General features: G+C 51.1%; 95 protein-coding genes (1 of these 95 only partly in view). 21 read left to right on the forward strand and 74 right to left on the reverse strand.

From position 1 onward, the window contains the following. The 17 genes from GON22_RS04250 to GON22_RS04330 form a co-directional block, all read right to left on the reverse strand. Positions 1-140: the 5' end (the start) of a glycosyltransferase family 2 protein gene (locus tag GON22_RS04250; RefSeq protein WP_160394865.1), read on the reverse strand. Its footprint begins 808 nt before the window's first position; only the first 140 of its 948 coding nucleotides appear in the window; its start codon is at positions 138-140; its stop codon lies beyond the left edge, outside the window. Beyond that, positions 130-1,539 (reverse strand): undecaprenyl-phosphate glucose phosphotransferase, encoded by a 1,410-nt coding sequence (locus tag GON22_RS04255; RefSeq protein ID WP_160394866.1) that lies wholly within the window; start codon positions 1,537-1,539, stop codon positions 130-132. Before GON22_RS04255 ends, GON22_RS04250 begins: the two co-directional genes overlap by 11 nt. A 116-nt stretch (positions 1,540-1,655) precedes the next feature. Then, the gene (locus GON22_RS04260; RefSeq protein WP_160394867.1) at positions 1,656-2,648 is read right to left on the reverse strand and encodes a glycosyltransferase family 2 protein; all 993 of its coding nucleotides are present in this window, start codon (positions 2,646-2,648) and stop codon (positions 1,656-1,658) included. 153 nt (positions 2,649-2,801) lie between these two features. Continuing rightward, a complete protein-coding gene (rfbD, locus tag GON22_RS04265) occupies positions 2,802-3,668 on the reverse strand; it encodes a dTDP-4-dehydrorhamnose reductase (RefSeq protein WP_160394868.1) in 867 nt (288 codons plus the stop codon). After that, entirely contained in the window at positions 3,665-4,687 is a 1,023-nt protein-coding gene (rfbB, locus tag GON22_RS04270) for a dTDP-glucose 4,6-dehydratase (RefSeq protein ID WP_160394869.1), read from the reverse strand. Before rfbB ends, rfbD begins: the two co-directional genes overlap by 4 nt. A 5-nt stretch (positions 4,688-4,692) precedes the next feature. Further along, on the reverse strand, positions 4,693-5,250 hold the full coding sequence (gene rfbC, locus GON22_RS04275) for a dTDP-4-dehydrorhamnose 3,5-epimerase (RefSeq protein WP_160394870.1): 558 nt from the start codon (positions 5,248-5,250) through the stop codon (positions 4,693-4,695). A 36-nt stretch (positions 5,251-5,286) separates the two neighbouring features. Next, positions 5,287-6,030 (reverse strand): sugar phosphate nucleotidyltransferase, encoded by a 744-nt coding sequence (locus GON22_RS04280; RefSeq protein ID WP_160394871.1) that lies wholly within the window; start codon positions 6,028-6,030, stop codon positions 5,287-5,289. A gap of 36 nt (positions 6,031-6,066) precedes the next feature. Continuing rightward, positions 6,067-6,435 carry a DUF2304 domain-containing protein gene (locus tag GON22_RS04285; protein ID WP_160394872.1) on the reverse strand — a complete coding sequence of 123 codons (369 nt, stop codon included), beginning with the start codon at positions 6,433-6,435 and terminating at the stop codon, positions 6,067-6,069. 8 nt (positions 6,436-6,443) lie between these two features. After that, complete coding sequence (locus GON22_RS04290; RefSeq protein ID WP_160394873.1) at positions 6,444-7,145, reverse strand: glycosyltransferase; 702 nt, start codon at positions 7,143-7,145, stop codon at positions 6,444-6,446. A gap of 34 nt (positions 7,146-7,179) precedes the next feature. After that, positions 7,180-7,731, reverse strand: a complete 552-nt coding sequence (locus GON22_RS04295) for a hypothetical protein (RefSeq protein WP_160394874.1) — start codon at positions 7,729-7,731, stop codon at positions 7,180-7,182. Then, positions 7,712-9,931, reverse strand: coding sequence for a glycosyltransferase (locus tag GON22_RS04300; RefSeq protein WP_160394875.1), 2,220 nt, complete (start codon positions 9,929-9,931; stop codon positions 7,712-7,714). Before GON22_RS04300 ends, GON22_RS04295 begins: the two co-directional genes overlap by 20 nt. A gap of 15 nt (positions 9,932-9,946) precedes the next feature. After that, positions 9,947-10,807 carry a glycosyltransferase family 2 protein gene (locus GON22_RS04305; RefSeq protein WP_160394876.1) on the reverse strand — a complete coding sequence of 287 codons (861 nt, stop codon included), beginning with the start codon at positions 10,805-10,807 and terminating at the stop codon, positions 9,947-9,949. Positions 10,808-10,829: 22 nt separating this feature from the next. Beyond that, positions 10,830-11,573, reverse strand: coding sequence for an ABC transporter ATP-binding protein (locus tag GON22_RS04310; RefSeq protein WP_160394877.1), 744 nt, complete (start codon positions 11,571-11,573; stop codon positions 10,830-10,832). A gap of 12 nt (positions 11,574-11,585) precedes the next feature. Then, complete coding sequence (locus GON22_RS04315) at positions 11,586-12,371, reverse strand: ABC transporter permease (RefSeq protein WP_160394878.1); 786 nt, start codon at positions 12,369-12,371, stop codon at positions 11,586-11,588. Between the two features lie 33 nt (positions 12,372-12,404). After that, on the reverse strand, positions 12,405-13,808 hold the full coding sequence (locus tag GON22_RS04320; protein WP_237179017.1) for a DUF2142 domain-containing protein: 1,404 nt from the start codon (positions 13,806-13,808) through the stop codon (positions 12,405-12,407). 94 nt (positions 13,809-13,902) lie between these two features. After that, positions 13,903-14,292, reverse strand: a complete 390-nt coding sequence (locus tag GON22_RS04325) for a hypothetical protein (RefSeq protein WP_160394880.1) — start codon at positions 14,290-14,292, stop codon at positions 13,903-13,905. Continuing rightward, positions 14,273-14,803 (reverse strand): acyltransferase family protein, encoded by a 531-nt coding sequence (locus GON22_RS04330; RefSeq protein ID WP_336604261.1) that lies wholly within the window; start codon positions 14,801-14,803, stop codon positions 14,273-14,275. Before GON22_RS04330 ends, GON22_RS04325 begins: the two co-directional genes overlap by 20 nt. Before the next feature lie 294 nt (positions 14,804-15,097). On the opposite strand from GON22_RS04330, the gene GON22_RS04335 reads away from it, so the two are divergent. Then, positions 15,098-17,554, forward strand: coding sequence for an O-antigen ligase family protein (locus GON22_RS04335; RefSeq protein ID WP_160394882.1), 2,457 nt, complete (start codon positions 15,098-15,100; stop codon positions 17,552-17,554). 354 nt (positions 17,555-17,908) lie between these two features. Next, a complete protein-coding gene (locus tag GON22_RS04340) occupies positions 17,909-18,235 on the forward strand; it encodes a hypothetical protein (RefSeq protein ID WP_160394883.1) in 327 nt (108 codons plus the stop codon). 44 nt (positions 18,236-18,279) lie between these two features. Here the strand turns inward: GON22_RS04340 and GON22_RS04345 are convergent, their stop codons facing one another. From GON22_RS04345 to mobA, 11 genes are all read right to left on the reverse strand, one after another. Beyond that, entirely contained in the window at positions 18,280-19,620 is a 1,341-nt protein-coding gene (locus GON22_RS04345; protein WP_160394884.1) for a nucleotide sugar dehydrogenase, read from the reverse strand. Next, the gene (locus tag GON22_RS04350) at positions 19,617-21,038 is read right to left on the reverse strand and encodes a sugar phosphate nucleotidyltransferase (RefSeq protein ID WP_160394885.1); all 1,422 of its coding nucleotides are present in this window, start codon (positions 21,036-21,038) and stop codon (positions 19,617-19,619) included. The genes GON22_RS04345 and GON22_RS04350 overlap by 4 nt, the downstream gene beginning before the upstream one ends. Before the next feature lie 17 nt (positions 21,039-21,055). Continuing rightward, positions 21,056-22,423 (reverse strand): hypothetical protein, encoded by a 1,368-nt coding sequence (locus GON22_RS04355; RefSeq protein WP_160394886.1) that lies wholly within the window; start codon positions 22,421-22,423, stop codon positions 21,056-21,058. 13 nt (positions 22,424-22,436) lie between these two features. Beyond that, positions 22,437-23,570: a glycosyltransferase family 4 protein gene (locus GON22_RS04360; RefSeq protein WP_160394887.1), complete on the reverse strand. Its 1,134-nt coding sequence runs from the start codon at positions 23,568-23,570 to the stop codon at positions 22,437-22,439. Further along, on the reverse strand, positions 23,570-24,778 hold the full coding sequence (locus GON22_RS04365; RefSeq protein WP_160394888.1) for a glycosyltransferase family 4 protein: 1,209 nt from the start codon (positions 24,776-24,778) through the stop codon (positions 23,570-23,572). The genes GON22_RS04360 and GON22_RS04365 overlap by 1 nt, the downstream gene beginning before the upstream one ends. Next, positions 24,778-25,929, reverse strand: coding sequence for a glycosyltransferase family 4 protein (locus GON22_RS04370; RefSeq protein WP_160394889.1), 1,152 nt, complete (start codon positions 25,927-25,929; stop codon positions 24,778-24,780). The genes GON22_RS04365 and GON22_RS04370 overlap by 1 nt, the downstream gene beginning before the upstream one ends. Next, on the reverse strand, positions 25,929-27,488 hold the full coding sequence (gene murJ, locus GON22_RS04375; RefSeq protein WP_160394890.1) for a murein biosynthesis integral membrane protein MurJ: 1,560 nt from the start codon (positions 27,486-27,488) through the stop codon (positions 25,929-25,931). The genes GON22_RS04370 and murJ overlap by 1 nt, the downstream gene beginning before the upstream one ends. Continuing rightward, complete coding sequence (locus tag GON22_RS04380; protein ID WP_160394891.1) at positions 27,445-28,644, reverse strand: glycosyltransferase family 4 protein; 1,200 nt, start codon at positions 28,642-28,644, stop codon at positions 27,445-27,447. Before GON22_RS04380 ends, murJ begins: the two co-directional genes overlap by 44 nt. Positions 28,645-28,672: 28 nt before the next feature. Beyond that, positions 28,673-29,386, reverse strand: coding sequence for a sugar transferase (locus GON22_RS04385; protein ID WP_160394892.1), 714 nt, complete (start codon positions 29,384-29,386; stop codon positions 28,673-28,675). Positions 29,387-29,528: 142 nt separating this feature from the next. Continuing rightward, positions 29,529-30,419, reverse strand: a complete 891-nt coding sequence (galU, locus tag GON22_RS04390) for a UTP--glucose-1-phosphate uridylyltransferase GalU (RefSeq protein ID WP_160394893.1) — start codon at positions 30,417-30,419, stop codon at positions 29,529-29,531. A gap of 29 nt (positions 30,420-30,448) precedes the next feature. Next, positions 30,449-31,096, reverse strand: a complete 648-nt coding sequence (gene mobA / locus GON22_RS04395; protein WP_160394894.1) for a molybdenum cofactor guanylyltransferase — start codon at positions 31,094-31,096, stop codon at positions 30,449-30,451. A 109-nt stretch (positions 31,097-31,205) separates the two neighbouring features. On the opposite strand from mobA, the gene rocD reads away from it, so the two are divergent. Then, positions 31,206-32,408, forward strand: a complete 1,203-nt coding sequence (gene rocD / locus GON22_RS04400; protein ID WP_160394895.1) for an ornithine--oxo-acid transaminase — start codon at positions 31,206-31,208, stop codon at positions 32,406-32,408. An 85-nt stretch (positions 32,409-32,493) separates the two neighbouring features. On the opposite strand, the gene GON22_RS04405 is transcribed toward rocD, so the two are convergent. From GON22_RS04405 to GON22_RS04415, 3 genes are all read right to left on the reverse strand, one after another. Continuing rightward, on the reverse strand, positions 32,494-33,168 hold the full coding sequence (locus GON22_RS04405) for a CpsD/CapB family tyrosine-protein kinase (protein ID WP_160394896.1): 675 nt from the start codon (positions 33,166-33,168) through the stop codon (positions 32,494-32,496). Next, positions 33,149-33,925, reverse strand: a complete 777-nt coding sequence (locus GON22_RS04410) for a Wzz/FepE/Etk N-terminal domain-containing protein (RefSeq protein ID WP_160394897.1) — start codon at positions 33,923-33,925, stop codon at positions 33,149-33,151. Before GON22_RS04410 ends, GON22_RS04405 begins: the two co-directional genes overlap by 20 nt. Positions 33,926-34,165: 240 nt before the next feature. Continuing rightward, positions 34,166-35,830: a glutamine--tRNA ligase/YqeY domain fusion protein gene (locus tag GON22_RS04415; protein ID WP_160394898.1), complete on the reverse strand. Its 1,665-nt coding sequence runs from the start codon at positions 35,828-35,830 to the stop codon at positions 34,166-34,168. 185 nt (positions 35,831-36,015) lie between these two features. Between GON22_RS04415 and GON22_RS04420 the strand changes: the two genes are divergently transcribed. The 6 genes from GON22_RS04420 to GON22_RS04445 all read left to right on the forward strand — a co-directional run bounded on the left by GON22_RS04420 (position 36,016) and on the right by GON22_RS04445 (position 45,676). Next, positions 36,016-36,534 (forward strand): MarR family winged helix-turn-helix transcriptional regulator, encoded by a 519-nt coding sequence (locus GON22_RS04420; RefSeq protein ID WP_160394899.1) that lies wholly within the window; start codon positions 36,016-36,018, stop codon positions 36,532-36,534. A gap of 19 nt (positions 36,535-36,553) precedes the next feature. After that, the gene (locus GON22_RS04425; RefSeq protein WP_160394900.1) at positions 36,554-38,293 is read left to right on the forward strand and encodes an ABC transporter ATP-binding protein; all 1,740 of its coding nucleotides are present in this window, start codon (positions 36,554-36,556) and stop codon (positions 38,291-38,293) included. Positions 38,294-38,400: 107 nt separating this feature from the next. After that, positions 38,401-40,281, forward strand: coding sequence for an ABC transporter ATP-binding protein (locus tag GON22_RS04430; protein WP_442954352.1), 1,881 nt, complete (start codon positions 38,401-38,403; stop codon positions 40,279-40,281). A gap of 618 nt (positions 40,282-40,899) precedes the next feature. Further along, positions 40,900-42,651 carry a PPC domain-containing protein gene (locus GON22_RS04435; RefSeq protein WP_160394902.1) on the forward strand — a complete coding sequence of 584 codons (1,752 nt, stop codon included), beginning with the start codon at positions 40,900-40,902 and terminating at the stop codon, positions 42,649-42,651. 106 nt (positions 42,652-42,757) lie between these two features. Then, positions 42,758-44,320 carry a hypothetical protein gene (locus tag GON22_RS04440; RefSeq protein ID WP_160394903.1) on the forward strand — a complete coding sequence of 521 codons (1,563 nt, stop codon included), beginning with the start codon at positions 42,758-42,760 and terminating at the stop codon, positions 44,318-44,320. A gap of 72 nt (positions 44,321-44,392) precedes the next feature. Continuing rightward, on the forward strand, positions 44,393-45,676 hold the full coding sequence (locus GON22_RS04445) for a TraB/GumN family protein (RefSeq protein WP_160394904.1): 1,284 nt from the start codon (positions 44,393-44,395) through the stop codon (positions 45,674-45,676). 57 nt (positions 45,677-45,733) lie between these two features. Here GON22_RS04445 and GON22_RS04450 read toward each other — a convergent pair whose 3' ends face one another. From GON22_RS04450 to GON22_RS04515, 14 genes are all read right to left on the reverse strand, one after another. Beyond that, positions 45,734-46,471: a hypothetical protein gene (locus GON22_RS04450; protein WP_160394905.1), complete on the reverse strand. Its 738-nt coding sequence runs from the start codon at positions 46,469-46,471 to the stop codon at positions 45,734-45,736. 32 nt (positions 46,472-46,503) lie between these two features. Beyond that, the gene (locus GON22_RS04455) at positions 46,504-46,947 is read right to left on the reverse strand and encodes a hypothetical protein (RefSeq protein ID WP_160394906.1); all 444 of its coding nucleotides are present in this window, start codon (positions 46,945-46,947) and stop codon (positions 46,504-46,506) included. A gap of 329 nt (positions 46,948-47,276) precedes the next feature. Further along, on the reverse strand, positions 47,277-47,732 hold the full coding sequence (locus GON22_RS04460; protein WP_160394907.1) for a hypothetical protein: 456 nt from the start codon (positions 47,730-47,732) through the stop codon (positions 47,277-47,279). 48 nt (positions 47,733-47,780) lie between these two features. Continuing rightward, positions 47,781-48,479, reverse strand: coding sequence for a hypothetical protein (locus GON22_RS04465; RefSeq protein WP_160394908.1), 699 nt, complete (start codon positions 48,477-48,479; stop codon positions 47,781-47,783). Positions 48,480-48,816: 337 nt separating this feature from the next. Further along, positions 48,817-49,176 carry a hypothetical protein gene (locus GON22_RS04470; RefSeq protein WP_160394909.1) on the reverse strand — a complete coding sequence of 120 codons (360 nt, stop codon included), beginning with the start codon at positions 49,174-49,176 and terminating at the stop codon, positions 48,817-48,819. A gap of 197 nt (positions 49,177-49,373) precedes the next feature. Further along, a complete protein-coding gene (locus GON22_RS04475) occupies positions 49,374-49,967 on the reverse strand; it encodes an NADAR family protein (protein ID WP_160394910.1) in 594 nt (197 codons plus the stop codon). Positions 49,968-50,220: 253 nt separating this feature from the next. Next, positions 50,221-50,604, reverse strand: coding sequence for a hypothetical protein (locus GON22_RS04480; RefSeq protein ID WP_160394911.1), 384 nt, complete (start codon positions 50,602-50,604; stop codon positions 50,221-50,223). Positions 50,605-50,670: 66 nt separating this feature from the next. Next, the gene (locus GON22_RS04485) at positions 50,671-51,021 is read right to left on the reverse strand and encodes a 1,4-dihydroxy-6-naphthoate synthase (RefSeq protein WP_160394912.1); all 351 of its coding nucleotides are present in this window, start codon (positions 51,019-51,021) and stop codon (positions 50,671-50,673) included. A gap of 22 nt (positions 51,022-51,043) precedes the next feature. Next, a complete protein-coding gene (locus GON22_RS04490; RefSeq protein ID WP_202113074.1) occupies positions 51,044-51,256 on the reverse strand; it encodes a bacteriocin immunity protein in 213 nt (70 codons plus the stop codon). Between the two features lie 34 nt (positions 51,257-51,290). Beyond that, positions 51,291-51,980 carry a hypothetical protein gene (locus GON22_RS04495; RefSeq protein WP_160394913.1) on the reverse strand — a complete coding sequence of 230 codons (690 nt, stop codon included), beginning with the start codon at positions 51,978-51,980 and terminating at the stop codon, positions 51,291-51,293. Between the two features lie 63 nt (positions 51,981-52,043). Then, a complete protein-coding gene (locus tag GON22_RS04500) occupies positions 52,044-52,322 on the reverse strand; it encodes a hypothetical protein (protein ID WP_160394914.1) in 279 nt (92 codons plus the stop codon). A 62-nt stretch (positions 52,323-52,384) separates the two neighbouring features. Next, the gene (locus GON22_RS04505; protein ID WP_160394915.1) at positions 52,385-52,690 is read right to left on the reverse strand and encodes a hypothetical protein; all 306 of its coding nucleotides are present in this window, start codon (positions 52,688-52,690) and stop codon (positions 52,385-52,387) included. A 14-nt stretch (positions 52,691-52,704) separates the two neighbouring features. Then, complete coding sequence (locus tag GON22_RS04510; RefSeq protein WP_160394916.1) at positions 52,705-53,145, reverse strand: hypothetical protein; 441 nt, start codon at positions 53,143-53,145, stop codon at positions 52,705-52,707. A gap of 157 nt (positions 53,146-53,302) precedes the next feature. After that, positions 53,303-54,694 (reverse strand): sodium-dependent transporter, encoded by a 1,392-nt coding sequence (locus GON22_RS04515; RefSeq protein ID WP_160394917.1) that lies wholly within the window; start codon positions 54,692-54,694, stop codon positions 53,303-53,305. Between the two features lie 259 nt (positions 54,695-54,953). Between GON22_RS04515 and GON22_RS04520 the strand changes: the two genes are divergently transcribed. Genes GON22_RS04520 through GON22_RS04530 form a run of 3 tightly spaced genes read left to right on the forward strand, consistent with a single transcriptional unit; the run spans position 54,954 to position 58,144 of the window. Continuing rightward, the gene (locus tag GON22_RS04520) at positions 54,954-56,246 is read left to right on the forward strand and encodes a hypothetical protein (protein WP_160394918.1); all 1,293 of its coding nucleotides are present in this window, start codon (positions 54,954-54,956) and stop codon (positions 56,244-56,246) included. Positions 56,247-56,284: 38 nt separating this feature from the next. Continuing rightward, positions 56,285-57,010, forward strand: coding sequence for a glycosyltransferase (locus GON22_RS04525; RefSeq protein ID WP_160394919.1), 726 nt, complete (start codon positions 56,285-56,287; stop codon positions 57,008-57,010). A 9-nt stretch (positions 57,011-57,019) separates the two neighbouring features. Next, the gene (locus GON22_RS04530; RefSeq protein ID WP_160394920.1) at positions 57,020-58,144 is read left to right on the forward strand and encodes a glycosyltransferase family 4 protein; all 1,125 of its coding nucleotides are present in this window, start codon (positions 57,020-57,022) and stop codon (positions 58,142-58,144) included. Between the two features lie 78 nt (positions 58,145-58,222). Here the strand turns inward: GON22_RS04530 and GON22_RS04535 are convergent, their stop codons facing one another. The 5 genes from GON22_RS04535 to GON22_RS04555 are packed head-to-tail and all read right to left on the reverse strand — an operon-like array spanning position 58,223 to position 65,396. After that, positions 58,223-59,878 carry a tetratricopeptide repeat-containing glycosyltransferase family 2 protein gene (locus GON22_RS04535; RefSeq protein WP_160394921.1) on the reverse strand — a complete coding sequence of 552 codons (1,656 nt, stop codon included), beginning with the start codon at positions 59,876-59,878 and terminating at the stop codon, positions 58,223-58,225. Beyond that, a complete protein-coding gene (locus GON22_RS04540; protein WP_160394922.1) occupies positions 59,871-61,832 on the reverse strand; it encodes a glycosyltransferase in 1,962 nt (653 codons plus the stop codon). The genes GON22_RS04535 and GON22_RS04540 overlap by 8 nt, the downstream gene beginning before the upstream one ends. After that, positions 61,783-64,065 carry a glycosyltransferase family 2 protein gene (locus GON22_RS04545; RefSeq protein WP_160394923.1) on the reverse strand — a complete coding sequence of 761 codons (2,283 nt, stop codon included), beginning with the start codon at positions 64,063-64,065 and terminating at the stop codon, positions 61,783-61,785. Before GON22_RS04545 ends, GON22_RS04540 begins: the two co-directional genes overlap by 50 nt. 25 nt (positions 64,066-64,090) lie before the next feature. Continuing rightward, entirely contained in the window at positions 64,091-65,059 is a 969-nt protein-coding gene (locus GON22_RS04550) for a DUF6385 domain-containing protein (RefSeq protein ID WP_160394924.1), read from the reverse strand. Between the two features lie 46 nt (positions 65,060-65,105). Beyond that, entirely contained in the window at positions 65,106-65,396 is a 291-nt protein-coding gene (locus GON22_RS04555) for a DUF6385 domain-containing protein (RefSeq protein ID WP_160394925.1), read from the reverse strand. Positions 65,397-65,772: 376 nt separating this feature from the next. Here GON22_RS04555 and GON22_RS04560 point away from each other — a divergent pair, with 376 nt between their 5' ends. Continuing rightward, positions 65,773-66,303, forward strand: a complete 531-nt coding sequence (locus tag GON22_RS04560) for a hypothetical protein (RefSeq protein ID WP_160394926.1) — start codon at positions 65,773-65,775, stop codon at positions 66,301-66,303. Then, positions 66,304-66,885 (forward strand): hypothetical protein, encoded by a 582-nt coding sequence (locus tag GON22_RS04565; RefSeq protein WP_160394927.1) that lies wholly within the window; start codon positions 66,304-66,306, stop codon positions 66,883-66,885. Positions 66,886-67,062: 177 nt separating this feature from the next. Here GON22_RS04565 and GON22_RS04570 read toward each other — a convergent pair whose 3' ends face one another. The 3 genes from GON22_RS04570 to GON22_RS04580 form a co-directional block, all read right to left on the reverse strand. Then, a complete protein-coding gene (locus GON22_RS04570; RefSeq protein ID WP_160394928.1) occupies positions 67,063-67,560 on the reverse strand; it encodes a glutathione peroxidase in 498 nt (165 codons plus the stop codon). 32 nt (positions 67,561-67,592) lie between these two features. After that, positions 67,593-68,042, reverse strand: coding sequence for a transcriptional regulator, SarA/Rot family (locus tag GON22_RS04575; protein WP_160394929.1), 450 nt, complete (start codon positions 68,040-68,042; stop codon positions 67,593-67,595). A 154-nt stretch (positions 68,043-68,196) separates the two neighbouring features. After that, positions 68,197-69,171 carry an ABC transporter substrate-binding protein gene (locus tag GON22_RS04580; RefSeq protein ID WP_160394930.1) on the reverse strand — a complete coding sequence of 325 codons (975 nt, stop codon included), beginning with the start codon at positions 69,169-69,171 and terminating at the stop codon, positions 68,197-68,199. Between the two features lie 248 nt (positions 69,172-69,419). Between GON22_RS04580 and GON22_RS04585 the strand changes: the two genes are divergently transcribed. Together GON22_RS04585 and GON22_RS04590 are read left to right on the forward strand one after the other, a co-directional pair. Continuing rightward, positions 69,420-70,439 carry a FecCD family ABC transporter permease gene (locus tag GON22_RS04585; protein ID WP_160394931.1) on the forward strand — a complete coding sequence of 340 codons (1,020 nt, stop codon included), beginning with the start codon at positions 69,420-69,422 and terminating at the stop codon, positions 70,437-70,439. Next, positions 70,426-71,427 carry a FecCD family ABC transporter permease gene (locus GON22_RS04590; protein WP_160394932.1) on the forward strand — a complete coding sequence of 334 codons (1,002 nt, stop codon included), beginning with the start codon at positions 70,426-70,428 and terminating at the stop codon, positions 71,425-71,427. The genes GON22_RS04585 and GON22_RS04590 overlap by 14 nt, the downstream gene beginning before the upstream one ends. Positions 71,428-71,596: 169 nt before the next feature. Here GON22_RS04590 and GON22_RS04595 read toward each other — a convergent pair whose 3' ends face one another. The 5 genes from GON22_RS04595 to GON22_RS04615 form a co-directional block, all read right to left on the reverse strand. After that, the gene (locus GON22_RS04595) at positions 71,597-72,064 is read right to left on the reverse strand and encodes a CcdC family protein (protein ID WP_336604262.1); all 468 of its coding nucleotides are present in this window, start codon (positions 72,062-72,064) and stop codon (positions 71,597-71,599) included. Positions 72,065-72,176: 112 nt separating this feature from the next. Then, a complete protein-coding gene (locus GON22_RS04600; RefSeq protein ID WP_160394934.1) occupies positions 72,177-74,057 on the reverse strand; it encodes an S-layer homology domain-containing protein in 1,881 nt (626 codons plus the stop codon). A 238-nt stretch (positions 74,058-74,295) separates the two neighbouring features. Next, a complete protein-coding gene (locus GON22_RS04605; protein ID WP_272898767.1) occupies positions 74,296-75,750 on the reverse strand; it encodes a catalase in 1,455 nt (484 codons plus the stop codon). 205 nt (positions 75,751-75,955) lie between these two features. Then, positions 75,956-76,789 (reverse strand): winged helix-turn-helix domain-containing protein, encoded by an 834-nt coding sequence (locus GON22_RS04610; protein ID WP_160394936.1) that lies wholly within the window; start codon positions 76,787-76,789, stop codon positions 75,956-75,958. Further along, positions 76,765-77,160, reverse strand: a complete 396-nt coding sequence (locus GON22_RS04615) for a transcriptional repressor (protein WP_160394961.1) — start codon at positions 77,158-77,160, stop codon at positions 76,765-76,767. Before GON22_RS04615 ends, GON22_RS04610 begins: the two co-directional genes overlap by 25 nt. Positions 77,161-77,310: 150 nt before the next feature. Between GON22_RS04615 and GON22_RS04620 the strand changes: the two genes are divergently transcribed. Then, positions 77,311-77,811 (forward strand): cyclic nucleotide-binding domain-containing protein, encoded by a 501-nt coding sequence (locus GON22_RS04620; protein WP_160394937.1) that lies wholly within the window; start codon positions 77,311-77,313, stop codon positions 77,809-77,811. 491 nt (positions 77,812-78,302) lie between these two features. Here GON22_RS04620 and hmpA read toward each other — a convergent pair whose 3' ends face one another. Beyond that, positions 78,303-79,541, reverse strand: a complete 1,239-nt coding sequence (gene hmpA, locus GON22_RS04625) for an NO-inducible flavohemoprotein (RefSeq protein ID WP_160394938.1) — start codon at positions 79,539-79,541, stop codon at positions 78,303-78,305. Between the two features lie 224 nt (positions 79,542-79,765). On the opposite strand from hmpA, the gene GON22_RS04630 reads away from it, so the two are divergent. Next, positions 79,766-80,872, forward strand: coding sequence for a PdaC/SigV domain-containing protein (locus GON22_RS04630; protein WP_160394939.1), 1,107 nt, complete (start codon positions 79,766-79,768; stop codon positions 80,870-80,872). Between the two features lie 66 nt (positions 80,873-80,938). Here the strand turns inward: GON22_RS04630 and GON22_RS04635 are convergent, their stop codons facing one another. After that, positions 80,939-81,316, reverse strand: a complete 378-nt coding sequence (locus GON22_RS04635) for a helix-turn-helix domain-containing protein (protein ID WP_160394940.1) — start codon at positions 81,314-81,316, stop codon at positions 80,939-80,941. 177 nt (positions 81,317-81,493) lie between these two features. Here GON22_RS04635 and GON22_RS04640 point away from each other — a divergent pair, with 177 nt between their 5' ends. Then, positions 81,494-81,781 (forward strand): helix-turn-helix transcriptional regulator, encoded by a 288-nt coding sequence (locus GON22_RS04640; protein ID WP_160394941.1) that lies wholly within the window; start codon positions 81,494-81,496, stop codon positions 81,779-81,781. 166 nt (positions 81,782-81,947) lie between these two features. Continuing rightward, positions 81,948-82,556, forward strand: coding sequence for a methyltransferase domain-containing protein (locus GON22_RS04645; RefSeq protein ID WP_160394942.1), 609 nt, complete (start codon positions 81,948-81,950; stop codon positions 82,554-82,556). A gap of 215 nt (positions 82,557-82,771) precedes the next feature. Here the strand turns inward: GON22_RS04645 and GON22_RS04650 are convergent, their stop codons facing one another. From GON22_RS04650 to GON22_RS04710, 13 genes are all read right to left on the reverse strand, one after another. After that, positions 82,772-83,737 (reverse strand): ABC transporter substrate-binding protein, encoded by a 966-nt coding sequence (locus GON22_RS04650; protein ID WP_237179009.1) that lies wholly within the window; start codon positions 83,735-83,737, stop codon positions 82,772-82,774. Between the two features lie 354 nt (positions 83,738-84,091). Next, positions 84,092-84,421 carry a cytochrome o ubiquinol oxidase subunit IV gene (cyoD, locus tag GON22_RS04655; protein WP_160394944.1) on the reverse strand — a complete coding sequence of 110 codons (330 nt, stop codon included), beginning with the start codon at positions 84,419-84,421 and terminating at the stop codon, positions 84,092-84,094. A gap of 1 nt (position 84,422) precedes the next feature. Beyond that, positions 84,423-85,043: a cytochrome o ubiquinol oxidase subunit III gene (cyoC, locus tag GON22_RS04660; protein ID WP_160394945.1), complete on the reverse strand. Its 621-nt coding sequence runs from the start codon at positions 85,041-85,043 to the stop codon at positions 84,423-84,425. Continuing rightward, on the reverse strand, positions 85,043-87,016 hold the full coding sequence (locus tag GON22_RS04665; protein ID WP_160394946.1) for a cbb3-type cytochrome c oxidase subunit I: 1,974 nt from the start codon (positions 87,014-87,016) through the stop codon (positions 85,043-85,045). Before GON22_RS04665 ends, cyoC begins: the two co-directional genes overlap by 1 nt. A 29-nt stretch (positions 87,017-87,045) precedes the next feature. Then, on the reverse strand, positions 87,046-87,933 hold the full coding sequence (cyoA, locus tag GON22_RS04670; RefSeq protein ID WP_237179010.1) for a ubiquinol oxidase subunit II: 888 nt from the start codon (positions 87,931-87,933) through the stop codon (positions 87,046-87,048). A gap of 278 nt (positions 87,934-88,211) precedes the next feature. After that, positions 88,212-88,487 (reverse strand): hypothetical protein, encoded by a 276-nt coding sequence (locus GON22_RS04675; RefSeq protein ID WP_006040191.1) that lies wholly within the window; start codon positions 88,485-88,487, stop codon positions 88,212-88,214. A gap of 152 nt (positions 88,488-88,639) precedes the next feature. Continuing rightward, positions 88,640-90,043: a glucuronate isomerase gene (uxaC, locus tag GON22_RS04680; protein ID WP_160394948.1), complete on the reverse strand. Its 1,404-nt coding sequence runs from the start codon at positions 90,041-90,043 to the stop codon at positions 88,640-88,642. 136 nt (positions 90,044-90,179) lie between these two features. Further along, positions 90,180-91,364, reverse strand: a complete 1,185-nt coding sequence (locus GON22_RS04685) for a response regulator transcription factor (RefSeq protein WP_160394949.1) — start codon at positions 91,362-91,364, stop codon at positions 90,180-90,182. 50 nt (positions 91,365-91,414) lie between these two features. Further along, the gene (locus tag GON22_RS04690; RefSeq protein ID WP_160394950.1) at positions 91,415-93,328 is read right to left on the reverse strand and encodes a cache domain-containing sensor histidine kinase; all 1,914 of its coding nucleotides are present in this window, start codon (positions 93,326-93,328) and stop codon (positions 91,415-91,417) included. A gap of 170 nt (positions 93,329-93,498) precedes the next feature. Continuing rightward, positions 93,499-94,398 (reverse strand): carbohydrate ABC transporter permease, encoded by a 900-nt coding sequence (locus GON22_RS04695; protein WP_202113078.1) that lies wholly within the window; start codon positions 94,396-94,398, stop codon positions 93,499-93,501. Positions 94,399-94,432: 34 nt separating this feature from the next. Continuing rightward, entirely contained in the window at positions 94,433-95,323 is an 891-nt protein-coding gene (locus GON22_RS04700) for a carbohydrate ABC transporter permease (protein ID WP_160394951.1), read from the reverse strand. 99 nt (positions 95,324-95,422) lie between these two features. Further along, positions 95,423-96,757, reverse strand: coding sequence for an extracellular solute-binding protein (locus GON22_RS04705; RefSeq protein WP_160394952.1), 1,335 nt, complete (start codon positions 96,755-96,757; stop codon positions 95,423-95,425). A 250-nt stretch (positions 96,758-97,007) separates the two neighbouring features. Then, positions 97,008-98,324 (reverse strand): deoxyguanosinetriphosphate triphosphohydrolase family protein, encoded by a 1,317-nt coding sequence (locus GON22_RS04710; protein WP_160394953.1) that lies wholly within the window; start codon positions 98,322-98,324, stop codon positions 97,008-97,010. Between the two features lie 192 nt (positions 98,325-98,516). Between GON22_RS04710 and GON22_RS04715 the strand changes: the two genes are divergently transcribed. Further along, positions 98,517-98,669, forward strand: coding sequence for a hypothetical protein (locus GON22_RS04715; protein WP_160394954.1), 153 nt, complete (start codon positions 98,517-98,519; stop codon positions 98,667-98,669). Positions 98,670-98,959: 290 nt separating this feature from the next. Here GON22_RS04715 and GON22_RS25945 read toward each other — a convergent pair. Next, positions 98,960-100,235: YhgE/Pip family protein (locus GON22_RS25945; RefSeq protein ID WP_237179011.1), on the reverse strand; the 1,276-nt coding region annotated here is incomplete at its 5' end.

The following is a 100,235-nucleotide window of genomic DNA, read 5'->3' on the forward strand; positions in this document are numbered from 1 at the left end:
GAGGACGAATCAATAACGATAATTTCATGAGGACTGACGGACTGTTGGCTTAATCGATGCAATAGCTCCCCGAACGCTTCGCCAGCATTCCAAGTCGGAATAATGACAGAAACGCTAGGGACTGCTCGCTCAATAGGCATTTTTGTTCACAAGTCCCTTCAGTATGGTCTTCATTATGATTTTGATATCGAATAAAAACGTCCAATTCTCTAAATAAAACAAGTCATGTACAATCCGGTCTTCTATAGAAGTATCGCCGCGCAAGCCATTGGTCTGTGCCCAGCCAGTAATGCCAGGGCGAACATGATGCTTGACCATATACCGCGGCACCTCTTCCTTGAACTGTTCCACGAAGAAGGGGCGTTCAGGGCGAGGCCCAACAATGCTCATTTGGCCCAACAATACATTGAAAAACTGCGGCAACTCGTCTAAGCTTGTCCGGCGAAGGAATGCACCGAATGCGGTACGGCGCGGGTCGTTTTCCACCGTCCACTGTTTATCTGACACTTCGCCCGTTGACATATGCATAGAACGGAATTTGAACATCATGAATGGCTTGCGATTGTATCCTACCCGCTCCTGTTTGAACAACACTGGACCCGGTGATGTCAGCTTAATGCCTGTGTAGATTGCAAGCATGACTGGCGACGTAATCGCAATAGCAACCAAGGAAAACAATATATCAAAAGTGCGCTTAAGCAAGCGATTGCCAAGCTCGTCCAACGGAATGTCCCTAACATTAATCAACGGCATGCCTGCAAAGTTATCAAAGAACGGGCGAGCCGGAAGCAAATCAAAGTAATCCGGGATAATGAGCGTTTTCACGCCGGCTTTATCGCAAATCTGAATCAACTCCGCATATTTGGCATGCGCTTCTAGCGGAAGGGCAACAATAACCTCATCAATAACTGGATTGTCCGCAAGCGTCTTCTCCAGCTCATCAAGCTTGCCAATGATCGGCTTATAGGTACCACTTGTATCCATTGGCTCCTGTTGATAATCATCCAAGAAGCCATAGACCTCATAACCAAGCTCGGATTGGCTGGCAAGTCGATTGTGGAATCTGCGCCCTACGGAGCCTGCACCTAGAATAAGCACGTATCGTTTGTTGTAGCCCTTGCGCCTCATCCATGTCAATATACGTTTTACCGCTAATCGGTAGCCGATGTTAGACAAAAAAGCTGCTGCAAAGTACAGCGCCAAAAATTCCCTTGAAATATGGGTTTCCTTCGTTATATAGAGCAAGCTCAACACCAGCAGCCCACTAACGCTGTGCACTTGCACGATTTTCAGCACATCGTAGGAAAACCGTTTACGGCGCCTCGGCGCGTAATGACCAATGTAGAAGCCAATGACAACCTGTGCGAATGCGTATACCGTCCCCCATGTCAGGTAACTCTTAAATGGCAGCGTCGAGTAATGGGACAGAAGCCCACTATGAAACTTGAGCCAGTAGGCGCCAAGGAACACGAGCAGTGCACATAATAAGTCCGTGAGTACGTATACCTGTGTAAGAAAACGTTGATTTTGTCGAATCATTTTATCCGACTCCAATCTCAATAAATCGAAGAATCTATCGTCTATCATTCTATCAAATAATATATCGAAAACCAATCTATATATCCATATACATACAAAATGCCCATTAATTTTACCTATGAATGGTGTAAACGTTTTCTTCGCAATGAATATATGATCTTGCGTTTACGCAGCATCTCAGGCAAAGTACGCATGATACGGGGCCAGCAGGCCAACAGCCCTGGCTCCCTTACGATGATATAGCCAAGCTTAACTAATTCCTTAGCAGCAATTATAGGCCATAGATAGATAGACTGCCATCTTAACGGTTCGTTCTTCAGCAGCGTGAACCATTGGTTCTGGTAGGAATGGCGCCTGACCCAAATCGAGATCGCCCGGCGGCCTCCCTGCTTCCAGCCGCGCCCATGCACCGCTTTTGCCGAAGGAACATAGACCGATCTCCACCCAAGCAAACGCGCACGCCAAGCTACGTCAACATCTTCCTTGTAGGCAAAAAACGTCTCATCGAAAAATTGCCCATCGATTGAAATATCGGCAATCATGCTAGAAGCATAAAGCGCAGCCGCGCCAGAAACGCCAAATACATCACCCGGCGTCTGCCAGCGGCTTGCCTCTTCGCCTGCCCCGCGGTCAGTCGCCTGTCCTGTACGGCTCATCGCAAGCCCCGTACTATCGACAACCGAGCCGTTGCCCGTGCGAACAAGAAGCCCACAGCCGCTGCCGATCCCCGAATCAACTGCCATCGCGGCAATTACGTTCGCTGCATAATCCGGCTGTAACCGGACATCAGGATTTAATACGAGCACATAATCCGTTTCCGCGTGCTTGATGGCGATATTTTGCCCACCTGCGAAGCCAGTATTGGTGGAAGACGGAATTAACACAATGCGTTCCTTGTAGGGAATCAGTGCATCCAGTGTCCCATCAGCAGAAGCATTGTCAACGACTACGATGCGAGTGATCGGATAAGTCTGGGCAAGCACTGCATCAAGGCAGCCTGCAATATCGCTTTCGCTGTTGTAGGTCACAATGCACACGCCCAGCGTGGGAACGGTCCATGGAGTCTCTGGCTCATTGCTGCTGTTGCTGGCATATGGCTCCTGAATCATATCGCCTTCTCCTTCCTTTCTGTCCTTATCGTCACGACTCGCATTGCTCGTTAATCGTTAAGAACGGCCCCCACCCTCCCATACGACTATACATCGCCTGGGGGAGCGGACGCCGCCTCTCCTGCCTTTATAGTTACCGCGATTGCCGATTGCTTATTGCTTCGCCAAATAATCACGAAGCGCTTCGCGCCAATGGCGCATTGGCGTTAGCCCGTTCGTCCGCATCGCACTGTGGTCCATCACCGAAAATGCAGGTCTCGGTGCAGGCCTTGGGAACTCTTCCGTCGTACAAGGCTCCGTGCTCACTTGCAAGCCGCTCTCCTCAAAGATTGCGACAGCAAACTCATACCAAGAGCAAGTGCCTGCATTCGAAGCGTGATAAACCCCATACGCATCCGTGCGAACTAACTCCAACAGCATCGCCGCTAAATCGAATGTATACGTTGGCGAACCAATCTGGTCATGCACGACTTTCACCGCACCACGCTCCGCACCAACCTTGACCATCGTCTTCACGAAGTTCGCGCCGTAAGCGCCGTACACCCAAGATGTCCGAACGACAAAATGCCGATCATGAAGCGTTCGAACCAATTCCTCGCCCGCAAGCTTGGATTTGCCGTACACCGTACGTGGATTCGGGCGGTCATACTCATTGTATGGCACAGCCGACGTACCATCGAATACGTAATCCGTGCTCACGTAAGCGAGCTTCGCTCCCACTTCACGAGCGGCTAGCGCAATGTTCCGCGTTCCTGTTGCATTAACGCGGAACGCACCATCTGGATCTGCTTCCGCTTGATCCACAGCCGTGTAGGCTGCGCAATGAATAACCGCATGCGGGGCAAAAGCTTTGATTACCGCTCGGCATTGCTCTAGATCCGTGATGTCCAGATCATCGCGGCCATAGCCGCGAATGTCGAGCCCTTCCACTTCCGCTGTTGCCCAAAGCGCAAGCTCACGGCCGAGCTGGCCATTAGCGCCAGTGACGAGCACACGGAATTTTTCAGCAACGCCTGTCATGCTTCACCGTTCAAACGATCGCCATATTGTTTAGCGTAGTAATCCCGATACCCGCCGCTCGTAACGCCATTCATCCAATCGCGGTTACTCAAATACCAACGAATCGTTTCGCGAATGCCGCTCTCATAGTCATGTTTTGGCGACCAGCCCAGCTCGTTGCGAATTTTGTCCGCATCGATCGCATAACGGCGGTCATGGCCGAGGCGATCCTTAACATACGTAATGAGTGAATCTGGCTTGCCCAGCTCAGCAAGAATTGTCCCGATAACCTGCACGTTCGTCCGCTCGTTGCGCCCGCCAACGTTATACACTTCGCCATTGCGGCCGCCGCGAATAACAAGATCAATCGCGCTGCAATGATCCTCAACATAAAGCCAATCGCGCACGTTCAGCCCGTCGCCATATACAGGGAGCGGCTTATCGTCAAGCGCATTTTGGATCATGAGCGGAATCAGCTTTTCAGGGAATTGATAAGGGCCGTAGTTATTCGAGCAGCGCGTAATGTTAACAGAAAGCCCGAACGTCTCATGGTAAGCACGAACTAACAGGTCAGCGCCTGCCTTGCTCGCAGAATAAGGGCTGTTCGGCGCGAGTGGCGTCTCCTCCGTGAACAATCCCGTATCGCCAAGCGTACCATATACCTCATCAGTCGATACTTGAACGAACTTGCTAACGCCGTACTGCTTCGCCAGATCCAGCAGCGTCTGCGTGCCAAGGATATTGGTCCGCACGAAAATGCCCGGGTGCAGAATGCTGCGGTCAACATGCGACTCAGCGGCAAAATTCGCCACAACATCGATGCCTTCAGCGAACAACGGCTCTAGCGCTACACGATCCGCAATGTCCGCTTTGACAAAACGATAGTTTGCATTGTTCTCAACGGATCGCAGATTTTCAAGGTTGCCTGCGTATGTGAGCGCATCGACGTTGATGATCGTCACGTCCGCATATTTGCCAAGCATATATAACACAAAATTACTGCCTATAAAGCCGGCGCCGCCGGTTACTAAAATTTTCATTATATTCACCCTTTATAATCGAAGTTAATGTCCGCGTCCGCCAGCACCGGATGCTTGCCGTCCTTATCCGATAGAATCGGAGCGTTCGTCGGCCAGTCGATTGCCAGTGCAGGATCGTTCCACGCAATGCCTCGGTCGTTCTCAGGTGAATAATATTCGTCAACCTTGTACTGCACTTCACAATTAGGCACCAACGTACAGAAGCCATGTGCAAACCCTTGCGGAACGAGTAACTGCCGCTTATTGTCCGCCGAGAGAATGAACCCTTGCCATTGCCCGAACGTTGGCGATCCGCGCCGAATGTCCACGACAACATCATAAATCGCACCTGCCGTTACACGCACCAGCTTCGTCTGCGCCTTCGGGTTAAGCTGGTAATGCATCCCCCGCAGCACGCCTGCCTCTACAGACAAAGAATGATTATCCTGCACGAACCGATGCGCAATGCCATTCTCTACAAAACGCTGCTCACTATAGCTCTCCGTAAAAAAGCCGCGATGGTCACCGAACACCGCAGGTTCGATTAGCTTGACGCCGGGTAACTTCGTTTCAATCACTTTCATTGACTGTTCACCGCCTATCCTATCATTCCGTTAGAACTAGAGCTTCAACTTCCCAAATTCCTCGCCGAACAGCAGATCCTTCGCCAACTCATTCGCTTTCGTCAGCGAAGCATGCGTACCTGCGTCGGTCCACCACCCTTGCAACATATCATATGTCAGTTCGTTCGAAGAAATATAGGCGTTGTTGACATCAGTAATCTCTAATTCTCCCCGGCCTGAAGGCACAAGTGTACGAACGATCTCAAATACGCGGCTATCGTACATATAGATGCCCGTTACGGCGTAAGAACTTTTCGGCTCTGACGGCTTTTCTTCAATGGAAACAATCCGGTCACCTAACAATTCTGGCACGCCATAACGCTGTGGATCATGCACTTCTTGAATCAAAATTTTCGCGCCATTCTTCTGATTCTTGAAGTTTGCGACGTAAGGAGCAATTGAATCCGAGAATACATTATCGCCAAGAATAACAACCATTTGATCATTTCCCACAAACTGCTCTGCCAGACCAAGCGCCTGAGCAATACCGCCAGCTTCGTCTTGCACTTTATAGGTGAATCCGACGTTCATTTCACGGCCGCTGCCGAGAAGGTTCACGACATCTCCCATGTGCTCTTTGCCTGTGACGATAAGGATATCCGTAATGCCCGCTTCCTTCAGCTTAGCTACTGCATGATAGATCATTGGATATTTGCCCACCGGCAATAAGTGCTTATTAGTAACCTTCGTAAGCGGGTATAGGCGTGAGCCGGTACCTCCGGCTAGGATTATGCCTTTCATTGTAACTATGGATCCCCCTTTATTCATATTGTCAAATCATTGCTCACGCTGTATCGAGCGCTTCAACTCATCAACCTCATATTTTAGGAGTCCAAGCTCCTGCGAAAGCTCTTTTATTTTCGTTGATGAACGGGAAACAGTGACCGTTAAGTAGAAAATAATAACAAATGCACAGAATATCGTAGATAAAAACAACGCATTTACTGGCAGTTCGATACCCATTGCATGCGATATAAAGGTATAAAGTTTTGGAAATACAGCTAAGATTATCATTACTAAAGAGATCAATAACCATAGCAGCGTATACTTCAACTCTAGTTTGTATTTTCGAATCATATTTATGATGACTAAGAAGCATAAAATCGATATGACTAATAGTATCAATTGCAACTTTAATGAGATCATGAATCCTCCTAAACGATTTGCCGGCGCATGCGATCAATTACGATTGCCATTGATACCTTGAGCATATAGTAAACTGATTTTATTGAAGTAATTGAAGAAACTCCACCGGATCTCTCGTTCATTTGAACAGAGACCTCTTTAATCCGATAGTTATTTCGTTTTAAATACATAATCGATTCGGGCTCTGGATAGTCTGTAGGATATCTTTTAGAAAATAGTCCAATAAGCTCTTTATTGCATGCCCTAAACCCCGATGTTGGGTCGCTAATTGTCTGTTTAGTCATCATGTAAAGAAGTTTAGTAAAATAACGAATGCCCAATCTACGCATAAAGGTCGATTGGAAGCCTTTCTTGTCAATGTAGCGGGATCCTATAACAAGGTCACTCTCGCCTTTCAAAAGAGGAGCAATGAGTTCCTTAATATATTTAGGATCGTGCTGGCCGTCACCATCAACTTGTATCGCAATATCAAAGTTATGATAGAGTGCATACTTATAACCCGTTTGAACCGCTCCGCCAATTCCTAGATTACTCGGAAGTTTTACAACTGGAACATTATGCTGAACACAAAGATCTGCGGTACGATCAGTCGAGCAATCATTGATAACAACATAATGCAAGTTTTCGATATTTTCCATTCGTATTTTCTCGATAAGGCTAATTATGCTTTTCTGCTCATTATATGCCGGGATAATTAAAAGGATTTTCACCAAAGACCCTCCTCCCTAACTTTTAAATTTTAATTCAAAAATTAAATATTTTGTTGAAAACACTATTGTTATAGAAGACTTGGAATACCGCATCTCCATTTTGCTTAGCCCCGTTTACATACAACTCCCCGAGCGAATATTTATCCTCAGTGCTTTTATAGGCCGTTAGCGCTTGTCCTGTCTTGCCATCTAGTGATTTCATATAAATGTAATAATGCTTGTTGTTCGAATTCTTTATCGGAGGAAATCTTAATTTAAAATAATCGTTGTCCACAATGCTGTTTGCACTAACCGTTGTTGAGTAAATGGTTCTATTAGACCCTTCTACTTTCACTCCGATCTCCACATGACCTTCATTCGATCTGGCAAATGTGGCTAATTTCACAGATACGCCTACCAAGTTTCCGTGCTCAGACAAAAATGTCTGTTTGACCACTTGACCCTTCACTACCTCACCAACAGTAGAAGACCCTTCATTCTGGTCAATGGCGACCTTCACAGTCCCCACATTGCCTACGTACACATAAATCAGCAAAAGAAAGATGACGACAGCCAGCCCTTTTGTCCTAAGCCATTTGAATCTCATATTCATTCGGTTCCCCATTTTTCGTATTCGGCACCACATTGTAAATATTCAACACATCTGTCTCGATCCGATCCCAATTCCGGCTTCGTGCCGTTTCCAAACCGGCTTGCTGCAGGTGTCCCCTTAACTGCTCGTCTGCACTAACTCTCTCAATGTGTTTCACGGCGTTGTCCACATCGCCTTGCTCATAAATCATCCCATTGTGCTCATGAACAATAAACTCTACATTCCCGTGGTTTCTTGCAGCAACTACAATTCCACCGGTGGCCATCATCTCCAAGGGCGGATATGAAAAGCTCTCTAGAATGCTGGACTTCAATAAAATATGGCATTGTCCGTATACTGCACCGACTTGTTCATAAGGAATCTTATGCAAAAATTTATCGACGTGGTAATTAGCTTTAGGCTTACCCTGGTAGGACATATACCATATTTCATATTTGTTCAGGTCGAGCTTGCTCACAATTTCAAAGCTCTCATCGACATTTTTATAACGGTCATCGCTGTTGCCTTCTATAAGTATGCGAATTTTCCCATTTTCATATTGTCGCGGCACAACTGGAAATTGCGTTAGATTTATACCATTTCTTGCATACTGGGGTTGTTGGCCATATTTGGTTTTAAGCCATCCTTCACACCATTTGGAAATCGTGACATACTTCAGGCCATTATAAGAGTTATAAGTAAGATTAGCCCAAATCCTTCTAAAGTCCCCATAACTATAAAAGTCTGTTTCGAACCCTTGTACCAAATAATATTTTTCTTTAATTTTGGGATACGAATTAAGGAACGCTACAGTTGTCCATAATGTTGCAACGCATTTTCGCAAATACGCATGGATCGCAACCTGACCATGAACGACTACATTAATTTCTCCTTCTCCTGTTACAATATTATCAGGATTGTCCCCCATAGAGATAATGGTAACATCTAGGCCAGCTTTTCGCAGTATTTGGCAATGTTTAACAACAACATTTACACCACCGCTAATTTCTGTTGATGGCAGAATAAAAGCAATATTATCATTCAAATGTGTTTCGATAAACGACGTTAAACCATTGCTCGTGCAGCTCGTTGTATAGTGCTCCATTACATGCTGAAAAGCCTGTTCAGCTAATCGAGTCCGCTCTTCAGGATTGTCCAACAGTCGAGTTAATTCCGACTCCCAATCGTTAACATCATCACACAGAATCCCATTAACATTATTTCGTATGACTTCTTTAAATGCCCCTACATTGCTTGCAACAGTTGGCACTTTAACTAGCGCCGCTTCCATCCATTTATTTTCCGATTTTGCTTCATTAAATATTGTATCCTCAATAGGCGCAAGATTAATATCGACGCTCGCAATAATGCTTGGGAGTTTAGTCCAATCGGCGAATGGTTCCGTTATAATTTGATTACGATACGGTTCAAGTTCAGTTGGAATATCCAATATCCCGACAACTTTCAGGCATACATTTTTCCGTGATGCTAGCAGCTTCTGTACAACTGGCATAATTAGTTTAAAATCATCATTATGCGTAATGCTTCCACTAAAGTAACCCAATATGATTTTATCAGCATCGTTTTCCTGATTCTTTAATGCTTCTTGAGAAAGTTCCACCATTCGCTCTGAAGCAACATTACGGTTGATAAAAACCTCAGGCACATAATGGCCAAGCTCTTCTGCCAACCTTGTCGTTGTGGTTATGCCAATATCACATAGTTCTAATGTTTTACGCATGCGATTGACCCCGTCCATATATAAATCATATTGACGTTGATCCATCGTCTTCAAATATTTTACTTGAGATACATATTTCTCATCGATCACAAGATCATCAATATCATAGAACACTTTTTTGTTAAAATACTTTGCGCGATGAATGAACTGCTCGACAACTTCAGTATGGGGGCATCGGAAGAAAACAAAGCCTCGGTAACGTTTTACCATCTCAAGTGTCAAGCTTTCGAAATAGACTTGATCACAAGAATACCCGCTAAAATGAAGTTGCTCTAATTGATGGTCTACACGATATCTAGATGGATGTGGAAGCATACAGCCGTTGATGAATAAAATGTCTTTATAGCTCTTTGATTCTATTTTACCGTTTTTAATTTTTCTTTTTGTATATTGCACTGTTTTTCTTACAAGCGACGGAACACCTTCGTAACGAACTGTCGCATAAGACTTTTTCAGTAACAACTTTATGCCCATTGAATCCACCTTTATTCACTCTATTATTTTTGATGCTTGCTTTACTTTGTGCTGTATTTCACGCACATAAGGCTTTTCTCCCTCACCTGAAGAAGTAGACCCTTCGATTACCCTCCAATGATAAAGCACTTTAGGGATATGATGTATTCGATCAGTCTTGGCCATAACCCGTAAAGCTAAATCCCAATCTTGCGCACCTTCCAAACCAACTTTCAGCCCACCTAACTCTTTTACAAGTGAAGTGCGATATACGGATAAATGGCATACGAAATTCATTTGTCTCAGCAATTCCCTTCCCCATTTTCGTTTAAAGAAAGGTCTCTCTCTCCTGCCATTTATCCATTTATCCTCATTACTAAATAAAAGATCTACATTAGGGTCATTATTAATAGATTTCACTACTTCATAAATTGCGTTTACCGTCAGCAGATCATCATGGTCAAGAAAGGCAATGAAGTCGCCTCTCGCTTGATCAATCGCTGTATTCGAGCAAGCTGAAATATGGCCATTCTGCATTCGATAGGTTACGCGAATCCTGCTATCCTTACTCGCAAATTCATCCAATACATGGCGTATATGAGGAAGAGTAGAGCAATCATCAGCAATACAAAGCTCCCAGTATGGATAAACCTGATTCAACACTGATTCCACACATTCTCTCAAGTATACTTCTTTTATGTTGTATACTGGAAGGATAATCGATATTAAAGGCTTCTGCAAAAATGTATTAATTTCGCATTCCGCTTTTTCCAAGTCGAATTGTTCATTACGCTCAATCCATTTATCGTACCATTTTCGCCCAAATAACACTGTTCGAAAATTCATAAAAATATGAAACCTAATTAACAATTTCCAAAATTTATAACCGAAGTCCATAAACGCCTCACCTTACTCCACACTATGTGTAGGTAGAATAATAGAAATCGCAGACATCGGCAATTTCCCCCTCACGGATGACGCGGCCTTTTTCAAGAATTAAACCTCTACTGCACATATTGCGGATTTGATCAATCGAATGCGAAACAAGAATAACACTCGTGCCCCGGCTAATCATATTACGGATTTTCTCCTCACATTTTTGCTGGAACCGAAAATCGCCAACAGCCAATATCTCATCAACGATCAACACATCGGGATTAGTAACCGTAGCAATAGAAAACCCAAGCCTAGCGTACATCCCTGACGAAAAGTTTTTGATAGGGACATCTAAGAACTCATGCAGTTCCGAGAAGTCCACAATTTCATCAAAATGCCCTCTTACTTGCTTCTTACTGAAACCCAGTACTGCTCCATTCAAAAATATATTTTCTCTTGCAGTTAACTCCGGATCAAACCCTGCGCCCAATTCGATCAATGGTGCCATTGTTCCAGCAACGCTTACCGTACCATTGGTCGGCTTTAATACTCCCGCAATCACTTTCAGCAACGTACTTTTCCCTGCTCCATTCAAACCGAGTATTCCATACAATTCTCCCCGATTAATCGAGAATGAAACATCATTCAACGCCCAAAACTCTGTGTACGATATTTTATTCTTAAGCTTCTTAATCCAATATTCTTTAAATGTCGAGATCTTTTCAGATGCCATATTGAATCGCATCGAAACATTTTCTACACGAACGATTTCATTAGGATCAGCCATTATTCTTACTCCTTAAATATACAAAATAAATTGATCCTGACGCCGTTTAAACAAGTAAACCCCCGCCAGCAACGTAACAAAAGCATAGCTCGCACATTGGACATTTAACTCCCAAGTCGGGATCGAACCATACAAAAGCCCTTCGCGGAAATGTGTAATGAAGTAATATAACGGATTCCCGTTGAGTAAGAACATGTACTTATCCGGCATAATCTCCATTGGATAAATAATCGGCGTCGCATACATCCAAGCAGTAAGGAACACCCCGTAAATATGTTCAATGTCCCTAAAGAAAACAACGATACTGCACAAAATCAATCCGACACCCACACTAAAGACGAATATGTAGAATATCGAAATAAAACTAAACAATAATGTTGCTTTTAATGCAACACCCGTTGTCAGACAAACGATTAGAACTGCAATGAATGAAAAACACATATTAACTAAAGAATAAAGAACTTTCGAAACCGGAAAAATATACTTAGGTATATACACCTTTTTAATAATTTGGCCTGATGAATAAATGGAGGACATCGCTAGTGATGTCGCTTCAGAGAAGAAAGAGAACAATACTTGTCCACTAATAACATAAGCAGCAAAATTTTCGATATTAAAACGGAATAGTTCTTTAAATACCAGAGTTAAAATTGTCATTGTCAAAAGCGGATTGAGCAAGCTCCACACTACACCGAGTACCGATCGTTTGTATTTGATCTTGATATCCTTAAGAACAAGCAACTTCAACAAATCACGATACTTAAAAAAGTTTCTCATATATCTTCCATATTCATTCATATTCTACTCACCATACATCTTTCCTAATTATTGTTAGATCCAATAACGCAAAAGCAGCATTGCAATCGTCACTAACCCACTACATATACCTAGAGTTGGTATAGATCCACTTATAAGGCCCATCGCCTTCTCTCTCCATTGACGAAACAATCCCGTTGTTGGATATAAGAGAGTCAACCCTAGAATAACACATGGAATAAAATACCTGCCTTGTACACCGGACACAATTCGATATCCTACACCGCCAATCTCAGGGATCGAAGTCCAGATAATGTACAGTGACGTTTCGACTAGAAGCAGAATGAATAAGAAAATCCCGACGGTTATTATTTTATCCTTCCACTGTAATTGTATCCCTTTATTAGTATCAAAAATAGCCAACACCAACAACCCAATCAGATAAGCAATAATAAACAACATCGGCAAGTTAGTGTCTAGCCAACCTAAATTCCCAACGAAGCTATTGATATAGTAGAATCTTAGTTCCATAAACGTTCTTGCGAGAACCTTTATGTACTCGACTGGATGGTACAATATAAACTTAACTTGCTCCGTGCCGTTCGACGTACCCCCTGGCGATGCCAGCGCTATCTGCGTCAGCAGCATCCAAGCCAAGTGTGTTACTGCCCCTGTCCCCCATATAATACCGATCGATTTCCAGCGTTCTTTTGTATTTCTAAATTTCGATACTGGAATTAACAAGACTAGCAACAGCAACGGATAGTAAATAAGTTTCAGCTCTATTAGAAGCACGGCTGCAATACATAAAAAAATAATACTTTTCCTTGTGATCTGCGTTTGCGAGCTATCGTAGCTCAATCGGAGTATATAAGAAACCACTAGTAGGGAAACACCTATGACCATTGAATCGTAGTTAAGAGAGGACGCTAAAGATAGGGTCATCGGCATCATGCCTAGCATAAACATCACGTGCTTGTAGAACGGCATAAGTTTAATAGCATAAAACATACATGCTAAGAAAAACAAAAGATTGCCCAATCTTCCCGTATACAGGTAGAAAGCAGGGTTAATAAGATCAGGACTACACAACCAAACTATAGGCTTCACCAATAAAATCATTGTTACTTGCGGAATGTATAAGAGCGGGTGTACAGTTGCTGTGCTGTAAGGAGTAAATACCTTTTCCCCTTTCATATCGACCGGAAAATTCAAACTTTGCAACTGGGTAAATGTATATTTAACCTCCGTGTTCCCAATTTGATTTCGATGCTTGTTCTCAAATTCTAGCACTGCTGGAGGGAAGTAATTACCCTTTACCTGATCAACGGTCTTAGGAAGCAAATCAAAATTTGAGACCAAATATGTTTTTTTGAAATGGCTATCTTCATCTGCCATTTGAAATGGTGGCGTTAGTATGATGATGAGAAGCCCAAAAACGAATGCTATACTTAAAAATCTTTTTTCTAACGAATGCATTGAAATCACGTCTACTCATCCTTTTAAACATATCCGGATTGTGTTGATTATTATGGCCTGCTGTAACCCAGCTTTATCCGTTATGTACAGATTTTTACGGCTGATTTATTAAACTTATCAATTTGACTACAACTGCGTACGTTAGCTTATATGTTACAGCGAACAAGAGTGCAATAACAAAACATAAAGGAAATTGAATGAAATATAATTGTGCATGATATCCCGTTAACAATTGAGGAAATGCATCTTTTACAATTTCGCCAGACAATTTATCCGCGACCATATAACAAAGATAAATTTCTAATGTAATTGCCCCCACAAATGATAGAACACTATTAATTACTCTGCTATGCAAGTCAATCTTATAAAGCAAGCCAAAAATACTGAAGGAAATGATAACGGTCAGTATTGAACCATATCCACCACCAATGCCTCTGAAAGGCCCTCCACCTGCGAAATGAAAATCAAGCAATGACATGCCCACAGGAATGCCCACTAACAGCAAGCAATATGCCTTTGGAGAGCCGCGGCTGGAATTTCCTAAAATACGCCCCTAGCGCATAGTAAGTTAATGGGAAAAATTCCTTCCACCAATTTGGCAAAAAGATTTGCTTTTCACCTTTAAACATCGCGGGAATGCTGTTCCAAAATTCCGGAACCGCAGTTACGGCCAACAATGCCACGATCAAAAAGATAAATTGACGTTTTTCTAAATGTTCAATCATGGCGTTAAAATACGGGATTAGCAAATAAAATCCAAAGAAGAAACTCATATACCAATAGTAGCCCGGGAATTGGAAAATATAATACATAGAGTTTTTTGCAACGTTCGCAGTGCCATTCACAATTATCGCCGTAAGTGCAGAAAACAATATAAAAGGAATTACATACTTATAAATGTTTTTGTAGTACGTTCTTGTCGGCTTTTTATTACATTGCAAGTATCCAGTCGCCATTAAAAACAAGCCAATACAAGAAAATGACCCCCATCTCACAATAGCTTCCAGTACATTCGGGAAGTCCTTATATGGCTGCGCATAGAATCCGTAATTCAAAAAAAGTGCAATGAAGGCACTAAAATAACTGCGAGAACTTTAATAATATCTAAACCTATTATTCGGTTTTGCATAACTTGCCCCTTGTCATAGTTAGTTAATAAGCCTCCGTTTAATAAAGGAGCCCGCCCGCTATCTTTTCCATCTGAACTCTACCTGTTACAATAGTTGTATTACTGTCTTGCTTTAATCACACTTATGAATAAATAATAATTAAGGAGTCTCTCACATCCAATGAAAAAGAAACGAAATGAATCCTCATCAACCGCAACAATCGTCGCCTTACTACTTGGCCTCTGGTTCCTCATCTTCCCGTACAAAACAGGCCTGTTCAACGCCATGCTTTTCAGCTTCGAAAATTCGATTCTGCGGGCTTCCCTGTACTTGGTTCTTCTGTTGCTCGGGGTGTCAGCCGTTGCCATCGCCAAGCGCAATGAGGCTGATTCATCAGCGACATGGATTGCCACATCAGTCTGGGTAATCCCGCTATGCTACGTTCTTTCATCGTTCAGCGCAGTGTCAGCCTACTATTCACATTGGATGATTTTAATCAACGGATTAGCGGCAGCCTTCTTCTTCATCGCTGTAATTGGCACCCGGCACGCGTTGGGCCGAAGCATTCTTGAATGGTCCATTGTCGCTTCTGGTTACATTATTGTCGCATGGGGAATGTTGAACGCATTCGGCCTCGCATACAGCCGCGATGCCTTGTGGCAAGCGCAGCCTGGCCAGTTCCGCTTAGCGTCCGTCTTCCAATATTCCAATACATATGCAGCCTTGCTGATCGCGCTCTTCTTGGTTGCACTTTACTATTCGACACATGTGAAAAACCTTTACTGGCGTGCACTGCACGCAATAATGCTTGTCCCAATCTTCATCTCGTTTATGTTAACGTTGTCGCGGGCTGCATTGTTGCTATTGCCTGTGTTAGTGCTTTGCCTTCTTCCGTTTCTACGCTTGTCGAAACAAATTCTGCTTTTATTGTACATGATTGTGTCGATTGGCGCATCCCTTATCATTTTGAGTAAAATCGACTCGAATATGCTCGAAATCGCGCTGCAAGTCGTGCCTAGCGGGCTACAGGGCGACGCCCAGCTATTCTCTCCATTCGATCGGTTATCTTGGTCCGGATGGTTGCCATTACTTGGCGTTTCCGCTGTTGTCGCGTTCTGCGCCTTGTTATTGCACGGGAAATTGGAGCATTGGCTGGATAGCCGCCTGACTCGAATCCAAGGCCGAAAATGGTCACTGTTCGCAGTCCCGGCAGTACTTATCGTACTCTTCGCACTCGGTGCAGCCCTGGTGCTCGGCAGCAGTGCAGTGCGTGGCATACTTCCAGCTTCAATCGCCGACCGGATTGAGAACATTAATTTCCAGCAGCATAGCGTACTGGAACGCGGAACATTTTATAAAGATGCATTGAAAGTGTCTGCTGATTATCCCGTGCTTGGTGCAGGTGGCGGCGGCTGGGCGGATTTGTACCAGCAATATCAGAATAACCCGTACACTAGCCGGCAAGCACATAACTATTTTATCCAAGTGTTAGTTGAGACAGGCTGGGTCGGGCTGATTGCGCATCTTGCCTTCTTCATCGCCATGCTAGCTCTCTATATTCGCGGCCATATCCGCCATCCTGAGCGCCGCGGCAGCCATATAGTACTGTTCATTATGGCTTTTGCTATTCTCGCGCATAGCATACTCGATTTTGACATGAGCTTCGTGTACATGATTGCAGTCGTATTCGCTTGCTTAGGTGCATCGGCAACTGCATTCGCTCCGGCAGCCGTCAAGAAAGTGGTTGAAAGCGAAGAACGCACATCGCCCGCAGCAAGCTGGGCCAATTGGATCGTTCCATCTGCTACAGGCGTGATCGCGGTCATCGCAATCTTCTACACCGGACACCAGCTTAGCGCACATGCTAACTATGACAAAGCAATCGCACTCGTTCAGCAAGAAAAACCGATTGACGAGGTGCTTGTGCCTCTCGATAAAGCGATCAAATCGAGCCCAGACCATCCGACGCTTTCGGCTGTAAAAAGCCAATGGCTCATGCAGGTCTATCAGCAAACGAAAACTGAAACGTATGCGAAAGAAGCAGGCGAGCTGCTTGGCCATCTCTATCAAGCAAATCCTTATGATGAGATGACATTGGGCGCAAAATACCAATACGAATTAATGGTCGGGCAAGAAGATGCCGCTCTCGCTACGCTAGATGAGCGCATTGCCAAGTTTAACTGGAACATCGATATGTACGGGGATGCCATGCGGCAATATGCGCTCAGCGGCTGGAACACAGGAACGGAGAAGCTGGAGCGCCGCGAGCAGCTGTGGAAACATGTCGATGAGCTGCACGCGGAAGTGCTCCGCCGAATGGAAGAGCTGAAGAAGCTGCCAGAAGGCCAGCTTCAGGGGCGTTCGTTCGATATCACGCCTGCTATTCGCCAAGCACTTGGATTCGTTGCATATGGACGCGGCGACTATGCCAAAGCGATTGAATGGACACAGCCACTCGTAACAGACGATGTGAATAAGCTGAAGGAAAGCTCGGTTCTTGTGGAAGCACTCCGCATTTACTTAGCCGCACTTAATGCGACTGGCCAATCCAATGATGGGCTGAAGAGCAAACTCATCGAGGCGAGCCCAGATGAAGAAGCTATGCTGAATGGCTTAATTGCAGGCCGGTCCAAGTAGTAGCATTTTCTAACGGACCTCAGCGCCGCTATCCCTCTCAAAAGGTGCCCGTTGCAAATGTAACAGACTCCACAGCCGTTATTTAGCCATTTTGCTGCCACATGTGGATCAAATCGGACAAATAACGGCCGCTCGGTCCGTTAGAACGCAAATGGCCTGATTCGGGCTAAATAAGGGCTTCTCGGTCCGTTAGAATTCCAAACAATCGGTTTCTTCTTATAAATAAAATAAGGGCGTCCCCAAGTTTACGCTTGCGGGACACCCTTATTTTTTTACAATAGGAAAACTGTAGCATTCATGATACAATACGTATCATAAATGCTACAACATCCTATATCGGAGGCGCATTCCCTCATGCAGTTCTCTCAGCTTGCTGCTTATCATGCAGCCGATTACTTCCCTTTCTTCCAAACCATTATCCTAACCCTATACGCGCTCATCATCCCGTCCGTGCTCAGCACGGGTTCGCTTTCCGCTATATCCGTCTCTAGCATTGCTGTATATGCATCGCTGTTAATTATGTCCCACGCGATTGGCATGCGCAGCATGGCACGCATGCCTCGTTCGCTCGTTATGATTATCCCAACGGTACTCATTGCAGATGCCGCCGTCATGCTTATTGGGTTTCACAGCTACGGTTATGGCGAGAAAGTTACGTCGCTTATCCTGCACGGGTTATAATGATCTAAGCTGTGCAGGACAAGCAATCGCAACTGCATGCGTTGCTATGCCATTGTCTCCGAGTGGCTGTCCCGCTGAACAGGCCTGCCAACCGAGAAATAACGCAAGCCCGTCGCAGCCACCTGCTCTAATCGGAACGCATTCCGGCCATCGATAAACACCGAGCCGCGAAGCAACGACTCTATGCGTTGCAAATCCGCTTGGACAAAAGTATCCCATTCTGTCAGCAAGCAGAGCGCATCACTGCCCGTTACAGCCTCCCATTGCTCCTCACACCAAATGATGTCTTCATTCGCCCCCGCATCGCTGTAAAACATTCGTTTGAAATTAGCCATCGCAATTGGATCGTATACCTTCAACAAGGCTCCCGCTTCTAGCAATGCTGCCATAATGTCCGCAGCTGGCGATTCCCGCACATCATCTGTTCCCGGCTTAAAGGCGAGCCCCCACAACCCGACCGTCTTGCCATTCAGGTCGCCAAGTGAAGCCGCAAGCTTGTCCAGCACACTGCGGCGCTGCAGCTGATTAACCTCCACAACGGACTTTAATAGCTTAAAGTCGTAGGCGACGTCTCCTGCAATCTGAATGAGCGCTTGCGTATCTTTGGGGAAACAAGAGCCACCATAGCCGATGCCTGCCCGCAGGAAGTAACCGCCAATCCGTTGGTCCAGCCCCATCCCGGAAGCGACCTCTTCGACATTCGCACCAACTTTTTCACACAGGTTGGCAATCTCGTTAATGAACGAAATTTTCGTTGCTAGAAACGCATTGGATGCGTATTTGATCATTTCTGCGCTGCGAATGTCCGTCCTTACGATCTGGCTAGTCAACGGGCGATGCAAGGCTTCCAATGCAGCTGCGGCACGATCGCTATCCGTTCCGATAATAATTCGGTCAGGGTGCAGCGTATCGCGGACAGCAGAGCCTTCACGAAGAAACTCTGGCACCGATGCGACATCGAATGGCTGCGACGTATGCGCCCCGATCCAAGCTGCGACCCGCTCGTTGGTGCCGACGGGCACCGTGCTTTTGGTCACCACGATGGCATAACCGGCAAGCCCCTGCCCGATCTCTTCCGCGGCTTGCCGAATGAAGGCAAGGTTCGCTTCCCCACTCGGCAACGATGGCGTTCCAACCGCAATGACGATAAGCTCTGCCGTTTGCACCGCTTCAGCCAAATTCGACGTAAACCGCAATCTGCCTGCCGCTCGGTTTGCATTCATCATTTGCTCCAGGCCCGGTTCATAGATCGGCACTTCACCGCTGTTAAGCTGATCGATCTTGGATTGCAGCTTGTCCACGCATGTGACATCATTCCCTAGCTCAGCCCAGCACACGCCAGATACGAGCCCTACATAACCTGTTCCGATTACCGCAATCTTCACCAAGGCACCTCCGTCGCGGCCAACGATTCCTTTTCGTTTCCGCTTTCCACAACATGTTCGCGAACAATTTCTTCCCAATCCAGCGCTAACCGGACGATATCCTCTTCAATGAGCTCCGGTCCCGTTTGAACCTCGATGATCTCAAGTTCCGCTGTCGCACGAATGCTATGTTTCATCAACGGGGGCACGATCACGACATCTCCCGCCACAATTCGCTGCAGCTTGCCGTCAAGCACCATATAGCCCGCGCCCGCAATAACTGTCCAGACCTCCCGCCGGCTCATGTGGTACTGGTAACTCAAATTGCAGCCAGCCGCGATCCGAATGCGCTTCGTCAGCACCTCGCCGCATTCAGGATGCTTGGTATAGTCAATTACCCGATACCGTCCCCATCGCCGCTCCTCGTACATGGGGCGATGTTCGCGATGCTGCATTACTTCTTTAATGCGCGGGCTTGCCGCCTTATCAGCGACAAGAATGCCGTCCGGGCTAACTGCAATAACGGCATTAGAGATTCCCAGCACGGTCACTGGAATGTCCAGCTCGTTGACGATATGCGTATTTAACGAATCTTCCGATTTGATAGCGTGGCCGATTAACGAGCTTGCCATTTCCTCCGTCAGCGTGTTCCAAGTTCCGAGATCCTTCCAATACCCCGTATAAGGCAGTACGATCACGCGCTCAGCTTTCTCGACTACCTCATAATCGAAGCTAATTTTGCGAAGCCCATCATATTGCGCCAGCAGCCCGTCATAATCGACCGGCAACCCTCTAGCCTCCAACTCCTGTACCATATAGCCCAGCCGAAAAGCGAAGACGCCGCAATTCCATAGCGCCTGCTGCCCAATAAGTTCGCTTGCGCGGCCTTCATTCGGTTTTTCTTCAAAATGGCTCACTAGCCGATACGGCGCGCCAGCTCTGTCACTATCCGCCGTAGGGACGATGTATCCATACTTAGTTGACGGGTACGTTGGGCCTACGCCGAGCAAACCGATGTCTGCATTAGAGGCCCGAAGCGCTTCCTCCAGCTCCAATACCTTCGTGAAAAAATGCTCCTCCACATAAGGGTCAACCGGCAATACGGCAACAACCGCATCGAGCGGCACCTGATGCACCGTGTGCAAGCAGGCAGCTGACAATGCGATAGCGGGAAACGTATCCCGCCGCTCCGGTTCCACGATGATGGCTGGCTCCTCGCCGAGCTGGCTATGGATAACCTCCACCTGGGCACGCCCCGTCGCAATATACGCCTGGCACCCAGCGCCCGCTCTCGAAAGCTGCCCCCATACGCGTTGAACCATCGATTCATACTCGCCAGCTTCGTTGTGAAACAACTTCAAAAACTGCTTGGACCGCGCATCATTGGACAGCGGCCACAACCGCTTCCCTGACCCGCCGGAGAGCAGTATAACGTGCATGGCGTAGCCTCCTTCGCTTACTCGCTTTTTGCGCGCAGCAGCTGTTTTTTGTCCATCCACCTGACAATGGCGCCTACCACTAAAGATTCTAGGAGCAGTCGCTGCACCAGCACGACATCATTCGAACCGCCTGCGAACGAGAAACGCGCTAAAAAATAACACATGCTGGCGACACAAAAGCCATACACCCACCGGTGCTCCCGCAAATATCGATCCAACAGCATCAGCCCCGCCATCGAAATCATTCCCAGTGCAAGGCCGCCAAGCCCAATGCCCATCACCCCGCTGTCGAGGTACATCACCCCTGGTCCGGTGACGAAAATTCCGCCTTTACTCCAGCCCCACACCTCGAACGTAAAAATGTTCGTGATAGGAAGATCCCATTTTGATTTCCACACAATGCGCGGGATAAGAATCGTGAGTGATTCAAACCAAAAATGGCCGACCTTATGCCCCATCTCATCCGGCACGCGGTTAATAACCGACAAGAAGCCGTCATAGCCATTGAACGAGCTGCGGTAAATTTGGTTGAAGATGTCCGCCGGGTTCGATAACAAAGCCTGTTTCGCCCAGTAGAGGAATGTCCCCCCTTGCCGCACAAGGGAACCCCGGACGAACGAGATCATATACCCGATGTAGAAAACGATCGTGCCAATAAATGCAAAGATCGGCAGCTGCCGATACAGCACCTTATAACCTTTATGCTGAATAACAAGAGCAAGCAGGATGAGCGATATCGTAACCATTTTGGTCCGGTTGCCCGTGACAAGGGATGTGCCTAACAAACCTACGAGCGATAGCCACCATAGCCGCCCGACCTGCCCTCTCCGGTAGGAGTACCAAAGGAGCAAGTTTACAAACGGCATCTCAATGAGCATGATCGACGGGCCTTCCCCTGCTACGCTAACGCGGCTGTTCTCTAACTGCGAGTTGGCAATTAGCGTATTGCCGCTTGCAATGGACTTGAGCGTTAGCAGCAGCCCCGGACCCGAGAGTACCAACAGGATGCGCAGGATCCACTTGCTTCCGGAAGGCTTCTCTTCCCCCGTCTCAACCCTGGTGTAATTCATTTTCCGAGCGATAACGCGCGTGGGCCACTGAACGAATAGTGCGCCTGCTGTAAACGTCGCATTAAACAGCGCCAGGTAGAGCAACGAGCGGTCAATCAGCCTGCTATCTGGAAAATAATCACCCGTTGGCCCGAAGACGAGATCGGTCCCGCTCATAATGAGCAGAAACCGGACGAAAACGCCGAGAAACTCACCGACAGCCAGAAACATAAATATAATATTGATCGGTCCGGTAGCTCTCCGGTTCCGAGCCATAATAAGCATCGCAATAATACTAAGCACATAAGCGCCTATGGCGGGCGAATGTTCTAGCATAAGGAGGGCTCCTCTAGCGGGATAACAGCATGGCTTCCCATTGTTGTATGATCTCTGATGTGCTGAATTCATGGTTCAGCCATTGCCGAACCTCCGTTGCGGCCGCAGCCTCCTGCCCGCTTTCCAACATCCGCGCAATAGACGAGCTAAGCGCCCGCACGTCGCCGCGCGGCACTAGGTAGTCCCGCCAATAAGGGGCAACGATCTCTGGCAATCCGCCTGCTGTTGTCGCAATCATTCGGCAATTTCGCGCCTGCCCCTCCGAAGCTACGACAGGTGCAGGATCATCCCAATTGCTTGGTATGACGAGCACATCGTGGCGGTCATATACCGTGATCAACTGATCATGCGGGATAAAGCCGAGTGACTCATAGGCCACGCCACTCTGCTCTAGTTGGCGGATAACCGATTGAATATAGGGGCTGTCTGTTGAACCGAGAAAATGGCTGCCGCCTGCAATGCTAAGCTTGACGCCCTGCTTTAACGGATCCGGCAGCTGCGCCAGCGCATCAACGAGAAAATGAAGCCCTTTATCCTCCACAATGCGCCCGCAGTACAATACAGAGTTCGGCTGGCGCTTTGCACTGGCGTCCGCCTCAAGCCACTCCTGGCCCAGCGGGTTATGAATCACTTCATGCGTAAGCTTAAGCGCGCGCGGGATCGTCTGCTCAAGCGAAGCTTGCAAAAACCCGCTAACGCTAATAATGCCGTCCATCGCCTTGCACCACCATCGAAGGGCGTGCTTCGTCTTTTTCTTCACGTTATGGGCGCTCCAAATGATCTTCGCCTCTGCACTCCATCGCCGAACAACCGGCGCGATGTACGGATCAAACACCACGACATGCGCATACAGCGAAGGGTCAATGCCCCGCAGCAACCGCTTCACCGTCTTGCGTGCATCCCAAATGCCGCGCAAGCCTCCTGACTGAATCGGCGCATCGATCGCATGCCAGCGCAGTGGCCGCTCTGCGAACGATGGCTGCCGGGCGATCGACTGCTCCGTCATCATCGTCATCATCCCAACATCCCAGCCCCGATTCGCCAGCTCCGCCGCAATCTGGCCCAGCACCTGCTGGATCGCGCCGCCAGAAGCTGCCGGTATCGGCAAGCTGCTTGAATTAACAAACAAAATACTGCGTTCTCTCATTATTCACGCTCCATTGTCGCCATCATTCGATCCGTCATTTGGCCCACATACCCCTGCATCCGAAACCGTTCGCCACAGCTCGTGTAGGCTTGCTCCGCCATCTCTATCCGCAACGCTTCGTTCTGGGCCAGCTTAAGCACGCTCTCGGCCAGCGCCTCCGCTGTAGGCGGCACAACAAGCCCTGAACGGCCATGGCGAATAATTTCGCTGCTGCCTCCCAGATTGGAACATACGATAGGCAACTTAGCGCCTGACGCCTCCAGCAGTACTGTAGGCAGCGGATCCGGACGAATGGAAGCATGGACGAAGATACTATGTGCCGCACAGCAGGCAAGCTCTTGCAGCGCCTTATAGCCGCCATACATTACGAACTGCTGGGCAAAAGGCGACTGCGCCACGCGTGCGCGCAGCTGCTCCGCATAAGCCACGCTGCCTTGCGCATCCGCAGCCGCAGCGCCAGCAATGACGAACTGCCAGTCAGGCAGTTGCCCTGCAATGCGTTCCATCGCTTCGACGAATACGTCAAATCCTTTCCATGCCAGCAGCCAGCCTGCGATAATGATGCGTTTCGTGGACGTATGCTGCCGCTCGATCCCCTGCCCACTCTCCGCTCCAGCCGCTAACTCTTGCACAGCTGCACTCACAAGCCCAACGCCTGCCTTCATCTCGTAGCCATTATGCTCGTAGCTGACATTCGTTCCATCAGCATTGTTCATGAATGCCCGCAGGTCACTCTCCACGCTCTGCGATACGCAGCTGATATGATCCGCATTACGCAGTGCGTATCGGAACACACGCCTCGCCATCCCGCTGAAACTGCCCGGAAAATCATGCAGCCGAATAAGCGTTGGCACCTTGCGGCGTACGAGATTGATGAGCAAATGGGCTTTCACCGAATTGGAATAGACCAGGTCCGGCTGCTGCTCCTTAATAACTGCGCCAAGCCTACGGTATAACCGAACCGACTGCCCGATATCACGGCCGCTCACCTTGCCCCTTGTTGTATCCATCCGCTCGAATTCCTGCGCTTCAACCCACGGGATTCCAGCCGCCACGGCTTCTTGCTGCATAGCGCCAGCAGGCGAGACAAGGACAGGCGCAATGCGGGAGCGGTCCAGCCGCAGGAGCAAATCAAGCAGCACCTTCTCTGCTCCGCCGAACCGGCCTGCCTGATTGACGAACAGCACTTTTTTGACTGGTTGATTCATCACCCTGCGCCTCCCCCTGCTGCTATCCGCTGCCGTGCAAGCAGCGCCTCATAGACGTGATGGTAGGTCTTCGCCCGCTCGTTCCAGAGCAGTGATTCGCCTTGCTGAAGGCAGCCTGCCCGCCAAGCCTGCAGCTGGCCGCTCCCAATGAAGGTATCTAGCCGTCCCGCCCAAACGTCCACATCACGCTCAGATAGCAGCCAACCGCTTTCATCATGGCGAATGATCTCAGCTATGCCGCCAGCGGCATACCCCATGACCGGGCAACCATGATAAATGCTTTCCGCGGCAGCCATCCCGAATATTTCGTAGGAGGAGCACGCCATATAAACATTCGATGCCTGCAGCAAATGCCCGATCTGGCTGTTCGGAACGCGGCCAAGCGCCCATATATGTTCCTGAACCTGCCCATACATCGGAAGAGCCTCAACAAACGCCTTGGGTTCCCCCGCTAATACTAGCTTCACCTTGGATTTCAGGCGCAGCATCACTTCCAACAGGAACGCCAGGTTGTCTTCCTTGTCCATCCGCCCAATGTGCATCAGCACTGTATATCCTTCCGCTTGGGCGGTCCGGATTGCTGCAAGCTGCTCACTCGTTTCCGCCGTTATCGCCGTTTCATACGCGTCCGGATCAATGCCGACAGGCGCATAATGCGCAGGCTGCAGCCTCAAGCCTTCTGCATAATGCATCGCTGCCTTTGTTTTGCACAGCACGCCTTGCACTTGCGAGCGAATGAGCCCAGCATTGCCTTGCGTCAGCCACGTCTTCAGCCTGCGGCTGGACTCGTACTCCCCTAGGGAGAGTACGAGCGGCACGCGGCTGCGCTTAGCGGCATAATGTGCCGCGAGCACGCCAAGATTGCTTAAATCTTGGCATTGAATGATATCTGCTCCCTCTCGCAGCAAGCTGCCATATCCATGCTTTGGCCAACCAGCTTGGCGCCCGCCAATGCGGGGCAGCTCATGCCAGACCAAGCCTTCCCGAACCGGAATAATCTCCTCCTTCGGGCCGGACGAGTACACTGTAACGCGCCAGCCGAACTGAGCGAGCGCTTTGCCTAAGCCGATTTCTTGCACGTTATAATGGCGGGGATTCACATATTGGGAGCTGCCCCGCATAATCGCCAGTTTATTAGCGCTCAGCTGCATCACATCTGCACCTTCTTTCTTGGAATGAGCCGCTTCATAACCTGTCCTGCCATTGTTAAGAGCGTTGCCAATATATCATTGCGCAGCGGAAGCAGTTTCGCCACGAGCAGTACAACCAATCCCGTCACCGCTAGCGCGCCGCCGCCCCTGGCCATAAGCAGCAGCTTATTCGCTTCAACAGAGGACGGAACAAGCAGCGCATAGCCAATTAATGCAACGAGCAGCACGGCGCCACCTGGCACGACCGCCTTCGCCACTTGCAGCGAGTGTTTAACAATTCCTGACTGGAGCTTGCGCATCGCAAGCGTATACAGAATGAGTACATTCGCTGCAACGGATAACCCGTTAGCGATGACAAGCCCTGTCACCCCATACGATTGAACAAGTGCATAACCACATACAAGATTGACAATGACTGCGCCTACAGAAGCAATTATTATTTTCCGTCCGCCATGGAAGGAGAAGAAGAACTGCACCGTAATCGGCAGCATCATGTAGAAGAACGAGAACCCGCCGTAAATCTTCAGCAGCGACGCTGTTATATGCAAGTCGCTAATCGTAAATTTGCCATGATAATAGAACACCGCCACAAGCGAATCTCCATAAAAAATGAGCCCTCCGCTCACGAGCAGCCCTGCAAAAATGATCCACGACAGCCCTTTGCGGTACAACCGCCCCATTTCACTTAAGTTGCCATCGTTATGGCTGCGAACGAACCGAATGTACATCGTCGTCGCGATTGTCCCGCCAATCAGCCCCGTAGGCAGCTGGCCAAGCTTGGAAGCATAGTTCAGATTGCTAATCTGTCCGCCAGGAAGCCCCGAAGCGAGTATTCGGTCGACGATTTGGTTCATTTGCGTTAATGCCTGGCTTAAGAAAATCGGAACCATTGCCTTGGCGACAATCTTCATCGACGGATGCCATAGCCGCAGCTCCAGCTTGAGCTTCTTCGACCGGTATAGCGGCACCATCTGTACGAGGCAGCGGCCCATAACCCCAGCTAACAAGCCATACGCAAGCGCCTCAATGCCCAGCCATCGATACAGCACAAGCAACGCAAGAAAAAAGAATGCGTTATACATAATGCCGACAAGCGAAGAATACACAAACTGCTCAAACGTATTGTTAATGCCCGAGAACAAGCCCGACAGGGCTGAGAACAGAATGGCAATCGCCATAATGCGCAGCAAGGAATCCCCTGTCTCATGCTGCATAGCGCTAAAGTTAGGCGCCAATAGCCCAACCACTTGGTGTACAAGCACGTAGACACCCACTGCGAGTGCCAGTGATGCCGCCCCGACATATAAGAAAGCCGTCGTAATCAGCTGTTCGCCCGATCGCAGTGATCGGTCCCACTCCTTGCGCAGCACAGGAATAAGCGCATTGGTCACCGTATAGCCAATCCAGCCTGCAACTAAATCCGGGACAATCATCGCCACATAATAAGCATCTGTCGCATCCGTTGCGCCGAATAAATAAGCAATATAGGACTCTCGGCCAAAACCGAGCAGCAAGCTAACTAAAGTCAGGGTTCCGACGATTATTGTATTTCGCTTCAACGGGGATCGGTTCCCTTCCAGCTGCCTCTTGCAGCAGCTCCTCTGTATATGCCTTAAACGCCGTTACAAATCGTTCCGTAGAGAACCGCTTAGCATTGTCCAAACACGCTTGCGAGCTAATGCGCGACGCATGCTGCTCGAACCGCCGTACACCTTCTACGAGCGAGGCAACCGTCTGCTCCTTGAAAAACACGCCTGTCGGCTGCACTGCCGCATCCTCATCCGCTGCCGCTATATCGATCACGGTCTCCAGCGCGCCGCCCTTGCCGAAGGCGATGACCGGCGTTCCAGCCGCTTGCGCTTCGACTACCGAGATGCCGAAATCTTCCTCCGCTGCGAATACGAAAGCACGCGCATGCTTGAGCAAGCTGCGCACATTTTCTTGCGGCTGATAGCCGAGCAGCTCGACGTTGGCCGTCGCTTTGGCCTTAATTTTGTTAAAATCCGGCCCGTCGCCGACAACGATCAGCTTCTTGTCTGGCATCGTAGCGAATGCTTCGACGATTAGGTCCATCTTCTTGTACGGCACCATCCGCGAAAGCGTAATATAATAGTCCTGCTTGTCCTCCGAGTACTCAAACCCTTCAATATCGACAGGCGGATAAATAACCTTCGACTCACGCCGATACACCTTCCAAATCCGGTTGGCAATGAAATTGGAGTTCGCCATAAAATAGTCCACGCCGTTCGACGTCCGGTAATCCCACATTCGGATACGGTGGAGCATCCACTTTGCCATGAACCCTTTGAGCCCTCGTTCCAATCGGCTCTCCTTCAAGTATTGATGCTGTAAATCCCAAGCGTAACGCATAGGGGAATGCACGTAGGACACATGCAATTGGTGCGGGCCCGTGACAATGCCTTTGGCCACCGCATAGGAGCTGGAGATGATGAGGTCATACTTGGACATATCAAATTGCTCAATTGCCAGAGGCATAAGCGGAAGCAGCTTGCGGTAAATTCGTTTAGCGAATGGAATGTCTTGAATGAAGGAGACGTTCGTCTTCTTGTTCAGAATGAAGCCCCTCTTATTTTCTGGCAGAAAATCGACCAGGGAATACAGGTCCGCGTCCGGGTAGAGCAGCAAAATCTGTTCCAACACTTTCTCCGCGCCTGCGTAGGTTACGAGCCAATCATGTACGACTGCAACTTTCAATGTTGTTCACCCTTCTCATCTGTTCTTCTTAGTAGGCATTCTTCGAACCGAACAACACTGCAAACGTACGCAGCACAATCCAGCAATCCAGCCATATGCTCCGCCGCTTAATATACGACAGGTCGAGCTCTACCATCTGGTCGAAGGTTAGCCCATTGCGCCCGCTTACTTGCCATAAGCCTGTACAGCCCGGCGTCACAGCCAAGCGCTGTTTGTCATAGTCCGTGTAGGTCTCAACCTCACGAGGCAGCGGAGGGCGCGGCCCGACAAGGCTCATATCGCCACGCAGCACGTTGAGCAACTGTGGAAGCTCATCGAGGCTCGTTTTGCGAATAAAGCGGCCGATACGGGTAATTCGCGGGTCCTGCTTCATTTTGAACATGGAGCCCTTAATCTCGTTCTGCCCGAGCAAATGGTCAAGCTGCTTCTCTGCATCTGTTATCATCGAGCGGAACTTATACATTCGGAATTCCTTCCCATCCTTGCCGACTCGTGTCTGGTGGAAGAATACCGGACCCCTCACATCTTCTAGCTTAATTAGAACGGCAAGCAAGAAGAATGTGGGGAACAGCACCAGAAGGCCAAGCGACGCACCTAGCAGGTCCATCGTCCGCTTCATTGCCAGATATAGGACCTTTGCGCTTGCTTTGCCAACAGTCGCGGCCGCGCTTCGCGTTCCCGGCAAACTCTCGTCTGTCACAGCCGCGGCTAGATCCCCCTCATTATGGCTGACTATTGTCATCTCTCGTTCTCCCAACTGCTTTGTCTATTTAGCAAAAAACGGGCTATCCTTTTCTGCAAAATAGTAGAAAAGCATAGCCCGTTCTTCGTCATTCCGAACAAGCGTGGTGTCATCCCTGCTGTAATTCCCGTATGCTACAAACCTACTTGCCTGATGTTATGCCGTATTGTTTCAGCAGCCGCTCCATCGTCTGGATTGCCTGCCCCCGCAGATTGGCGTCCCGCATTGCAAACTCTAGTGTCGTCTCGATAAATCCGCCCAAGTCACCGACATCGTACCGCGTGCCCTCGTAGGCGTATGCATACACCTGACGCAGCTCATTCAACGATTGAATCGCGTCCGTCAACTGGATTTCACCGCCGACACCGCGTTCTTGGCGCTCAAGCAACTCGAAGATTTCCGATGTCAAAATATAACGGCCCATAATTGCCAAATTCGATGGCGCTTGGCCAAGCGGCGGCTTCTCTACAAGACGCTCCACCTGGTACAGCGGCCCTTCCTCGTTCCGCGCTTTCACGATCCCGTACCGATTCGTCTCCTCATCAGGCACATGCTTCACTGCGATAACCGGGCTTTGCACCTTCTCATAAGTATCGATCAGCTGGCGTATGCAAGGAACCTCCGCCTGCACAATATCATCACCCAACAGCACGGCAAACGGCTCATCGCCGAAAAATTTGCGTGCAACCCAGATCGCATGCCCGAGCCCAAGCGGCTCTTTTTGCCGAATGTAGTGGATATCCGCCATGCGCGAGGAGCACTGTACCCGCTTCAACAGATCCAGCTTCCCTTGCGTCCGTAACATCTCTTCAAGCTCGAATGCGTTGTCAAAATGGTCCTCGATCGCCCGCTTGTGCTTGCCTGTCACAATAATAATATCCTCGATGCCAGCGGCGACCGCTTCCTCGACAATATATTGAATCGTTGGCTTTGTTAGAATCGGAAGCATTTCCTTCGGCATCGCCTTAGTGGCGGGAAGGAAGCGGGTTCCCAACCCCGCTGCTGGAATAAGTGCTTTACGAATCGTTTTCATTAATTACACCCTTTCTTATTGGCCATCATTTACGTTCCTTCTATTTCACTAGCGAGAAACCGCCGATAAGCCCCAGGTGTATTAACATTTATGAAGGCAGCCTCTTCTGAAGCGCCTTGCGGTTCCACGAAAATGCATTGCAAATCGTCTAGCAGCCCCATCATCCTATAGCGTCCTGCCGACAGGTGCGCTACAAGAGCGGGGAGTGCGCGCGTATGATACAGCGCGTGAAACGGCTGGCGCAAGGCGCCAACGAAAGCTGCCGCTTCTTCATTCGCAGAGCCGATCTGTGCAGCTAGCCTCGCTACATAAGCAGCAGATAGATTCGGCATATCGCAAGCGATAACGAAAGCATAGCCAGCATCGCCGCCATTCAAGTTGGCTGTTAACGCTGCATGCAGTCCCGCCATAGGGCCACAATCAGGGTATGCATCGTTAACGAATCGAATGCGCCCTCCTTCAATATCCAATGCCGAAAGCTCACCACGGTATGCCTCCGCCCGTTCCTCGCTTCCAGCTGCAACCGTAACTTGCAGGCCCAGCGCTCGCAGCTCCATCGTTAGCTTCGCAAGAAGAGAACGGCCACCGATGGGCAATAGCGCCTTATCCTCTCCCATTCGCGTGCTTTTGCCGCCTGCAAGCACAATTGCTTCGGATAGCCGAAAGTTTGGTTCCATCACTGTCCCCCCTTCTTGTTCTTGTTCTTGTCTGCTGCTATGCACATATCCTAATCCGCCCATCGCATACACTCTTAAGAAATGGAACTTCCAAGAGGAGATGATCCGCATGGCTCAACAGCCATCCGCTACCGACCGGCTGCTCGCTCAAGTGCTGCCACTGGAAGCCCGCAATTATAACCCGCTTCCAATCGTCATCGCCGAAGGCAATGGCGTCTGGGTGACCGATGCGGACGGCAATCGGTATATGGATATGCTGAGTGCCTATTCGGCGCTAAATGCCGGCCATCGCCACCCCCGCCTCATTCGGGCACTGCTGGATCAAGCGATGCGGGTGACGCTCACCTCCCGCGCCTTCTACAACGAGCCGTATGTGCGGCTTTGCGCCAAGCTTACCGCCTATACCGGCAAGGAAGCGATCCTCCCGATGAATTCTGGTGCTGAAGCGATTGAAACCGCTGTGAAGGCCAGCCGGCGCTGGGGATACAGGCAGAAGGGCATTCCTGCAGAACAGGCAGAAATCATCGTTTGTGAGGGGAACTTCCACGGGCGAACCGTGACGGCCACTTCATTCTCCACTACGGAAGCTTACCGCAGTGATTTCGGGCCGTTCACGCCCGGCTTTCGAATCATCCCTTACGGCGACATCGAGGCATTGGAGCAAGCCATCACGCCCAATACTGCCGCTTTCCTGGTAGAGCCGATTCAAGGGGAGGCCGGCATTATTGTCCCGCCCGAAGATTATCTCGCGGCTGCCGCAGCAGTATGCCGCAAGCACAATGTGTTGTTTATCGCCGACGAGATCCAGACGGGCTTTGGCCGAACAGGCAAACGGTTCGCTTGCGACCACTATGGGGTTGTACCTGATATGTATGTGCTGGGGAAAGCGCTCGGCGGCGGCATTTTGCCGGTATCGGCAATCGCCGCCAACCGCAGCATTCTAGATATATTCGAGCCAGGCTCGCACGGCTCAACCTTCGGCGGCAATGCACTGGCTTGCGCCGTTGCTGCCGAAGCGATCGCCGTCATCGAGGAGGAACAGCTTGCTAGCCGTTCCGCCGCGCTTGGCGCGAGGCTGCTGGAAGCGATGGGCAGCATCAACCATCCTCTGATCCGGGATGTCCGGGGAATCGGTTTGTTCATCGGCATCGAACTGGCGGTGCCTGCCCGGCCTTATTGCGAACGGCTCATGTCGCTTGGGCTGTTATGCAAGGAAACGCATGAGCATACGATTCGCCTTGCGCCGCCATTGACAATCTCGGCCCAAGAGCTGGAGTGGGCGATCAAGCGCATCGAAGCGCTCTTCGTCTAGCCTTCACACTTTCAAACGACTAGCGACACAGCCTTGCTTGCCGCTTGCAGCAGCAAGCAGCACCTGCGACAAGCGAGGCACCACCTCAGCTAAGGCTGTATCGCTTAGGAACTTTCTTGCGCCGGCTGTGGGCCAGCACAGTGCCCAGCACTGCAACCCCCGCTGTCTCCAGCATGCCCTTCGCCCGCAACGCATCCTCTTCCTTCACCACGCCGCTTCGCAAAACAAGCAGTGCACCGTCACACACACCCGCCAACAATTGGGCAGCGGCAGAGGACAGCATGGGCGGCATATCCATCAGCACGACGTCGTACTCGCCTTTCCATTGCCCGAATAAAGCGTGCAGCTCCCCTGCGCCTGCGGCAACGGGATCAATTGCCCCAACCGGCTGCAGTCCAGACGCCACAATGCTCAAATTCGGCAACACTTCCTGCTGCACGGCTTCAGCCGCTTCGCTCGTATAAGACAGCAAGGAGCTTAGCCCTATTCGATTGCTGATGCCAAACAGCTTATGAACAATCGGCTCTCTCAGGTCGCCATCTACGAGCAGCGTCCGCCGTCCCGCTTGCGCATACGTGATCGCTAGATTTGCAGCCGTTTCGGTAACGCCGCTGCCCCTATGAGGCGCAACTATGGCGATAACCGTAATGTCTTTGCCTGAAGCTGCGTAATCTAATTGCGTGCGCAACGACAAATAGAGATCCACATACGAGGATTCCAGGCCGCCGAGCATTAATAGCTTATTTCTCCAACGGGACATCCCGGCTCTCCCCCGTTCTCCTGCGATGCAGCATGTTCGCTTTCCGTCCGCCCATCCGCTTATTGCCCTCCATGAATAAAGGCAGTTCAATTAGCGTTGGCAGCTGCAGCACACGTTGCACATCCCGCTCACTGCGAATTGACCGATCCAAGTAAGCTAACAGCACACACACGCCTGTGCCCAGCATTGACGATACAATAAAGGCAATCACAACTAACATCTTCAGCTGCATGCCTACAGGAGCCGGTTGGTCCGCAGGCACCGGATTCGCTTCATACAACAAATCCACGTTGCTTATGCGGAACACGCGTTTCGACTCGGCAAGGAACACTTCCGACACCGCATTGGCGATCTGAGCTGCGCGGCTATACGACGCATCCTGGGCAACAATTGTGAGCAACTGCGAATTAAGGCCGGCATTCACCTTAATTCGGCCTGCAATTTCACCCGGACGAAGGCCTAACTCGGGATGCTCTTCTGCAACCTTGTCCATGACAACCGGCGTCCGAATAAATTCCTTGTACGTATCGATCATTTTCAGATTCGCTTCAATCGCATCAATCTCGGAAGCAAGCGCCGAAGAATCGTCAACCGAATGGCGGATGACTAGCTTCGCGTTAGCTTCGTAAGCCGGCTTTTGCATGAATTGGCCGTAGCCAATCGCGACACTTACACCGCATACGACCATCACGATAATGATCCACAATCGATGACGCAAAATGCGCCAATAATCAAGCAGCTCGAGCTCTTCCGGCACTAGTGTTGTCCCTCATTCCCCATCATCAGCTGTCGACACCAATTCTGACCATTATTAGTAGAATTAAGAGGTAAATTGACACATATTGTCGATCTTACGAATATGAGCCTATTTTATCATTGCAAAATTTACATCGTCAATCCCATCGAAACCGCTTTCCTTGCCTTTTCTTTTCAATAAAAAAAGCTGGAATCATCGTACGATTACGCACTATGATTCCAGCCTCGAAATGCTATAATATTACGCTTTGCTTGGATCAAACGAGCTCTTAAGCGACACGATCCGATTGAATGCCAGCTTACCGGCATCCGACAGCTTCGGATCGACATTGAAGTAGCCGTGGCGGAAAAATTGGAACTTATCTTGCCCCGCCGCATCAGCCATCCCTTGCTCCACGAACCCTTGCAGCACCTCAAGCGAATTCGGATTGATCCGCTCTAGGAAAGGCTTATCCGCGTTGTTCTCGCCATCGATGAGCAGCGGCTCGAATTGGCGGAATTCTGCCGCCTTCGCTTGCGTTGCCTCCACCCAATGGATCGTCCCTTTAACCTTGCGTCCCGTGAAGCCAGAGCCGCTCTTCGTCTCCGGGTCGTACGTGCAGCGCAGCTCAATCACTTGCCCTGCCTCGTCCTTGATTACTTCTTCGCATTTTACGAAGTAAGCATGTTTCAAGCGCACCTCGTTGCCAGGGAATAGGCGGTGGTATTTTGCCGGCGGGTCCTCCATGAAGTCGTCTTGCTCGATGTAAATCTCGCGGGAGAACGGAATAAGGCGCGTGCCCATCCCTTCGTTCTCAGCGTTATTCTCCGCTTCGAGCTGTTCAACTTGCCCTTCCGGGTAGTTCGTAATAACGACCTTCAGCGGGCGTACAACAGCCATAGAGCGCAGCGTCTTGAGCTTCAAGTCTTCCCGGATAAAATGCTCCAGCATCCGCTCGTCGACCAAGCTGTTCGCACGGGCAACACCGATCTCGCGGCAGAATGCGCGAAGCGCCTCAGCCGTAAATCCGCGGCGGCGAAGGCCGCTGATCGTCGGCATGCGCGGGTCGTCCCAGCCGTCCACAACGCCTTCATCGACGAGCGATTTCAGATATCTTTTGCTCATAATTGTATTCGTAATGTTCAGGCGCGCGAATTCGTATTGATGAGGCGTAGCCGCCATCTCACATTCTGCAATCGTCCAATCATACAACGGGCGGTGATCCTCGAACTCCAGCGTACAGATCGAGTGCGTTACGCCCTCAATCGCATCGCCTAGTGGATGCGCATAGTCATACATCGGATAGATGCACCATGCGTCGCCCGTCCGGTGATGGTGCGCATGCGCAATCCGGTACAGCACGGGGTCGCGGAAATTCATGTTCGGCGAAGCCATGTCGATCTTCGCGCGAAGCACGCGCTCTCCGTCCTTGAACTCGCCTGCACGCATACGTGCGAACAGATCGAGGTTCTCCTCTACGCTGCGATTGCGGTATGGGCTCTCTTGGCCTGGCTCCGTCAGCGTGCCGCGCGTCTCGCGCATTTGCTCAGCGGACAAGTCGCATACATAAGCTTTGCCCTTCTTGATGAGAAGCACTGCACGTTCATACATTTCTTCAAAATAATCCGATGCGAAGCGAAGCTCGTCCCAGTTAAAGCCCAACCACTGTACGTCTTCCTTAATTGCATTAACGTATTCTGTATCTTCCTTCAGCGGATTCGTATCGTCGAACCGCAGATTTGTCCGCCCTTTGAATTCGTCCGCCAGCTCGAAGTTCAGGCAGATCGATTTGGCATGGCCGATATGGAGATAACCGTTCGGCTCCGGCGGGAACCGCGTAACCACTTCGCTAACAGCGCCATTCTTCAAATCCTCAACGACGATATTACGGATAAAATTTGAGGATGATGTCTTGTTATTGTCCATTCCGACCAATCCTTCCTGCGACAAATATCTATCCTCTTATAATACACAATTTACTAGGCTTTTATAAATAGGCTGCATGAAATAATCCAAATTCACAATTGAACGCCATCGCGTTGACGCCTTTAATTCACATGCATATAATTAGGTTAGCTAAGTAAAATATAAATCGAAGGAGTTGATGCCCTTTGTCGGAGCATACGCATACTTCCAGCGAACTCATCCGAGCTTTCCGACAGCTGCGGAATATGAATTGGACTGGAGTTAAAACAACCAACGACGGCTGTACGCGCAGCGAAATTATGGCCTTATTCCACGTACGCTACATCACGCAGCGCTCCAAAACCGGGCTCAAGTCCTCCGATCTCGCCCGTTCGCTGAATGTAACGCTTCCCACCGTAACCCAAATGGCCAACGTCCTAGAAGCACGAGGGCTCATTGAGCGGCATCGCGACCCTTCCGACCGGCGCGCTGTGCTGCTCAGGTTAACAATTGCAGGCGAACAGATGACTCAGGATGCGGAAGCCACTATGCTGCGCACAATCGGTGCCGTCGTCGAGCATCTGGGCATTGAGCGGAGCCAGCAATTGATCGGCCTCTTGGATGACGTGTTCCAATTTTATAGCGATAACGGCGCTACTGCCTGCACGCCTGAAAAGCATGAGCCGCCCGCAACTAACCGCAATGGCGGCCCCCTACAAATTTGAATGAGGTGAATGTCAGAAGATGATTAAGCTATTGCGTTATTTGAAGCCTTACTGGATTGCTGTATCGCTTGTCCTATTGTTCGTCTTCTTGCAATCGTTATCCGATCTCTATCTGCCCACTTTAATGGCGGACATCGTTGACAAAGGGATCGTAACCGGCGACACCCCTTATATTTGGCGAATCGGCGGCTTTATGCTGCTTATCGCACTCCTAGGTGCGATCTGTTCCATTGGTGCCAGCTACCTATCTGCCAAATCTGCTGGCAGTTTCGGGCGCGACCTGCGCAGCAAGCTGTTCGCCCATGTCGAGAAATTTTCGCTCAACGAATTCGATAAGATCGGCACCGCTTCCTTAATTACGCGGACGACGAACGATATCACGCAGGTCCAGCAGGTTCTGACGATGATGATGCGCGTCATGGTCATGGCTCCGCTCATGTGCTTTGGCGGCATTATTATGGCCCTATCGCGCGATGTTAAGCTCTCGTTCGTCATCATCGGGCTCGTGCCCATCATTGCCTTGGTTATCCTGATCGTCTCCTTCCGTACAATTCCGCTCTTCAAGCTGCAGCAAAAAAGGCTGGACCAACTCAACCTCGTCCTGCGTGAGCACTTGACCGGCATTCGTGTCATCCGTGCGTTCAACCGGACTGGCCACGAGCAATCCCGCTTTACCGATGCGAACGCCAATTTGACTGATACGGCAGTAAAGGTCAACCGGATGATGGCCGCCCTCATGCCTGTTATGATGCTGGTCGTCAACTTCGCGAGCATCGCGATTATTTGGTACGGCGGCATTCGAATCGATAATGGCGGCATGCAGGTCGGCGACCTGATGGCGTTTATCCAATATGCGTGGCAGATCATGTTCGCCCTCATCTTTGCATCGATGATGTTCGTCATGGTTCCCCGCGCATCCGCATCTGCAGCGCGCATCCAGGAGGTGTTCGACATGCAGCCGAACATCGCCGATCCCGCGAAACGTGCAGCATCAACCTCCTCGCAAGGCGAAGCGAAGGGCTTTATCGAATTCCGCGACGTCTCGTTCCGCTATCCCGGCGCTGAGATGAATGCCCTATCGAACATCTCGTTCACCGCTGCGCCTGGGGAAATTACAGCCATTATCGGCGGCACGGGCTCAGGCAAATCAACAATGATCAATCTCATTCCGCGCTTCTATGACGTGAGCGAGGGCGCCGTTCTCATCGATGGCGTCGACGTCCGGGAGATGACACAGCAAGCGCTGCGCGGGGCAATCGGCCTTGTGCCGCAGAAGGCCTCATTGTTCACCGGCACCATTGCCGAGAACATTCGGTTCGGCCATGAAGAAGCAACCGATGAAGAGGTGCAGCATGCAGCGGCTGTAGCACAGGCGGCAGACTTTATCGGCAAAATGCCTGACGGCTACCAATCGCTCATCACCCAAGGCGGCACCAACGTCTCCGGCGGGCAAAAGCAGCGGCTGTCCATCGCCCGCGCCCTCGTCCGGAAACCGTCGATCTATCTGTTCGACGACAGCTTCTCCGCGCTCGACTTCAAAACGGATGCGAAGCTGCGCGCTGCCCTTCGTCCAGAGACCGCCGAGGCTGCCTTGATCATCGTCGCCCAACGGGTAAGCACCGTCATGGATGCCGATCGCATCATCGTGCTCGATGAAGGCCGCATTGCCGGCATCGGCACGCATCGCGAGTTGTTAGCGAATAACGAGATTTATCGGGAGATCGTCACGTCGCAGCTGTCAGAGGAGGAGATCGCATGAGCAAACAAGTGAAGGCGCCATATATGGCAGCTGACCAAGGCGCAGGGCAAGGCGGGCCGCGTCCGGGCGGCGCTGGCCCCCGTCCCGGAGGCCCCCCTGGCGGTGGCATGAATCCTAGCGCAATGGGCTTCGGCCCGCGCGGCGGCCCAGGCGGCATGATGGGGCAAGGGCAGAAAGCGAAGAACTTTAAGGTCACGCTCCGACGCCTCATCCGGTACTTGCACCCGCATCGCGGCGCGTTGCTCGTCGTCTTGCTAACCGCTGTGCTTAGCACGGTATTCTCGATTCTCGGCCCAAAAATTCTAGGCAATGCCACAACGAAGCTGTTCGAAGGCTTAATGGCCAAAAAGAATGGCATCGCTGGCGCAGCCATCGACTTCGACGCTATCTTCAAGATCCTGCTCACGCTAGCCGTGCTCTACATCATTAGCGCCGTGTTCAGCTATATTCAGCAACACGTCATGGCTGGCGTAGCCCAACGAACCGTATACGGCATCCGCGAGGACGTGAATGCAAAGCTCGCGAAGCTGCCGCTTAAGTTCTACGACGGGCGATCCCATGGCGAAGTGCTCAGCCGCGCGGTCAACGATATCGACAATATTAGCGGAACGCTCCAGCAGAGCTTAACGCAATTCATAACAGCTATCGTTACGTTGATCGGCGTAGTCGTCATGATGCTAACGATTAGCCCGTTGATGACGCTCATTACGATTATTACGCTGCCGCTCAGCTTTATCGCTATCAAAATGATAGCGTCGCGGTCACAGCGGCATTTTGCCGGCCAACAGAAAGCGCTAGGCGAATTAAATGGCCATGTTGAAGAAATGTACACAGGCCATCCGATCGTCAAAGCATTCGGCCGCGAACAAACGTCCATCGCCAAATTCGATGAAGTAAACGAAAGGCTTTATCAATCCGGCTATCGCGCCCAGTTCATCTCCGGCATTATCATGCCGCTTATGGGCTTCATCGGCAATATCGGCTACGTGCTCGTCAGCGTTGCGGGCGGCATTCTCGTCCTGCACAAGGCGATTACAATCGGCGATGTGCAAGCGTTCATCTCTTACTCGCGCCAATTCGCAATGCCGATTACGCAGACCGCGCAAATCGCGAATATCATCCAATCGACGATCGCCTCCGCAGAGCGCGTATTCGAGCTTTTGGATGAAGAGGAAGAAGTCCCGGGTGCAGAGCGCAGCGTGGACTTGCAGAAAAAAACCGCCGCACAAGGCATCCAAGGCGAGGTTCGCTTCGAGCATGTGAAGTTCGGTTATAAAGCTGATGCCTTGCTTATGGACGATTTGAACATCAACGTCCAGCCCGGCCAAACGATCGCCATCGTTGGACCTACAGGCGCCGGCAAGACGACGCTCATCAACTTGCTCATGCGGTTCTACGAGTTGAACGGCGGGCGCATTACCGTCAACGGCACTAACATTACGGAAATGTCGCGCGCCGAGCTGCGCAGCAACTTCGGCATGGTGCTGCAGGATACGTGGCTGTTCAACGGCACGATCCGCGACAACATCGCTTACGGCCGCATTGGCGCAACGGAAACCGATGTCGTGCGGGCAGCGAAGGCGGCTTACGCCGACCACTTCATCCGTACGCTGCCAGATGGCTATAACACGGTCCTTAATGAGGAAGCATCGAACATCTCGCAAGGGCAGAAACAGTTGCTTACGATCGCGCGGGCCATTCTCGCCGATCCCCAGATCCTCATCCTCGACGAGGCGACAAGCAGCGTCGATACGCGGACCGAGGTGCATATCCAGCAAGCGATGAACACGCTGATGGAAGGCCGCACGAGCTTCGTCATCGCGCATCGGCTATCCACGATTCGCGACGCTGACCGCATTCTCGTCATGAACCAAGGCGCGGTCATCGAGCAAGGCTCCCATGAGGAGCTGCTCGCGCAGCGCGGCTTCTATGCCGACCTGTACGAGAGCCAATTCGCTGCATCGAAGAAACAGACGGAAGCGATTTAGTGCCTTCACTTACTACTTACGCTAGCCGAGCAGCGGACCTGTCCCAAAGAGTAGGCCCGCTTACTTGAAAGAACCCGCTCACTTCATAAAACAACGCAGCAGAAATCAAGAAATGGCGGTGCAAGGGGTTATCCCTGCGCCACCATTTCTTTTTTTCGATTGCTGCTTTCTTGAGCAGATAATCGGCGAGCGAAGGGCACTCAGCCGAGTAGGCACTAACAGTCGATGCAGGGCTTTCTATTTCTAACGGACATAGCAGCCGTTATTTGACCAAAATCGAGCACTTTATGGCTCTAACGGACCTACCAGCCCTTATTTAGCTAAAAAACCTTCCGTGAGGCAACGAAATGGCTAAATAACGGCCATGGTGTCCGTTACATTTGTAATCGACGCATATGGAGAGCTATAACGGCTGTACGGTCCGTTAAAAAAAGGCGTATCTTTACATGCGGGGCCTTTGGGATGGTCCCTTCATTTGGAAAAATTTTAATGGACACCCCAATATATTCCGAAGTATAATGTTCGACGCGATATAGGATAAAAGACATGGTTCGCAAGCAACAAAACAGCCTGATTTATTTTCATTTATTCCAATTATTAGTCGGAGGTGCCTTTATTTTGTCCAAGAAAATGCTATACAAATTGCTCGGCCTGCTCGCCATCATCAGCCTGCTGCAGACGCAAGCGGTTGCTTTCGCAAGCAAGGGGGACGACTCGATTGATCAAGCACAGCATATTGAAGTGAACCAATCCTATTCGGGCCTCATTTCCGAGAGCGGTGACGCGAATTACTACCATTTTAGGCTAGATACAGCCGGCCAGGTTGATATCACAATGCCGAACGTCAGCGGCAAGAGCTGGAACTACACGCTGTATGACAGCAGCGGCAAGCAATTCCCGTGGTATAACTACACCAGCTATAACGAGCTCGCCAAGGGCGATACGGTATCCAGTGTCGGGCTGCCAGCCGGGGACTACTATATAAGCATTCACCGTTATGATGGCGATGTTTACAAAACCCCTTACTCTTTTCAGCTGAAATTCACGCCAGGCAACACGTTCGAGAAAGAGAACAACGACACATTAACGGCAGCAACGTTAATTTCAACCAACCAGAACTACCAAGCTCGCCTGCAATACAACAGTGACGTCGACTACTACAAATTCACCCTGCCGAAGAGCGGCAAAGCATCGGTTATTCTCCCGAATGTGAGCGGCGTCAGCTGGGCTTACCAGCTGTACAATAGCGAAGGCAAGGAATTCCCTTGGGGCAACTATACCGATTACAACGAGCTTGCCAAAGGCAACAGCATTTCAAGCGTCGGCCTGCCGGCAGGCGAATATTATTTGCGCGTAAGCCGCTATGACGGCACCGTCAGCACTACGCCATATACGCTGCAAGTAAAATATGAAGCTGGCGATACGTATGAGAAAGAAAATAACGACACGTTGTCCTCTGCCACGCCTGTCGTTGTAAACAAAACCTATGACACTCGGCTGCAATATAACAATGACGTCGATTTCTACAAATTTAATCTGCCGAAGAGCGGCAAGCTGTCCCTCGTCATTCCGAACGTAAGCGGCAAGAGCTGGACCTACCAGCTATATGATAGCGAAGGCAATTCGTTCGCTTGGTACGGCTATACCGACTACAATGAACTCGCCAAAGGCAACACGGTCTCAAGCGTCGGCCTGCCAGCAGGCGACTACTATGTGCGCATCAGCCGTTATGACGGCAGTGTGAGCAGCACATCCTACTCGCTTCTGCTAAAGCTCACGCCAGGCGATACGTATGAGAAAGAGAACAACGACAAGCTTTCCACAGCGACGCCTGTATCAGTAAATAAGCTGTATGAAGCTCGCCTGCAGCATAGCAGCGACTACGACTACTACAAGTTCACGCTATCTTCCAAGTCAGCCATCTCGATCGGCCAGATCAAGGGGTATGCTGATCAGTATTTGTACGTCAACCTGCTAGATAGCAAAGGAAACTATTTCGACACATCGAGTGGTAAAGTGACGCTCGCTCCCGGCACCTACTATCTCACTGTCAACGGCAACTCCGGCGATTACAAGTTCAAGGTTAATGCCGCATCGCTCCCGTTGGCCGCTAAGCAAGTGACGGTCGTTAACAAAAAAGGAACGTCCAACGATACCTTGACGGTATCCAACATTAAAAAAGGCGATGCCGTTAAAGTGTACAGCAAACAAGGCAAGCTGCTGGCGCAAACAACACTCGCCTCTGGCACGAAAGCTACTTTGAAGCTTACGCAGCTGAGCAGCACTGGCGGCGACCTGTATGTTTCGGTGACGAATGCCGGCCTGCAAGAGAGCGGCAAAATTACAGTAAAGTATAGCAAAGAATCGTAACACCCTTTTATCCAGCATCTCAAAAAACCGTCATGGCATGCCGCCTTGACGGTTTTTTCACAAGACCAATCCATGTAGATGAATACATACGAGGGAGGTGGCTTATTTGTTTATTCAAACGAATCAAAAACGTTTCACGTTGATCAGCCTGCTTACTATAGCCATCCTCCTCCAGTTGCAGGGGGCAGCTTCTGCAAACAGCGGCGATGATTCCATTGCTACAGCTAAACCTATTGCGTTCAACCAAACTTATACCGGACAATTGTCCAATGCGAACGATGCCAATTTCTATGCATTTGTGTTGAAGACGGACGGCAAGCTGAACATCAGCTTATCCAATGTAAGCAATAAAAGCTGGCGCTTCGTACTTTATAATGCTAAAGGCGTAAAGTTCCCTTGGTCCGAGCATACGCATGAGTTTGCTAGCGGGAATACAGAAAGCAATATCGGATTGCCGGCAGGGAAGTATTTTATCAAAGTCGAACGTAATGGCGGCAATACGAGCAATTCCCCCTTTAAGATTAAGCTCAGCTTCACTTCTAGCAGCTTATTTGAGAAAGAAGCCAATGATGCTTTGCTAAGCGCTAACCCCATTGCGATCAATCAAGAGTATCATGCTCATTTGCAACATCTTGAAGATAAAGATTATTATCAATTGTCCGTTCCAGCTAACGGAATGGCATCCATTGTTATTTCAAGCAAAGCAAACTGCAGCTACCTGTTTCAGCTATACGACAGTGACGGGAATGCCCTGACCAGGCAAGAAAGGACTCGTCTCTCCGAGAAAGCCACCAGCTACACGACTTACAATCTAAAGCTTTCTGCCGGCACCTATTATGTAAGTATCGTTGCCCTTCAGTCCTCAGCTAAAAACGAATACACGTTGCAGGCGAAATTCCAAAAAGGGGATTTTCCAGATGATGACCAAAATAGTACATTAGCAACCGCGGCATCCGTCGACGTAAACAAGGCCTACACGAACATGCTGCAGCATAATAGCGATGTTGATTTTTTCGCTTTTACACTTCCGCATAGCGGCAAGCTGAACCTCTTCATTCTGAGCTCTGGCGACCCTATTGCCCAATTCCAATTATACGATCGTAACGGGAAGCCATTTCAAAATGCATTATCCCATATCGGCCTGCCCGCAGGAGACTACTATGTTCGAATATCCCCTTTTGAAGGCAACTTTAATCGAACAGCCTACTCGCTCCAAATACAATTCCAGCCTGGGGACCATTATGAGCAGGAGAGCAATGATTCTGTGCTTACGTCGACACACCTCTTAACGAACAGCCTCTATGAAGGTGCCTTGCAACACGGTGGAGACCATGACTATTACCAGTTCACGCTGCCTTCTAGCGCATATGTAAATCTCGAATTGGCGAAAGAAACTGCCGCCCAACACCCACAAGCCCATTTGCTAGATATAGACGGCCATTCAATTCATGATGGGGATCTGATGAAAGGCAAGCTGCGTCTAGAAGCAGGAACGTATGTGTTAGATTTCTCTCCCCAATCGAAGTACCTAGAAACGGATTTTTTATTCTCTGAAAATAACTACAAGTTTAAAATCAATGCCACTTCGCTCCCCCTCACGCCTGATCAGGTTCAGTTAGAGTTCAAACAAAGCCGGTCAATATGGCCCACCAAACTCCCCACCTCCTAATAAAGGGATTTCTTGGGCATGCACCGAATTATTCCCTGATACTATTAATCGAACAAGGAGCGTATGCCTGCAATGAAATTCAAGAAGCTTAGCGCATTATTCGTAACCGTCGCATTCATCCTGTCGTCCTTCGCCACGTCCGCCTTCGCCGCCCCTTCGAAACCGGCACCTGCAGCCACCGTCGTTGTTGACGGCAACCAAATCCAGATTAACGGGGAACAGCCATTCGTCGACAAAGGCACTTCGTTCGTTCCATTGAAGCCGCTGTTTAACGAGCTGCATATCGCACTCCAGTGGGATAACGCTGCTAAGACGTTAACGGGCGTTAAAGGCGACCTGTCAATCGGGCTAAAAATCGGCAGCACCTCTGCCAGCGTGAATGGCAATGCCGTCCAGCTTTCCGCTGCCCCGCGGATCGTTAACGGCACAACCTTCGTACCGCTTCGGTTCGTTGGGGAAGCAACCGGATATGAAGTGGCTTGGTCCCAATCAACGAATACGATTACGCTAACATCGAAACAACCGCAAGTCGAAGCAACAAGCAAAGGCTTCATGTGGAAAGTCCAAAACAACGGCAATACCGTCTATCTCGTTGGCTCTATCCATGTCGCCGACGACGCGATGTATCCGCTGCGCAAAGAGTATGAGGAAGCTTTTAAAAGCGCGGACTATTTGGCCGTTGAGGTTGATTTGTCCAAAACGGATGAGAAAACATCCAACTACTTAATAGCCAAATACGGCACCTATACGGATGGCACGACGCTGAAGGACCATGTCTCGGCCGATACGTATAAGCAAATCGGTGCCATATTGAAATCACGCAAAATAGCGGAAAACGCTTTTGACAGCTACAAGCCGTGGGTAGTTAGCCAAGTCATTTCTACTTTCCAAGTAGCGGATAAAGGATACGAGCCTTCCCTTGGCATTGACCAATACTTCTTAGACAACGCGAACAAAACCAAAAAACCGGTCATCGAGCTGGAAACGTATGAACAGCAGATCAAGATGTTTGCTGATTTCTCAGTTGGACTCCAAGAGGACATGTTGAAAGCTGCTATCGCTGGCTACAACAACCCAAATACGGACAGCAGCGGAATCGATGAACTGACGGCAATGTGGAAGGACGGCGACGAGAACACGCTGGCCTCACTGGCTAAGCAAATGTCTGCAAACGAAGAGTACTACAAAGCAATGCTCGCAGACCGTAATGCTGGCATGGCGGAGAAAGTAACCGGCTTCCTAAACAGCCCGGACAAAAAAACGTACTTTGTTGTCGTTGGGGCACTCCATATGCTAGGCGATGACGGCGTCGTGACGAAGCTGCGCGCTGGCGGCTTTAAGGTCGAGAATTATTAAAGTGAGGAAAACAAAGAGCAGGGGCATATGCCTCTGCTCTTTTCATTAGCCTGTTGCTCATGCATCGCCACCTTCACCGCCCCAACTAACAACCAAATACTGCCCAGATAACAACAGATTACTTATAAAATTATTTTTAAAACCACTCTGTTCGTTATATACCGTAATTTGGCCGGTAGCCTTGTCCAACTCATGCACGCCGTCCTGCAACGTCCCTATCCATACAAACCGATCGTTGCCGACAATGCTCCTCGCGTTACTCCCTAGTTTTTTGTTGCTCTTGATCGTATTCGACTGCACATCCAGTACAGCAGCCGTATTCTCCGATACGATCCATGCCGTTGTGCCATCACTGTGAACAGCAAGGTTGCTTCCTATCCCGAGAAAATCATCCGTATAACGATGAAGCGTTCCATCCTTCCGGTCATACCGAAGCAACGGCACTTCATTGTTCACTTCGCTGGAACCAAACAGCTGATTGTAATAGAACCAAATCTGGCTTTTGTCATAAGCTATCGAATTGTAATAATTGCCTGGCTCCGTCGCGTATGTTCGCTTTTCATGGGTTGTCATATGAAAGGAGGTTATGCCATGTTCATCTACACTCCAAATGTTCTCCCCTATAAGCTTGCCATCAGCCGCATCTGAGCTTATTTTCTGGATATTCATCTTTAAAAAATCCGGTTCTGCAGCCAAGATAGGCTCTTCCGATGAAGGGCTGGTTGGCAATGCCGCTTTCTCGCTTGAACAAGAGACTAGCAAGAGGATAATAAAGAAGGCCATCATGCTGCTCATCAATTTCGTGCTGCTCTTTAATAAAATAGCGTTTATCTGCATAAATCAAAAGCCCTTATAACTTTCTCGCCCAATTCAGTATTCGTTGCGGATAAGCCGAGCTTCAGCTTGCTGTCTGTCAAAGGATAATGGGCGCCATCCTTCTTCCCTTCTGTCGGCAGCAATGTATACCCTATCTCCGGTTCAAACGCTATAGACAGATAAAGGTATAGCTTTGGCATATCTCTTTCTCTTTTGGTCGAAACAACAGCTCCCCCTATATCATCAGCTGAATAGTTTTTACTCGCCACAACTTGGATACATTCGAGACAAGCATCGCCTATTTCCTCCGCGTGATGCGGTGAAGGCAGCATGATCGGCTTATTAATGTCTGTGTACGGCCCATCTATTCTAATACACGGAAAGATGATGATTTTATTGGTTGCATTTTCTTTATACGCTCCAATTCTTATTCGCTCTGGGTTAAATTTCTCCAAATGAAGCCCTCCCCTTATTCAATCAACGTTATGCTCTTAACGTCGCGGAATGCAATATACACAGGTTGGCGGCCTATATCTATCCAGAATGAATAGATTTCTCCCCCTAGTTTCCTAACTTCCAAGAGTTCCCCTTCCGCAATCTGTCCATTTTCAAAAACGATCATGTACTGCGATCCACTTATAAGTTCCAAAGCGCTTCACCCCTTATTCGTTACTCATCAAATATAGCCATCTCCTCAAGGGCATCCTCTATGCTGCATCAACGGCTTCTTGTTCCTCATAAGCCTTTTCCATTGGAAACGGACTTCTTCATCAGTTCCCTGTCATCATTTATCATTAAACCATTCACTGCCCCCTAAATATTGTAGTATGCCATAAGCGAACTCCAACTCTGCGTGGCCGCCTTCTGCGTAGCCCATGCTTGTACTGATACCAAGATATTGAGGCGTAAAGTAACAGAATATATCGCTTTGCCCCTCAGTCCCAGCGAACTCTAACGAGTCTGCGTTGTTCAAACTCTTTGCTAGTTCTTCATCTGTCATCCATGCGAAGCTGTCGACAATCGCCTCTTTGCTCGCAACCGTAGTTTGCGGCACTTGAAACGCCCCATCACGTATCTTGCTAATAAAGCCTGCATCGATGGCCAGTACATCTTTAAGCGTGACTTTGCTTGCGTCTTCCAAATTTATGTTTGTTGTATAAAATAAATTGTTTGGATGGGCGGTCCCCTTTAGGCTCCCAATCCCACTATATTGAATGCTGAGCAACTGTTTATTTTGCAATGCTACAGCGTAATTAATTTCAAGTGTTAGCTCACCCAGGCTACCCGCTTAATAATAATGGAGCACATTCAGGGCCTCACTTTTAAGCCGTTTATTAATAATTGCCTGCTTGTCCTGATCCATTAAGCCAGTGATTTGAGGATAAGCGATCACGACATTATCCGATACATACTCCTCTTTTCTAACTGTATATTCACTGCTCACAGGTTCGATTTCATTGTTTACAGGTTCATTAGCAGCCATGCTTCCTTCTGCCGATAGATATAACTCTGATGCTTCCCCGTCTTGGCGGCAGGATTGTAAGCTGAATCTCAATCCATTCATCAAGTACAACAATTCGTAGGTTACATCTTCTTCCGAAGCTGTCCACGTTTTCTTGACTTCTTGCTGTCCCATTAATCTCTTTATTTGCTGGAAGTTCATGCCGGGTCTTGCGCCTATTTCGTTTAAAATGCCACTCTGTGTATCCTCGTTTACTGCGAGTGATATAGGCAATGAATCCACCCCATCATCCGGATAGATGAAGGTGACGCCCAAATCCTCTACATATACAGTCGGGAACATCATATGAGATCCCTGCATTGCGACCGTATCTTCACTGCTGCCCGACGCCGAAAGCTTGAGGGCATCCCCCCTCTTTACACCCAAATACTGATGGATCATATCTTCACTTTCTATCTGCTTACTCTTATTCGCACATGAACATAGCAATGCAACAATGATAATGGCAGTAATTATTTGTTTCATACGTCCTATTCATTCTCCTCTTACATGAACAGCATGCACATGCTTCTGGGACAGGAATAATAATACACCCAGCAACTCTTCCTTATGTGTACTGTTCACATGCTGGCTAACCTCAGTAAAGAAAGCAACTATTTCTTGTAGCTCGTTATTCACTAACCTTACATTCGTTCGATTATAATCTTTCAGTTTTTTTAATTTTGAATATTTAGTCCAGCTCTTTGTCTGATGAAAAAGAAAAAAATGTATATCTTCACTTAATTCCAATTTCCCAACCTTTCCCCATTTTGATTATACGAAATAATCTCATACGCCACGTGTAATCACCCCGTTTGTTTGGTTACGCTAAGCATAACTTTTCCTTGAAGATCGTTAATGCTGATTCAATATCTTCAATAACGGCATCACTATCCAACATGCTAGTTCTATATGGCCTATAAGTCTTCATACAAGATTGATAAACCGCTCTAATGAACTGATCCTTTTCTAAAACACAAAGCACTTCCCGGTTTACTGCAACCTGAAAATTATTCATTTTTGTTTTCACAAAAAGCACACTAAACGAGGATCCTGCGCAAACAAGATGAAACTCTCTCCTATCACTATCCCCTAGATCAAAACCAATTTTGTTCCAATGGCCGATTAGATCATCAATGGAATGCGCGAGTTTGATGCCATGAATATTGGGACCGCCATCCATCACATCATGCTCCAAAAATACGATGGCGTTATCATTTCAGCTATCCAAACAGAAAGCAACACCCACCCCAATCTGCCACAAGTGCCTGCACCCCTTCGTCGGCCTCTAACTCTTCTATATTTACGCAATATCGAGACTTTTCAATTTCAATGTTAAATCATTAATATGATTCAATAACATGTATCCACCTGCTTATCTTACGGATGTAATAATTTACTCGTTATAAAATAACGGGAATACTCCTCTTGCGCTTCTTTGCTTATACTCATGAACCAGCTTTGTTGCTCGATTAGATAAGCTTCTTTCCCAGCATCATCGTCCATGTACGGCAAAGGGGGATAAAACACTCCACTGTATCCCGGCAATTCACTCCTTATTTCCATAAGCATTTGGCCCAGCTTGTTTTGCCCACTGCCGTCCCCACCGTCACCCCAAAAAGAATCATTTTTGGTATGTTCGATTAGCAGGCAATTTCCAGTAGAGACTAAGATATCCCTTACGCTTTCATGCTGCTCACATTTTGCTGCAATCGCTCTCCGCATGATGGCCTCTTTCATTTCCTCCCAATCCTTTCGGAGTGGCTTGTTTCGATCGCGTCCTGCTATAGCCGCCTCCATAGGCGTTCGCAGCAATCGGATTTCCTCTTCAAAGCTGGTATTCGCAAATTTCATCGCTTGAAAATAATGCTCCACCGTTGCCCATCGTTTATTGTCCAGTTCTATCGGATGCTTCGAGAAATTAGAAAAGCAGCCGTAGGGCTTATTCGTTTCATAAAATTTGATCTGAATCATGTGGCATCTCCTTTTTGACCAATCCGAACCGGTCCCCCTTTATTTATCGGATGAAATGATAAGTTTATTTGGAATTATTTATAACAAAAAACCTTTAGAATTATATCCAAAGGCCTTAGATGAATGAAATCATTTGTTTTTCAACCCGACATACATCGTTTGTATTAACCATCTAAGTTTATCTGGGTTCATATTCCGCATCCCATGTGCGATAGAAAATATTTAAATAACTCCAATCCCCCACCTCACAAAGTTAATAATTAAGATTAAAAAATGCTATGTCATTAGCATGAATAGTTACAAATGTGCCAATAGTTAAGGGTACGCCCATTGCCTCCACGCAAACAATACTCTCTCCTAGCCTTATGACGGTATACCCATCATCATCGATAGACTCGATTTCCCCAGTTAATATAAGGCCATCATTCATTTGTTTTATATGATATTGCATGCTAGGTGAGCTAATCATGTTATCGCCCCACATTAAATGATCATGAATTTCAATCTCCACATGATATTCATTGTTCACTGCGGGTAAATTCCCATTCCATAAAGCTTTACCATTCCCTAGTTTTGATTGAAATAAAACGAAGCACTTTTCACCTATGTGTTGAACTTCGGTTATCAAAACCTTCATGTTCTAGCTCCTATCTCTTAAAAGCTCTTATGCTTAACCGCCTGTAACAAGCTGAATATTCGTTTATTACGTCAGCATTTGCTCGAAGTCACACGCCGCAACAGCCCTACATCCACTGTCCCGTAAATCAACCAACAGTTTGGAAATGCAGGCGATATAAAAATATGAATCTATCCCCTCATTGGGTTCGATATCAAGATAGTACCTTGAAAACAAAAATCCGCATGGATGCTCTAATCGCTTGGACTCATCAAATTCATCATTTCCTCTTAAATAAATAGCACAACAAGGGCTCGAAATTACCCATCTCCCTCTCTTTCCATCAATGCTCTCCGACACATATTGAGCAACTTCTTCGTAACCGGCATCTGTATCAATGAACATTTTACAAAATAAATCAATCTCATCTAGAAGCATACTATCACCCCGCTCAGAACTCCTATAGCAGCAGTTCCGGTTCATACTTGAGCGCTTGTTCAACGATGTCTTCAGCACTTCGTTCCTCTTCACCCCAGAAAATCAAATCACTCATATTAGGATGTGGAACACTTCTCTCCACTATTGCCATCATGCGATTAAGCTCTTCCTCCGAACCTTCCGCATTCATTATCTTTTGTACAATCTCAATCAATTCCTCTTTACTGAGCCTCAATTGTTAACCTCCTTCTCCAAAAACAATACATGCACTAGTCAATTTGTGTTAAAACATATGCCACTGGCTCCCCGGAAACCGTTCCGAAGAAATACACCTGATTCGAAATAAACAACTCATAATACTCGCTGTCTGGATAATGTACGTCCCCGCGAAGATTCAATTTAGCTTGCGGCTGGGCCGATGGCAAAGTTTCAAATGTAAATCCCTCAAGCAACTGCATAATGAACACCATCGGGGTGCCATTCTCCAGCATAGCCGGCGACTCGTCCTCCAATAGCCAATTTGGATGTCCGCCGACCTTATTGCCATTTGTATCATCATCACTAGGCAGCAGCTCAATTGTTTTGTATTTAACCTTAGGCTCGTATCCGCTTCTCATCACGCCATCCCCGGTTGGGAAGACGATTATTCTAAAGTTATTTTGGCAATCGCGAATAAAATCCTCAGGAATGACTGCCCCAGGCAATGGTACATCCAACATTCGGGGAATATAATGATCCTCATCCACGCAACATGTACAAGCAAAAACAGCCATAGATTTCCCATGCCATGCGTGCCCTATAGGAAATGCAATTTGATAGAAGAACGTTAACGGCGAATCACACAGTTGACAAGCTGGAAGCCCATATTCCAGTGGAATTACGGGATGTCCGCCAATAAACGACCGCTCTGAACTGCTTTGCACCGATTCGCCAACAATCCGCATTATATAAGATGCCATCTCAAGCACCGCCCTTTTCAATTATCGAACGCCCTTCCAAATTTATCGGACAGAATCAGCCGTTTATCTGCTAAAATATTCATCCGAGAACTCACCATCCATATTATAATCCACATCATAGTAGAAAAGCCGGATTCCCGTTTTGGGATTAATACTTGTATGGATATACTCGATTTGTAGATCCGAAAATTCAAGCCCCGCAGGCAATTCCCCCTTCTCATCCTGAAGAAAATTATGATCACTATTACGAATTAATCTTTTAAGAATTTCTATCGTATTATTTTTCAATGCCTCGAAATTGTACTTGTCATTAAAACTCTGTTCAATCGACTTCAAATCCACGGACCGCCACCACCGGTTCTTCCATTGTGTTAAACCACTTCTATATATCCATTCTCTCTGTGTTAATCCCCGACAATATGAACCCTGTACAATTTTTGAATTGAGCGCTTTCCTACCATATCGGAAATCATTACTGCATCGTGTTTGTTAATAAAGTTTTGATACAGCCTCAAATCATCCTTGAACAATTCCACCTCTGTCGCGCTCAGATGAAGATTAGGAGAATAGTAATCTTTTATTTTTCTGAGCCACTGAAAACTGCCCCAGTTATTTGTTTTATAAAATATTGCACTGTGCAGATCCTCTTCAATCACAAACTTATCAAGCAACGTATCATTCTGATCATATAACAACACATCCAGCCCCATTCCTGTTCACCTGCTTAACTCAAATCTTTTCGATCTATTATCTCTACTTCATCAACCTCATATGTTTTAGGCTTTAGTTGGCCACCCTGTTTTTCAAGAATTTTCAACAATACATGATAGCAAACAAAGATTGGCGTTGATCCTTTAGCCTTGTATTCACACCCATTTACATCAACTGCTTTGATTTTATACCCATTTCCTATATAACCCATCTCGAATAAATAATCATTGTCCTCAAACCAAGTTAATAGATCCTCGAGCGAAGGTATCCAAGTTCCCTCTTTATAAATGGCTTCGGCACTTAATAAGGTACTGTCTGGCATAATTCTGCCGCCAATTACCCAACTAGAGCCTTCGTACTGAAATATATCTTGAGGATATACTTCATCAGCGTAGCTTGCCCTCTTAAACCCTAATTGAACTAGCTTCTCTACTTCGTTTTTTGTTAGTGACAAACGACCACACCTTTTAATTTAATTATTTTATCAACATTACATGAGATCCTGAACGAATGTCCAACTAACCTTATCTTCGGCTTCTTTGTTACTTTTACACTAAAAACCCGTCATCCCTTCACAGGAACAACGGGCTATACGATTCACGCACTTTTCGTTAGAACGACCAAATGCCTGACGTATGCAAAAAGACGAGCACAATGAGCACAGGCGCTACATACCGCAGCAGGAAAAGCCAGAGGCGGAACCACCCCGCCGTTAAACCAGCTTCCTGCGCTGCATGCTTCCACGCATAGCCGACGAACAACGTGACCATGAGCCCGCCCAGTGGCAGAATGATGTTAGAGGCGATAAAATCGACCCAATCGAAGAACGATTTGCCTTCCCAATGCAGCCACCCAACTGCACCACCGACGGACAACGCGGACGGAAGCCCGAAGAGAAAACACAGCACGGTTGTGGAAACCGTGGCCGTACTGCGGGAAAGCCGCCAACGTTCCATCGCATACGCGACCGGCACCTCAAGCAGTGACACGACGGAGGTTAACGCCGCTATCGCTAACAATACGAAGAAAAGCCCGCCGAACAGCCAGCCCAGCGGCATCGCAGAAAATGCTGCAGGCAGCCCGATAAACGCAAGCCCCGGCCCTTGCGCTGGTTCGATTCCGAATGCAAATGTCGTCGGAAAAATGATCATTCCCGCAAGCAGGGCGTACATCAGGTCGCCCCCGCCTACTGCCAGCGTAGCGGCTCCCAGCGATTGCCGCCGGTCGACATATGCGCCATATGTCATCATCGTGCCCATGCCCAGCGATAGTGAGAAGAAGGCATGGCCAAGCGCGACGAGCAGCGATTCATTCGTCAGTTTGCCGAAATCAGGCTTAAGGAAAAACGACACTCCCTCTGATGCACCCGGCAGCTGAAGCACGCGAATCATAATAATAATGAGAATAACGAGCAGCGCCGGAATGAGAATTCGATTGAACTTCTCAATGCCCGATGCACCCCGGACCACAATCCAGCCGGTTATGAGCATCACGGCCGCCTGCCAGGCAACTGGCCACCACCCTCCAATAAAGCTGAAGAACGTCGCCGCAAAATCCGTTCCTTTACCGAGCGCATTAGCGGAGGTGAGCACGGCATAATGCAGCGTCCAGCCTGCAACGACTGTGTAGAAGGACGTTATGAAGAACGCTCCCGCGATGGATAGGACGCCGAAGCCGCCCCATATTTTGCGACCGCTTAACCTGACAAGTGACGAAGAAGCGCTGCCCCGTCCGCCTCGTCCAACCGTGAGTTCCGCCATCAGCACCGGCAAGCCAATCAAGAGCAGGCAGATCGTGAATAGCAGGAAAAATGCTGCCCCGCCATATTGCCCCGTTATGTATGGAAATTTCCACATGTTGCCCAGCCCAACCGAACTGCCGATCGCAGCGAAAATGAATCCCGAACGGGAGAACCGCTCTGCCGTGCCACTGTCCTCCTGGCGGGCAGTATCCCCCTGACGGACTTGACCGTCCCCATTCTGCTGGTGTAGTTCCTTATCCATGCGCATCGCCGCACCTCATCATCCTTCTAGTATGCTGCTGATTCAGTGGTCCAGCAGCCCTGGGATCGCTTATCTATCAGGCTGCTTCACTCTCCCCCTATTGTTTCCATATGCGCGCATCCCTCATTCCTTTTTCTGCCCAAATGCCTCTGGAGCTGCACTTTGCTCACCGTCCTCGCACCAATCCGGCCATACGCCCATATGATGGGTTACGCACGACCGCCCAGAAGCCTTGCGGCGTGTAAGAAGGAGGCTGCCGATGAAGCCCATGCCCGCCGCTTTGGAACGCTCTGCCGTCGTTATTTTTCCGGATGCGCCATGGTGCGACTCCGCCTTCAAGCCCTTGTTAATACAACTGGCGAATAAACATCCGCTGCACTGGGTTACGAACCAACCTAAGCATGCACTTCAAGGCGCACCTGCAAGCGTCACCGCATTGGCGCTGCATGAGCTTGCTCAAGTGGATTGGGGCCAAACATCCGCGATGGTACTGCATCCCTGCTGGGCGGCAGCCGCCCTTCCGCTTTGTCCGAGACAGCTCGGCGCATGGATGGCAATTACTAACGAGGAAGATGGGCTAACAGCCAAATGGCGCGCCGCGCTTGCCGGAGAAGCCTCCTTCGTGTTGTCATTGTCGGAGCCCTATTATTTGGACCTATCGTTTCGCAGAGATGGCGTCTTCGTGCTCGATGGAGCCGACGAAACGTCAGATTGGTTCGCTCTGCAAGCGGTCCTATGGGCTGCTGAAGGCACCACTCCCTCCTCGCTTGCCCGCCTGCAGCAGCAGCGGCGGGAAGCAGCTTATCGCGAGCGATTGATGGCTTCGGCAGATGCAACGCTCACCTTTTACCGAAGCGTTTACCTCTACTTGCTAGGGGATGCAGCGCAAGCAGAGCGGGAGCTGCTTGCCGCATACGAGCTAGCGGTACTGGGCGGCGAAGAGCATGCTTTGGCGCGAATTTACCGGTTCCGCTCTGCGATTCAGGTGGCGCAAGGCAACGTAGCAGCGGCGGCGCTCACCTATGAGGCATCTGCATTGACGGACAATGAACGTGCGCAAGCAGGCGAACTGCGACGGCTGATTGAGAACGGGGATGCCGCGTTGGCTGCCGCCATGCTGCTCCGGTTGAACGATGACCATCGGCAGGCGATTGAGCGTTTGGAGAGGCTGTGCGGGACCGGGGCGGATGCAGCCCACGGGGATGCGGATACCGTGCAGCACGGGGATCGCAGCAGAGCACTCGCGGCGAAGCGCGAGTTCGCGGAGCGGATGCTGCTGGACTCCCTGCTGCAAGCGGGGCGAATGCGCGAGGCTTATGGGCGAATCTCGCCAGAGGATATAGCATCGGTCAAGGACCGTTGCGAATTCGCGATGCTGCAAGGCATTGTGCTGCTGATGGACGGTGATCGCCGGGGGGCCATTACCGCACTGTTGCGGGCGGCTGAGCTGCAGCATGAAGCGATCGGCTCGTTGACCGAGATCCTTCAGCTTGATACTGTGGTTCAGAAGCTGGCAGCTAGCGGCCAAACCTCAACTGGCGGCAGCACATGAACATGCATGTCGATGACTTTTCATTAGGAGGCACTCCCATGCGAAGCTTGCGCAAAGCATCCGGCAACAAGTTAACCGTCATGATGCAGGTGTGCAATGAACGAGGGCGCTATCTGGAATCGTCACTCGCCCAGCTGTCTGAGATCGCAGATGAAATCGTCATCGTCGACGACGCGAGTACGGACGGTACGCCGGAGTTATGCCGTACATTCCCTAAAGTGGTGCGGCTTGTGGAGCTGCGCCGCCCCCTTTTTGCCGAGGAGTGGAAGCTTCGCTCCCTGCTGTGGGAGACGGCGGTGTCGACCGATCCGGACTGGCTGCTTGCCATTGATGCGGATGAGAGCTTGGAGCGGCGGACGGTGCGGGCTCTGAGGGAGCTCATCAACCAGGACCGATATGACTGGGCGGCGCTTCGCATGTACGATTTTTGGGGATCGGTAACGCATTACCGCGACGACCCTTGGTGGAACCTGCATCGGCGGCACACGATGATGCTCGTCCGTTACCTGCCTGGATACCACTATGCTTATCCCAAATGGGACCATCACGTCCCCCGCCTCCCAATGACTTGCGCTGCACTGCCAGGCCTGCGAACGGAGCTGCGGGCGAAGCATTGGGGCTGGGCTGGCGATGCTTCGGATCGGCTTGCCAAATATGAACGGTACAAACGGCTCGATCCAGACGGGCGCTGGGGCAGTATCGACCAATACGAATCCATTTTGGATCCTGCGCCGAACCTGGTTCGGTGGATCGAGGAGGAGTGAGGGCTGGCGATGCGGACGGTTAGCATTTTGACCCACAGTTATGTAGACGGCTATAATCGGCAGTTTAATCGCTTGTTCGGCGGCGGATTGGAGCGGTATATTCGGGATTTATGCAGCGTCATTCATGCGGCGGGGTGGCGGCCCGTAGTGCATCAGTTGTCTTACTTCGAGCCATTTCGCACGATGTTCGAAGGGACAGAGGTCATCGGCTACACGTATGAGCTTGGCAAATTGGCGCCAGCGTTTGAAGCGATGGCAGCGGAAGCCGACGGGCTGCTTGTCTATGCGAGCTGCCTTTGGCATCCGATTCAGTATCGGCCGGGCAGTATCGGCATCAGCCACGGGATTAACTGGGACCATTGTGCGATCGCAGCTGAAACGAAGGATGGCGTCGCTGCTGCGATCCGCCTTGCGATGCGTTCGCTGGAGCGCGTCGTGTCGGTCGATTCGCATTTTTTGACGTATGCGAGATCCGTAGGCGTCTATGAAGATACGGAGAAAGTGGTCCGTATCCCTAATAGCGTCGATACGAGCCGATTCCTCCCGGCTCTGCATAGCGCTGGCAGGCCCCGCACCCGTGGTTTGCGCGTGCTCGTTCCACGGAGGCTCAGCTATGAGCGAGGCATCATTACGATGATGCTCGTTGCCGATGAGCTGCTGCAAGAGCGGAGCGACCTTGTGATCGAGTTCGCGGGGGAATTAGTCGAAGGAACGGATATCGCGAACGCGTTCGGCCTGTGGTACGGTACGCATCCAGCGAAAGATCGGATCGAGCAGCGAACTTATGCTATGGATGGCATGCATGCCGCGTATAAAAGGGCCGATATCGTGGCCATTCCGACGATCTTTTCCGAAGGCACATCGTTGTCGTGCCTGGAGGCCATGAGTTGCGGCGTGCCAGTCGTCGCCACGAATGTAGGCGGGCTGAACGACCTGATCATCGACGGGCTGAACGGCCGGCTCGTCCCGCCCGTCTCTGCTGCCCTGCTGGCAGCTATTCGCGAGCTGCTAGGCGATCCCGCGCAGCGCCGCAAGCTCGGCAAGCTCGCGCGCGAGACGGCGCGGGCGTTCGACGCGAGCCTATGGCGCGAGCGTTGGACCGCCGTGCTGGCCGAGCAACTGGGCGAAGGCTAGCGGGGCGGCATTGGCTTGCGGCGGGTGGCGGCTGGCGGATAGGGCAGGTTTTTATGCCCTATTCCCCTCGCCGGTTGTTCACGGCTCATCTATTGCCGTGAGAACGATGAGCCGAAGCTCTGCCAAGCAGCGTGGATGCCCAGCTAGGGCTCCCCGATTGGCAGAGCTTGCAGCGGAACCCTCTAGCGCTGCAAGCGCGCGCGCTGCGAATGCCGCGGCAAGTCCCGCTGCAGCAGCACGCGCTTCTGCCGGCGTCGCCGCTAAGCCGTGGGCGACAGCGAAATGCCTCGTCGCCTCCGCCCAACGGCCGGCTTCCACTGCCCGCAGCCCAACTGCTAACGCAGGCTCCTCTTCCGCAGCCCCTAACTCCAAACTGCTCACCTCTGCACCTGCACGCCCAACCTCCATACCGCTCGCCGCCTCCCCCTCCGCAAGCCCAACCTCTACACCGCTCGCTGACGACTCCGCGAACACTCGCTCTAACTCTACACCGCTCGCTTTCCTCGCCTCCACGTCCGCTCGCCCATCCTCCACACCGCTCGCCTTTTCGGCCTCCGCCGCGCCCGCCCGCAGCGCCTCCAAAGCCGCTCGCCTGCCGCCTTCGCCACTTGCCAACAGCCGCAAGCGCGCCTTTGCCGCCTCAAAGGTGGGACGCTCATCGAGCGCGGCGCGGTAATGCGCCGCTGCATCACGCCAACGGTACAGGCGCTCGCAGGCCGCGCCCGCCGCATAATGCGAGCGGGAGCTGCCCGCGCCTTCGACGGACGAATAGTACGGGGCTGCTGGCCCTATTTCAATCGCTTGCTCTAGTACATGCAACGCTGAAGGAGCATCATCAAGCGCCATATAAGCAGCAGCAAGCGCCTCATACATATCCGGAAAATCCGGATATTCCCGCACGCCCGCTTCCGCTTGCACGATAGCTGCCTCAAGCCGCCCGGCCAGCCGGTTAGCATGCGACAGCTTCAGGCGAATATCCGAAGCAAATCCGCAGCCCTCCCCTAACCCTTCAGCCAACGGCGCAAGCCATTCGATTGCCTCCACCCATCGCCCCGCTCCAAGCAGTTCCGTTCCCACAGCATAACGAAGCGTCACATTGCCTGGCTCCCTATCCAGCGCCTTCGCTAGCAGGCGTGCATTCCGCTCCGGTTTGCGGCGGCCTGCGATCACATCCGCCCGATAGCCCTCATGGCGAACCGTAACCGGCGCAATCGCAACAGGCCCCCCTTGCACGCAAGCAACTGCCGTCGCGCACTCCTCGTGCACGATGCCCGAGAAACGAATCTGCGCATCATTGCGAAATAATCGGCATACCGCATCCGTTACCAGCATGCCTTCTCTTGACTCCGTGCCCGGCCGCTCCAGCGCGCTAATCAGCCTCACATAATAACCAGCAGCTTTTTCATCGCACAAAAGCCTACTCCACTGCGACAGGCCAAGGCCTTCCAACCGTTCGTCCGCATCCAGCACCAGAATCCAAGGATATAGGGCAAGCCCCAGCGACACATTCCGAGCTGCTGCAAAATCATCGTCCCAAGGGATAGAAACAACCCTCGCACCATATCCGCGCGCTATCTCCACCGTTCGATCGTCTGAACCGGTATCGCATACGATCATTTCCGACACATAGGGAGCAGCAGAAGCGAGGCAATCTGCAATAAATGCTTCTTCATTGCGCACGATCATACACAAGGAAACGCCCGGTCTCTCCTGCTGCCCCAACTCTCTATGCATCCCCTTCACAACCCGCTAGCCTCAGCCGCGCCGAGCGCAAAACGTTCTGGACCGCCATCCCGCTAGAGCGCTCCTGCAAGCTATGTTCCAGCTGTCCGAGCCTAATATCCGCCCAAGCGGCCAGTGCCTCAACGCCTCCATGCGCTGCTTCATCACTGCCATGGCGAATGCTTTCGCCCACAGCTTGAAGCACCCGTGCCAGCCGATCGCCCGACGCTTGATGCCCCTCCACACCTTCCGCCTTCCCTTTATCTAAAATGCCCGCCACACACGCGGCCATCTCCTGCGATGTACCGTCTCGATTATCCGCTCCATATTGCCCGCCAACATGGTCCGCCTCTTTCAGCCCCTCCACCACTTGCACCACCGCTACATGTAACAGCCGCAGCCGCCGCTCGGCTTCAACAGCCGAATAAGACCCGTGCGATGGTCCGGCATCGGCCTGTGACCGCCCTTCTGGCTGTCCTTTCACCTGTCCACGCGACTGTCCCAGCACCTGCCCGTGCATCTGTCCATGCACCTGCCCTTGTGCCTGTCCATGCACCTGCCCTTGCGCCTGTCCATGCACCTGCCCTGCCCGGCGTCCACTGCAATCCGCCTTAGCCGCCCATCGCCGCGCCTGCATAAACCGCCCTTCCGAGGCAGCAAGCTCCGCTTCCGCAAGCATAAGCCACATCGCAGATGCCGCTCCCCAGTGTGGCGTTGCTGCCCGCCGGCGCAGCCACTCCACCGCTTCCACATAGCAGCGGCTATCCAGCAGCAACGCTGCGATTTTCAACCATCCCTCTTCCATTCCAAAAGCAAACCGCCGCTCCAGCAGCATAGAGAGCTCCGCCCCTCGCCCACTGACACGCAGCAATCGGCATAAGCGCAGCAACGGCGGCAGAAGGCTCGGCTTCATCCGCACCGCCTCCACATACCAATGCACAGCCGCATCCACGCGCCCGTTTCGCTCGTAGAGGCTGCCTAGCAAAAATGCCGTTTGATGCGTACCCATGCCATCCTCCGTGTGGTATATCCCTGTTGGCTGCCCCACACGCAGCGCAGAACAGGCGGCGCTGATCGCTTCACGCCTTCGCCCACCGGACGAAAGCGACTCCGCAAGGCAATGCCACAGATCCGCATAGTCGGCAAAAAGCCTTACCCCCTCCTGCGCAGCAGCGGCTGCCTCTTGCCACGCCCCTAGCATTTGCAGGCTTCGCACCTCATATTTGAACACGAGATGGGCGTAGCTTAACCGTTCAAAAGAACCAGCTGCCTTCGCCAAGCGAAAAGAAGCTAACGCCTCTGCCGGCCTCCCTGCACGGAGATGCTCCACGCCCAGATTGAACCGATGGAACGGCTGCTCCGGTTCTTCCGCTATCGCTTGAAGCAGCAGCCTCATGTTGCGCTCAATTTTATCCTTCTCCGCAACGGTTGACGGCCGGTACCCATAATGACGAATAACCGTTTCCCCTAGCCGCAGCTGGGCATCTGGTGCAGCACGCAATATGGAAGCAGCAATCTGCTCGTGTATGCGCCCCTCGAACCGATGGCGGGGATCGTTACGGAAGAGGCGCAGCACCGGATTGATGGTCGCCGTTTCTTCCCCATCGCCAAGCAGGTTCCATATCGGCAGCAAAATGCCCGGCGACGCCTGATCCTGCACCAGTGCACGCAGCTCTTGCGCTGCGCCAGCTGACAGCTCTTCGTCCGCGTCAAGAAACAAAATCCATTCTCCGGCCGCATGCTCCAGCCCAACGTTTCGCGCCGCGGCAAAATCATTCTGCCACTCCGCTTCAATCACCCGCGCTCCGAAGCTGCGGGCGATATCCATCGTCCCATCCGTCGAGCCTGTATCAACAATAATGGCCTCATCGGCAACGCCAACTACGCTGCGCAAGCAACGGGCGATGCAGCTAGCCTCATTCTTGACGATCATGCATAAGGAAATCAGCTTCGTGTGCACCGCCACTGCGCATTCGCCTCCTTTGGGCTCCAGTCCGTACCGTTCGCCAGCCTAGCCCTTCCAGGCGCGCCACCGAAGATACGAGCCGCCGCCGATCCTCCTTCAGCCATGCTGCTGACGAACGGTCAGCCTCCCGTTCCATTAATGCCTCGACAGCAAGCTGCATGCAAGCCGATGCAACGCCTAATTTGCAACGTTCATCGGCTGGGTTCGCCTCCACCGCACGTTCGAACAAAGCGAGCGCTTCGCCATATAGCTTGCGATCGTATAGCATTTCGCCCAAAGCGGCGTAGCCGGGAGCGGACAGCTGCCCTTCTGCCATTCGCCGCAGCAGCTGTTCGGCAGCTGCTTCCGTATACCCGTGCCGATGCAAGGCTACGGCGAACGCCTCTTCCCTCGCTGCCGCCCAACGCGAAGCCAAGCGCAGCAGGCCATGGGATACTGCCCGATCCATCAAGGCAGCCAGTGCATCCCCCGGCTCGCCGCCGCCCGCACTCACACCCGCTTCTTCACTATGCCCGAGCAGCACGCGCTCCCCGGCCGTGCATAGCTCCAGTGCCTCTTCGCCAAGCACTCCGCGCACATTCTCAGACAGGCGAATGCCTTCCATCCAGCAGCACAACGCTGCATCCATTCCCAATCCACTCGGCAGCCTGCTATCGCTAGCTTCCGCAAGTTCAATGAGCCATGCCGCTGCCCCCCTGTACTGTCCCGACCGAATCAAACAAGCCGCATACAGCTCCTGCTTGCCCGCTGCATGCAATGAGCGACTCTCCCCAGCAGCACCAATAACGCCGTTTCCTGCCTCTATGCCACCCGTTCCTGCCGCTCCACTCGCACCCGAAGCCACGCCTGCCAACCGCCATAGCGGCAATGCCGATGAATACGCACCGATCCCCGCCAGCGCTTGCGCAGCAGCTGCCGCCCGACCCGATAGCTTGCCGCCGCCGTGCGCGATCCCCGCCTGCATCCCATCGGCAATGCGCGTTCCCCGTTTCTGATGCTCGCCATCTTCGCATGCCGAGTTCCCTTCCACTCCCGCATACGCCATAATGGTTCGAGCGATCGCCGCATCCTCTGCGCCCGCTTCATGCAGCAGCTCCGCCAATCCGCCGAGCGCTTCCTGCCATCCTGGCTGCTCAACGAGCGCCCGCTCAAAATAGTGCGCCGCCGTTTGCCGGTCGCCTCTGCGCCGCGCCAAATTCGCGAGCGCCGTACATGCTCGATACCCGCCCGCTCCCGTTTCCGTTACATAAGCTGCCTGCCTTAAGCCCTTATGCGCTCTCTCAGAGCCAGCTCCCGATCCAGTGCCTCTGTTCGCCCCAGCCGCAATAGCAGCCAAATAAGCTTGCTTCGCCTCATCCCACACACCTTGCCGCTCTAGCAATCGTCCATAAAGCAATTGCATGTCTGCGTAATCCGGATACCGCTGCACTTCATCGCCGAGCAGTTGCAGTGCATCATCTTCCTTGCCTTGTGCCAGCATCGCCCGCGCACTATCCAGCATCAGCGACGGCCGGTATGGCGCATCTGGCGCAACAAGCACCCTCGCCCGTGCAAAAGCGGCGGATGCCTCCGCCGCTTCCCCCTGCTGGCAGCAGGTTACGCCTAGGTTGTACCAATGAAACGGCTCGTTTGCCCGCTCGGCGAGCTGTTCGCGAATAATGCGGCCGTTACGCTCGGCTGTCCGCTTTTGTGCCATCAGCGCTTGTGAATATCCCGTATGCACAAGGCGAATGGCGATCAACGGGCCGTCCACATCACGCATGGCGCCGGAATCGGCAATCGCCACCAGTTGCTCATGGATCGCACCAGCATACTGAAAGCCCAAGTCCGCGCGGAACAACCGGATGGCCTCGCTGCGCAGCAGCGGTCCCTCATCCTCCGCACCGCCCAACCTATTGTCAATCCTGACGCGATAGGCTGTCTCTCCGGAAGCCAGCAGCATTTTGCGCACAGCTGCCCAATCCGTATCCGCTCCCACAACCTCATCCGCATCAAGCACAAGCACCCAGCGTGTACGCGCTTGTCCCAATCCGATATTGCGCGCTTTGGCAAAATCACCTGCCCATTCCGCCGCCACCACACGTGCGCCGTAGCATGCCGCGACCTGAGCCGTTGCATCGACAGAGCCCGTATCCACAATGACCAGTTCATCCGCCCATTCCCGCACGCTATCCAGACAACCGCCAAGCCGTTCCGCTTCGTCCCGCACGATTAGATGAACGCCGAGCAGCATGCCGTCACCCCTTCATTGTTGGCGATTAAGTGCCTTGGCCGTTGAAAAATACGTCGACTGTCGTCGGGCTGGCCGTCACACTAGAACGATACGATAGCCGCGTATATTTCAAGAACCGTTGCGGAACAAGCACGTCGACCGAACCGACCGCAATCCCCGTCGTCGTCGTCGTGTCGGTATACCAGTTCGTGCCGTTAGCGCTGATTTCCACACGTGCATCCGCCTTGTTAACCCCTGGCCCCGTGTTGTAAACGAAGAAGGAGTACGTTCCGAATACGCTCGTCGTCACCGTCGCTACAGGCGTGTACGCATTAGCTGTGACAAGTCCCGTATTGCTTATTTCAGTGAAACTTTTTTGTGAAACGGACGTCACGCTGCTGAGCGTACCTGCTGTGATCGTCGCTCCCAGCACACTGTTGATCGTTCCCGCCGTGATCGTCGCTCCCAGCACGCTGTTGATCGTTCCCGCCGTGATCGTCGCTCCCAGCACGCTGTTGATCGTTCCCGCCGTGATCGTCGCTCCCAGCACGCTGTTGATCGTTCCCGCTGTGATCGTTGCTCCCATAACGCTATCAATCGTTCCTGCCGTGATCGTTGCTCCCAGTACACTGTTGATCGTTCCTGCCGTGATCGTTGCTCCCATAACGCTGTCAATCGTTCCTGCCGTGATTGTCGCTCCCATAACGCTGTCAATCGTTCCTGCCGTGATCGTTGCTCCAAGCACGCTGTCAATCGTTCCTGCCGTGATCGTCGCTCCCATAACGCTGTCAATCGTTCCTGCCGTGATCGTTGCTCCCAGTACACTGTTGATCGTTCCTGCCGTAATCGTTGCGCTTTGAATCGAGATGTTGCTGATCGTACCGTCCATAATAATGCTTAACAAATTACCGCTTGTGTCTGTCGCCAGCGCCTGCGGCTCCAACGTTGCATCCCGGCCGAAAATAAGCGTACGCAAATTGTCCGGGTTCGGGTTAAACGACGAAAAGTTTGGCATTCCTCATCACCTTTACCTTAAAATCCGACGGAGCATCCGGGAAGCTTCAACGCATTGCCTGTGCCTGAAAATAGATCGAAAGCGTCGTCGGGCAGCTTTCATTCTTAGAACGGACAGCAAGCCGCGTGAAGCGCAAAAAACGCGCAACGGCAAATACGCCCGTCTCACCAGGGGGAACGATCTCCTCAACATCCGAGGCAAAATTTTTCCCATCTGGCCCGACCTGTACTTGCACGACTGCCGGAGCATCGCCTTCGTTGATTACGGCATAGGAGTATACCGTCAATTGGCTCGTAACCTGAGTCGGCAGAGGCATAAACGTATCCGTCGTTTGCACACTGGAATACACTTGTTCGATAAAATGGCTAGGGCCTATGTGCCGACGCTTATTCTTATGGCAATGCTTCTTCGGTCGACAGCTGTCTCGGCGCTTGTGGGGCTTTGGGGAAAGGCATGCTGATCGCTTCCTCCCTTTGCGGCCACGGCTTAATGCAATCGTCATACCATCTTCCCCTCGGCGTCCATGCTCCGATAGTGTATGAGCTTCTTCATGCTGCCGTAACGGCAACTGTCTGTCCCTGCGCCAGCCCGATTCGCTGCAGGCATTCCGTCCGAGCCCTCATCCTGGCAGGTTGGTGCGCATAAGCTGTATGGCTAGCTTGTATCGAACACGACTCTGCGAAGCAGTGACTAGAGAGGAGCAACCATCCAAGATGACGAACTACTCCGTGTTTAATAATGAGAATAGCCCGGTTTACATGCAGGCGAACAATGGCTATACTGCGCCAGCTATCGTGTCGCCGTCCGAATACGATGCTGCAGGCAACCAACGCTTGTTCTATCTCACCACAGGCAATGTGAGCGTTGGCTCCGGCGCCAGCCTGCTGCTGCAAATCACCAACCCGAACGGGAGCGGCCGAACAATCTATGTATCCCGAATTGCCGGAGGCGCTTCGAACTCCATCACCTTGACGGTGTACTCCGGGGGCACAATCACGGGAGGCACGACGCCCGCGCCTGTCAATGGCTATCTGGGAAGCGCCACGGCAACCGTTGTTACCACAAAGCAAAATACCGGCACGCTCGGCGGCGGTCCGGTTTCGATTTTTACAGCGATGGCATCGGACCTTTATGTCGTCGACTTCGAGGGAGCCATTATCGTGCCAGCGAATCAAACATTGTCCGTGACCGTCGGCACGGGATCATTAACCGCTTCCATTAACCTCGTTTGGTGGGAGGCATAGATGCCTAACCATTTTATATTTGACCAATCGAACAGCTCCTTCTATGGCAAGCTCACGAACATGTACACCGATCCGGGCATCGTTGCGCCGACTGACGCGGATGCGGCAACGAATGACCGATCGTTTATATCTAGCGCAAGCAACTCGTCCAGCCTTGGCTTACTGGGCGGCACAATTAACCTCACTCTGCAAATTAGCAACCCATCGGGCAGCGGCCGAACGATGTACATAGCCGACATTATCGGGGGCATCAGTGTCTCGCTCAGCTTGCTATCCACCTTCAGCGCCAGCGTGACGCTCTATCGGGGAGGCACTTTGAGTTCGCCCTCAACACTCACTCCGTTTAATGCCAAGTTCGGCAGCGCCGCCACAAGCAGCATGACCGCACGTTCTTCCACCTCTGCTCCCTCCGGCGCCACCTCGTTCATGTCCTACGCCGTCAACCCCGGCTTATTTGAATTTCCTTTTCAGGGCGGTCTAGTCGTGCCTCCTAACCAGATCTACACGATGAACGTCAGCGCCGCGCTGTCCGTAGCTGGGGTTCTGTCGACTACAGCGACAGTTGTGTGGTGGGAGGTTTAATTACTGCTGCGGCGACCCCGGCATTAGGGCAGATTTTTCTGCCCTATTCGCTCGCATTCGGGCGGTCCCCGGCAATAGGGCAGATTTCCCTGCCCTATTCGCCCCCGTTCGAGCGCCCCTCGGCAATACAAAAAGGCGTCCGCAGAGAAATTCCCTGCGGACGCCTTTTCCCATTTATTACTTCAACATCTCCGCCAGCGTCGCTTCCATCACCGATGGCTCCTCGCGCGGCTCGAAGCGGTCGACGACTTGTCCATCACGGCTAACGATAAACTTCGTGAAGTTCCACTTCGGATCGTTGTCGACTTCAGCTGAATCCGACTCGCCCTCGAATGGCGCCTCTGCGGACAAATATTTGAACAGCGGAATCGCCGTTTCGCCGCGAACATCGCTTTTCTCGAACAACGGGAATTTCACGCCGTAGTTGAGTTTGCAGAACGCCTCTACTTCTTTGTTCGAGCCCGGCTCTTGCTCATTGAACTGATTGCATGGGAAGCCGAGAATTTCGAGCCCTTGCGACTGGTACTTCTCATACAGCGCTTGGAGCCCCTCGTACTGCGGCGTCAGGCCGCATTTGCTCGCTGTATTAACGATGACGAGCACCTTGCCTTTGTATGCGGACAGGCTAACTGGTTCACCTTTAACATTGTTCACTGTGAAATCATATACGCTCATTTCTGATTCCTCCTATAAGATATGAATTAAAATTAACTGCCCTGCAGCCGCTGCATGTCTTGAACAAGCTGCTGCAGCCGTTCGCGGAGCTGCTGTCCTTCTTCAAGGTCCATCCCCGTCAGGCTATATACTTTCTCAGGAATGCATACCGCTTGTTCGCGGAGCGCCTTCCCTTCCCCCGTTAGTTGCACAAGCACGCTTCGTTCATCCTTCGCGTCTCTCACCCGTGTGATAAGACCCATGGCCTCCAGCTTCTTCAGCAGTGGCGTGAGCGTTCCGGAATCGAGCAGTAATTGTTCGCCCAGCTGCTTTACGCTGACATTGTCGCGCTCCCACAGAACTAGCAGCGTTACATATTGTGTATACGTAATGCCGAGCTCATCGAGGAACGGCCGATATAACTTCGTCATTTCCCGCGAGCAAGCATAAAGAGCAAAACAAATTTGATGTTCTAGCTTAAGTTGAACCGGATAATCCGTCACGCCCGATCCTCACCTCCTCACATCATATAGAACGTCTGCAATTAAATTGTATAAAATCTTTATGGACTAAAGATACCATACCTGCGCGTGGAGTGTCAAACACCACAAAAAAAACTGCCTGTGCATCTCTGCACAAGCAGTCTATCCATCAAGCTTATTTGAAATACGTAAGCAGCTCGTCGATCATTTGGTTAGCCGCAATGTAACCGCCAGCCGTGTTCCAGATCGCGTCGTCCACGAGGTGAACGTTGCCTGCTTTCGCAACTTCTAGGTTTTTCCACAGCGGATCGTTCATCCACTCTTCTGCCAGCTTGCTTACAGCATCCGTCTTATCAGGATTGTACTCGAAGTAGAACATGATGTCGCCGTCCATGTCTGGAATGCGGTCTTTGTTCACGTCATCTGCGAAGCCGTCTTTCGTTTGCGCATCCGGGCGAGCAAATCCGAGCTGGTTCAGCAGCATGCCGGAGAACGTCTCATTGTAGTAGATCCGCGTTTTGTCAGGCATGAAGCGTACGATAGACACCTTCTTCTTCAGGTTGTCGCCGAGCGTTGCTTTAGCATCCTCAATCTTCTTGCTGAAATCAGCGAGCAGTTGGTCGCCTTCCGCCTTCTTGCCGAGCGCTTCCGCATACAGCTTGAAGTTGATCTGCCAGTCGCCGCGAAGCGTCTCGGACATAACCGTCGGCGCGATTGCGCTCAGTTGGCCGTATACTTTCTCTTGGCGCATTTTGTTGCCGATGATCAGGTCCGGCTTCAAGCTTGCGATCAGCTCGATATTCGGCTGCGACTCGTCGCCTACCACTTCAACGCCGTCCATTTGATCTTTAATATGTGCATACCAAGGGTCGCCTGTCCACGACTTCACTGCGCCTACCGGCTTAACGCCCATAGCAAGCAAAGCTTCGGTTCCTTCATTCGTCAAAATAACAACGCGCTGCGGCGTACCCGTAATTTTCGTCGTTCCCATAGCATGCGTTACTTCACGCACGTCTTCCGTCTTCGTTTCTGTCGAAGCTGCCCCGCCGTCTTCTTTCTTTTCTTCCTTCGAGCCGCAGCCGGCAACTACCATCGATAATACGAGCAGTACCGCGAACATGCTGAGCCATAATTTCTTGCTGTTCTTCATGATGAGTTCTCTTCCCCTTCGATTCTAGTTGTATGTAACAAAAAATAGTAAACATGCCAAACGAATGATAACAATTCTCATTTTCACCAACCACCGTATCATAGTACACCAGCTTTACCTCTGTCAACGATTTTGTGAAAATGATTCTCACCCTCATTGACGCCGCTTCTATCTTTGCCTAGAATAAAAACAACATGTTCGGTTCGATAAAGTTCGACACTAATCTACAAGGCAGGAGCAACCGTCTCATGAACCATTATTTCAAAAGCCCCGGCCTCAAGGCCGCTTTCCTCGCCCTCGGCGTCGCCTTGCTGCTGCTCGCAGCAGCGGCAAGCCTGCTGCTTGGAGGCAAATCATACACGCCATCGCAAGCATACGAAGCATTCACACAATTCGATGGCTCGAATCAGCATCTCATTATTCGTAATGTGAAGCTGCCCCGTATGGCGGTCGCGGCATTGGTAGGCGCAAGCTTAGCTGTCGCAGGAGCATTCATGCAGGCGATGACGCGCAATCCGCTCGCCTCGCCGTCTGTCATGGGCATAAACGCGGGAGCAGCGCTGGCCGTCGTTATTGCACTAGCAGCGGCAGGCAGCGTTTTCTCCAGCTCGCAGCTCATTCTCATTGCTTTCGTTGGCGCAGCGGTTACGGCTTTCGCCGTCTTCACGCTCGGCAACGTTGGCAAGAGCCAAGGCGAAACGCCGATTCGGGTGACGCTCGCCGGGTCAGCGGTTGCTGCCTTCGCGTCCGCATGGACGTCTGGCATTTTGCTCAAACAGGATAAAATGCTCGACGACATTCTCCTATGGCTCGTCGGCTCCGTCTCGGGGCGGGACATGCATCATCTAACGGCAATTTTGCCATACACGCTGATCGGGTTATTCGGCTCGCTGCTGATGGCCAAGTCCGTTAACATTCTAAGCATGGGCGAGGATACGGCACGCAGTCTCGGGCAACGCATCGGGCTCGTTCGGTTTTTGCTGGCTGTGCTCATCGTGCTGCTCGCCGGTTCATCTGTCGCGATCGCCGGCCCTATCGCTTTCGTCGGCGTCATTATCCCGCATCTAAGCCGGTTCCTGGTTGGCCATGATTACCGCTGGATCATCCCGTATTGCATCGTGCTCGGCGGCATCCTGCTGCTGGTCGCGGACACGTTCAGCCGATTTATTTTGCAGCCAGAGGAACTGCCTGTCGGCGTAGCGACTGCGCTTGTCGGCGTTCCATTCTTCATCTATGTCGCGAGAAGGAGAAGCTATGCGCAATCTTAAATTCACCACGATGGTCTCGCTGTTAACGGTTGCCGTCTTCGCCGCTGTCGTCGTCTGTACCGCCATCGGCAGTACGTATATTCCAGTTGGGCGCGTTGCGCTAACGCTGTTTGGGCTAGGCGATGACCAATCGTCGCTCATCATATTGAAGCTTAGGCTTCCGCGCGTGCTGCTCGCCGTGTTGGTTGGCGCATCGCTCGCTGCCGCTGGCGCTATCCTGCAGGGGCTCGTCCGCAACCCGCTTGCATCGCCGGATCTGGTCGGGATTTCTGGTGGCGCAACGGTTGCGTCGATCCTGTTCCTAACGTTCTCAGCCGGCCGGTTCAGCATTCAATGGATCCCGCTCGTCGCGATCGCTGGCGCATTCATTACCGCTGCGATCAACTACGTAGCTGCTTGGCGCAAAGGCGTTTCCCCGCTCCGGTTCGTCCTCATCGGCATTTCGCTGGCCACGGCGATGAGTGCGCTGACGACATTCGCGCTAAAGACGGGACCCGCTTATCTCGCCGTCCAAGCGCTTGGCTGGATGACCGGCACGCTGTACGGCTCATCCTGGATGCATGTGTGGACACTCATGCCTTGGGCGATCGGCATGCTCTTCTTGAGCATCTTCCTATCCCGTTATTTGAATGTGCTGGAGCTCGGCGATGAACTTGCCGTCGGCATCGGCACGCCGGTGCAGCGCACTCGGCTGCTGATGCTCGCGCTTAGCGTCGGCTTAACGGGCGCTGCGGTCGGCATGGCTGGCGGCGTCGGCTTCATCGGCTTGATGGCGCCGCACATCGCGCGCCGGATCGTCGGCCCTAAATATGGCCGGCTGATTCCGATCGCCGCACTAGTCGGCGCTCTGCTGCTGCTCGTCGCCGATCTCGCCGGACGCACGCTGTTTCTGCCGGGCGACATTCCCGCGGGCGTATTCACCGCCGCAATCGGCGCACCTTTCTTCCTTTATCTGCTGCTCGCTAAACGTGGCGGCATTCGAGGCTAAGCTTCTTAACAAAAAGGCATTCCACCATGCGCTTATGCGCTGGGGAATGCCTTTTTGTTGTTTATCATAAGGCAGATAAACCTGCCTTATTCGCAGGCTTATCGCCGTTCTGCCCACATAAGGCAGATAAACCTGCCTTATTCGCAGGTCTTCCGCCGTTCCCTCCTGCTCAAAGCAGCCGGCGATACCGTTGCATCATCGCCAGCCGCCAAGGGACCAGCATGCCAAACGCCAGCAAGAAGAACAATGCGCCAGTCTGCGGGACGCTGACGTAATGCTCCACGACATCGTGAAGGGCAATGCGCGCGATGAATAGCCCAATGATGATATAAACAAACAAACGCGAGCGGCGAAGGAACACCTGGTCGCCCACCCGTTCGAAATTCGACGTAACAATAAGCGGCGGCGCAAACAGAAGCATTCCCGCAGCCAGCGCTACGAGCGCCCATGGGAATGGCACGCGCGTGAGCGGTGATATAAACATAAGAAAACCCGTCGACATGCCGAGCGGCGGCATAATGATTTTGCGCAGTGTCGTCGGCTGCTTCGATGCTCTCATCCTGACCATAATGACCGCCGCGCCTACGACGATTGACATAATTAACGATCCATACTTAATCAACTGTGCCGATGCCAACAACGCTGACTCCCCTCTCCGCTTGCGAACGAACTAGCCCGATTTGCACGAATAAAATTATCGTACTTGAAAATTTCGCGCGCCGCAAGGGAGTGGCACTGCTTGGCGTGCGTTACTGCCCAATCACCTCAAACGCCTTCTGCAGCAGCACAAATGTCTGCTCATAGGTCAGTACGCCCTTCGGCTTAAACTGGTTATAGCCTGTACCGTCCATCAAGGACAAGGCAACTGCCTTATAGACATTGTCCTTCGCCCAAGGCGCAATGCGCTTGTCATCCTCGAACAGCTGTGCCTTGCCCGCTCCGCCCGCAGCAGCCTCACCATCGCTTTGCCCTGTCAATTGGCTAAGCCTATTGTACAGGTTCATCAACAGCGTCGCCGCCTGTTCCCGCGTGATGGTTTCGTAAGGCGAAAAGACGTTCGGCGAGGTGCCTTTTATAATCCCATTCCGATTCGCCCATGTTACGCGCCAATCATCAACGTCACGGAACGGCGACTTGCCGTATGCAACGTCATCGCTATAAAGATTGTTGTCCATAATCGTCTCTGCCATCTGGACAGCTAACCCGGTAAAATCATACCGCGTTATCGCTTTTTGATACGAATGGTCGTACGTGCGGCTGATTAAACCGTTGCTCTTGGCCAACGTGTAGTCTTCGACTGCCCATTTGCTCACCCGGTCAGCCGGATCGGCATCCACTACGCGGATATTGACAGTGCTGACGCTTCCCAAATACTCGTCCACAGAAACCCAAGTATCCCCTTTGCCCACCGCTCGAATGTTGCCCTTGCTATCTACGGCCGCAACCCCGGCATTGCCGCTAAGGAACGTGTTCCCCGTTTGTTGGGCACCGGTCCGCATGCCTAACTGGAGCGTCTCCCCCTTGCGAAGCTGAATCGCATAACGGGTAATAGGATCCGGCAACAAATTAAAGAAAGTTGTTTTGTAATCAATCGACGCTTCTTGGCCGCCTAGCGTGTATACCCCACTAATATGTACACGGAATGTATCATCCGAACCGAACTTCCCGATGCCATCTGGACGGAAAATGACTGCAAACGGTACCCCAAATCCGCTAGTCTCAACATTGAAAAACTCTCCGTTTGCATTACGGTCCGCTTGGTCCAATGTCCATGACTTGCCATCACGCTCGCGCGTCAGCTGTACGCGAATAGAGGAAGTTTTGGCTTTATCATAACGGCTCGGATTTAGCGACACCGACCATGCGTCTGCCGGGGCAAACACTTCCTCTGGGAAATAGCCCGCCGATGGCCACGCGATATAATCGTAGCTGAACTCGGAGTTGTCGCGGTCCCGGTTAAATGCGTACATGGATGCGTATGGTGGCGAGTAATCCGCACTGCCAGAAGCGTATACCATGCCGAACATCGTCTTCTTCATCGCAGGATTCAAAATCCATCGGCGATGCCCGACCCTGCCGATGTTGCTGGGATCGCTGTCCGACATGTAGCCTAGCACATTATCATAAAATGTCGGGCTGCCTTTGAACAAATTGCTGGAACTTGTTCCCGCTTGCCCTAGCTCGAATATTGCCTGTTCCATGTCCGCAGGCTTGCTCGGGTAATGCGTCAACTGATTATTCACAGCATTGACTAGTGCAGCTGTCTGCTGCTGTTGCTCCAGCGTCCAGTCCGCGGTCAAATCATTAGGCAAACCCGCTAAGTAACGTACGAAATTCGCGGCATTAATGCCGTCTTCAATATAAGCTGGCTTTAACTTTCCAGCGTCATAAGGGGCAGTCAGCTTCGGCTGCTCCGCATAAATGCTCGTGGATGGCATATAAGAGCGGCCCGTAGCCATTGGCCGATCCTGTAGCCATTGGCCGACAATTTGCTGCTTCGTGCGGCCAGCGGTTGCCTGCTGGACATCGTGCGCTGCTGCATGTACCGGAGAGCCTGCCGTTGTCGTCGCTGGCGCGAACAGCAAACAAGCGAGCAGGAGCTTCCACGGCTTGTTTAATAAGCTTATCACAGAAGTCTGAACATCCTTTCGATGGGTCCGAATATCGGTCCTCATCCTAATCGTATTACTGCTCTCATTCGACAGTAGCAGCCATTTTCCTCCTAGAGGCTTCCAATTTTTCAACTAGTATTCGTTAGCGATAACCAGCTTTCAGCAGATGGCCGCATAGCAAAAAGCGGCACAGGAAGCTCCTGCACCGCTACTTTGTTACGATTCAATAAATCAATGCGCCAGCGTGTGCTGCCGATTATCCACGTGGCGCATGCCCGCCAAGGTCGACCCCAAGTGCAGTTGCCAGCTTCGCACCAAGCTCCGCATCTGCGCGGAAGAAGTTGCACACCGCACGCAGCTGCGTCTGCTCCGGCGTCTGCTGCAGCTCGCCGATCAGATTGCGAACGAGCCATTCTTGCTCATCCTCTGGCAGCGAGCGGTAACGTTCGCCCGCTTGTGTGAAGTCGTCGGTTTTCGTGATTTTCTGCCTTGCAACGGACCCTTGCAATGGCGCCGTGCTATCCGCATACGCAGTCGCTTCCTTCGGGCTGGACACATCGCTGTTTGGCTCGTAATTGACTGAAGATGGATCGGGATTCATCGCCATCGCACCATCACGCTGATGGTTGCGTGCAGGCGCATACGGGCAATTGACCGGTATGTTCAGATAGTTCGCCCCCAGCCGATACCGCTGTGTATCTGGGTACGAGAACAGGCGGCCCTGCAGCAGCTTATCCTCAGACGGCTCAATGCCAGGCACAAGCGCGCTCGGGGAGAATGCCGACTGCTCAACTTCGCCAAAATAGTTGACCGGATTCCGGTTTAACGTCATCGTGCCAACCTTCACAAGCGGGAACTGATCTTCTGGCCACGTCTTCGTTGGATCGAGAGAATCGAATGGCAGTGAATCCTCCGCTTCCGGCGCGAGCAGCTGAACGTACAGCTCCCACTGCGGGAATCTGCCCAGCTCAATGGAGCCATACAAGTCACGCGTCGCGTGGCTGAAGTCACGAGCCTGCATCTCCGCCGCTTCCTCCGGCGTGAAGTTTACGACGCCCTGCTTCGATTTCCAGTGATATTTGACATACGTCATCTTCCCTTCCGCATTAATCCACTTAAACGCATGGACGCTGAATCCATCCATCTGCCGATAGTTCGCAGGCGTGCCAGCGTTGGAGAACAGCCAGGTCAGCATATGCGTCGACTCCGGCGTCAACGTCATGAAGTCCCAATATCGGCTTGGCGTCTGAAGGTTCGTGTCAGGCGAAGGCTTCAGCGCATGCACCATGTCCGGAAACTTGATCGCATCGCGGATAAAGAAGACCGGCAAGTGGTTGCCCACGATGTCGTAGTTGCCCTCCTGCGTGTACAGCTTGACAGCGAAGCCTCGCGGATCTCGCGATGTTTCCGGTGACCCTTGGCCATGAATTACGGTCGAGAAGCGGACAAACACGGGCGTCTCTTGCCCTGCATTTTGCACAAAATGCGCTTTCGTATGGGCCGCCATCGAGTGCTCCGTCACGAATACGCCGTGTGCGCCCGCCCCTCGTGCATGCACGACCCGCTCAGGGATGCGCTCCCGATCAAAGTGTGCGAGCTTCTCGATCAGATGGTAATCCTCCAGTACAGTCGGCCCTCGCTGCCCCGCCGTCCGGCTATTCTGGTTGTCTCCTACTGGCGCCCCTTGGTTCGTTGTCAAATGATCGCTCATCGTCATCTTCTCCTCTCGTTTCGCTAACGGTTATGCGGCAATGCGGCCGCTTATTCGCCCTAACCTCGTTTTAGATTTAGACTTCTTCTAATTCAAGTATAGAACGGCGCCCTATGCACTGCATGAGCCTGCTATTAACGTCCGATGAAGATCGGATGAAGCTTTCATGATGGGCGTAAAAGGCCATAAAAAAAGCGCCGCTCCGTCAAACGGAAACGGCGCTCGCTGGCGCAGCATATCTGGCCGGTTGGCCCGGCCCTTCATCGGCTAAACGGTAACCCGCTCCACGAACGGTAGCCACATATTTGGGAAAAATGGCGTTGTCGCCAAGTTTTTTGCGCAAGGTTTTGATGTGCACATCAACCGTGTTGCTGTTGCCGAACATCGCACAGCCCCAGATGCGTTCCGTAATGGCATCGCGTGTAAGCACGCTGCCATTCGCATCCATGAGCACGCGCAGCAGCTCGTATTCGGTCCGGGTGAGGCGAAGCTGCCGATTGTCCCGATACACCGCCATCCGCCCCAAATCGATATCCAAATCTTTGAACTGCCGAACGCCGGCTGCTGCTCCTGCGCCTTGGCTGATGGGATCGCCGTCCGACGTTGCTGCGGCGCGCACCAAACGGCGGGCATGAAGAAGCGCTTCCCGTGCATGGCCCGGCCATACGAGCATCTCAGCAGGGACGCTCGCTGTCAAACAGTCTGCAAGCGTTGGCTCCGAGACGAGAAACAAGGTACGCGACGCCTCAACGCCAGCGTCGATGAGCAGCTGTGCTGCCGCCGCGACAGCATCCGCAGCCGCTGTTTGCAGTGGCGACAGGTCGCAGACTAATAACTCGATCGCAAGCTGTGCAACCTGCTCGCGGCTTGGAAGCTGCTGTGATAGATAGACATCGAATCCATCGTTCATGAGCAGCGTGACGGCTTCTTGAATGCCGGATGGATTTTTGGATACCAGCATCATCCGCCGGTTCGCTTGCTCTGGGGATTCAGGGATACAGCCGCTGCCTGCCGTTACTCGTTGCTCAAAGCTGAACATGCCCCGCACACTCCTTCTAGCACCACGGAAGCGTGATGCACGTGATAGTTCGTTTCTTGCGCCGCTTCGCCCAGCCACTGGGCTGGCAGCTCCGTCGTGACTTCATCCACGCGCCCGCAGCGCATGCATACGATATGATGATGGTCTTCCGTTCGCGCGTCATAGCGGGAAGCCGCCTCGCCAAGTTTCAGTTCCTTGACCAGCCCGGCCTCCGTTAAATACCGGAGCGAGTTATATACCGTGCCATAGGCGAACGCATAGCCATTCGACCGAAGACGATCCATGACGTCCGCTGCCGTCGGGTGATCATCCGCATGCTGGACAATGTCGAGCACCGCCTTACGTTGGATTGTCAAATTCAGCTTCATGATTAAGCGCCATCCTCTGCTTGTTAGTAGTTGAACTAAGTCTTAATTTATAATTATTATAAACTTATAATTAGTTCAAGTCAATTAGATCAGTTTCGAACCTTCCGCAGAAAAATGTGGATATGCTATGCTAAGAGGCGGAGGTGCTGCATCGTGTGGCTTCATCGCAACGAAGTGTTATTCAGGCAGGGAGAAACCGGTCCCCTGTATCGTATCCAGAGCGGCCTGCTCAAAATCGTGCGCGTCCAAGAGGACGGGCGGCAGCTGCTGCTTAATTTTATCGTTCCCGGCGAAATGATTCCCCATCATTCACTCATCTCGCCCAAAGCTTATCACGGCACCGCCATCGCGCTCACAGCTTGCCAGGTCGAGCCCGTCGCTGCCCCCGAGTGGTACGCGCGGCTTGCTGTCGATGCACCCGCAGCGCTAGATGTTGCCCGCCTGCTCCAAACCAAGCTGCGCATGATGCAGGAGCGCATCGACCAGCTAGCCATGAACAGCCCGGCAGAGAAGCTGGACGCTTTCCGCCATTGGATCGCTGCTTATTTGCCGCCAGATACGGCAATTACGGATCTGCTCACGCAAGAGGAAATCGGCCAATTCCTCTCCATCCGCCGCGAAACAGTCAATCGCCTGCTGCGCGGGGAATGCTGATGCGCAAGGCAGCGAGCGTGGCGGCAAGACAGTGGCATCCCACTGTGCCGTTGCACGGTTTGCAATGACGCATCAGCATTCGTCGCGAACTCACCTTCTCCTCACTCAGATTGCACTAGCGCCTCAGTGTCTCCACCATTTCACCGCTCTCGTTGCACGTTTTGCAACGACACCTCTAGTTAACCATCGCCAACTCACCTTCCCATTGCATTCTGTACAATGGCCTCACCCATCTACCCCGCCACATGTGCTGTCATTGTATTTTGCGCAATGGCACAGTGCGATTTTAGTGTGTTAGCCGCCTAACTAGCCCATCTGGCTCTTTCCCATTGTACAGTGTGCAATGACACATCAATTATCGCCGCTACTGCACCGTCCCCATTGCACGTTCTGCAATGAGGATGCACCCAGCCGGGTGCGCTTCATCTTAGTGCACAAAAAAAGGAGCAGAGATCGCTCTCTCTGCTCCGTTCCGCGTGCTCCGCCCTTGATTACAGCTGCCCAGCCGGACCAAAAAATTCGTACCGAATTCGCTCTGCATCCACGCCTTGCGCACGCAGCGCTTCGACGATCGCGCGCATGAACGCTACCGGACCGCAAATGTAGAATACGCCGTCCGCTGGCGCTTCCGCCGCCAGGTAAGCCGCGTCAATCCGTCCCTCATGGTGGAAGCGCTCCGCTGCCCGGTCTTCCGCCGTCGGGTGCTCATACACGAAGCGCACTTTTGCCCCGCCGCCAGCAATCTGCTTCGCTGTCTCCAGCACCTCATCCCTTAACGCGTGCACGTTGCCATTCACCGCTGCATGCAAGAAAGTAACCGTGCGATGCGGATGCAAACCGCTCTCCGCATCAGCCGCTGCCGCATGCAGCATGCTGACCATCGGGGTCAAGCCGACGCCACCACTCACTAGCACGACAGGGCGGCTATCCTCGCGGTCCATGTAGAAGTCGCCTGCCGGCGCCGACAATTCAAGCACATCGCCCGTCTGCAGCCGCTCATGAATATAGGTCGATACGACACCCGCTTCCTTCGGGCCATCAACTGCTCCATCCTCACGCTTAACCGTCAGCCTGTAGTAAGGCTTGCCTGGCTCGCTCGATAAGCTATATTGGCGGTTAACCGTATAGGGATAACCCGGGATGTCCATCTTCACCGTCACATATTGTCCTGGCTTGAACGACGCGATCCGCCCGCCGTCCTGCGGCACGAGATACAGCGATGTGATAATGTCGCTCTCCGGCTGCTTGCGCTCCACGACGAACGGCCGGAATGCCGCCCAACCGCCGCTAGCTTCCTCTGCCTCGCGATACATCTCCGCCTCAACCCCGATGAACGCATCAGCGATGACGCCATACGCTTCTCCCCACGCACCCAAAATCTCAGGCGTTGCCGCGTCACCCAAAACCTCCGAGATGGCTGCCAGCAAATTTTCGCCAACGATTGGGTAATGCTCGGCGCGAATGCCCAAGCTGCGGTGCTTATGCGCAATTACGCGTACAGCCGGCAAGATCGCTCCCAAATTATCGATATGCGCAGCAGCCGCATAAACCGCATTCGCTAGCGCCTGCTGTTGGCGGCCTTGCTTCTGGTTCGCTTGATTAAACACATGGAGAAGCTCCGGATGTTTCTCGAATAACCTTTTATAAAAATGCTGGGTAATCGCTAAGCCATGCTCTGCTAGTACGGGCACTGTCGACTTAATCGTCGCGATGGTTTGTTGGTTTAACATATAAAATCCGCTCCTCTGCCGATTCAATTAGAATTGCTAATCGAAGTATACCTCCATTGCACTTGGTCCCGGTGTGATTACAATCACACGAGCCGTGAACGCATTGTGACAATACGCACAAACATATCAGGAAAGGCTTTAACTATTTTGTAACTTGTTCTTTCACACTTCCGTCTATTATGAGGTACATAACAAGACTAGTTCTTATTCAGGAGGTTACCCTAATGAAATCGCCATTCAAAATGCTTACGCTCGCTGTAGCCGGATCCTGCCTGCTTGCCATCTCCGCCCCACTTGCCATGGCACAAAACGCTGCCTCATATACGGCCGATACAGGTACAGCTGCCGTTGTGCCAATCGCTCAATCTGCCCAAACCCAAAACATTAAAGTTACAACTAAGCTAATAGAAGAAAAATCCGATACGCTGACGGTCAAGCTGAGCCTCCCTGTCGTAACCGGCATGACAGACACCCATTATCAAGATGAGCTGAACAATAGCGTCGAGCGCCAAGCGACGGACGAATTGGACACACTCAAGAAGCAATCGATCGATGACCAGAAGTCAGCCCAAGAAGCTGGGTATGAATTCCGTCCCTATGACCTTCAAGTCTACTATGAAGTGCATTCCGATGGCAGCGCAGCAACTGGCAGCGTACTATCGTTCGTCACCTACACGTATGAATACACGGGAGGCGCACATGGCAGCACCCTAGCCGATACCTATAATGTAAAGGCAACGCCAGAAGCGAAGCCCATCACGCTCCAGCAAGCGCTGGGGGAAGGCGGGCTAACCAGAGCGAATAATGCGGTCCGCCAGCAAATCCAAACGAGTCCAGAAATGTACTTTTACAATGAAATCGTGGATTTCCAAGGCGTATCCCAGGAGCAGCCGTTCTATATCGAACAAGGAATCACCCATGTTGTTTTCCAACAATATGAGATTGCCCCATACGCTGCTGGAATAATCAACATCGCAGTGACCGATAAAGCAGCGGCTGGACCTTCGGTAACAATAACGAACAAACAAACCGTTGCTGGCCCTTCCGGGTCGAAGCTCGTGCCACTTCGCCTTACAGCAGCAAGCCTTGGCTACAAAATCGCTTGGAACAATAAAACCCATACCGCCGAAGTTTCCCGTGATGCCCAGTGGACAGCCGTTACGCTCAATAAAAACAGCTACTCCCTGAACAAAATGGCGCCAATTAAGCTGAGCGCAGCTCCAAGCCAAATCAAAGGAACACTCTATGTTCCCGCAGACTTTTTCAGCAGCATCCTGAAGCTGAACGTGTCGGCAGATGCCAAAACCGGAGCCATCACGATCAAAGGCTAATAGCATCGCGCAAAACAAATAAAGGGTCGTTTCCCCCTAGCTTCCTGCTAGGAAAGGAACGGCCCTTTATTCATCTTCCAACACTTTCTTCGTCTGTTCGGCAATGCGCATAAACGTCTTGAACGCTTTGGGAGACAATTCCCTCTTAGCGCGAAGAATGAACTGCACTTCCGGCTCATAGAGCGCATTCTCTTCTTTCACCATGCCTGACACCGGCGCAAAACCCGCAAGCATAAGCAGCTCATTGAGGTCGGCACCTTTCAAGGCTTGCCCCAACGCGATCGTAGTATCACGGGAAGGGGAGAATCTGCCTTTCTCAACCGAGCTGATAAAGGAGTAGCTGATGCCGGATTTCTCAGCCAGGTCACGAAGCGACAAGTCGTTCGTCAGCCGTAGCCGCCGAATCGTCTGGCCAAGCTTTTCCTTGTCTTTCCACTCTTCCAAATTGATCACCCACCATTATCTTACATGTTTTGTTTCACAAAACACAATGCTCCTGCCAAAACATGTGCCCCTATTCGAAACATTCGTGTTGTCATTCAACACAAATTCCTGTATATTATACTCATGGGCATTTATGGAACTACTGGCGTTTAATACTTGAATTTGGTGGTGATTATGTTGTCTACTAATGAAGCCGCGATCGGCAATCGCATTTCTCGCATCCGTAAACAGCGTGGCATTACACAGCAACAGCTTGCAGATGCACTTGGCATCGATCGCGCATCTCTATCCCAGATTGAAACTTGTCGCTATTCCCCACGTGCAGAGACCATTCGCAAGCTTTCTGATTTTTTCCAATTGCCTATTGGCGACCTCTTCTTCAATCCCTCGTTGGCAGTAGACCGGGATCGCCTAAGCGACCCACTCGAAGAATCTTTGGAACGCGTCTCTTCCAGTAACCGCTAGCTAAACAACCCCTTTCGGCCAGGAACAATCAGATAAGAAGGGCAAGCACTTTACAAAGTGCCTGCCCTTCTTTCTGTTTAGATTCGATTGTACATTTCCATTTTTTAGTTGACGCTCGATTTGGTATCCATGTAATATGCTAAGAAAACGTCTCGAGGTGACCGAAGTGCACAACATATATACAAGTACAGCCAAATGGTATGATGCTGATAATCGGGCCGTTGTTCAAGCGGACATTCCCTTCTACATCGATCGGGCGCAACAGCTTGGCGGCAACGTGCTCGAATTGGCATGCGGCACTGGCCGCATCACCATCCCTCTCGCTGAAGCAGGCATACCAGTCACAGGGCTGGACTACTCGCCCCATATGCTGGAGGTGCTTCACGGCAAGCTCCAGTCCAAGCCCCAACGAACGAAAGAGCATGTCCGCACTATACAAGGCGACATGACAAGCTTTACTTTCCCGGAGGCATATTCCCTCATCTTCATTCCATTCCGCAGCTTTCAATTGCTAGAGAACGATGAGCAAGCCCTGCAATGCCTCAATAACATCGCTTGCCATCTAGACGATAATGGGCAGTTTATTCTCAATGTATTCCGGCCTGATCAGGGTTTCACTGACACGTGGGTGCGGTTAGAAGAACAGCTGGATTTTGAATCAGAGCTTGCTAATGGCGAGAAAGTGACGAGATCTTCCGTCAAGCGTGCGACACCGAACGCCGCTTGCTGTACACGGACTTTATTTACCGCCTGCATAAGCAAGATGGCACCGTAGAACAATTTCATGATACCATGCGCATGCGGTACTTTTACGGGGATGAATTGCGCGCACTCATTCAAGCTGCTGGATTGGTTATTACCGAAGAATATGGCTGGTACGACGGCTCCCCTGTAGAAGCCGGCCGTGAATATATATTTGTTTGCCGCAAAGCATAAAGAAAGAAGCTCTGCAAACCATCGTTTGCCAGAGCTTCTTCCTTCTTAACGAAGTTATTTCACGGACAGCAAGCTTTCCGTAATGAATGCCAATTGCGCCTCCAACGATACTGGATCATTATACGTATCCGCCTTCGGATTCAGTTGGAACACATGGCCTGCTTTGACGGCAGGGAGCCCTTTCCATACTGCGTTATCATACACTTTGCTTGGATCGCTGTCATCGCCCGACCACGCGCATGTGAAGACGATGTCTCCGGCAAACTCTGGCAGCTTCTCAAGAGAAATATCTGCCCAGCCCGTACCGCTGTCGATCGCTTCCTTCTGCGCTTCTGGAGGAGCCTTCAGCCCAAACTCGCCATAGATGATTTCCCCGCCACGTCCGTAATTGTGCCCGAATACGTACAGCCCTTTCGCATACGGATTAATGATCGAAACGGTTTTGTTGCCTACCGCCTCTTGCACTTGCGGCTTCAGCTCATTTATTTTCTTCTCCCACTGGTCCACCCACGCTTGCGCTTCTTGCCCTTTACCGATCAGCTTGCCAAAATCGAGCATCTGCTCCTTATAAGTCAGCTTGCCATATTCGACTGCAACAACCGGTGCGATTTGCTCCAGCTTGTCGACCCCCTCTGTTCCTGTGTATACAACGATAAGGTCGGGGTTCAGCTCAAGAATTTTTTCCGGGGAAATCGTCTCGCCTAAGTTCTTAACACCGTCCAGCTTGCCTTCAAAATACGGGTTTTGAATCGCGTCCTGGCCTACGCCAACGAGCTTAGCGCCAAGCGCTATGAAGTATCCCGTATTAAAATTGGTCACGTCGACGATACGCTGCGGGTTTTTCGGCACTTGAATATCGCCGTTAGCCGCATGGAATGTAACCTTCTCTCCCTGTCCAGCCGTATCCGTCCCTTCAGCCCTCGCGTCCGATGCCGTCTCGGTTGCTGGCTTGTCTGTGGCAGCAGCCTCTGTCGATTTATTAGCTGAATGGCCACAAGCAGCCAACATAAGCGTGAGCATAAGCATTACTGCTGTAAGTATGTACATCCGTTTAGATTTACGAAAACATGTTGAATATGCAAAAGAGCATCCCTAAAGCCACAATGGCTGGGGACACCCCTGTTTTTGCAATTACAGCGCTGTTAGCGTTTCACTTGCTTGTGCGCGAACGCGGTGTGCGCCGCATTAAGGTGGCATTAGCACGTGCAGCAGCCTGTTCATTGCAGTTCGGAGTCAATTTCATAACTCCAATATGCAATGGCATGCCCCGAACCGCTCGATTATGCACTGCATCTGTACCTATAAATAAAAAAGCTGCCCCAAAAGCCATTAAAAACGACTTTTGGGGCAGCCACTTGCGATAAAATATATGCCTTAATGAGCAACCGTATTGTAAGCCATAATCCAGATCGAGCCTGCTACGACTACAACAAGAATCAAGATGGCGAATAACAACGCCGCGATGTTCCACTTCGCGTTCTCGCCTTCCTTCAAGTGCATGAAGAACCATAGCTGTACAGCAAATTGAAGCACCGCCAGAATGAGAATGAGCACAATCGTGCCAGTCTTGCTCATCAAGTCGTTCATGACGACGACGAGCGGAATGATCGTCAGGACGATCGACATGATGAAGCCGATGACGTAAGACTTCAGCGAGCCGTGGCCGCCTTCATGGCCTGCGCCATGATCGTGATGTTGACCCATCTTACATCACCCCCATCAAGTAAACGACCGTTAGGACGAAAATCCACACGACGTCGAGGAAGTGCCAATACAGGCTAAGCACTTCGACTTTACGCTTCGTAACCGGCGTAATGCCGCGCTTGCGAAGCTGAATCATAAGCCCGATCATCCATACAAGCCCGATCGATACGTGCAAACCGTGCGTTCCTACGAGCGTGAAGAAGGCCGACAGGAAGCCGCTTGTAGCAATCGTTGCGCCCTCATGGTTTACCATCTCAACGAACTCATATACTTCAAGGAAAATAAACGCTGCACCGAGCGCGGCGGTAACGCCAAGCCAAGTGATCAATTGATTTTTCTTGCCAGCATGCATCGCAAGCACTGCAAGCCCGCTCGTGAACGAGCTCGTCAGCAGGATGAATGTTTCAGCGATAACGCCTGGCATTTTGAACAACTCTTCAGCCGTTGGACCGCCAGCCGTATTGTCGCGCAATACGACGTAGACGGCAAACAAGCAACCGAAGATGATAACGTCTGTCATGAGGAATATCCAAAAACCTAGCGTCTTAAGCGATTCCTGATCATGGTGGCCATGATCGTGGTGATCGCCCGCGTGGTTCGCGTGCGAATTCGCATTAGCCATTAGACCGACGCTCCCTTCATTGCCGCTTCTTCCGTTCGTTTGATTTCATCGACCGGGATATAGTAATCCGTATCGTACGAGAACGATCTTGCTAGCATGCAGATTGCAACGCCGGCCATCGAAGGAATTGCCATCCAGAGCCAATCCCATACGAAGCCGAAGCCTGCGCCAAACCAGCATACCGACATGATGAACGGAATAGCCGAGTTTTTCGGCATATGGATCGGTTCGAGCGGCGGTTTCGCTGGCAGCTTCTCGCCCTTAGCAAGCTTCTGCTTCGTTTCCCACCAGTCGTCAACATCCTTCACCTGTGGTTCTGTTGCAAAGTTATAAAGCGGTGCTGGCGATGGAATCGACCACTCCAGCGTGCGACCGTCCCAGAAGTCGCCCGTCGTATCTTTTTTGTGTACCTTGATGCTGTATGCGATCTGCCACACCTGGAAGATGAAGCCGATACCCATGATGAAGCCGCCAATGGTCGAAACCAGGTTAAGCGGTCCCCAGCCCATATCGAAGTCATACGTGTACACCCGGCGAGTCATGCCGTCCAAGCCGAGGAAGTATTGCGGCATGAAGCAGACATAGAAGCCGATATTCCAGAGCCAGAACGCCCATTTGCCAAGACGTTCGTCGAGCGCAAAGCCGAACATTTTTGGCCACCAGTAGTACAGGCCTGCGAAGTAACCGAACACAACACCGCCGATCAACACTTGGTGGAAGTGAGCGATCAGGAAGTAGCTGTTATGGAACTGGAAGTCAGCTGGCGCAACTGACAGCAATACGCCTGTCATGCCGCCGACGATAAAGCAAGGAATGAACGCGATCGTCCAGAGCATTGGCGTCGTGAAACGAATACGCCCTCTGAACATGGTGAACAGCCAGTTGAATACTTTGACCCCTGTCGGGATTGCGATAATCATGGTCGTTACAGCGAAGAAGGCATTGACGTCTGCACCAGAGCCCATCGTGAAGAAGTGATGCGCCCATGTGAAGAAGGACAGAACGGCGATACCGATCATCGCGAATACCATGGAGCCGTAACCAAACAGTTTCTTGCGGGAGAACGTGGCGACGACCTCCGAGAATATGCCGAACGCCGGAACGACGACGATATATACCTCTGGATGACCCCACATCCATATCATGTTGATGTACATCATCGGGTTGCCGCCCGCATCTAAGGTGAAGAAGTGCGCGCCTAGGAACCGGTCCAAAAACAGCAGCGCCATCGTTACCGTCAGAATTGGGAAAGCGAACAAGATCATGAGGCAGCTAGACAGAACAGACCACGTGAACATTGGCATTTTCATCAGCTTCATGCCAGGCGCACGCATCTTCAGAATCGTGACGACAAAGTTGATGCCTGTTGCAAGGGAACCGATACCTGAGATCTGGATGCCCCAAATGTAGAAGTTTTGCCCGACACCCGGACTATGTGACAGCTCCGACAACGGCGGATAAGCAAGCCAACCCGCATCTGGCGAACCGCCAATGATGAACGATACGTTGAACAGCATCGCACCGAAGAAGAACAGCCAGAAGCTTAAAGAGTTCAAGAATGGATAGGCGACGTCGCGCGCGCCGATCTGGAGCGGTACGACGATGTTGAACAAACCGAACATAAACGGCATGGCCATGAACAAAATCATGATAACGCCATGGGTCGTAAATATCGCATTATAGTGCTCTGCGTGCAGGAATTCCGTATTCGGCATTGCGAGCTGAAGCCTCATCAGCAAGGCGTCGACACCGCCGCGGAACAGCATCAGAATCGATGCGATGATGTACATGATGCCGATCTTCTTATGATCGACCGAGGTGAGCCATTCGCGCCAGAGCCATCCCCACTTTTTGAATACGGTGAGGACGAATACGATCGCAATCATGGCGAGCGCTATGCTGACCTGCGCACCGAGAATCATTGGGTCTCCGGTTACGAAGAAATCCGAGAAACTATTTAAGTTTCCCCACATAGTTGCCGCCTCCTTTCATTCAGTCCATTTTATTTAGATTCTTCATTGCCGCCGTGGTGATGTCCCTCACCGACGACATATTTGTTAACGATTTTCTGATGCAGCCCCTCTGGGAACGAGGAGAAGTATTGGCGGTCTGACGAAGATGGCTCTGCCAGCTTCTCATAGCCTTCGAGCGTCAGCTCACTGCCTTTGCTCTTCACTTCATTAACCCATGTGTCGAAGTCAGCATCGCTTGTCGCTTTTACTTCAAACCGCATGTCAGCGAATTGCGGACCGCTGAAGTTAGCGCCCGAACCGAAGTATACGCCTGGCTCATCAGCTTGCAGGTTCAGCGTCATGTCCATGCCGGACATCGTGTACATTTGGCCGCCGAGCTGCGGAATCCAGAACGAGTTCATCGGCGCATCCGACGTCAATTGGAATCGAATCGGACGATCCTCTGGTATTTCAATGTAGTTAACCGTTGCAATACCCTGCTCCGGATACGTGAATAGCCATTTCCAGTCGAGCGACGTTGCTTGAATCACCAACGGCTCTTTGTCCGATTTGAGCGGCTTGGATGGCTCCAGCGCGTACGTATATTTGACCGTCACCACAGCGAGAGCGCCGATGATGATGATTGGGATCGCCCACCATATTACTTCAGCCTTCGTATTATGTGACCAGACTGGCATGTAAGCCGCTTTGTTATCTGGCTTGTCACGATAGCGCCATACGATCCATCCGGCCAGAACGAGCACCGGCACGAGTACAATTAAGCATAGTACCGTCGAAATGACGATCAAATCCCGTTGATCAGCGCCAACCGGCCCTTTCGGATCCAGCACCATCATCGACGTGTCGCAGCCCGATAACATGATCGTCATGATCACGAGCAGCAGCGGAACCGCGTATTTGGTTAGTTTTCTCCGCATGTTTGTCTTCATCTCCTTCATCCGCCCCGAACCTGTCCCCGTTCGGAGGACTTTTCCGAGTCGTTCATATCCGTATCCATACGATAGCAGATAACGTTGCGTTTTAAACCTATGTTTGCAAATACGTCAATTATTATTCTCCATTCTGTAAAACAAAGTTCACGAGATTGACGATTGTTTACTATTTGCAAACAAAAAACCCCTCATACGAGGGGTTAAAAGGAAAACCGCTAAGGTTATGAAACCGTTGGTTGGTCAAATTGTGACGCAATCGGCCGTTAACGGTCGATCTGGTCGTTAGCATTCTGCTCCCGACGTTCGTTCACAAGATGAATCGCTGTGCGAATGACATAAATGTTGACGCTGCCTACTAAGAATCCAATGCCAATCATCAATCCCCAGTTCTGGTCGTTGAATGGCTGCAGGTACATCAAGCAAAGAACAACGCCTACGGTCAGTGCGGCCCAAGCGGCGACTGTCATCAGCCATACAAGTGGGCGGAACCCGCGTTCCGTTGCCTTATGGCTTGAAATCGATGCATTCTTCGTCGTCATGGTGAACACGCTCCTAATCCGAATTAAAAATGAAAGTGCTTTCTTGTTTGTAGTATACCACAAACTCGGAAAAAGTGTTCATATTTTGTTCAATTTTTGATCAAATTTCGGACAAATTTTTTGGAGCGTTTTCCAGTTCCACAAAATGATTATTAAAAATCGAAATATTGCATGGCATTATCGTAGCAAATGCCTCGAATAATCCGGCCAAGCAGCTCATCATCATCGGGAACTTCCCCGTTCTCTACCCATTCACCAAGCAGGTCACATAGTATACGCCGGAAATATTCATGGCGTGTGTACGATAAGAAGCTGCGAGAATCGGTCAACATGCCGACGAATCGGCCGAGCAGCCCTAAGTTGGCTAGCGTCTTCATCTGATGAATCATTCCATCCTTCGTATCGTTGAACCACCAAGCAGCGCCGAATTGGATTTTGCCTGGAATGCCTCCGCCTTGGAAGCTGCCCATAATAGTGCCAATCACATAATAATCGTTAGGATTAAGTGAGTAAAGGATCGTGCGCGGCAGCTTATTATCCAAGTCCAGCTCACCTAGCAGATGCGCCAGCCCGTAAGCAACTGAACCATCATTAATGGAATCAAAGCCTGTATCCGGCCCTAATTGGCGGAACAACCGCGGGTTATTGTTGCGTGCCGCATTGACATGCAGTTGCATCGCCCAGCCGTGCTCAGCATACCGCCGCCCAATATGCAGCAAAGTGAACGTTTTATATTTGGCTTCGGCTGCTTCACTAACCGCTTCCCCTCGCAATGCGGCAGCGAATGCCTCTGACGCCTCTTCGGCTGTCGCATTCGCATACATCAGCTTATCAATCGCGTGGTCGGAAACCCGGCAGCCCACCTCATGGAAAAACGCAATGCGCGAGTCCAATGCGCTGAGCAACTGCCCGTAGGATTCAATTGCGTGGCCTACTGCATTAGACAATTGAGCGATCCAACCGATGAACGTATCTCGATTCAGCTCCAATGCTTTATCCGGGCGGTAGGAAGGCAGTACCTTTACATCGTTAAAATCGCCATCTTGTTGAAGCTTAATATGATACTCCAGCGTATCGGCTGGATCATCCGTCGTGCAGATCACTTTCACATTTGACTTGCGAATCAGGTCGCGTGCGCCAAATCCCTCACCGCTTAACTGTTCATTTGCCTTCTGCCAGATCGCTGGGGCGTTCTTTTCATTGATGATATCCTCAATGCCGAAATATCGCTGCAGCTCTAAATGTGACCAATGGTATAACGGATTGCCGATTGCCATTGGCAATGTGCTTGCATAAGCTAAAAACCGGTCATAATCATCTGCCGGTCCTGTAACGAGATGCTCTGGAGCCCCGTTCGCCCGCATTGCGCGCCACTTATAGTGGTCCCCACTTAACCAAGCCTCTGTAAGATTATTAAAGCGTTTATTCTCATAGATTTCTTGGGGGCTAAGATGGCAATGATAGTCGATAATGGGCAATGGCTTGGCATGTTGCTCATATAACCGCACTGCAGTGTCCGTACGAAATAAGAACTGCTCGTTCAAAAAAGGCTTCATTATATAGAAACCGTCCCTTCTCATACTAATTGATGCTAGTTTACCTTATTCGATAAGTAATAACAACGTTGTTATTTTATAATAGATGAAAAGCCCCTGCTCCGCATCAATGGCTTTGCTGAGGCTGAATCTTATGTCATTGGATTGGCTCCCCCTGTACAGCTCCTTGCTGCCGAAACTCAGTTGGCGTCACGTTAAACCGCTTGCGGAACAGCTGCGAAAAATGGCGCATATCCTGATAGCCAATTCGTTCGGCAACCTCCGCCAGCTTTAGGCTCGGATTATGGAGCAGCCGCTTCGCTTGTTCCATTCGCAGCTGAATAACAAAGTCCTTATAGCCTTGGCCCGTCTTCTGTTTGAACAGTTGGCTGAAGTAGACGGGATTAAGGAAGACGACCGATGCGACCTTCTCCAGCGATAAGTCCTCTCGGAAATGCGACTTGATATATTGGATAGCTGTCTCGACCGCACGGTCGCTGCCGCGCTCATCCTGCTCGTACACCTGTGTGTCAGACGCTTGGCGGAGCCGCCTGATCTCTGCCGGCACGTTGCGGAAGTCGATGATGAGCCCTGAGTGCATCACTTGGAACGGAACCCGCAAATATTTGCGCAGATGCGTCTTTAGCTCCGTAAGAAGAGGCATTAGATTTTTCTCCTCATTTAACGTAACCACACCAATTAAGCTCTGCGCATCATAACTGACCACAAATCCATGGCCGAACCGTTCGATGAGCTCAGACATGACATTCTCAATAATAAAATGCTCCAAGTGAACCTGGCGGTCCGCATCCATCTTCACCATGATAAGATTAAACGATGGATACTCATCCGAGAGCGGCTTCATATCGAAGTTGCCGATATCCAGCCCCGCCACCCAACGTTGGAATACAGCTTCACGCAAATACTTAATATTCGAGCCAAGCTGCCGCGCTTCACGCGTCTGCTCTGAATCGCGGCGCAGCTCCTCGCCTATTAACTCAATCAACTCAATGACACGCTCTTTGCCGATGGGCTTTAACAAATAATCACGCGCACCTAAGCGAAGCGCTTCCTGTGCATAGGCAAACTCCGACTTTGCCGAAATAAACACCCATCGCACATGCGGATGCCGGGGCTTCGATACTTTCATCAGCTCAAGCCCTGTCATGCCAGGCATCATAATGTCACTTAGGACAAGATCAATTGATTCATTGCGCAACTGCTGCACCGCTTCGTCTGGGGAAGCAGCGAGCCAGATCCGATAGTTAGGGAAACGGTTCTGTATGGTGCGCTTTATGCCGCTTCGTATAATATTCTCATCATCCACGATTAAAATATTCATCGCAGTCGTTCATCCTTTCCTATCCTTTACTTGCTGCTGCTTCTTACGAGTTATGCCCGTGGCGGCAGCGGAAGGGTAACTTTAATGGTCGTTCCTTTGCCAAGTACACTATTTACAGTTAAGCCATACGATTCACCATGCATAAGTACCAATCGATGATGCACATTAGCAATGCCAATCCCCCTGCGCCCTTTCGATGCAATTGCGGTGGCATTGTTTGTTTCCTGCCCTAGCGCCATTTGCAGTTGAATCAACGCGTTATGCTCGATGCCAACGCCATTGTCGGCAATTGTAATGTGCAGGCGCTGCCCGTCGACCTCTGCATGCAAAGACAGCCGGCCTGGCCGCAATGCAGGTTCCAGCCCATGCTTAACCGCATTCTCGATGATCGGTTGCAGCGTCATCTTCGGCATAGGCACGTCAAGCCATTCAGCTTCCACATCAATATCCGCAGTTAACCGGTCTTCCAGCCTTGCTTCAATAATGGTGAGATAATGCCGAATTTGCTCCAGTTCTTCCCCGAGCGTAGTAGGCAAATCTTCGTTCCAATGGCTGCTGTATTGGAACATATGCGACAGGGACAATACGATGCTGCCTAACCGGCTGTTCTCCTGCTCGTCCAACATCCAATAGATCATATCAAGCGTGTTGTATAAGAAATGAGGATTCACTTGCGATTGCAGCGCCTGCAGCTGGGCCTGTTTCTCCCGGGCAGATGTTTCCTTCTCCCGGTTAATTAAATCGTCCATGCGCAGCACCATTTGATTAAAGGATGCAACCAGAATATCAATTTCCTCATAAGAGGACTTTGTCTGCACGGATCCCCTGAAATTGCCGACCTCAACCTGCCTCATCTCTTGGACGAGCCGCTTAACAGGCGATGTGATGGTACGGGAAATAAAGGTCGCAATCGCGATCGAGACGATGACGAGAACCGAAACGACGATAACAAAATAATGTTTGGTCTGATCCAGCTCGACATTCAAATCTTTATCCGGCGTCCGGCTGACGAAGGTCCAATCAACCTCTGTCGCCTTCGAAGCTACTACAAGATCCTGTTTGCGATTCTCAAAAGTAACTTCCCCTGCACTAATGCGATTATCCATCGTCTGCAGCAGTTCCCTAGCTTCCTTTGCTGTCGAATAGTTATCGGTTTTGATGTCTGTCCCTGAATCAGCTGCACTCGTCATTGCGGTCTCCAAGGAATTCGGCGTACGCGTCCCCATCTCCGCATGAATGCTCCAAGGCACCTCCGCTGCCGTTTCTAAATTATCAGAAGCAAGCAATCGGCCATCCTCTGATAAAATAAATGTTTCACTGTTCGGGCCAAGCCGCATATTCGTTAATGCTGAAATAACCGGTTGTACGTTCACCTGAAACAGCAAGACGCCAATTGGCTTATGCTCAGTCAGATCATAGAGCTGGCGGCCGTAGGCGAATACAGGCTCGTTCACTGTCTGGTCTGTCAGCGAGTGCTTAAACACGCCCAACCAAACCATGTCGCCATCTGACTGTTTAATCCGCGTATACCAATCCCTGTAGCTAAAATAAGGGTCCACGGTATTCATGTAATTGCCGTAGTTGTATACGGCGCCAGATGGAGAGAACACATGAATCGAAACGATATCTTCCCTCGAATAAAATAAGGTGCCTAGTATGTTCGTAATAGCCCGTTCATTAATGATAGCCAGTGCTGGATTATCTTCATGCTTCTCGCGCAGCTTGCGAAGCAGGTCGGAGTTGCCGATTAGCGACTTAGACAAGCTGTTATAGCTATCTAACAGCAAGTCATACACTTGCATCGTCTGCCGAACGTTTTTCTCAGCGATCTCCGTTACCTTATCATGATACTGGTCAGTCGCCCGCTGATAATACAAATAGCTGACAACAGAAAGCAAACTTACCATACTAACTAGCAGCAGTATAAATAGTCTCGTGCGTATGGATCGAAAACCGCGAATCATGACATTGCCCCCATGAAATAGTTAACATTGCTTTCATCATATCACAGAACTGAGCGATAATTAGGCGCTTGCGTGTTTGCCGAACAGCAGGAAACCTCCGGACGCAGCATACACTGCGACCCGGAGGCTTGAAATACGATTCGATTGGGGAATCAAATGACGAATAAAGCTTAACCTTTTACTGCACCTGCAGTCATGCCACTCGTAATTCTCTCCGAGAGAATGAAGTACATGATAATAACAGGCAATGCGCCGAGTACGAGATAAGCGCCGATTGCGCCATAGTTCGCCGAGTATTGGCTCACGAAGCTGTTTACACCGAACGGCAACGTTTTGAACTTCTCAGACGAAATAAATGTCGCAGCAATAATGTACTCATTCCAAATCGTGATGAAGGTTAGAATACATACCGTCATAATCGGCGGAATCGTGATTGGCAAGATGATGCTGCGGAAAGTCTTGTAGACCGATGCGCCATCCATATGCGCCGATTCTTCAATTTCATGTGGAATCGTCCGCATAAAGCCACTCAGAATGAACACGGCAATTGGTGTCTGATAAGCCACATATGGCAGAATTAACGACCAGTGCGTATTAAGCACTTGCCAGTTGAATACATCTTTCATGCTTTTGAAAATAAGCATGAGCGGCAACAACGTGGATTGTAGCGGCAACGTCAAGCCAGCCAAGAAGAGCAGAAGAACGGCATTGCCCCACTTCCACTTAAACCGAGTAATCGCATATGCCACCATACTGCTGAGTACAATAACAGACGTCATAGTTACAACCGTTACGAAAACGCTGTTTTTGAGATATTTCAAGTAATTTGCATTCCATGCTGACTCATAGTTGCTCCATTGAAGCGCATGTGGCAGAGAGAAAAATTTTCCAGACAATATTTCCTCATTGTTTTTCAGGGAATATATAACGAGCCACAGCAGTGGATACAACTGCGTCACAAGTAGAATGCCAAACAGTGCGAAGGCAATCGTTTTACCGACCGTAAAACGACGCTTGCTTGCACCGGCGGATGCCGGGCTAGCCGCAGCCGATTTGAGCGCTTCAGCCATAATGCATAACTCCTTTCACGAGCGGTTCTTGGCGTTAGTCAAACTTTTTTTCAAGTCCGCGGAACAGAAGGTTAATAACAACAGTAGCAATTAAGCACACGAGAACGAGCACTGTTGCAATTGCGCTGCCGTAACCGTATTTCATCGACAGGAAGGACATGTTGTACATATGCGTTGCGATAACGTCCGTCGCATGCGCTGGACCGCCGCCCGTCATGACCATGATCATGTCGAAGGATTGAAGGGAACCAATGAAAGAAAGGATAATCGATATTTTGAATATCGGGACCACCAATGGGAACGTAATGTAACGGTCTGCTTTGAATCCGTCCGCTCCATCAATCTTGGCTGCCTCGTAAATTTCGCTTGGAATGTTTTGAATACCTGTGAATTGAATAAGCAAATGGTAACCAAGATATTGCCATAAAGCCACAAAATAGAGTGCATACATCGCGAAATCTGGATCAGAGAGCCAATTGTGCGTCCAGCTGTGCAAGCCGAGCGAATCTAACACTTGGTTGATCATACCGCCGAGTGAAGCTGGGTTGTAAATCGTTTTCCAGAGCTGGCCAATAATGACGACAGACAAAATTACAGGTACAAAGTAGCTAGAAACCAAGAAATTCGGCTTCTTAATGAAACGGTTGAGCAGAATAGCCAAGCCTAAGCAAATTGGAATCTCAAGCATGGAGAATACCGCGAACAACAGCGTATGGCGAACAGCTGGCCAAAACACTTTGTCTTTAGTAAACAGTTCTACGAAATTGTCCATACCGACAAATTTCTTTGCTCCGATCCCATTCCATTCCAACGTACCGTTATACAAGTTAAGGGCAATCGGGATAAATACAAGGCTTACGTATATCAGTAAGCATGGGAGCACGAATACGGCGATTGTCCGTGCGGGCACCTTGAGCGCATTCATGGGGTTCGCCTCCTTGAATCAAGTGTGGCGCATAGAAGAAAGGGAACGACTAGCGCTCCCTTTCGCAAGCGTCTATGCGAGTGCGGATTGCTCCGTCACTTATTTGTTGCTTTCGAACGCCGTTTGGTGTTCTTGTGCTACTGCTTTAGGATCAACTTGTTGTACGAACAGGTTTTGGATGCTCGTCAAGTGAACTTGGGACGTACTAGGGTTCATCGTGTTATCGAACGACAGGTCGCCGCCTTTAACATTTCCTTTAAGTGCTGCTACTTCCATTTGCAGGTTGGAGTATCCAGCTGCTTTGAAATCGCCGTCAACTTTTTGTGCGATGGATACTGCGTTTTTCATATCGAACGATACTTTAGGGTATTGCGACATGAAGTAGTGCAAGAAGTCTTTTGTCTCAGCAAGGTGCTTGCTGTTAGCGGAGATTGCGAATGCGGAACCCGGAGCGAGCATGTACTCGTTAGGGTCGCCTTTGCCTTCAACCGTTGGGAATTGGAATACGCCTACGTCAGGGCCAACTTCAGATGCGTCGATTGCGCCCGTTGCCCACGTACCCATGAAGTACATAGCCGATTTGCCTGTTTTGAACAAGTTTTCGCCAGCGTTGTAGTCCATTGACGTTGCGCCGTCTTGGAATGCGCCTGCTTGAACCAGTTTCTCGAAGTTCGCTACAGCGGATTCGAATCCTGGATCGTTGAACGTTTTCTTGCCGTCTACTACGTCTTTCAGGAAGCCTGGGCCGCCGTTCGTACGGAGCAACGTGTTCATGAACAAGAACGAGCCTGTCCAAGTATCTTTTTCGCCGATAACCATTGGCGTGATTTTTTTGTCTTTCAGTGTTTTAACGTCTGCGAGCAGCTCTTCGAACGTTGTAGGCGTTTTAGTGATGCCTGCATCTGCAAACAGTTTTTTGTTATAGAACACAACTGCGACGTTGTTGCCGTCTGGCAGAGCGTATACGTTGTTGTCGAAGCTGTAGAAGTCCAAGATGCCTTCTTGGAACGTGTCTTTCAGGCCATCCTTGTCCAGCATGTCGTTCAGTGGAGCGAACAAGCCAGCGTCTACGAAAGGCTTCATTTGAGCTGCCGGGTTCACGATTGTGATGTCTGGCACTTCTTTAGAAGCAGCTTGCGTTTTGAGCTTCAGCTTTTGTTGGTCCGTGTTAAGCGAGTCAAGCTCGATTTTCACGTTCGTGTGATCTTTTTGGTATTGATCAACGATTTGTTTCATGATTTTGTAAGAAGGCGTTTCTGGGTCTGGGTAAATATTCTGGAACGTGATTGTTACGTTCTCAGCTTTAGGCGTCGTTTCCGTGCCAGCCTCAGTACCTTTGTTGTCTTCTTCTTTCGAGCTGCTTCCGCAAGCTGCGAGGCTCAGCGTCAGGGCGCCGGCTAGTGCAAGGTTCATCCATTTCAAGCTTTTACGCATTTGTTGATTCCCCCTTGTTTGGTGTGTCTTTATTATGCCTTTTAGCCCTAATGGCATACAATGTGCGAACTTAAGGACATAGGTTTGTGTTTTCAAGGTGGTGAAATCTAGATTTCACACACAAATTGATCCCAATGAAGTGGAATACAGCCGATTCGTGCAGGCAAAAAAAGAGCGCCAAAGGTCCCGTCCGGCCAGCTAATACTGACCGTGGAACCATTGGCGCCGTAAGGCTTTCGGGCTTTAGGAACTAATCCATCTCATAAATAGAGCCCGTTTTGCTGGCATATAACTCATTGTACACTTTCGATGCATAAGCATCCGTCATGCCGGAAATATAGTCGGCAATAAATCTCGGCCATGACCAATGCGCCGCATGCCGGCCGAAGCTCTCGATCCAATCCGGAGGCAAAATAAGGCGCCCGCGATCGGGATCCTGGAAGCTCTCCCATAATCGGCGAATCATAATTTCGCTGCGCATTTGGAGCCGCTGCACTCGAAAATCTTTAATTAAGGTGACCCACGCCAGCTTCTTCAAAATCTCCATCGTCCGCAGCAATTCAAGATCTTCCGCTCCATCGCGCACGAACGTGACACGCTTCCAGCCTCTTGCAGGATCGTCGATAATGCCAACTCTTCCAGCGAACGTGCTAACCCATCTTGCCTTCATCTCGCGCCGGGTGCGGGAAGATTCGCGCTCGCATTGCATGTAGAGTTCCTCCCATTGCTGGAGGTAATCATCCATCGCCTTGCGGCACATCGCCCGCATGTCGACCTCATGCCAGCGCAGGTCGCCGTTGCCTTGGTCAACTGTAATTTCATGCATGAGGTGGTCGACCAATCGCTCATCTTCGAAAAATGTCCGGTTCATCTGAATTTTGCCTGCACGAATCCCGTCTTCAATATCATGGGTCGAATAGGCAATGTCATCGCATAAATCCATCAGCTGCGCTTCCAGCGTAGAGCAGCCCGCTGGCATCTCCCATAAATCCCGAATATAGCTGATGCGCGCCCATTCTTCGCTATATACCCCTTTTAATCGCCCAGCATCATCAATGCAGAAAGGGTATTTGTTGACGCCCAGCAGCACGGATGCTGTCAGGTCAAGGCCGCTGCCGCTGCCAGCGCGCTTCTCAAGAAACATCAGAATGCGGAAGTTTTGCGCGTTTCCTTCATATTTCATGCCATATGACTCAGCGAGCAGCTGATGCAGCACTTCTTCTCCCTTGTGCCCAAATGGAGGATGCCCGAAATCATGGGCGAGCGCAGCGCATTCCACCACTGTCGGGTCCAGAAGCAGCCCTGGATGCTCACGCCGGCTTAAGAAAGCATACTGCTTGCCCAGCCGCCGGGAAACTTCCCGCGCGATCTGTGACACCTCTAGTGAATGGGTCAATCGGGTGCGATAATAATCGCCCGAGCCCGCACCGAACACTTGCGATTTGCCCTGCAACCGGCGAAATGCCGGGGATTGGATCAGTCTCGCATAGTCTCTCTCAAATTCTTCCCGTTCCTCGCTGAATGTCCCGATTGCCGGTTCATCCAGCCGCAGCTTCCGCAAGTCCATGCCATCGCCTCCTGCCTATACCGCGCCAGTGTGATCATCTTGTTTCATCTACTCTATGTTATCTTTATTCACATTGTCAAAGGTACTTCAGCATCTATTTCCGAACATCACGCAGGGAGTCCCTCAATATATGCATGTACAAGTGCAGGTATGCAGGGCGGGTGCAGGCGGCTGTGGCGATAGCTGACGGATATGCAGACGGATATGCAGACGGATGGGCGGACGGATGGCTACGATAGCGGGCGGATGGGCGGGCAGATACAACACGGCGATAACTGGCGAATATGCAGACGGAAGGCCGCAATAGCGGGCGGATGGGCGGACGTCGCGACGGCAACTGGCTGATGCGGTAACTAGGGCATTTTCCGAAACCCCGTTGTCCGATCTGCCGGTCTGGGGACACCCTTTTGTTCTAACGGACCTCAGAGCCTCTATCCCCCCTCCAAAAGTGCCTATTGAAATGTAACGGACTCCATAGCCGTTATTTAGCTATTTCTCTTCCTTATGGGGGAGATAATGGCCAAATAACGGCCCCTCGGTCCGTTAGAACGCAAATGCGCCTGATTTTGATCAAATAAGGTCTGCTCGGTCCGTTAGATTTTCTAGGATGAGCGAGGCACACCATGGTATACAGTTTAATGAAGCAACCCTCCGCGCTTCGCTCGCTCCAGCATGCCGTGGGCAAGGCGATTGACCGGTGATTTCAACACCAACCCGATGGCTAAGAACAGCGCAACGAAGATCGCCAGGCGCTGCATATCGCGATAAACGACCTCCCAGATGACACCGCCTACTGCCTCGCGCATCATACTGATGGCGTAAGTGAACGGAAGGTACGGATAAATGTTGCGGAAGAACGGTGGAGCAACTTGAATCGGAAACGTGCCTCCAGAGCCCCCTAGCTGCAAGACAAGCAATATGACTGCCATTGCTTTGCCAACATTGCCGAACACAGAAACCAGCGTGTAAACCATGAGCATAAACACGGCAACGACGAACAGGCCGAACAAAACAAACAGCGTAGGCTCTGCCGCGTATGTGCCTAGCACATACAGGTCGCCAAGTGTAACGAGTGCAGATTGTACGAGCGCAATCGTTACAAAAGTTAGAAAGCGGCCGAGAAATACGGCGCTGTCTTGCTGCCATCTCGCCGCCCGGATTTGCCTGGGCTGTGGGCGCAAAGGCGTTCGGGAAACGGCTGCACTGGAGTTCGAGGAGGGCCGATGCCCTCCTTCATGCTTGGAATGGCGGCCGCCAGCAGCATCATCCGAACCATGGGCCTCTACGGAAAGCAGCGATACGAGCAGCGTTGCCCCTACCCAGAGCGATAGCGTCGTGAAGAAGGGCGACATCGCCGAGCCATAATTGGGGATCGGGAACAGCTTATTTTCTTTCAGCACAACGGGCTCGGCAAAAAATGCACTCTCCTTCCCGTAATCATTGCGCAGCAGCTCGATAATAGCCTGAAGATCCGCCTGCTTCTCCAGCTGGCGTATGTCATGATTAACCTGGAGCAGCTTCGCCTTCGCGCTCGGGAATGCCTGCTTGATGGCGGCGGCTTCCTTGGCGCCGGCATCAAGCGCTTGCGCCGCTCGGCTGAGCGTGCCGCCGACGGCAGGCAGCTCCGCTGCCGCCTTGGCGAGCAGCTGCTGCGCGCTCGCCGCCGTGCGCGAGGCCTCGCCGAGCGCCTCACGCACGGCTGGCGCAATGTCCGACGCATAGCGGTCGGACAGTTGCGCCAGCGCATCAGCTGCGCGGCGCGTACGCTCGCGCAGCTTCGCGAGCGCCGCCGCCGGCAGCGGCTTGCCAGCGGCGGCCGCGGCTTCGAGCTGCGCAGCTAGCGCTGGCAGCGCAGCGAGCCGCTCGGCTTGCGCGAGCAGCTGCGCGCGCGCGTCGCGGAGCGCGCTCGCC

The organism is Paenibacillus sp. MMS18-CY102 (assembly GCF_009789195.1).
Taxonomy (GTDB): domain Bacteria; phylum Bacillota; class Bacilli; order Paenibacillales; family Paenibacillaceae; genus Paenibacillus_T.

Coding starts and splice junctions, on each gene's coding strand:
- GON22_RS04255 (WP_160394866.1), bottom strand. CDS start 1,539: ATGATTCGACAAAATCAACGTTTTCTTACACAGGTATACGTACTCACG.
- GON22_RS04260 (WP_160394867.1), bottom strand. CDS start 2,648: ATGATTCAGGAGCCATATGCCAGCAACAGCAGCAATGAGCCAGAGACT.
- rfbD (WP_160394868.1), bottom strand. CDS start 3,668: ATGACAGGCGTTGCTGAAAAATTCCGTGTGCTCGTCACTGGCGCTAAT.
- rfbB (WP_160394869.1), bottom strand. CDS start 4,687: ATGAAAATTTTAGTAACCGGCGGCGCCGGCTTTATAGGCAGTAATTTT.
- rfbC (WP_160394870.1), bottom strand. CDS start 5,250: ATGAAAGTGATTGAAACGAAGTTACCCGGCGTCAAGCTAATCGAACCT.
- GON22_RS04280 (WP_160394871.1), bottom strand. CDS start 6,030: ATGAAAGGCATAATCCTAGCCGGAGGTACCGGCTCACGCCTATACCCG.
- GON22_RS04285 (WP_160394872.1), bottom strand. CDS start 6,435: ATGATCTCATTAAAGTTGCAATTGATACTATTAGTCATATCGATTTTA.
- GON22_RS04295 (WP_160394874.1), bottom strand. CDS start 7,731: ATGAGATTCAAATGGCTTAGGACAAAAGGGCTGGCTGTCGTCATCTTT.
- GON22_RS04300 (WP_160394875.1), bottom strand. CDS start 9,931: ATGGGCATAAAGTTGTTACTGAAAAAGTCTTATGCGACAGTTCGTTAC.
- GON22_RS04305 (WP_160394876.1), bottom strand. CDS start 10,807: ATGGACTTCGGTTATAAATTTTGGAAATTGTTAATTAGGTTTCATATT.
- GON22_RS04310 (WP_160394877.1), bottom strand. CDS start 11,573: ATGGCTGATCCTAATGAAATCGTTCGTGTAGAAAATGTTTCGATGCGA.
- GON22_RS04315 (WP_160394878.1), bottom strand. CDS start 12,371: ATGAATGAATATGGAAGATATATGAGAAACTTTTTTAAGTATCGTGAT.
- GON22_RS04320 (WP_237179017.1), bottom strand. CDS start 13,808: ATGCATTCGTTAGAAAAAAGATTTTTAAGTATAGCATTCGTTTTTGGG.
- GON22_RS04335 (WP_160394882.1), top strand. CDS start 15,098: ATGAAAAAGAAACGAAATGAATCCTCATCAACCGCAACAATCGTCGCC.
- GON22_RS04340 (WP_160394883.1), top strand. CDS start 17,909: ATGCAGTTCTCTCAGCTTGCTGCTTATCATGCAGCCGATTACTTCCCT.
- GON22_RS04350 (WP_160394885.1), bottom strand. CDS start 21,038: ATGCACGTTATACTGCTCTCCGGCGGGTCAGGGAAGCGGTTGTGGCCG.
- GON22_RS04355 (WP_160394886.1), bottom strand. CDS start 22,423: ATGCTAGAACATTCGCCCGCCATAGGCGCTTATGTGCTTAGTATTATT.
- GON22_RS04360 (WP_160394887.1), bottom strand. CDS start 23,570: ATGAGAGAACGCAGTATTTTGTTTGTTAATTCAAGCAGCTTGCCGATA.
- GON22_RS04365 (WP_160394888.1), bottom strand. CDS start 24,778: ATGAATCAACCAGTCAAAAAAGTGCTGTTCGTCAATCAGGCAGGCCGG.
- GON22_RS04370 (WP_160394889.1), bottom strand. CDS start 25,929: ATGCAGCTGAGCGCTAATAAACTGGCGATTATGCGGGGCAGCTCCCAA.
- GON22_RS04385 (WP_160394892.1), bottom strand. CDS start 29,386: ATGACAATAGTCAGCCATAATGAGGGGGATCTAGCCGCGGCTGTGACA.
- galU (WP_160394893.1), bottom strand. CDS start 30,419: ATGAAAACGATTCGTAAAGCACTTATTCCAGCAGCGGGGTTGGGAACC.
- mobA (WP_160394894.1), bottom strand. CDS start 31,096: ATGGAACCAAACTTTCGGCTATCCGAAGCAATTGTGCTTGCAGGCGGC.
- rocD (WP_160394895.1), top strand. CDS start 31,206: ATGGCTCAACAGCCATCCGCTACCGACCGGCTGCTCGCTCAAGTGCTG.
- GON22_RS04405 (WP_160394896.1), bottom strand. CDS start 33,168: ATGTCCCGTTGGAGAAATAAGCTATTAATGCTCGGCGGCCTGGAATCC.
- GON22_RS04415 (WP_160394898.1), bottom strand. CDS start 35,830: ATGGACAATAACAAGACATCATCCTCAAATTTTATCCGTAATATCGTC.
- GON22_RS04425 (WP_160394900.1), top strand. CDS start 36,554: ATGATTAAGCTATTGCGTTATTTGAAGCCTTACTGGATTGCTGTATCG.
- GON22_RS04430 (WP_442954352.1), top strand. CDS start 38,401: ATGAATCCTAGCGCAATGGGCTTCGGCCCGCGCGGCGGCCCAGGCGGC.
- GON22_RS04445 (WP_160394904.1), top strand. CDS start 44,393: ATGAAATTCAAGAAGCTTAGCGCATTATTCGTAACCGTCGCATTCATC.
- GON22_RS04450 (WP_160394905.1), bottom strand. CDS start 46,471: ATGAGCAGCATGATGGCCTTCTTTATTATCCTCTTGCTAGTCTCTTGT.
- GON22_RS04465 (WP_160394908.1), bottom strand. CDS start 48,479: ATGAAACAAATAATTACTGCCATTATCATTGTTGCATTGCTATGTTCA.
- GON22_RS04470 (WP_160394909.1), bottom strand. CDS start 49,176: ATGGATGGCGGTCCCAATATTCATGGCATCAAACTCGCGCATTCCATT.
- GON22_RS04475 (WP_160394910.1), bottom strand. CDS start 49,967: ATGATTCAGATCAAATTTTATGAAACGAATAAGCCCTACGGCTGCTTT.
- GON22_RS04480 (WP_160394911.1), bottom strand. CDS start 50,604: ATGAAGGTTTTGATAACCGAAGTTCAACACATAGGTGAAAAGTGCTTC.
- GON22_RS04485 (WP_160394912.1), bottom strand. CDS start 51,021: ATGCTTCTAGATGAGATTGATTTATTTTGTAAAATGTTCATTGATACA.
- GON22_RS04495 (WP_160394913.1), bottom strand. CDS start 51,980: ATGGCATCTTATATAATGCGGATTGTTGGCGAATCGGTGCAAAGCAGT.
- GON22_RS04505 (WP_160394915.1), bottom strand. CDS start 52,690: ATGGGGCTGGATGTGTTGTTATATGATCAGAATGATACGTTGCTTGAT.
- GON22_RS04515 (WP_160394917.1), bottom strand. CDS start 54,694: ATGGATAAGGAACTACACCAGCAGAATGGGGACGGTCAAGTCCGTCAG.
- GON22_RS04520 (WP_160394918.1), top strand. CDS start 54,954: ATGAAGCCCATGCCCGCCGCTTTGGAACGCTCTGCCGTCGTTATTTTT.
- GON22_RS04525 (WP_160394919.1), top strand. CDS start 56,285: ATGCGAAGCTTGCGCAAAGCATCCGGCAACAAGTTAACCGTCATGATG.
- GON22_RS04530 (WP_160394920.1), top strand. CDS start 57,020: ATGCGGACGGTTAGCATTTTGACCCACAGTTATGTAGACGGCTATAAT.
- GON22_RS04535 (WP_160394921.1), bottom strand. CDS start 59,878: ATGCATAGAGAGTTGGGGCAGCAGGAGAGACCGGGCGTTTCCTTGTGT.
- GON22_RS04545 (WP_160394923.1), bottom strand. CDS start 64,065: ATGCTGCTCGGCGTTCATCTAATCGTGCGGGACGAAGCGGAACGGCTT.
- GON22_RS04550 (WP_160394924.1), bottom strand. CDS start 65,059: ATGCCAAACTTTTCGTCGTTTAACCCGAACCCGGACAATTTGCGTACG.
- GON22_RS04560 (WP_160394926.1), top strand. CDS start 65,773: ATGACGAACTACTCCGTGTTTAATAATGAGAATAGCCCGGTTTACATG.
- GON22_RS04565 (WP_160394927.1), top strand. CDS start 66,304: ATGCCTAACCATTTTATATTTGACCAATCGAACAGCTCCTTCTATGGC.
- GON22_RS04570 (WP_160394928.1), bottom strand. CDS start 67,560: ATGAGCGTATATGATTTCACAGTGAACAATGTTAAAGGTGAACCAGTT.
- GON22_RS04580 (WP_160394930.1), bottom strand. CDS start 69,171: ATGAAGAACAGCAAGAAATTATGGCTCAGCATGTTCGCGGTACTGCTC.
- GON22_RS04585 (WP_160394931.1), top strand. CDS start 69,420: ATGAACCATTATTTCAAAAGCCCCGGCCTCAAGGCCGCTTTCCTCGCC.
- GON22_RS04590 (WP_160394932.1), top strand. CDS start 70,426: ATGCGCAATCTTAAATTCACCACGATGGTCTCGCTGTTAACGGTTGCC.
- GON22_RS04605 (WP_272898767.1), bottom strand. CDS start 75,750: ATGAGCGATCATTTGACAACGAACCAAGGGGCGCCAGTAGGAGACAAC.
- GON22_RS04610 (WP_160394936.1), bottom strand. CDS start 76,789: ATGTTCAGCTTTGAGCAACGAGTAACGGCAGGCAGCGGCTGTATCCCT.
- hmpA (WP_160394938.1), bottom strand. CDS start 79,541: ATGTTAAACCAACAAACCATCGCGACGATTAAGTCGACAGTGCCCGTA.
- GON22_RS04630 (WP_160394939.1), top strand. CDS start 79,766: ATGAAATCGCCATTCAAAATGCTTACGCTCGCTGTAGCCGGATCCTGC.
- GON22_RS04650 (WP_237179009.1), bottom strand. CDS start 83,737: ATGCTCACGCTTATGTTGGCTGCTTGTGGCCATTCAGCTAATAAATCG.
- cyoD (WP_160394944.1), bottom strand. CDS start 84,421: ATGGGTCAACATCACGATCATGGCGCAGGCCATGAAGGCGGCCACGGC.
- cyoC (WP_160394945.1), bottom strand. CDS start 85,043: ATGGCTAATGCGAATTCGCACGCGAACCACGCGGGCGATCACCACGAT.
- GON22_RS04665 (WP_160394946.1), bottom strand. CDS start 87,016: ATGTGGGGAAACTTAAATAGTTTCTCGGATTTCTTCGTAACCGGAGAC.
- cyoA (WP_237179010.1), bottom strand. CDS start 87,933: ATGCGGAGAAAACTAACCAAATACGCGGTTCCGCTGCTGCTCGTGATC.
- GON22_RS04675 (WP_006040191.1), bottom strand. CDS start 88,487: ATGACGACGAAGAATGCATCGATTTCAAGCCATAAGGCAACGGAACGC.
- uxaC (WP_160394948.1), bottom strand. CDS start 90,043: ATGAAGCCTTTTTTGAACGAGCAGTTCTTATTTCGTACGGACACTGCA.
- GON22_RS04685 (WP_160394949.1), bottom strand. CDS start 91,364: ATGAATATTTTAATCGTGGATGATGAGAATATTATACGAAGCGGCATA.
- GON22_RS04690 (WP_160394950.1), bottom strand. CDS start 93,328: ATGATTCGCGGTTTTCGATCCATACGCACGAGACTATTTATACTGCTG.
- GON22_RS04695 (WP_202113078.1), bottom strand. CDS start 94,398: ATGGCTGAAGCGCTCAAATCGGCTGCGGCTAGCCCGGCATCCGCCGGT.
- GON22_RS04700 (WP_160394951.1), bottom strand. CDS start 95,323: ATGAATGCGCTCAAGGTGCCCGCACGGACAATCGCCGTATTCGTGCTC.
- GON22_RS04705 (WP_160394952.1), bottom strand. CDS start 96,757: ATGCGTAAAAGCTTGAAATGGATGAACCTTGCACTAGCCGGCGCCCTG.
- GON22_RS04710 (WP_160394953.1), bottom strand. CDS start 98,324: ATGGACTTGCGGAAGCTGCGGCTGGATGAACCGGCAATCGGGACATTC.
- GON22_RS04715 (WP_160394954.1), top strand. CDS start 98,517: ATGCAGACGGATATGCAGACGGATGGGCGGACGGATGGCTACGATAGC.